This is a genomic window from Streptomyces spinoverrucosus (assembly GCF_015712165.1).
Classification (GTDB): Bacteria; Actinomycetota; Actinomycetes; order Streptomycetales; family Streptomycetaceae; genus Streptomyces; species Streptomyces spinoverrucosus_A.
Genome location: NZ_JADPZX010000001.1, coordinates 6,188,530 through 6,301,596, shown reverse-complemented (window position 1 = coordinate 6,301,596; position 113,067 = coordinate 6,188,530). Strand labels below are relative to the sequence as shown.

Below are 113,067 nucleotides of genomic sequence, written 5' to 3'. Positions count from 1 at the left end.
CGCATGGAGGGCCAGATAGCGGTCCGCGAGCTGACTCGACGTCTGGTCAACCCTCGCTTGTCGCAGGACCCGCCGCCCTACCGCCCGATGGCCGACCTGCGTGGCCCGTCGGCCCTGTGGATCACCGTGGACGGCGTCCGCCCGGCCTGACCCGACCCTCGGCGGCACACGTGAGTGAGGCCTGGTGCTGCGTCTCGTCCGGCGTCATCGGCGGGGAGCGACCGCGGCTGCCTGCCCGCAACAGACGACAGTAAGGAAGTGATCTGACAGTGGACGGAATCTCGTTCGAGGGCAGGGTCGCCATCGTGACCGGCGCCGGCGGCGGTCTGGGTCGCACCCACGCCCTCGACCTCGCCGCGCGCGGCGCCCAGGTCGTCGTCAACGACCTGGGCGGCACGATCGCGGGCACCGGCGGCGGCACCGCCATGGCCGACCAAGTCGTCAAGGAAATCATCGCCGCGGGGGGCCAAGCCGTCGCGAACTACGACTCGGTCGCCACCCCCGAGGGCGGCAAGGCCATCGTGCAGACCGCGCTCGACGCCTACGGCACCGTGGACATCCTGATCAACAACGCGGGCAACATCCGCAACGCCCCCTTCACCGAGCTCACCCCCGATTCGATCGAGGCGTTGCTCGCCGTACACGTCAAGGGTGCCTTCTATGTCACCCAGCCCGCCTTCGCCGTGATGCGCGACAAGGGCTACGGGCGGATCGTGTTCACCTCCTCCGCCTCCGGCGTGTTCGGCAACCCCGAGCAGGCCAACTACGGTGCGGCCAAAGGAGCCGTCCTGGGCCTGGCCAACGTGGTGGCCCTCGAGGGCGCCTCTCACGGCATCCTGGTCAACACCGTTCTGCCGATGGCCCAGAGCCGGATGGGCGCGGACATGAACCCGGACATGATGGCGACACTACCCACCACTCCGGCGCACACGGAGCCCGAGATGGTCACCGCGATGGTCGCCTACTTGGCCGGCGAGGAGAACCCGTACACCCACGAGGTCTTCTCCATCGCCCGCGGCCGCTACGCCCGCGCCTTCATCGGGGTCACCGAGGGCTGGCACGTCGCCGCCGACGAGCCTCTCGCCACCGCGGACGACGTGCGAAGGCACATCGCCCGCATCCGCGACCAGGACGGCTACCACGTCCCCGGTTCTCTGATCGAGGAGGCCGGACTCATCCCCTGATCCAGCCGTGGGGCGACCGGCGCCTCGCATCTGCGCAATGGGGACCACCCCCTTCACCGTTGCCCGGAGAGAGAGCAACAAGCAGATGGCCGATCTTGCGCACTCGCACATGTAAGACGGTGTCACCACCGCCCAGGTATGAACCCCGCCCGGTCCTGGACTCTTCACAGGGCTGTGGTGCGCCTGGGAGGGGATCCACCATGACTCGGCGCAGTTCCTTCCCTTGCCACGTGACCCATCAGCCTCACCCACACCACCCCACCCCATGTCGTCGTCCGGAGGATGCCGTGCCAGATCCCGTTTCCGTCACCCTGACCCACCTCAGCGCCCCGGTCGGCGGTTCCAAGCGGCTGACCGGGCATCTCGTCCGGCCGGACGGACCTGGCCCATGGCCCGGTGTCGTGGTCGCGCACGAGGTCATGGGTGCCAATGACGAGATGCTCCGACAGGCACGGCGGCTCGCAAGCGCCGGATATCTGACCCTCATGCCCGACCTGTACACGGACGGAGGCGCACGCCGCTGCCTGATACCCACCATGCGGGCCGCGCTGTCCGGCCACGGCCGCGCCTACCAGGACATCGCCGCCGCGAGAACCTACCTCGTCGATGACCCCGACTGCACGGGCGCGGTCGGGATCATCGGTTTCTGCATGGGTGGGTCCTTCGCCCTCATGGCGGCAGGCAGCGGCATCTTCGACGCCGCGTCCGCCAACTACGGCCAGCTCCCCAAGGACATGGACCAGGCCCTGGCCGGCGCCTGCCCCATCGTCGCCAGCTACGGGGGCCGCGATCGACCGCTCAAGGGGGCGGCGGCAAAGCTCGACTCCGCCCTCGACAGGCTCGGCGTCGTACACGACGTGAAGGAGTACCCACAGGCAGGCCACGCCTTCCTCAACGACGAACAATTCGGCCCGCGCCTGCTGCACCCGCTGTACCGCGTCGCCGGGTTCGGACCTGTCCCAGAAGCCTCTGTTGACGCATGGCTACGCATTGAGGCCTTCTTCGACACCCACCTCAAGCAGACGTCCAAGGCCTGACCCCACCTCAGGGTGCCCCAAAACTCCGCAGTTCATCAGCGACCTCGGCCACGGCGGACCATGGCTGGTTCGCCGTGGCCGAGGTCGGCAACGACGGCTCTCGGCAACCCCACACCGTGTGACGCCGCGCAGGAACCCGGTCGGCGGCTCGTTCGGTCAACCCGACGAGCGTCAGATTCGGCCGACCCGGCCGCTCTGTGGCGGTTGCTTCACGGCATCCTGCTGGCTGATTCCGTCCTTGTCGGCAACGAGGTTCCGCACGCTTGCCGGACGCGACGTGTCTTGTACCGGTCGGCAGGACGCGGTCGCGAAACCGGCCGTGCCGACGACAGCGGCGGCGCGGGACGAGAACGGATCGGTGTTCGCCGTCATGTCCTGCGGCCGTCGTCTTCGCTTTGCCGTCTTCAGGGCTTGATCGGCTTCACCTTCCTGTCGGCGCCGTTGACCCGCACGGTGATGTTCCCCTGGTTCCGTGCCCGGTCGGCCACGATCTTGTAGGACGTGACCTTGCCGTCCCGCCATGCGCAGCTGACCTCGTAGCCGCCGCGGGCGCGCAGTCCGGTGAAGGAGCCCCTGGCTTTCCAGGCGTCGGGCAGGGCGGGCAGCAGGTGGATGACGTCGTCGTGGCTCTGCAGGAGCATCTCCGCCACTGCGCCCGTGATGCCGAAGTTGCCGTCCATCTGGAAGGGCGGGTGATTGCAGAACAGGTTGGGCAGCGTGTTGTAGGTCAGCAGTCCCCGCAGCATGATCCGGGCACGGTGGCCGTCGCCGAGGCGGGCGAAGAGGGCCGCCCGCCAGGGCCAGGTCCACGAGCGGCGGCTGTCGCCCGACACCGTCGCGGCCGTGAACGGAACTCCTTCCTTCTCGCCGCACCGGGCCTTGAGCGAGACGAGGGCTGCGGCCGCGAAGTCGGGTGTCTTCGGGGTGATCTGGCGGCCCGGGTAGACCGCGAAGAGGTGTGAGGTGTGGCGGTGGATGTCGGTGGGGCTGTCGATGTCCTCCTGCCATTCCTGCAGTTGCCCCCAGCGGCCGATCTTGTTCGGCGCGAGGCGCGCCTGCATGTCCGCGACCTTGGCCCGGTAGTCGGCATCAGCTTCCAGCGCGGCCTCGCAGTCGAGGTAGTTCTGGAACAGGTCCCAGATGATCTGCTGGTCGTACATGACGCCGTCCTCGCGCGGCCCGTGCTCGGGGGACCAGCCGTTGGGCGCGACGAGGAGTCCGTCCTCGCGCTCCTTGAGGTGGTCCTCCCAGAACTCGCAGATCTCCTTGATCATCGGGTATGCGACGGTGCGGAGGTACTTCCTGTCCTGGGTGAACGCCCAGTGTTCGTAGAGGTGTTGCGCGTACCAGGCGCTCGCGACGGTGTTCCACTCCCACGCGTTGCCGCCGAAGATGCTCTGACTGGTACGGGCCGTCCAGCCGCGCGTGTCCTCGCCGAAGGCGTTGCGGGTCGCCACGCGGCTGGGCACCGCCACCTGCCTGATGAACTCGATGAGCGCTTCGTGGCACTCCGGCAGGTTCGCCGTCTCGGCTCCCCAGTAGTTCATCTGGACATTGATGTTGGTGTGGTAGTCGGAGGCCCAGGCCGGTGAGTTGCTGTCGTTCCACAGGCCCTGGAGGTTGGCGGGCAGGCCGTTCGGGCGCGAGGAACTGATCAGCAGGTATCGGCCGTAGTCGAACATCGCCTGTTCGAGGGTCGGGTCCTCTCCGCCCGACGCGTAACGCGCGAGCCGGGCGTTGGTGGGCAGGGCGACGACGGCGTCGTCGGAGGTGCCCCAGTCGACGGAGACCCGGTCCATGAGCGCACGTGTCTCGGCGGTGTGCTCCTCGCGCAGCCCGGCGTAGGAGCGGGCGGCCGCCTTGTCGAGTGTCCTGGTGATGACCGGTTCGGGGTCGGTTCCGCGCCATCCGGCGGCGGCGTCGAGCTTGTAGTCGGTGCGGGCGTCGAGCAGCAGGGTCAGGCTTGTGCAGCCGCTGAACCGGAGGGCCGACCCGTCGGTGCGGACGTCGCCGTCGGTGTGCACGACCTGGACGGTGCACGCGTGCTTGAGGCCGTTGCCCATGACACCGCGGAAGGCGATCCGCCGGGCGGTGGCGTCCACGGTCGTCGGAGCCCCCTGCTGTCCGGACGTCAAAGAGATCGCTCCGGACAATCCCCGCTCGCTGTCCGAGGTGTACCGGAAGACCATGACGTCCGCCGACCGGCCGGCGAATGCCTCCCTGAGGACGCGCCGCCCCGGCGCGCCGAACCGGGTGACGTGGATACCGTCGAAGAAGTCCAGGGTGCGCTGGTAGTCGACGAACGTGCGCAGCGTGCGCGTGTCGAACCCCCTGCCTTCCAGGGCGACTTCGGCGATCTGGAAGCCGGTGGACGACTCGCCGGGGGTGAACGTGAGCCGGTAGGTGCGGTAGGCGGTGCTGTTGGTGATCCGGAACGCGCGCGTCTGACCGCGGTCGGCGAAGGGCGCGCCGGGGTTCTGCGTGTCGAGGGTCACCCACGTTCGCCCGTCCTGCGACGCCTCTAGCGTCCATCGCCGTGGGTCGTCCTGCGGACGGTCCGGGGCCGCCGTCAGCGTGTACGCGGTGACGGCGACCGCGCGGGGCAGGTCGGCCTGCCAGACGACCGCGGGTCCGGCAGCGTCGACCCGCCAGACCGTGGCCGGATCGCGGTCCACCGAACACGAGATGTCCATGGCCTGGGCCCCGGCACCCGATCCCTCGGAGTGCCCGCTCGGCGACGACAGGTACAGCGCGGCACCGGCGAGGTCGACGCCGGACAGACCGATCTCGCCCACCTGGAAGTGGCTGACCCCTGCCTTGGGGACGAAGTCGAACCGATAGAAGCGGTACGACCCACTGCTGGCGCAGGTGAACTCCTTCGTCTGGAAACGGCTCTCGAAGGGCGCCGCCAAAGTGCGGCTGTCCAGCCTGGTCCAGTCGGCTCCGTCGGCGGAACCGGACAGCGTCCACTCCTGCGGGTCGCGCTGCGGCACATCGTTGGCACTCGTCAGACGGTAGGAGGCAACCTCGACGGGCTCGGGGAGCTCGACCTGCCACTGCACCTTCGAACCGGGCCCGTCGATGCACCACTTGGTGCTCGCGTTGCCGTCGTATGTCTTGTCCACGCCCTCCGACGAGGAGGTGCGGTACGGCCCCCCGGGGGCCGTGACCTTCGCACGGTCGGCGAAGGTGACGACGACGTCGCCGAAGTTCCGGTACGAGCCGAAGCCGGTCATGCTGGTGTCGAACGCGCTGTCGGGCTTGCCCGCGAGCGCGTTGTCGTAGTTGTTGACCCCTCCCCACAGACTCTGCTCGTTGAACTGGATGCGCTCCTGATCGGGGTCGGCGAACAGCATGGCGCCGAGACGGCCGTTGCCGATCGGCAGGGCCTGGGACTGCCAGTCCATGGCGGGGACCGAGTACTTCAGCGCCTTGCGCGACAGGGTCGGCCACCGGACTCCCGCCGACGCGGCGGAGGTGGCGGCGAAGGCCGGCCCCGCAGGGGTACCGCCGGCCAGCTGAGTGATCAGGGGCGCGAGGGCGAGGGCGCCGCCCAGCTTCAGGACGCTTCTTCGCTGCGGGTGAGACGCATGGGTCACGGCAAGATCTCCCAGCCATGGGTGTTCGACATGAGGGGAAGTGCAGCCTCTTCGAGTCCTCCGAGGGGCACGTCATCTTTGCCGTGGTATAGATCGGATGTCTAGAGGGCTGCAGCACCAACTCATGTGACTCCAACTGCAACTCGACAGACCACTCTTGCAAGATGCGAAACGAAATGTACGCCGCGTCGACTGCGCCCGGAAGGAGCAGAAGGCAGCAAGGAGCTCCCCAATACATCGGATGTCAGCCGCCTTGACTGACCGTGCCGATGAACGTCAGGCGAGCTCGCGACTCCCCCAGATTCCCGGTCGTTGACGGTCATGGACGGGGCCGGAGTGCCCGCCCCGGCCGGCACAGCCGGGGAGATCTGGGTGCGCGAGCCGTCGGTGGCGGCGGTGTACCGGACCGCCGTCGGGACAGTGCCCGCGACCGGCGGCGTCGGCGATTTGGGGCCCCAACCCTCAAAGAACGACTCGTTGACGAGGTGAGCAGGGCCGACTTACTGAGTTGGGTCGACGACGCGCTTGCCTCGGGCGTGGCCGGTCTCGACCGCGCGGTGGGCGTCCTGGACGGCGCTCAGCGGGTAGACCTGCTCGACCACCGGGCGCAGTTCGCCACGGTCCACATATCCGGCCAGGGCCTCCATGTCGTCGCGCCGCATCTTCTCCGACATGAAACGCATCCGAGGGCCGGGGAGCAGCACGGAGAGCAGGGCGAACGGGAGGCCCTTCATGGTCATGGTGACGGCGCGGCCACCCCTGCGCACCATCCGGTGGTATTGACGCGCGGAGCCTCCGTGGCAGTCCACGAGCGCGTCGAACTCCCCTGTCAGGGCGCCGGGCTTGATCGAATCGTAGGCGAGGAACTGGTCGGCTCCGAGCTCACGGCAGAAGTCGGCATTGCGGGCACTCGCGACGGCCGTGACGCTCGCACCCATGGCCTTGCCGAGCTGGACGGCGGCGCTGCCGACTCCGCCGCTGGCGCCGACCACCAGGAGCCGCTGGCCGCTCTGCAACCGCAGCCCGTCCCGCAGGACCTGCAGAGCGGTGAGGCCGACGGCCGGCAGAGCCGCCGCCGAGACGAAGTCGATGGTGGTGGGCGCGGCCGCCATCTGCTCCGGTCTCGCGACGAGGTACTCGGCTACGGCACCGGTCCTGCGCATGCGGATGCCCAGGAAGCCCCATACCCGCTGCCCGAGTTCCAGACCTTCGGCGCCCGGGCCGAGCGCGGCCACCTCTCCCGCGTAGTCCACGCCGGTCCCGCGGGGGAAGGACCCCAGCCGGAGCCGTCGCAGCTGGGTGTCGATGGGATTGACGCCGGCCGCGTGCACCTTCACGAGTACCTGGCCGCGCGCCGGAGTCGGCACAGGGACATCGCGGATCTGCAGCACTTCCGGCCCACCGGAGCGGTCGAACTGAGCCGCTCTCATCGTACCGTTCGGCATGGTCATGCTCCTGTCTGAATTGTCGAACGCGGGTCGGCCACTGGCCAGGAGCGCGTCGCGGACGCCTCCTGCGGCTGAGGCCTTCTAGGGGGGATGGGTGCCTGCGGTCAACAGGGAGGCGAACCGGGCTTCGCCGCTTCACCACTGGCGAAGTCGGGGAGCGGGACGGCGGAGTTGTCGTCGGGGAAACGGTTGGACAGAACCTGCTCTGTGGCACAGCGGTCCACCCGGCCTGAGGTGGATCGCGGCGGCGTCAGACCGGGTCCTCGGCCTGGATGTTGCGGACCACCTCGAGCGCATCGTTGACGTGCTGGTCCGTGTTGGTCAGCGAGTTGAAGACATGCCGGACCGTCCCCTGACGGTCGATGACGTAGGTGACCCGGCCCGGGATGATGCCCAACACGCTGGGCACGCCGTAGTCCTTGCGTACCTGCCCCTCCTCGTCGCTCAGCAGCGTGAAGGGCAGATTGTGCCGGGCGGCGAAGGCCGCATGCTTGTGCACCGAGTCGGAACTCACGCCGATGACCTCGGCTCCGGCGTCGGTGAAGACCTCGTGGCTGTCCCGGAAAGCACACGCCTCGGCCGTGCAGCCGCGGGTTTCGTCCTTGGGATAGAAGTACAGGACGACCACCCCGTCGCCGAGCCTGTCGTACAGCCGGACCGGTGCACCGGATTGTGACGGCAGGGTGAAGTCGGGCCCTTTGTCGCCCACTTGTATGCCTCTTGCCATGTCCGTCTGCCTCTTTTCTTCCGCCGCGGGCAGGAGAGTGCTGCGGCTGTGGGTGGGCTGAGAGACCGGGTGTACCGGCGGCGTAGGTGATGCCGGCCGCCCGTCCCTGCGCAGGGGACCTGAGTGGTGCCGGCTCTCCCAGGAAAGGCCGGCACCACTCACGCGGCACGAAAATGAAGCCGTAGCCGGGCCTGCGGTCATCCGCCGCGCGAACTGCCGCTGCCGCGGATCAGTCAGCGGGGCTCAGGGCGTGTCTCCGGGAAGGGCGTGGACGATCTCGGGCTTGTCGCGCTTGGTGTGGGCGGTCCAGTAGTGCTCGGCGATGGTGTCGGCCTCGGTGCCGGGGCCGCTGCCGATGAAGACGCTGATGGCCACGTGTGCGGCATGAATGCCGCGCTCGGCGAGCTCGACGTTCAGCGTCATCGCGTAGTTGCGCAGCGAGGCAGCGGCGATGCCGATGGTGGCGAAGCTGCCTCCCCTCGGCTGCACCGAGGAGCCACCGGTGGAGAACAGAAGGGTGCCGCTGCCGCGCTCCAGCATCCCCGGGAGTACCTGGCTCACGGCGGCGACGGCCCCGTAGAGATAGTGGTCGATCTGTGGCTGGAGGTCCTCGGCAGTCGCCTCGGCGGCAGAGACACCGGCGAGGCCCCGGTCGGCGGGCGAGTATTCCAGCACGTCGATGGGACCGAGGCGGTCGGCTGCGGCGGCCAGTGCCGAGCGCACGGTGTCCGGGCGCATCACGTCGGCGGCGAAGGCGGCGGCCTCGACTCCGTCGGCCACGAGCTGCGCGGCAAGGGCTTCGACCTTCTCCTTTGTCCGGGAGATGAGGGCGACTTGGAAGCCTTCGGCTCCGAAGCGGCGGGCGATGGACAGCCCCATGCCGGGGCCTGCTCCGATGATGGCGATGACGGGCATGCGACGAGCTCCTGTTCGCAGTGTGAGGAAGTGGCTGAGCGGAAGAGGACGACCGCCCGGGGCTGCGGCCGTGGACAGGACGTGCGAGACGCCGACGGGCGATTGACGTCCGGCCGGTGCCGGCCGCCTCTAGGAGAATTTGCCGCCCGCGGGGCCCCGGACGGCGCCGTCGGTCAGTTCCTTCACCTGGTGTGCGGGGACCGGGACTCCCTCGACCGCGAGGAACCAGCTCATGACCTCCTCCTGGCCGGCACCCTCCGGCGGCCGGCCCGGGAGGTATGGCTGCACGTAGACCGGGGTGTTGGGTTCGCTGCGCCAGCTGTCGGCGAGGGTTCCGATGTCCACCGTGTCGTAGCCGAGGGTGTCCAGCAGTTGGGCTGCCTCGGTCTTGGCGGTCGGGTCGTCGCCTGCGATGGGCAGGGCGCTGCGATCGGGGGCGCCTGCGGGGCGGGCGAGGGTGAGCAGAGAGCGGAAGAAGATGTTGTTGAACGCCTTGACCACATGGGAGTCGGCCAGGTGGCGCTGCACCAGGGCGCTGGAGGTCAACTCGCCGGAGTCCAGCTCGCTGATCTGGCCGTCGCGCTCGGGATAGTAGTTCATCGTGTCGATCACGGTCTTGCCCGCCAGGGCGGCGGCAGGCAGCTTGTCATAGGCGACCAGTGGAATGGTGACCACGACCAGGTCGCCGGCCAGGGCGGCCTCGGCCGGGGTAGCCGCGCCGGCGCGGGAGCCGAGTTCGCTGACGAGGTCGCTGAGGGTCTCCGGGTCCCGGGAGTTGCTGAGGACGACGTTCAGGCCGGCGTCGACGGCGAGGCGGGCCAACGTGCTGCCGATCATGCCGGCGCCGATGATTCCAAGGGTTTTCGTCACGGGATCGCGTCTCCTGGTTAGTCTGCAGAAAAGGGGTGCTGAGTTGCCTGGGCGGTACTTCGAGAGGTCAGGGTGGGCGCCCGTCCGGGCACGTGGCGCAGACGCGGCCCCCATGACCGGGCCGGGCGCGAAGACGTCCTCGCAGGCAGGGCCCGCAGTACCCGCAGAAGGCACCCCGCCGGAGTAGACATCAACGCCTCAAGGTCACAGGGCGGGACCCGGGCGGGCGGCATTCCTGGCGGCCCTGTCAGCGGGCCTTGAGCTGGTCCTTGTGCTCACTCACCCACTGCTCGAACGTCTCGACCTTCGGGTTGAGGACGCGTACCACATCCAGGTCGCGGGCGCCGACGTACTCTGCGTTGAAGGCCTGCTTGAACTGCATCAGGTTGGCGAAGTTGTCGGCCATGGGCATGTCGAGGGCGCGCAGCGCGTCCAGGGTGTACGGCTCGTAGCGGACCTCCTCGCCCAGGAGACGGGCGAGGGTGTCAGCCATGTCCGCACCGGTGAGGTGCGCGTTGGCGACACCGACGGTGCGGCCGATGAACTCCGGGTGGGTGAAGATGCCGAAGGCGAACCGGCCGATGTTCTTCACCGACACGCCGGGCAGCAGGGCATCACCGATGGCGATGGTCAGCAGCAGCGCACCGTCGTCACCACGCCGCAGGAACAACGGGCCGAACAGGTTCTCCCAGAAGAAGCAGGTGCGCATGAACGTGGTGGGCACGCCCAGCTCGCGAAAGTAGCCGTCCGCCTCGCCCTTGGAGTCGGAGTTCAAGAGGTAACGGCCGCCCTCGAGCTTGACGAAGCGCGGGTCGTCGTCGGCGATCAGATCGCGGGTGTCCTCCAGAGTCGACCAGACCGCGTGCCGCACGCCGGCCTTCTTGACCGCGTCTGCCATGGCCTTGGCCTGCGCGGTCTCGCGGGCGGCATCGCCGTGCTCGTTGAAGTTGGTCACCAGGAACGCGCCGTGAGCGCCCGTGAATGCCAACTCCAGACTGCCCTGGTCGTCGGCGTCGCCGCGAACCACCTCAATGCCACGCGAGGCAAGGGCTTTAGCCTTCTCCGAGTCGGGGTTGCGGGTCAGGGCGCGGACCGTCAGGCCGCTCTCGGGGTGCTCCAGGATGGCCTCGACGAGGCTGCCGCCCTGCGCGCCCGTCGCGCCGACGACCGCAATGACCTTGTTCTCAGGCATAAGAGATTCCTTGGCTTCTGAGGTGATGAGCCCACCCTTGTCGAGGGAGGGACAAGGAGAGTTGGGGTGCCGGCGCTGGTCATGGGAATCCCCGCACGCGCCGGCCGACCTGCACCCCTGCGGCCAGCGCGAGGAGACGTTCTGGCCACGGCGCATGATTGGCTCGTCCAACTCCCGGACGGCGGCCGGCTGTCCCGTTCCGGACCGGTGCTTCTGGACCAGTCACGGACCATTCGCGTCCGGCCGGAGCAGACCACCTCTAGTAGGAGAAACGGCCGCCTACCGGGCCCCGGACTGCGCCGACGGTCAGTTCCTTCACCTTGTGTGCGGGCACCGGGGCTCCGGAAGTCTCGCGGACCCAGCGCATGACCTCTTCCTGACCGGATCCGAACGGCGGCAGACCCGGGAAGTACGGGTACACGTAGACCGGGGTGTTGGGTTCGCTGCGCCAGCTCTCGGTCAGAGTGCCGATGTCCACCGTGTCGAAGCCGAGGGTGTCCAGCAGTTCGGTCACCTCGGCCTTGGCACTCGGCTCGTCCCCGGCGATGGGCAGCGCACTGCGATCGGGCGCCCCAGAGGGACGGGCAAGGGTGAGCAGGCAGCGGAAGGAAATGTTGTTGAACGCCTTGACCACATGGGAGTCGGCCAGGTGGCGCTGCACCAGGGCGCTGGAGGTCAGCTCGCCGGAGTCCAGCTCGCTGATCTGGCCGTCGCGCTCGGGATAGTAGTTCATCGTGTCGATCACGGTCTTGCCCGCCAGGGCGGCGGCAGGCAGCTTGTCATAGGCGACCAGTGGAATGGTGACCACGACCAGGTCGCCGGCCAGGGCGGCCTCGGCCGAGGTGGCCGCGCCGGCGCGGGAGCCGAGTTCGCTGACGAGGTCGCTGAGGGTCTCCGGGTCCCGGGAGTTGCTCAGGACGACGTTCAGGCCGGCGTCGACGGCGAGGCGGGCCAGAATGCTGCCGATCGCGCCGGCGCCGATGATTCCGAGAGTCTTCGTCATGGGTCATGTCTCCTGGTAAGTCAACAGAGCTGGGTAGGAGGTCGCTGGGGCAGAGCGTCGAAGGGTGGGAGTGGGCCAGGCTCGATCACGCAGGGGCAGATTCGAGGAGGCCGCCATCCGCTGGGCCCACAGGAACGCCGGCGGTTCTTCGACCCTTTCCCGGCCACGGCTGGGCCGGTCGCGAGACGTCGTCGCCGGCAGGACATGCGCGGGAGGACGCTGGTCCGGACTGCGTATGCGACTGGCGACATGCACTCCCGACCATACAAGTCGAGGGGTCCCTCATGTTGCCCATCGTACCAGCAAACATGAGGACGGCCTCATGTTGGATATCCTCTTAGGTATGTCGACTCAGCGAGCACGCGGCGAAGCCGCGACGGGCCGTCCTCTGCGGCGTGACGCGCAGCGCAACCGGGACGCCCTGCTCTCGGCGGCTCGCGCATGTCTGGCCGAGCAGGGCATGGAAGCCTCGCTGGAGCAGGTGGCCAAGCGAGCGGGCCTGGCCATCGGCACGCTGTACCGCCATTTCCCCACACGCCTCCACCTCGTGCAGGCGGTGTTCGCCGACAAGATCGAGGCCTGGCGGGAGGCCGCAGAGAAGGCCGCGGCCATGGACGACGCGTGGGAGGGACTGTGCCTCTTCCTCGAGACGATGTGTGAACTCCAGGTCGGGGACAGGGGATTCCAGGACCTGGCTGCCATTCGGCTGCCGGAGACGGCATGTCTGGCGGGGGCGCAGTCACGCATCTATGAACTCGCCGTCCGCATCGTGGAGCGCGCACAGGAGCAGGGAACGCTCCGCTCCGACATCACGTCCGAAGATCTCACCTTCGTGATCTGGGCCAACGGAAGCGTCACCGAAGCCACTGAGGACGTCGCACCGGGGACTTGGCGCCGCTTCCTGCACCTGCTGCTCGACGGGTTCCGCGCCGAGCGGGCGCATCCGCTTCCCCAACCGCCGTTGAGCAAGGACGAGTTGTACCGCGCCATGCTCCGACTCGACGGTGATCGCGACTGCACTGGGTGAACGACCGTTCTCCGCGACGGCACACCGCGTGACGCCGCGCACAGGTGACTGCCCTGTGCCGTGACGCTCGCCAACACCGCCTGCAAGCGCTCGAAGACCTGCGGGACCGACCCGTCGGCATCCCCTCGCAGCACGACACCCGATGGGCGTACCAGCACAGGAGTGGCGCGACGGGCGGCGTGGACCGCCGAGCGCCGCCCGAGGGACGTCTCGGTGTCGTGACACAGACGCGTCACCCCGTGAGGCGATCCACGAGTGCCCCATTCGGCGTGCGGTAGGCGATCGCAGCGACCAGCGCGGGCCGTGTTGCACAGGTCGTCTTCGAGGAGTTCCGGCTGCCGCACACCATGGGAGCAATCCCCATCGTTCCCTTGAACACCAGCGTCCTTCTACGCCCGGCCCGGACATCCGTCACAACATACGGTTTTCTGGGGACGCGAAGGCGATTGAGCCGAGGTGAGCTCACCCGTGGCGCCGAGGCAAGTCAGCACCGCGACACTCGGCGGAGGCCGAACGCCTGCTGTGCCCACACGGAAATCGGGCTCCCTGTCACTACTCGCAGACAGCAGACCCAGGGGTCTGCCGAGATGATGGGGGCAGGGTGGTCGGCGAGACGCGCAACCCTTCGACGACCAAGGCGAGATTGCGTCTGCGGTCCGCGCCATCGGGATCGCTTGGACGCACCGTGGCCAGAACCATGACGATGACCGCCGCCAGATCACGAACCTCCAGTTCCGGTCGCACCGCTCCCGCTTCGACGGCGCGGCGCAGCAACCGTTCAAGGGAGGACAGGTAGTGGCGCACGCCTTCGACATCGAACGCGTCGGACTCCCGGGCGATGGAGAGGATGACCTGCCGACGAGCCAGCACATCGATGCCGGCCTCCAGCACGTTGACGAGATCTCGCCAAGGATCGTCGGTGTGTGCCGCTGTCATGGGCTGGATCTCTGTGGTGAGGACGTAGTCCAGGACAGCCCGGACCAACTGGTCGCGCGCGCGAAAACGCCGGTAGACCGTCATCACACTCACATCCGCGCGCCGAGCGATCTCCTCAAGGGTCACCTCCGGCCCGAGTTCCTCGAACGCCGTGACCGCGACACCGACGATCCGCTGGTAGTTACGAGCAGCGTCCGCCCTCAAGGTCCGTCCGTCCGTCGCCATGACTGCACAGTAGTACGCGCTTCCAGGGTCATGACCACGTGCACTCCAGCAGTCATCCGACATGCGTGGCGAACATCGCCGTAGCGGAGGAACAGCTACGCGGGCACGCAGACCGGCGTCATGAGCCGCACGTTCCACCCTGACCTGATCGACAAATAAATGAAAGGTGACTAACACTTAGCGGAGGAGCGATGCTACGGTCCCGGCATGACAAGCAACCTTTTCCAGATCAAGGACAAGGTCGCCGTGATAACCGGGTCCGGCCGGGGCATCGGCGCCGCGACAGCGGTGGCACTCGCCGAAGCAGGCGCCGACGTGGTCATCACCTCGCGCACGGAAGAGGATCTGACCGAGGTGGCCGCGCGGGTGGCGAAGGCCGGCCGCAGGGCCCACGTCGTGCCCGCCGACCTCAGCGATCCGCAAGCGGCGGCAGACCTGGCACATGCGGCGGTGGAGGTCTTCGGCCGACTCGACATCGTGGTCAACAACGTCGGCGGGACCCACACCGGCACCCACTGCTGGAGACCACCACCGACTTTCTCGAGGAATCCTTCCGTTTCAACGTGTCGGGCGCGCACGCCCTCACCACCGCGGCGGCGCCCTACATGCTCGAAGGCGGAGGCGGGGCGATCGTCAACGTCTCTTCGCTCGTCGGCCGCGTCGCGGGACGCGGCCGGGCCGCTTACGGCACCGCGAAGGCCGCGCTCTCCCACTACACGCGCCTAGCCGCGCTGGATCTGGCACCCCGGATCCGGGTCAACGCGATCGCGCCGGGCTCGATCGCGACGTCGGTGCTGGACGGTGTGAGCACCCCCGAGATCATCGAAAAGCTGGAGAGTGCGATCCCGCTGCGGCGCATGGGCGACCCCGAGCACATCGCCGCGACGGTTCTCTACCTCGTCTCACCTGCGGGCGCCTACGTCACCGGCAAGATCCTCGAAGTCGCCGGCGGGAGTCGGCTCCCCCCGCCGGCGTTTGACCGACGGACCTGTACACCGTACGGGTCGATGGACCAACCGAATGGGCCGCGAGCTCGGCATTCTCGACGCAGCGGCATGCCCGGCGGTCCCCGATGTCCGGCTCCCGGCGCTTGAGAAGGCACGGTCCCACCCGGCGACGCCAGGGTGCCCGACGGCATCGGCCATATCCAGTTCACCGGCGAGCAAGGCGGCAGCCACCCCGGCGAGCGCGGGGAGGTGGAGCGCCTCCTGGCACCTCTCCTCCTCCACGGTGTCGACGGGGCGCGCGGCAACGAACCAGGCCACGGCGTGCTCGGACCACGTCCGGATCGTTCGTGAAAGCCGCAAGGCCTCCCTGTCGCACCACCCCTCTATCGCCTATTACCTCTTGTACTCACGGAGGCTCGACCATGTCCCACGCCTCTCCCCGGACCGGTGACGATGGAAGGACCACAGCACCGAGGGCCAATGCCGTCGTGGCGGCCCTGGCCTTCGGCGGGATCGTGTTCTCGCTGATGCAGTCCCTGGTGATCCCGATCGTCCCGGACCTTCCGAAGCTCCTGGGAGCCTCGCCGTCCGACAGTTCCTGGGCCCTCACCGCCACGCTGCTCGCGGCCGCCGTGGCCACCCCCGTGACGGGCCGACTCGGAGACATGATCGGCAAGCGCCGCATGCTCCTGGTCAGCCTGGTCCTGCTGGTGGCGGGCTCGGTCACCGCCGCCCTCAGCGACACCCTGGCCCCGCTGGTCGTCGGCCGGGCGCTGCAGGGGCTGGCCGCCGGCGTCATCCCGCTCGGCATCAGCATCATGCGCGACGAACTGCCCCCGGAGCGACTCGGCTCCGCCACCGCGTTGATGAGCGCATCTCAAGGCGTGGGCGGTGCCCTCGGCCTGCCCGCCGCCGCGGCCATCGCGGACAACTTCGACTGGCACACGCTGTTCTGGGCCTCGGGCGCCGCAGGCGCCCTCGCCGCCGTCCTGGTGCTGGTGTTCGTACCGGAGTCGAAGGTGCGTTCCGGCGGACGCTTCGACCTCGTCGGAGCCATCGGCATGGCGGCCGGCCTGGTCTGCCTGCTCCTCGCCGTCTCCAAGGGGGCCGGCTGGGGCTGGACCAGCGGCACCACCCTCGGCCTGTTCGCCGCGGCCGTCGTGGTGCTGCTGTTGTGGGGTCTGTTCGAGCTGCGCGTCAAGGAGCCGCTGGTGGACCTGCGCACCAGCGCGCGCCGCCAGGTGCTGTTCACCAACGTCGCCTCGATCGCCGTCGGGTTCAGCCTGTACATGACGATACTGATCGTGCCGCAGTTCCTGCAGCTGCCCGCGGCGACCGGTTACGGTCTGGGCACGTCGCTGCTCACCGCGGGCCTGGTCATGGCGCCGATGGGCCTGGTGATGATGGCCACGGCTCCGGTGTCCGGCCGCGTCACCAGGGCCAGGGGCCCGAAGACGACCCTGATGATCGGCGCTCTGATCGTGGCGGCAGGCTACGGGCTGAACATCGTGCTCATGAACGCGGTCTGGCACTTCGTACTGGTGTCCTGCATCGTCGGCGCCGGCGTCGGCTTCACCTTCGGCGCCATGCCGACTCTGGTCATGGGCGCCGTGCCCGCATCCGAGACGGGTGCCGCGAACAGCCTCAACACCCTCATGCGTGCCATCGGTACGTCGTCCGCCAGTGCCGTCGCCGCCGTGATCCTCTCCCAGATGACCACGAACTTCGGCTCCGTCGCCCTGCCGTCGGAGAACGGCTTCAAGACGGTCATGGCCGTCGGCGGCGGCGCCGGCCTCCTCGCCTTCGCCCTGGCCTCCTTCATCCCGCGCGACCGGCGCGCCACCGCCACGGCGGATACCGCATCCGAGTCCGCGACGCCGTCCGCGGTCCCGGGCGGCACCGCCGCACTGGCACGTCACGCGGTCAACCCCACCGATCCTCCGAACCAACCTCTCCACGCTGTGAAGGAATGAACCCATGCGCGTCACCGTCTTCGGCGGAACCGGCCCCACCGGCCTGCTCCTGATCAACCAGGCCCTGGCCGAGGACCACGAGGTCACCGCCTACGCCCGCACCCCCTCGAAACTGCCCACACACGAGCGGCTCACCGCCGTCCAGGGACAGCTCGACGACGCCGCAGCCATCGCCAAGGCGGTACACGGCAGCGACGCCGTCCTCAGCACGCTCGGCCCCACCACCAAAAAGGCCGACGCCCCGCCGCTGGTCACCGGCTACCGCCACATCGTCGCGGCCATGCACGAACACGGCGTCGAGCGGCTGGTGGCACTGGGCACGCCCAGCATCCCCGACCCGGCCGACAGCAAGGAGTTCAAGGTCGGCCTCACAGCCACCGCCGTCAAGAAGTTCACGCCGGACGCGTACAACACCATCGTCACCATCGGCCACATCGTGCGCGAGTCCGGACTGAAGTGGACCATCGTCCGCATCCCCTTCCTCTCCAACGGCCCGAAGACCGCCTCCATCAACGTCCGCAAAGTCGGCGACAAGGGAGGACTGCGCCTCTCTCGGGCCAACGCCGCCGCGTACTTCCTCCAGCAGCTCACCGACCCCACCCAGATCGGCCGCGCACCGTTCATAACCGACAAGTAGGCCACACCGTCGGCCATACAACAGAACGCGGCTGCCGCCTGGCCACGCCCGGACATTCCGCTCAGCCGGGGGTGGCTCGCCGATGGTTCCCAGGTCGGCCAAGCCTGGAAGCCCCTCAGCGTGACTTCGAGGTTGATCAGGCGGCCTGATGCGTCGGTGTGCGAGGGCGGGGCACGGCGATGGCCGACCCCAGATCGAGGCGCTTGTCCATGTCGAGGCGGAACGTGCTGTGCGCACGGCCCGGCCGAGTTCTTCGAGTGCCTGGTAGGTGGGATGCTTGGGGCACGCCACCCCGGGTGAAGCGCCGCAGCACCTGCTCCGCCTCCGCCGTTCCGAACCGGAGCACAGTCGCGCACTTCACCATCTGGTCGTACTGCTGCTCGATCAGCTCCCAGCGGATCGGCCTCGTCAGCGAGGCGCCGAGCGCCGGCCAGCCGGGCGGGGTGTCGTCCGGGCGGTACAGGCGGATGCTGCCGATGTTCTTCAGCCTCGGCAGCAGGCCGAAGTTCAGCAGTTCGGTGAAGGCGAAAGGAACAGGGCCCGGCCCAACCTCGTCGGGCTTGTCGACCGCGGTCGTCGCCAACTTGAAGAGAATGCCCTCCTTTCCGCGGACCTGCCGTCGGCAGCCGCTGTCGTAGCCCCAAGGGCGCACCTCCAGAACTCCCCCTACGGGTGCGCCCCGCACGCGCACCACGCCCTACGGCCAGCTCTTCGGTTGGGCTTCCTGGCCCGCTGCCATTTCGCGTGACCGGCGCCTGTTGACCGGTGTTGTCCTTGCGGACCCACGTGCGCAGCGCCTCCCCGATGATCCCGAGCTCCGCGGCCACGGCCGCGTACATGCGTTTCCCGGATCAGCCTCAGTTCACGTCGGCACGCGCAATGAGCATCGGGTAACCGAGCAGCGCGAGGCCGGCGGGCGGCGTCCACCCTCCCGGAAGATCAGTCGTACCTGCGCTGCCAGTCATCCCGTGATCTTGACAGATGCGTTGGCTGTCGGCCTGGGCGCCTCGGACCGACGGTGCCGGCCACCGGACCGAGCCGCTGATGCGCATCCGGGCGCACGTGACCATTCAGCCAGATCCTTGCGAGGAACCCAATGCGTTGACGCCTGGGAGGAATCGCATCGTGTGGTGGCGACGCGGAGCGTCGCTGTGTCCGGGGGGCGGGCGCGGAGCGCGCAGGGCTGTCCGGCGGAGCCGGACGAAGGGGAACGCGCGAGCGAGTGATCACCGATTCGTGGCCAGTTGTGCGAGAGTTGCCCGTTTGTGCGGACGGCTGCGTAACGTCGGGTCCTGTGAAGCTCACCGTGCAGGTCAAACTCCTGCCGACGCCCGTGCAGGCGGCGGCACTTGAGGCGACCCTGCACGCCTGCAACGAGGCGGCGACCTGGGCGAGCGCGGTGGCGTTCGCCAAGGATGTGAAACGGAACTTCGCACTGCGCGAGCACACCTACGCCGAGATCAAGCAACGCTGGGGGCTCGGCGCGCAGGCCGCCCAGCACGTCATCAAGAAGACCAGCGACGCCTACGCCACGCTGGCGGCGAACCTGAAGGCCGGAAACCTGGGCAAGCCGTGGTCGAAGCGGTACCGGCGGGCGGTGGACAAGCCGGTCGTCTTCCGGCCCGAGGGCGCCCAGCCGTACGACGACCGGATGCTGTCCTGGCAGATCCAGGACCGCACCATCTCCATCTGGACCCTGTCCGGGCGGGTGAAGCAGGTGGCGTTCACCGCCTCCCCGGAACAGTTGGCCCGCCTGGCCCTCTACCGCAAGGGCGAGTCCGACCTGCTCTACCGGGACGGCATGTGGTTTTTGAACGCCACCTGCGGGATCCCCGAAACCGAACCCCACGTGGATCCGGCCGGCTTCCTCGGCATCGACCTGGGGATCGTGAACATCGCCACCACCTCGGACGGCCAGATCATGGCCGGACGCGCCCTGAACCGGGGACGGCTGCGCGAACGCACCCTGCGGACCAAGCTGCAGAAGAAGAACACCCCCTCCGCCAAGCGCCGGCTGAAGAAACGGCGGCGCAAGGAGGCGCGGCGGGCGCGAGACATCAACCACAAGATCGCGAAACATGTGGTGGCCGAGGCAGAACGCACCGGACGCGGAATCGCCCTGGAGGACCTGGGCGGTATTCGTGAGCGGGTACGGCTTCGCAAGCCTGGGGGCACCTCCCACGCCCTTAAGGCAGTGGGGGAGGGCCACCCACTCCAGCTGGAGCTTCGCCCAACTGGGGGCGTTCATCGCGTACAAGGCCCGCAAGGCCGGGGTACCGGTGGTGTACGTCGATCCGGCGTACACCTCCCGCACCTGCGCCGAGTGCGGCCACATCGACAGAGCGAACCGGGTCTCACAGGCCTGGTTCGCATGCCGGTCCTGCGGACTCGTTGATCACGCGGATCGCAACGGCTCCCGCAACATCCGCGCCCGCGCGGAAGAGTTGTGGCGACGCGGGGCGCAGTCAACCGCCCCAGACCCACCCCCGAAACGGGTCGGTGGGACCGGACGCAAGCCAAGCGCCACACCCAGTGGCGCCCGCTCTGCAAGCCCGTCGTTTTAGCGACGGGTCGTTGACTCCTTCCTCCCGGGTTCCGGCGAGGCAGAGCACGCCTGACCGGCACGGAGCATGGCCTTATAGAGGGCGCGGGGCTCGGGCGAGTCGGGCAGGGGACCGCGGGCGGGAGCCTCGAAGGACTGGAGCATCAGGGCGACGACGCGTTTCCAGGCGTCGGGAGCGGCATCGCCGGTGGCGTTGACGACGCCGGCAGTGGCCATGTGCAGCAGCACCAGATCCTCGGGGCTGAAGTCCTCACGCAGACGCCCTGCGGCCTTGGCGCGGCCGATGAGCTGTACGACGCCCTCGTACGCCTGGTCTCGGCGCTTCTCCAGAGCCTTGGCTGTGGGGAAGGTCATGGTCAGCACGTCGGCGAAGCCGTAATCGGCGGCCTGCATCGCGCAGGCGGTTTCGATGAACCCCGCGAGACCGCGCCAGGGATCGGGGTCGTCGAGGGCGACGCCGACCGCGTCGACGTAGGCGTCCATACGGTCGGCGAAGACCGCGGCGACTAGTTCCTCCTTTGTCGGGAACCGGCGGAACAGAGTGGCGATGCCCACCCCCGCCTCGCGGGCCACGGAAGCCATGGAGGCATGCAGGCCGTCACGCCTGAACACCGTGCGCGCGGCGGCGACGATCCGCGCGCGGTTGCGCTCGGCATCGCTGCGCAGAGGCTGTGCGGCAGGGTCGTCGCTGGAGTGGGCGCCAAGGTTCATGACACTCAGCCTACCGAATCGGAATGCCCCATCCAGTTTCAGTGCTATCGTAGACACCGCAGAATCGGAGTGGCCTTTCCGGATCACGAATCGGATGCCCCTTTCCGAATCGAGCGAACCGATGCCAAGGAGTTGATGATCAGTGCGCGCTGTGACACTGGCGCAGGTCCCCGGCAGCCCCGAGGTGACCGAGGTGGAGGTGCCCCGCCCGGAGGCCGGTGAGGTGCTGGTGAAGGTGGCCGCGTCCTCGGTGAACGGGTTCGACCTGGGCACGGCGGCCGGATACCTGCAGGGCATGATGGAGCACCGCTTCCCGCTGATCCCCGGCAAGGACTTCGCCGGCACCATCGAGGCGGTCGGTGAGGGTGTCGAGGGTTTCGCGGTCGGCGACGACGTGTTCGGCGTGGTCACCAAGGCGTACCTGGGCACCGGTTCGATGGCGCAGTACGTCGCCGTTCCCGCTGCCATCGGCATCGCCCACCGGCCCGACGGGGTCTTGGTGCGTGACGCCGGCGCGCTCGGGCTGGCGGGCACCGCCGCCTTCGACGGTCTCGCCCTGCTCGGCCCGCTGGAGGGCAGGACGGTGCTGATCTCCGGTGCCACCGGCGGCGTGGGTGCCATCGCCGTGCAGCTGGCCGCGGCCCGGGGCGCGAGGGTGATCGCCACGGCCAAGTCGGGTTCCGAGAGCGGCTTCGTCTCGGCGCTGACCGACGCCGAGGTGACCGTCATCGACTACACCCAGGAGGTGACCGCGCAGGTCCGGGCGATCGCCCCGGACGGCGTGGACGCGGTGCTGCACCTCGCCGGCGACCTGGCCGAGCTCACTGCGCTCACCCGCGACGGCGGCGCCGTCGCCTCCGCCCTCACCCTCGCCCCAGTCCCCGAGGCCTCGGAGGACCGCAAGCTGCAGACCGCCATGATCCGGTCCAACCCGACCGCCGACACCCTGTCCACCCTCGCCGGGCAGGTCGCCTCCGGCGTCCTCAAGGTGCCGGTGAACTCCGAATTCGACCTGGAGCGTGCCCCCGAGGCATTCGCCGCGTTCGGCCGCGGCACCCTCGGCAAGATCGCGATCACCGTCGCCTGACCAGTCCGTATCCCAGACGCTTCCCCCACGAAAGGACTATCACCATGCCCAGCATCGCCATCGTCGGAGCCGGCCCCGGAATGGGCCTCGCCATCGCCCGCACCTTCGGCTCGCGCGGCTACGACGTCGCTCTCATCGCCCGCAACCGCGCCAAGCTCGACGACCTCGTCGGCCGGCTGGCCGCCGAGGGCATCACCGCCGCCGCGTTCCCGGCGGACGTGCTCGACCACGATGCGCTGACCCAAGCCCTCAAGGACGCCGCCACCCGCTTCGGCGGTATCGACGTCCTGGAGCACTCCCCCTCTCCGGGCAACGGCTCCATAAACTCCATGACCCTCACCTCCCCGTCCCAGACCAGCCCCTCCGATGTGCAGGGCTGGATCGACTTCCTGCTCCACAGCGCCATCACCGCCACCCAGGCCGTCCTGCCCGCGATGCGTGAGGCCGGCGCGGGCACCCTGCTCTTCACCAACGGCGCCGGCTCGGTCGACCCCATCCCGATGCTCGGCAACGTCAACCCCGCCCAGGCGGCGCTGCGCAACTGGGCGCTCAACCTGCACAAGGAGCTGGCCGGCACCGGAATCCAGGCCGCGCATGTCGCCATCGGCGTGTGGATCGGCGCGGGCGGCCCTCCCGAAATCCCGACCGCCGAGGCCGAGGACATCGCCCCTCTCTACTGGGACCTGCACACCCAGCGCGACGAAGCCGAGCGCGTCTTCACCGGCTGACGCCTCCCGGTTCTCCCCCGTTGAATCCTGATCCGCTCAATCCCCGTCCGCCGCGGCGATCCCCGCCGCGGCGCGACCGAAGAAGAAGGTCTCCGCCCCGATGAACGTGTTCCTGTGGATCCTGCAGGGCGTCCTCGCCGCGTTGTTCGTCGCGGCCGGCGTCACCAAGTCCACCCAGCCCCGCGAAAAGCTCATGTCCCAGCTGCCGTGGGTCAGTGACGTCTCAACACCCGTGGTGCGTCTGATCGGCGTCGCCGAACTCGCCGGAGGCCTCGGGCTCATCCTGCCGGGCGCTTTCGACATCGCCACCGTGCTCACCCCGCTGGCCGCCACCGGCCTGGCTGTGATCATGGTCCTGGCCATGGGCCTCCACGCCCGCCGCAAGGAGCCGCAGGCCATCGGGTTCAACGCGATCCTGCTCATCGTCGCCGCGGTCATCATGTGGGGCCGGTTCGGGCCCCACTCCTTCTGACCACCCGGCCCCCTCCCCCGCACAGCGGCCCGGCCAGCGACCACGCCGGCCGGGCCGCTCCCTCCCACCCCCTGTCCCCCTATCGGAGACGACCGTGGAACTGGGCATCTTCTCCCTGTCCGACCTGCAGACCGACCCCGCCACAGGAAAAACGCACGACCCGGGGCGCCGCACCCGCGAGATCGTCTCCTACGCCGTCGCCGCCGACCAGGCCGGCCTGGACGTCTTCGGTCTCGGCGAGCACCACAGCTGGGACTTCGCCGTCGCCAACCCCGCCGTCCCGCTGGCCGCGATCGCCCAGGCCACCAGCCGTATCCGTCTGGCCAGTGCCGTGTCGGTGCTCTCCACCGCGGATCCGGTCCGGCTGCACCAGGACTTCGCCTCCCTCGACCTGATCAGCGACGGCCGCACCGAGATCATCGCGGGGCGCAGCGCGTTCGTCGAGGCGTTCCGCCTGTTCGGCGTCGACCTCGAGGACTACGACGACGTGTTCGCGGAGAAGCTGCGGCTGCTGCTCACCATCCGTGAGAACCCCGAACACGTCACCTGGCGCGGACGGTTCCGTCCGGCCATGGACGGCCTGTCCGTCCAGCCCCCGCCCCAGCAGCCGCAGCTGCCGCTGTGGCTCGGCGTGGGCGGCACCCCCTCCAGCGTGGAACGCGCCGGACGCCTCGGCCTGCCCATGGCGCTCGGCCTCATCGGCGGGGACATCCGACGTGCCCGCCCCCTCGTCGAGCACTACCGCGCGGTCGGCACAGCGGCCGGTCACCCCGCGCGCCGGCTGCGGCTCGGCAGATCCGGCCACTTCTACGTCGGCCGCACCTCCCAGGGCGCACGCGACGACGTCTTCCCCTTCTACAAGGAATACGTCCGGCCCAAGCCGCCCACCGGACGCGGCTTTCACATCGGACGCGCCGAGTTCGACGCCGCAGCGGTACCGTTCGGCGCGCTGATGGTCGGCAGTCCCCAGGAGATCATCGACAAGATCCTCGCCGAACGCGAAGTACTCGGCATCGACCGCTACCTCGGCCAGATCGACTTCGGCGGTATGCCCGCCCGGATGGTCCACGACTCGATCGAGCTTCTCGCCACCGAGATCGCCCCCGTCATCCGCAGGGAACTCGCCCCGCCGGCCGGACCGGCCGCAGCCTGACGAACAACTGAACCGGCGTCACGGACGGCGGCGGCCACGATCTTGCGACATGCGCACCCTGTTCGAAAACGACGACCGACCTGAAGGCCTCGACGAGGGTAGCGGCGTGGAGATTGACCAACGCGCGGTAGACGTAGACCAACCCGGTCGCTCAACTCCTTCTGCGGGGTCTCGCACACGCAGGACGCTGACGTAGTTTCCGGTGCCAGGCATCGAGCATCCGCGCAGTCGCCGGACCAGCGGTCACCGGCATGCCCGGTGCAGCGGAGTTCGTCGGCGTGACCCGGGTCGTCGTCACCGGCGATCGTGTCACAGTGGAGGAAGACGCGGCCCGCGTCGAGGCAACGAATTGCGTGGTGCTGTTGACCCGGATGGACGGGTCGTCGACTCCTGTGGACGCCAAGGCGCTGAGCGAGGCACTGCTCGCCGAGTAGGACGAGTTGCTCGCCCGCCATGCCCCCGTCCACGGCGAGCTCTAACGCCCCCGAGCGGAACTCGACCTGAGCGTGTCCGACAGCGACAGGGCTGCGACATCGATGCCCCCGCCACGCGCGCCGAGCTGCGGTTCGCACTGCGACATGACGACCGGTCCTGAGCAGGATCGGGGCCGCGGTGCCGGCCGAGATGCCGAAGTCGGCCGCGGGCTGCGCGAGACCGTCGTGCCGACGCATCGTGACCCACTCGAATCAGCGGGGCGCTGAGAGCCGCTACCCGCTGACCCGGGAGGCGGCCGATCCCGCGTACCCGACTCGAGCGCGAGCCGGGATGGTCCGCGAGATCGCCGCCCGCATCTATCTGGACCCGGACGGGCTACGCGGCGTTCCCGCCGGGGCCGCGCTCCCACACCGCATCACACACGCCGCGCCCACATCGGACTCGGCGGTTTCGGTGGTCACGGATGTGTCGGCAGCCTGAGAGCCTGCGCCGTGGCGTCGGGGTTCGCGTTCGTCTGGAGCACGTTCATGATCCTGTGCTCGAACAACCAACCGGCGTCCGTCCGGACAAGTCGATCATCCCAGCGGTGAGTGATGACATAGAGCCCATCCTGCGCCAGTTCACTCGGGACCTGGCGGAACACCAGCATGTACGACATCTGGGTCGCCTTGTCACCCTCGATGGTGATGACGTTGTCGGTGGTGGCATGCACGGTAGAGAAGAGATGTCCCGTCATTCCGAAGCCAATATCGACAGGCTCTCCATGGGCCTGGGCGTCGAAGAAGGCTGCGATGGCCGCTCTGCCCTCGAGGCGCCCGGCCGACTCGAGTACGCCGTTCTCGGTGAAGGCTGCGGCACAATCGGCGCCGCGCAGCTGGTCGACCATGTGATTGAAGCGTGCGGTAAGGCCACGGATGGCCAACTCGTCAGCGACCCTGTCGGGCACGTAAATCCTCCTTGATCGCTCCGTGCAGCACGGAGTTGTGAGCTTGATGGCGTCCGGTCCGGGCGTGGACGGGAGGTGTCGACGCCCGGACGTCGCGAAATCGAGCCGGCGCGATGGATGTCCGCCCCACTAGGGACATCGCCGCCAGTCCCTGGGCTGCGGCGGAGCGCGGTCTGGCGCCCCGCGCTCCGCCGAGCTTCCTGGGTCCGGTTCGCTCAGACTGCTGGGGTCACCGGGCGCAGTACGTAGTCGTGGGTCACGGTGTGGTAGGGCGCGTCCAGGCCGCGCGCCTTGAAGTCGGCCGGGTCGTCGTGGAGCTGTGTGGCGTGCACGCTGGACTCGGGCGTCGTGCGGGGTTCGAGGGTGTTGCCGACCCTCGGGTCGCCTTCGAAGTGGGACTGCGTGGTCAGCGTGTGGAAGCCAGCGGCGGTGACGATCGCGTGGATGTGCAGCGGGCGGGTGTCGACCCGGTCCAGTTTCTTGATGAGCTTGCCCAGGGGGCCGTCCTCGGCGATGCCCATGACCTCGATGCCGGGCATGACCGTCCGGTACTCGAAGCGACCCTCGTCGTCCGTGAGCAGCTTTCCGCGCAGGTTGAACGGGGGCAGGCTCTCGTCAATGTCTATGACCAGAGGCCGGATCATCTCCGCGGTCAAGTTCGAGTAGTCGCCCTTGGCGTTGGTCATCCAGATGTCGAGCTCCGCGCCCGCGATCGGCTCGCCGCTCGTGGAGCGCACCTGTCCCGAGACGAAGAGCGCCTCGCCGGGTTCGTCGGGGCGCATGGGCAGCGCGTACGGGCGTTCCAGGACCGGCGCCCCGGGTGCATAGGCCGGTCCCCTGCCGATCCAGGGGCTCGCACCGTCCTTCTCCGGATTCGCATACGCGGCGCCCAGGTTGACCTCGAGTACCGGATGCATGAAGAACTGGTAGATCGTCATGGGCATTTCGCCGGCTTCGGCGAGTTCCAGGGCCCATGCGATGGCTTGCTGGAACTCCTGCTCGGTCACTCCGTGCTTGATGATCAGATCCGCGATCGTCGACTGGAGGTCGTCGAAGACGACCTGGAGCCTGGTGCTTTCCGACGTGCTCATCAAAGTCCCCTGCTGGTGGTGGGCGTCGGGCCGCGACGGCCCGGAACCCCCAAGCGGATAAGGTACTCCAGTTGAGGTTACATCAACTGGAAAGGCCAATCCAGTAATTCTTGTCCCGTGACTGCCGGTCACTGGATGCGACAATCACGGCGTAGGATCCGTCCGCATGCGCGCGAGGAGGCCGACGCGTTCGGCAGACAGCAGGTTGCCGATGGAGGCGCCCAGATTTGACCCTCTTCCGCGACGTCGACAGACTCCACACCGAGCCCACCGATGCCTACGCGTCCTGGCCGGCAACACCTTCTCCATCCCACTGATCGACCTCGCCAGAACCCATGAGTCCGCAGCCGAGCACGGTGATGCGGAAGATCGTGTTCATAAGGGCGTGTCCAAGAAGGACGCTGGTGGCCGTGGGCGAAGAACTGCCTCTGCACAGCCCTGCCGCGTCAACGCCCGCTCAGCGTGATATCCGCGTTGCATGGAGGAAGAACAGCAGTTTTCTGCTGCGGTTCATCACAAGTACACCTGATCAGGATCCCGGCGGCAGGTCCTGCTCGGTCCAGATGCACTTGCCGTCCCCGAGGAAGCGGGTGCCCCAGCGCCGGGAGAGGGCAGCGACCAGGTGGAGGCCTCGGCCGCCCTCGTCCGTGTACCCAGCACGCCGGATGCGCGGGGTGGTGAGGCTGTGGTCGTACACCTCGCAGATGAGTGACCGGCTGCGCAGGAGGCGCAGGCGGATGGGTCCCTGTGCGTGCCGGACCACGTTTCCCACCAGCTCACTCACCAACAACTCGGTGGCCATGACCAGTTCGTCCAGGTCCCAGACGCCGAGCCGGTCTCGGACGTGGGCTCGGGCCTGTCCGGCCGCTTTGGGGTCATGGGGCAGGTCGTAAGAGACGACGTAGGCGGCGGGGGTGCAGCGGATGCGAGCGATCAGCAGTGCGGCGTCGTCGGTGGTCTGCTCCCGATCGGGTACCAGGGTTGAGACTATGTGGTCGCACAGCCTGTCGAGATCGCCCCCGTCGCCCGGCGAGCCGACGTCGAAGTACGGTGTACGGCCCACTACTTCGGCCAGGGTCCGGCGCAGCTGGACGAGGCCTTCCTCCGTGTCCCGGGTGGCGGACTCGACGAGACCGTCCGTGCAGAACACCAGCAGACTCTCGTCGGGCAGGTACACCTCGTGGACGTCGAAGGGCGGTTCGGCGGCGCCGAGGGGAGGGTTGACGGCCAGTTCTGGACTGTGCACCGTGCCGTCGGGATGCACCACGAGTGGCGGCGGATGACCTGCCAGGCAGAAGGAGCAGGTGCGCGCGACCGGGTCGCAGACGGCGTACGCGCAGGTGGCGTAGTGGTCGTAGCCCAGGTCGCCGACGAGTTCGTTGAGATGGCCGAGCAGTTCGGCCGGCTCCAGCTCCAGGTCGGCGAGCGTGCGGACGGCCGTGGCGACGCACCTCTGATGGCCGGGATCACGGCAACGCAAAACACTCCTGGGAACAGCCGCTGTCCCGGTAGTCGTGGCGCTCGTCCAGGCATAGCGCCGACCGAACGCTAGCGCTGCTTGCTCCGGTGGCGGCGGACCGCATCGGTGTTGGCGCAGCGGGAGGAACAGTAGGCACGGCGGCCGTTGCGGCTGGTGTCGACAAAAGCGGTCCGGCAAGAGCCCAGCGCGCATACGCCCAGTCGTTCCCCTTCGGCTTCCAAGGCGAAAATGGCCAGACCTCCGGCAGTCACGGCTTTCACGCGGCCTTGGAGGTCCTTGGTATCCGGAGCAAAATGCAAATGCGGCCGCAGGTTGTCATGCGTGGTCAGGTACACGCTTCCGGCGCCGTCCGCGAGCAGAGCGTTGATGTTCTCGCAGCGTTCGGCCTGTGAGGATGCGTCGAAGACCGGCCTCATCAGCCGCGACCACGCTCTGATGCGCTCGGATGTGGAGCCAGTGACATGCGGACGACGAATCTGATGCGCCCGCAGCGTCTGTTCCAGCGTCTCGGGCAGCCATGAACCGCTCGAATCGAGGTTCACCAGCGCCAAGGCCAAGTGAACCCCGACCATGTTGTCATGCTCGAACTGCACTTGACCATTACAACATGGTGTCTCCGCAGAGCCAGTCGCGTCGGCACGTGTTGCGTCACGGTCACTGTGCGCCGGCGCCGCCCTGGAAGGCAACGAACGGCGTCTGGTCGAACACGATCAGCCCCATCACGCCGCTCCGGATGGGGACACCTCGGACGATACTTTCGAGCTCGTCCGGTGGCTTCCCGTGCCGCTGCACGCCGACTTCCAACCACCTTCACACCCGCGTGGCTCTGACGCGTAAATAGGTCCAGGTCAGGGGTTGTTTGGGCAGGGCTGAGCGTCCGGTGGCCGCAGGGGCTGCCGGGGCTGCCGGGGCTGCCGGGCGGTCGTGGGGTGGTCAGGCTGTGGTTCCCAGCGGGTTGAGGGTGACGGTGTAGCCGAGCTGGTTGAGGGCGTTGATCGCGCGGCGGGTGGCGCGTTCGGGGTCGCGCTGGGTGAAGTAGGCGCCGCCGAGCTCGCGGTAGGTGACGTGGTCGGTGAGCATGTGCCAGATCGCGGTGATGATCGAGTGCTCGACGGCGACCAGGGCCCTGAGCGGGCCGCGGCGGGCGGTGAGCCGCTTGTAACGGGCTTGCAGGTAGGTGTCTTTGGTTCTCACCGCGCCGAACGCCGCGAGCCCGAGTGCTCCCTTCAGGTAGGGATTGCCGGGGCGGACCTTGGTGTTCTTGGTGCGGCCGGCGGACTTGTGGTGGCCGGGGCAGACCCCGGCCCAGGAGGCGAGGTGCCGGGCGGAGGCGAAGCGGGCCATGTCGCCGCCGGTCTCCGCGATGATCACCTCGGCGACCGCGCGGTTGATCCCGGGGATGGTGTCGAGCAGGTCGAGGGCGCCTCGAAAGGGGGCCATCGCCTCCTCGATCCGCGCATCCAGCTGCCCGACCGCATCCGTGAGCTGGTCGTAGTGGTCCAGGTGCAGCCGGACCAGGAAGGCATGATGGTCGCGGGAGCGGCCGGTCAGGGCCTCGGTGAGTTCGGGAATCTTGTTGCGGAGCTTGCGTTTGGCCAGCTCCGCGAGGGTCTGTGGTTCGCGTTCGCCCGAGACGAGAGCCTCCAGCATGGCCCGGCCGGAGACGCCCATGATGTCGGAGGCAACCGCGGCAAGTTTGATCCCGGTGTCCTCCAGCAGCTTCTCCAGGCGCTGGACGATCTGGCCGCGCTCGCGGGTGAGCTGGGTGCGGGCGCGGGTCAGGTCCCGCAGTTCACGCACGGGCTGGTCGGGCACGAACGACGGCCTGACCAGGCCGTGGGCGCCGAGCTGGGCCAGCCAGGCCGCATCGGAGACGTCGGTCTTGCGGCCGGGCAGGTTCTTGACCTGCCGGGCGTTGACCAGGATCACGGCCAAGTCCTCGGACAGCAGGTAGTAGAACGGTTTCCAGTAGTCGCTGGTTGCCTCGATCACCACCAGGGTGACCTCGGCGGCGAGCAGGTGATCCCGCAGCGCAAGGACCGCGTTCGTCGTCGAACCCCACGTCGTGGTCTCGGTGGTGAACGACCCCCGCCGTTTCGCAGTCGGCGTGCGAACGCACACCTTGGCGTCCTTCTTGCTGATGTCCACACCAGCGCAGCGTTCGTGCAGCACGTCCACAGCTCTGCTCCCTCCCAGCCGGCAACCGGTACACCGTTCCGGGAGGGCCAGGGCGAAACAGGAATTCTGACGCACGTGCTCACAGCAACACTCCACGGTTCCCGTGGACGGCCCTCAGTGCCACGCTGACCTGCGAGCTCACCGGCATCACAGAGACATCGGCTTCGGCCGGAACGAACCCCTCCAGCGTCCCGGACCGGCATCACCCCACGTCAGGGCAGACGGAAGCACCTTCGGCGCACGCCACGGGATTTACCACGCCCCCGGCGCGCACCAAAGGTGCGCTGGTTCGCTGACCTGCGGAAATAAAGAGCGGCAGACGAGTCGGGCTATACGCCGGGTTCTGTGCTCCGGGGCCTCGCGGCGCCCGGAGTGACGGCCATCCATCTGACGCGTAAATAGGTCCAGGTCAGGGGTTGTTTGGGCAGGGCTGAGCGTCCGGTGGCCGCAGGGGCTGCCGGGGCTGCCGGGCGGTCGTGGGGTGGTCAGGCTGTGGTTCCCAGCGGGTTGAGGGTGACGGTGTAGCCGAGCTGGTTGAGGGCGTTGATCGCGCGGCGGGTGGCGCGTTCGGGGTCGCGCTGGGTGAAGTAGGCGCCGCCGAGCTCGCGGTAGGTGACGTGGTCGGTGAGCATGTGCCAGATCGCGGTGATGATCGAGTGCTCGACGGCGACCAGGGCCCTGAGCGGGCCGCGGCGGGCGGTGAGCCGCTTGTAACGGGCTTGCAGGTAGGTGTCTTTGGTTCTCACCGCGCCGAACGCCGCGAGCCCGAGTGCTCCCTTCAGGTAGGGATTGCCGGGGCGGACCTTGGTGTTCTTGGTGCGGCCGGCGGACTCGTGGTGGCCGGGGCAGACCCCGGCCCAGGAGGCGAGGTGCCGGGCGGAGGCGAAGCGGGCCATGTCGCCGCCGGTCTCCGCGACGATCACCTCGGCGACCGCGCGGTTGATCCCGGGGATGGTGTCGAGCAGGTCGAGGGCGCCTCGAAAGGGGGCCATCGCCTCCTCGATCCGCGCATCCAGCTGCCCGACCGCATCCGTGAGCTGGTCGTAGTGGTCCAGGTGCAGCCGGACCAGGAAGGCATGATGGTCGCGGAAGCGGCCGGTCAGGGCCTCGGTGAGTTCGGGAATCTTGTTGCGGAGCTTGCGTTTGGCCAGCTCCGCGAGGGTCTGTGGTTCGCGTTCGCCCGAGACGAGAGCCTCCAGCATGGCCCGGCCGGAGACGCCCATGATGTCGGAGGCAACCGCGGCAAGTTTGATCCCGGTGTCCTCCAGCAGCTTCTCCAGGCGCTGGACGATCTGGCCGCGCTCGCGGGTGAGCTGGGTGCGGGCGCGGGTCAGGTCCCGCAGTTCACGCACGGGCTGGTCGGGCACGAACGACGGCCTGACCAGGCCGTGGGCGCCGAGCTGGGCCAGCCAGGCCGCATCGGAGACGTCGGTCTTGCGGCCGGGCAGGTTCTTGACCTGCCGGGCGTTGACCAGGATCACGGCCAAGTCCTCGGACAGCAGGTAGTAGAACGGCTTCCAGTAGTCGCTGGTTGCCTCGATCACCACCAGGGTGACCTCGGCGGCGAGCAGGTGATCCCGCAGCGCAAGGACCGCGTTCGTCGTCGAACCCCACGTCGTGGTCTCGGTGGTGAACGACCCCCGCCGTTTCGCAGTCGGCGTCCGAACGCACACCTTGGCGTCCTTCTTGCTGATGTCCACACCAGCGCAGCGTTCGTGCAGCACGTCCACAGCTCTGCTCCCTCCCAGCCGGCAACCGGTACACCGTTCCGGGAGGGCCAGGGCGAAACAGGAATTCTGACGCACGTGCTCACAGCAACACTCCACGGTTCCCGTGGACGGCCCTCAGTGCCACGCTGACCTGCGAGCTCACCGGCATCACAGAGACATCGGCTTCGGCCGGAACGAACCCCTCCAGCGTCCCGGACCGGCATCACCCCACGTCAGGGCAGACGGAAGCACCTTCGGCGCACGCCACGGGATTTACCACGCCCCCGGCGCGCACCAAAGGTGCGCTGGTTCGCTGACCTGCGGAAATAAAGAGCGGCAGACGAGTCGGGCTATACGCCGGGTTCTGACGCGTAAATAGGTCCAGGTCAGGGGTTGTTTGGGCAGGGCTGAGCGTCCGGTGGCCGCAGGGGCTGCCGGGGCTGCCGGGCGGTCGTGGGGTGGTCAGGCTGTGGTTCCCAGCGGGTTGAGGGTGACGGTGTAGCCGAGCTGGTTGAGGGCGTTGATCGCGCGGCGGGTGGCGCGTTCGGGGTCGCGCTGGGTGAAGTAGGCGCCGCCGAGCTCGCGGTAGGTGACGTGGTCGGTGAGCATGTGCCAGATCGCGGTGATGATCGAGTGCTCGACGGCGACCAGGGCCCTGAGCGGGCCGCGGCGGGCGGTGAGCCGCTTGTAACGGGCTTGCAGGTAGGTGTCTTTGGTTCTCACCGCGCCGAACGCCGCGAGCCCGAGTGCTCCCTTCAGGTAGGGATTGCCGGGGCGGACCTTGGTGTTCTTGGTGCGGCCGGCGGACTCGTGGTGGCCGGGGCAGACCCCGGCCCAGGAGGCGAGGTGCCGGGCGGAGGCGAAGCGGGCCATGTCGCCGCCGGTCTCCGCGACGATCACCTCGGCGACCGCGCGGTTGATCCCGGGGATGGTGTCGAGCAGGTCGAGGGCGCCTCGAAAGGGGGCCATCGCCTCCTCGATCCGCGCATCCAGCTGCCCGACCGCATCCGTGAGCTGGTCGTAGTGGTCCAGGTGCAGCCGGACCAGGAAGGCATGATGGTCGCGGAAGCGGCCGGTCAGGGCCTCGGTGAGTTCGGGAATCTTGTTGCGGAGCTTGCGTTTGGCCAGCTCCGCGAGGGTCTGTGGTTCGCGTTCGCCCGAGACGAGAGCCTCCAGCATGGCCCGGCCGGAGACGCCCATGATGTCGGAGGCAACCGCGGCAAGTTTGATCCCGGTGTCCTCCAGCAGCTTCTCCAGGCGCTGGACGATCTGGCCGCGCTCGCGGGTGAGCTGGGTGCGGGCGCGGGTCAGGTCCCGCAGTTCACGCACGGGCTGGTCGGGCACGAACGACGGCCTGACCAGGCCGTGGGCGCCGAGCTGGGCCAGCCAGGCCGCATCGGAGACGTCGGTCTTGCGGCCGGGCAGGTTCTTGACCTGCCGGGCGTTGACCAGGATCACGGCCAAGTCCTCGGACAGCAGGTAGTAGAACGGCTTCCAGTAGTCGCTGGTTGCCTCGATCACCACCAGGGTGACCTCGGCGGCGAGCAGGTGATCCCGCAGCGCAAGGACCGCGTTCGTCGTCGAACCCCACGTCGTGGTCTCGGTGGTGAACGACCCCCGCCGTTTCGCAGTCGGCGTCCGAACGCACACCTTGGCGTCCTTCTTGCTGATGTCCACACCAGCGCAGCGTTCGTGCAGCACGTCCACAGCTCTGCTCCCTCCCAGCCGGCAACCGGTACACCGTTCCGGGAGGGCCAGGGCGAAACAGGAATTCTGACGCACGTGCTCACAGCAACACTCCACGGTTCCCGTGGACGGCCCTCAGTGCCACGCTGACCTGCGAGCTCACCGGCATCACAGAGACATCGGCTTCGGCCGGAACGAACCCCTCCAGCGTCCCGGACCGGCATCACCCCACGTCAGGGCAGACGGAAGCACCTTCGGCGCACGCCACGGGATTTACCACGCCCCCGGCGCGCACCAAAGGTGCGCTGGTTCGCTGACCTGCGGAAATAAAGAGCGGCAGACGAGTCGGGCTATACGCCGGGTTCTGTGCTCCGGGGCCTCGCGGCGCCCGGAGTGACGGCCATCCATCTAGGACCGACGTTGCCGTCGGCCTCGTGCGGTCTACCCGCGGACTCGGGCGGGCAGCCCTCGAACGTCCGCGCAGAGCGCGTTTTACGGCGCTCCTTTTGACCTTGCTCCAGGTGGGGTTTACCTAGCTGCCCAGGTCACCCTGGGCACTGGTGGTCTCTTACACCACCGTTTCACCCTTACCGAGGACCGAGATCCCCGGCGGTCTGCTTTCTGTGGCACTGTCCCGCGGGTCACCCCGGGTGGCCGTTAGCCACCACCCTGCCCTGTGGAGCCCGGACGTTCCTCGGGGAGATCCACAAGAACCTCCACGCGGCCGTCCGCCCGGCTCGTCTGCCGTGTCGACCATGGTACCGGGCGAGGGTTCAGAGGAAGTCCGCGGTCTCCAGGTCGAAGGCGAAGGGTTCCGGGAGAGCGATCGGTTTGCCGAAGGGGCGGGTGCAGTGCTGTCGGTAGTCGCCCTTCTCCGGCTCGCTGAAGAGGGTCACCTGGGAGGCGTCCCGGTCGGCCAGCAGGTAGAGGGGGATGCCTCCACGGGCGTAGCAACGGCGTTTGGCCTCGCGGTCGGCCTGAGGCTTGGTCGATGTCACCTCCAACACCATGGCGACGCCGTCGCAGGGCATCCAGGAGTGGGCGCCCCCGAACAAGTCGACCTCGACGGGTGCGAACGTGACATCCGGGATCACGTGGTCCATCGGCCAGGCCCCCGCACTCTTCAGCCTCAGCCCCTTGTTCCCGGAGAAGTCCATGTCCGTCTTGGATGGCTTGATCACTTGCCTCACGATCCGGCTGATGTACTTCTCGTGATCCCCGTCCGGCGGCGGCGTCACGACGATCTCCGCCTCGAACAGCTCGGCCCGGAAACCCTCCGGGGTGTCCAGGGCGAGAAAGCCCTCCAGCAGGACCTGTTCCTGCGTGAGCGGCTCGTGGGCCATGGCAGTCATGTCACGCCCCTCCTTCTGTCGCTCGCCGGACTGGGACATCGGCTGATCACCCGCCCGTGAGATCGGGAACCGTTCCCACGATCGTGGCACACGATCATGCGCGCCGTCAGCGCACGTCTCGCTTGACCCCGCCGCAACGTCAACGTCTCTACTGAAGGCATGCGGATCGGAGAACTCGCCGCCGCCGTCGGCGTCACCACGCGGACCGTGCGGCACTACCACCACCTGGGGCTGCTGCCCGAGCCGGAGCGGCTGTCCAACGGCTACCGGGACTACACCCTGCGGCACGCCGTCGTGCTGGCGCGGATTCGGCGGCTGACGGAGTTGGGGCTGGGCCTGGCCGAGGTGCGCGACGTGCTCGCGGACGACGCGGGGCGGGAGCTGGCCGAGGTGCTGGAGGAGCTGGACGCGGATCTGGCGCGGCAGGAGGCGGCGATCCAGGAACGCCGGGCGCGGTTGCGGGCGCTGCTGGACGCGGCGGAGCTGCCCGCCGAGGGCCCGGTCTCGCCCGAGCTGGCCGAGCTGTTCTCGGGGCTGGCGCCCGCCTCGGACTCCCCCATGGCCGCCAAGGACCGGGAGATCTTCGCGCTGCTGGAGACCGCGGCGGGCCCGGAGGAGCGGGAGCGGCTGCTCGCCGCCGTCGGCGGTGCCCTGCGCGGCCCCGCCGCCGTCGCGCGGGCGCACGAGGCGTACGCCCTGCTGGACGAGCTCGCCGACGCCGGGACGGACGACCCGCGCGTCGAGGAGGCCGCCCGCGCCCTCGCCGCGCTGATGCCCCGCGAGATGCTCCCGGCTGAGCCTGTCGATCAGGGCCACGGCTTCTTGCGCGCGTTGTACGCGGACATGGCCCCGGCCCAGGCGGAGGCGATCCGCCGGGCGCTGCGGCTCGCCGGGGAGGCCGAGTAATGAGGGTGGCGTACCGGCTGGTCCGGCACGAGCTGCGGCTGTTCGCGAGTCTGGGGCTGTGGATGGCCCGACGGACCCACGGGACACGGCACGGCGCCGCTTTCGGGTATGCGCGCGGGCAGAGCGCGATCATGTTCGGCTTCATGTTCGTGTGCGTGGTCGAGACGGTCGTGATGTCCGTGCTGCTGTCCCGGTGGCCGACCGTGCACCATGTGGTGCTGTTCATCGACGTCTACAGCGGCGTCTTCTTCGTCCTCGGGATCCACGCCGCGTCCGTGGTACGGCCGCACGTGCTGGAGCCGGGGGTGCTGCGGATCCGCTACGCCGCCCATGTCGACGTGCGCATACCGTTGGGGCGGATCGCGGCCGTGCGGCGGGAGCTGCGCACCACCCACGACAAGGCCGACGGCGAACTCAATGTCGCGGTCGGCGGGCAGACGACGGTCACGCTGGAGCTCGCCGAACCCGTCACCCACGTCACCTTCCTCGGCCGGCGGCGGGAGGTGAGCGTGGTGCGCCTGTACGCCGACCAGGCGGACGCCCTCGTACGGGAGGTCACGCGGGCGCGAAGCGTACCTTCGCCGCTCCCGGATCTGCCTGGGTGAGGCGGACGCGGAGGCGTTCGCCGAGCGGCAGGGCGCGGTCGCCCTCGATCCGGCCGATGACGGCCGGGGACTCCAGGTGGACGGTGCCCACGGTGGGGCGGCGTTCGACGACATCGACCACGCAGCCCTCGAAGACCTCCCCGACGCGGTCCTTCAGCAGCGCGGCCTCCACGATGTCCACGCACTCCCGCTCCACCGTCCCCGCCCGCCGCGCGCCCTCGGCCATCTCCTCGGGCAGTGCGTCGAGCGCGGCGAGCACCCACTCCGGGGGTTCCTGTCCGGCCGCGGCGGCGAGGCAGAGTTCGGAGGTGTAGCGGTCGGCCAGGCGGCGCAGGGGGGCCGTGCAGTGGGTGTAGGGGGCGGCCACGGCGGAGTGGGTGGTGATCGGCGGGAGGGCGCCGTCGCGGAAGACCGTGTAGCCGGCGCCGCGCAGCAGGGTCGTGCACTCCTGGAGGAACGCCGCGTGCCGGGGGTCGTGCGGGTCGAGGGAGCGGACCAGGTCGGCGTACGACACGTGGTGCGGCCAGTCGATGTGCAGGGCGGTCGCGGTACGGCGGAGGCGGCCGACGGCGCCGTCGGGCGCGGCGGGCAGGGTGCGCAGGACGCCGGTGCCGGCGGCCAGCATCAGATCGGCGGCGGCCATGCCGGTGAGCAGGGAGATCTGGGCGTTCCAGCCGTCGGCGGGGTGCGGGGCGCGGTAGTGGAGTTCGCAGGTGTGGTTCCGCTCGACGATCTCCTGCTCGGGCACGTTCAGCGAGATGCCGCCGCGCGCGACCTCCAGCCGCTCCCGCAGCGAGCCGACCGTCCTGAGCAGCGCGAGCGGCTCCTCGGCGGTTCCGGCGTCGATCTCCTTCTGTACGCCCGCGTAGTCGAGCTTGGCGCGGCTGCGGACGAGGGCGCGGCGGACGTCGACGGCGAGGGTACGGCCGTCCGTGTCGAGGTCAATGGTCCACAGGACGGCCGGACGTGGTTGCCCGGGCAGCAGGCTGGCCGCGCCCTCGCCGATCAGCGCCGGGTGCAGGGGGACCTTGCCGTCCGGGAAGTAGAGGGTCAGCACGCGGCGGTGGGTCTCCGCGTCGAGCGGGCCGCCGGGTACGACGAAGGCGGCGACGTCCGCGATGGCGTACCTGACGCGGTAGCCGGTGCCCTGCCGGGACAGGTGGAGGGCCTGGTCGAGGTCGGTGGCGGTGGGCGGGTCGATGGTGAAGAAGGGGATGTCCGTGGCGTCGTACGACGGCAGGGCGGGGGACCCGGCCGCCCGCTCGGCCTCGGCGAGGGCCTCGGGCGGGAAGCCGTCGGACACACCGAGCTCGGCTCGCAGCGCGGCGAGGGCGGCCCGGAGCGGGGCTTCGGGGGCGCCGGTCACGCGGATGGGGCGGCGGGGCATGTCAATGAGCCTAGGCAGAACGGGGCGCGCGGCAACACGCCGTACCCTGTCGCGGAGGTCTACCGAAGGAGTATCCGTGCTGGTCCTGCTGCCGCCCTCGGAGGGCAAGGCGTCCTCCGGCCGGGGCGCACCGCTGAAGCTTCAGTCGCTCGCGCTGCCGGAGCTGAACGGCGCCCGGGAAGCCGTCCTCGACGAACTGGTCGAGCTGTGCTCCGGCGACGAGGACAAGGCACGCGAGGTGCTGGGGCTGAGCGAGGGACTGCGCGGCGAGGTCGCCAAGAACACCGAACTGCGCACCGCCGGTGCCCGGCCCGCCGGGGAGATCTACACGGGCGTGCTGTACGACGCCCTGGACCTGGCCTCGCTGGACGCGGCCGCGAAGCGGCGTGCCGCGCGGTCGCTGCTGGTGTTCTCGGGGTTGTGGGGTGCGGTCCGGGTGACGGACCGGATCCCGTCGTACCGCTGCTCGATGGGTGTGAAGCTGCCGGGGCTGGGCGCGCTGGGCGCGCACTGGCGTACGGCGATGGCGTCCGCGTTGCCCGAGGCGGCCGGGGGTGGGCTGGTGCTGGACCTGCGGTCGTCGGCGTACGCGGCGGCGTGGAAGCCGAAGGGCGAGGTCGCGGGGCGGACGGCGACGGTACGGGTGCTGCACGCGCCGACCCGGAAGGTGGTCAGCCACTTCAACAAGGCGACGAAGGGGCGGATCGTGCGCGGCCTGCTCGCGGCGGGGGCGGCGCCGAAGGGGCCGGCGGAGCTGGTGGAGGTGCTGCGGGAGCTCGGGTACGTGGTGGAGGCCGAGGCGCCCGCGGGAGCGGGGCGGGCCTGGTCGCTGGACGTGCTGGTGGACGAGATCCACTGAGGTCCACACAGATCCACCGTTGCAGTATGTGCAATGACCTTTGCGCATACTGCACAGCCCGGGCACGATGAGGCGCATGACCGACTCCGTGCTTGATCTCGCCCCTGTCGTCCCCGTGGTCGTCGTCCCGGACGCCGCCGACGCCGTACCGCTCGCGCGGGCGCTGGTCGCCGGGGGGCTGCCCGCGATCGAGGTGACCCTGCGGACGTCGGCCGCGCTCGACGCGATCCGGGCGATCAGCGGGGCGGTGCCCGACGCGGTGGTCGGGGCCGGGACGGTGATCACGCCCGGGCATGTCGAGGACGCCGTGACGGCGGGGGCGCGTTTTCTGGTGAGCCCGGGCTGGACGGACGTCCTGCTGGCGGCGATGCGGGGGTCCGGGGTGCCGTATCTGCCGGGCGTGTCGACGACGTCCGAGGTGGTGGCGTTGCTGGAGCGCGGGGTGCGGGAGATGAAGTTCTTCCCGGCGGCCGCCGCGGGGGGTACGGCGTATCTGAAGTCGCTCGCCGGGCCGTTGCCGCAGGCGCGGTTCTGCCCGACGGGTGGGATCGGGCTCGCGTCGGCGCCGGAGTATCTGGCGTTGCCCAACGTCGGGTGCGTGGGCGGCAGTTGGATGGTTCCGGCGGAGGCGGTGGCGGCGCGCGACTGGGGGCGGATCGAGGGGCTGGCCCGGGAGGCGGCCTCGCTCAGCGCAGGTGAGAGGTGTCGTTGAGGAGGCGGACGCTGGCGTTGCCGTCGGCGTAGTAGGCCACGACCGACAGGGAGGCCGCCGAGAGTTCCATGCGGAACAGGGACTCGGGCGGGGCGCCGAGGGCGAGGCGTACCAGGGTCTTGATCGGGGTGACGTGCGTGACGAGCAGGACCGTGCGGCCGGAGTACGCCGCGACGAGCTTGTCGCGGGTGGCGGCGATCCGGGTGGCGGTCGCCGCGAAGCTCTCGCCGCCGCCGGTGGGTTCGGCGTCCGGCGAGGCCAGCCAGGCGCTGAGGTCGTCGGGGTGGCGTTCGTGGACCTCGGCGAAGGTGAGGCCCTCCCAGGCGCCGAAGTCGGTCTCGCGCAGCCCGTCGTCGATGCCGACCTCCAACCCGAGGCGCGCGGCGACGATACCGGCGGTCTCGCGGGTCCGCGCGAGCGGCGAGGCGACGACGGCCTGGATCGTCCCGCGCCTCGCCAGCGCCACGGCCACCCGCTCGGCCTGCTCCCGGCCGACGTCGGAGAGGGCGGGGTCGCTGCCGCCGCTTCCCGAGAAACGCTTCTCCGGCGTCAGCGGCGTCTCGCCGTGCCGCAGCAACACGAAGGTGGCGGGCGCACCCATGTCCGGGGCGCCCCAGCCGACCCGGGGGGTGGCGACGTTGCGGGCGGCGTTCTCATCAACGCCCGCGGAGGCGGAACCAACGGCCTCAGGAGCAGCAGAACTCGAAGACTGCGGGCTGGAAGACGCCCCCGCCGAGGACCGCCCGGCCCCGCCGGAAGACACACCCGCCGAAGTCGGCCCCGCCCCAGAAGCCACACCCACCGAAGACCGCCCGGCCGCCCCAGAAGCCGCACCCGCCGAAGACCGTCCCACAACCCCGGAAGACACACCCGCCGAAGTCGGCCCCGTCCCGGAAGACACACCCGCCGAAGTCGGCCCCGCCCCGGAAGACACACCCGCCGAAGTCGGCCCCGCCCCGGACGCCGCACCCCCCGAAGCCCGCCCCGCCAGTGCCGCGCGGGCCTTTGCCGCGCCTGCCGTCGCGTCCCCGGGTGGCCCCTGCGGCTCGGGAAGCGCCGGTGTCGCGGACGTCGGGGACGGTGTCCAGGTCTCGCCCCGCGCGCCCGCGTCCATCGCCTCGTTGGCCAGGCGGTCCGCCCGCTTGTTCTCCTCGCGCGGGATCCACTCGTACGTCACCCGGCCCACCGGGAACACCCGCCCCGCCTCCATGGCCAGCGGCTTCATGTCGGGGTGCTTGATCTTCCAGCGGCCGGACATCTGTTCCACGACCAGCTTGGAGTCCATCCGGACGCGCACGGACGCGGCGGGGTCCAGGGCGTGGGCCGCGCGCAGGCCGGCCAGGAGTCCCCGGTACTCGGCGACGTTGTTCGTGGCGACGCCCAGATACTCGGCCGTCCGCGCCAGTGTCTCCCCGGTCGCCGCGTCGATGACCACGGCGCCGTAGCCCGCGGGCCCCGGGTTGCCCCGGGATCCGCCGTCGGCCTCGACGATGAACTCCCGCACCGCAGCGGCCCCTACAGGCCCGACTCGGAGGTACGCACCAGGATGCGCCGGCAGTTCTCGCACCGCACCACCGTCTCCGGCGCCGCCGCGCGGATCTCGCTCAGCTCGGTGATGGCCAGCTCCTGGCGGCAGCCCTGGCAGGTCCGCTGGTAGAGCTTGGCCGCGCCGATGCCGCCCTGCTGCCCGCGCAGCTTGTCGTAGAGCTTGAGCAGGTCGGCGGGGACGGACCCGGCCACGACCTCGCGCTCCTTCGTCACCGACGCCGCCTCACCGTCGATCTCCTCGAACGCGGCGTCCCGGCGCGCGGTCGCGTCGTCGATCTTCGCCTGGACGGAGCCGACCCGCTCGGTCAGCTCGGCGACCCGCTCCTGCGCGGACTCCCGGCGCTCCATGACCTCCAGTACGACGTCCTCCAGGTCGCCCTGCCGCTTGGCGAGGGAGGCGATCTCGCGCTGGAGGTTCTCCAGGTCCTTCGGCGAGGTCACCGCGCCGGAGTCGAGACGCTGCTGGTCACGGACGGCACGCTGGCGCACCTGGTCGACGTCCTGCTCGGCCTTGGTCTGCTCGCGGGCGCAGTCGCTCTCCTCGGTCTGCGCGGCCACCAGCAGGTCGCGCAGCTGGGTGAGGTCCTTGGTCAGCGACTCGATCTCGGCGTGCTCGGCCAGCGACTTCCGCCGGTGCGCGAGCTGCTGGAGGCGGACGTCGAAGTCCTGGACGTCGAGGAGTCGGATCTGGTCGGCGGGCGCGGCGTTCAGTTGGGGGCTCCAGGAGTTGTCGTCGGGTTGGACGCCGCGTGGGCGGTCCAGGGGTCGGTGACCGTCTTCGAGACATGGACGCGCAGGTCCCAGCCGTGGCGGTCGGAGATCTCGTCGAGCTGGGCGGCGGCCAGCTCGCACCAGGGCCACTCGGTGGCCCAGTGCGCCGCGTCGAGCAGCGCGAGGGGACTGTGGGCGCGGGCCTCGCTCGCCGGGTGGTGGCGCAGGTCCGCGGTGAGGAAGGCGTCGACCCCGGCCGCCCGTACGGCGTCGAAGAGGCTGTCGCCGGAGCCGCCGCTCACGGCGACCGTACGGACCAGGGCCTCGGGGTCGCCGGCCACGCGCAGGCCCTGCGCGGTGGCGGGCAGGCGTTCGGCGGCGAGCGCGGCGAACTCACGGACGGTCAGCGGGTGATCCAGCTCGCACACCCGGCCGAGGCCGCGACGCCCGTCCGGGTCGGTCGCGTCGGGCACCAGGGGCCGTACGACCCGCAGGTCCAGCGCCCCGGCCAGCGCGTCGCTGACTCCCGGGTCGGCGGTGTCGGCGTTGGTGTGGGCGACGTGCAGCGCGATGTCGTTCTTGATGAGGGTGTGCACGACGCGGCCCTTGAAGTGGGTCGCCGCCACCGTCGTCGTACCGCGCAGGTAGAGCGGGTGGTGGGTGACCAGCAGGTCGGCGCCCAGTTTCACGGCCTCGTCGACGATCTCCTGCACCGGGTCGACCGCGAACAGGACCCGGGTGACGTCCTGGCCGGGGTCGCCCACGACCGTGCCGACCGCGTCCCAGGACTCGGCCCGCTCGGCGGGCCACAGGTTCTCCAGCGCGGCGATGACTTCAGACAGACGGGGCACGGGACAAAGGCTACCTGGCTGTTCTGCGCCGTTGAACCTGTCTCGCCGCCCCCGCCACGCCCAGCACACCGGCCCCCGTCTCCTCAGCTGAACCGCTGGACCGCCACCCTTACGTGTGAAGCGGCGGTCGGCCGGTTCCCCGCCCGTGCGTACGAAAACTAGTTTCGTCGCTGGAGGTGACCGAGCGATGACTGCCTGTGTTGTCGAGCCCACGGCGGGGAACGAGGACGCGCCCTCCCCGCCGCCGGGCTGCGTGATCACGGTGGACGGCGCGTACGCCGCACGCCTCGCCCGCAGCGGCGACTCCTGGTTCCCGGAGCGCTGGACACTGGACGGCCCCGAGCCCTACGCCGTGCCGCTGCCCGGCAACCAGCCCGAGGAACCCGGCACCGAGGTGCAGCCGATGAGCGACGGCCGGGTGCTCATCCGCCGCCTCGCCGCCGGCCGGCACGCCTTCTCGCTGCTCTACCCGACCGGCCCCGGCACCGGCGAACTGCCGCTCGGCGCGGTCGAGTGCCACGACCCCGGCACCCGGCTGCGGCTACTGCCGCCCGCGCCGGGCGGCGACAGCGCGTACGCCCTGGCCGTCGGCCGGGACTCCAGCACCGTGTGGCTGGTCGCGGGCGGCGCGTTCGGGCCGGAGCACGTCGCCCGGATCCCCGGGCACTGCTCGGGCGGGGTGTGGCTGGACCGGACGGGGCGGATGCTGGCCCTGGACCGGGAGTCGGGCGGCCGGACCAAGACGGTCGTGGTGGACCTCGGGCGCGGCGGCGAGGTGTCGCCGCTGCTGCAGATCGCCGACGACAGCGACGACCGGCTGCTGCTCGCCGACCCCGACAGCGGACTGCTCCTCATCCGCTCCGACGCGCCCTGCCCCGGCGACGAGGGCCGGCTGGGCTGGGGGGTGCTGGGCAGCACGCTGCCGGTGCGGTTCCCGGAGTGTCTGCGGGCGGGCGCGGACTGCGCGGTGCTGCCGTTCGCGATCCAGCCGGGGCAGGTGCTGACACCGGAGAGCTGCGGGGTGGCGCTGCGCATCGACGGTCCGGCCGGCAGCTGGGTGGGCGTGTGGCGGCCGACGGAGCGTCAGGTACGTCATCTTCCCGCGCCGCAGGGGTGGTTGGCGGGCGCCGGGCTCTGGACGAGGGACGGCGCGCTGCGGCTGCCGTACGCCACGGAGGGGGTGCCGTGCGGGGTGGCCGAGTGGGCCGTGCCCCGGGAGGTGCCGCAGGCGAGCACCGGGGGCGCGCAGACGGGGGACACGGGGGCCATGAGCCCGGGGGATCCGGTTCCGGACGGCGCGGCTTCGTCGGCTCGGGCAGCCGCGGAGCCGTCGGAACCGGGTCCTCCGGAACCCGCCGCGCCGCGTCCGGTGCCGTTGCAGCAGGCGCCGTTGGGCGGTCGTATGGCAAGTAGGTAACGAAGTAGTGCCGGTTGGCGTGTGCGCCTGGATTCGGCCCGAGGTGTCCTGGTTAAACTCGCCCGGCTGTGAGCAAAAGATCATGTTGACGGGGTGAATTCTTCCGATGAGCGACGCCAGCACGTCCCAGCCGCTGCCCGACTTCCAGGACACCACCGGCCACGGCCGGCACCGGGGTCCGGTCTCGACGCAGGAAACCGAGACGGCTCCTCGCGGCCGGCACCGCAAACCGGTGCTGGAGCAGCAGACCGAGTCGGCGGCCTGACGGTACGTCAGTCGGTTGGAAGCGAGGCCCCGTTCCCCTACCGGTGAGCGGGGCCTCGCCGTTCCTCCCTTGAGCGGGGCGCCGCTACTCGCGCCGCAGCCCCAGCACCTCCACCGCCGCGAACGTCTCCCCCTGCCCCCGCTCGGCGAAGTGCGCGGTGAGCAGCGCGTCCAACTCGTCGTAGGTGAACGTGTCCTGCTTGCTGTCGAACTTCGCGCCCACCCGCGGCCGTTCGACGACCGCCACCATGCCGCCGTGCACGACGAACAGCTGCCCGTTGATCCGCCCGGCGGCCGGTGCGGTCACATAGCCGACGAGCGGGGCGACATGCTCGGGAGCGAGGGGGTCGAGGCCGGTGGCGGGTACGTCGGTGAAGACGTCCTCGGTCATCCGGGTCCGGGCGCGCGGGCAGATGGCGTTGGCGGTGACGCCGTACTTCGCGAGGGCGTGGGCGGTGGACGTGGTCAGCCCGACGATGCCGCCTTTCGCCGCCGCGTAGTTGGGCTGTCCGGCGGAGCCCGCGAGGAACGCCTCCGAGGAGGTGTTCACGATCCGCCCGTACACCGGCCGCCCCGTCGCCTTGCTCCGCTCCCGCCAGTGCGCGGCCGCGAACCGGGTGGTGTTGAAGTGGCCCTTGAGGTGGACCCGTATCACCGAGTCCCACTCGTCCTCCGCCATGGAGAAGACCATGCGGTCGCGCAGGATGCCCGCGTTGTTGACCAGGATGTCCAGCTTGCCGAACTCCCTGACGGCCAACTCGACCAGTGCTCCGGCCTGTTGGAAGTCGGCCACGTCGCCGGTGTGGGCGACGGCCGTGCCGCCCGCCGCGCGGATCTCGGCGACCGTCTCCTCGGCGGGACCGGCCGAGGCCCGACCCGTGCCGTCCCGGCCGGGCTGCCCGTAGTCATTGACGACGACGGCCGCGCCGAGCCGGGCCAGCTCAAGCGCCTCGGCCCGGCCGAGACCGCGCCCGGCGCCGGTGACGATCGCGGACAGCCCCTCAAGTGGCAGTGACATACGACCCCTTCGGCTCGAAGCGCGCGCTCAGATCTCGATGCAGGTGCGCAGCGCGGTGCCGGTGCGCATCTGGTCGAGGGCCTCGTTGATCTCGGCGAGCGGCACGCGGTGGGTGATCAGGCCGGCGAGGTCGATTCGGCCCGCGCGCCACAGCGCTATCGTGCGCTCGTACGAACGCAGCACGTCGCCACCGCCGTACATGGACGGCAGGATCCGCTTCTCGTCGAAGAACAGCTCGAACATGTTGAGCTGGAGGAAGTCGTCCATGGCGCCCGCGCCGACGACGACCAGGGTGCCGCCGCGCCGGGTGTTCTCGTAGGCCGTGCGGGCGGTGGCGGACCTGCCGACGACCTCGAAGACGTAGTCGAAACCCTCGCCGCCGGTTGTCCGCTGCTTGGCGTCGGCCAGTTCGTCGGGCGACACGGCCCTGGTGGCGCCGAACTTCAGCGCGGCCTCCCGGCGTCCGGCGACCGGGTCGACGGCGACGATCTCGGCGGCGCCCTTCAGCCGCGCGCCCTGGATCGCGGAGATACCGACGCCTCCGCAGCCGATGACGGCGACCGACGCACCGGCCTCCACGTCGGCCGTGTTGAGCGCGGCGCCGAGCCCGGTGGTGACCCCGCAGCCGATGAGGGCGGCGATGTCGAAGGGCACGTCGTCCGGGACGGGCACCGCGCAGCCGGCGTCGACGACGACCTCCTCGGCGAAGGTGCCGGTGCCCGCGAAGCCGAAGAGGTCTCCGGCGGGGCGCCGGTAGTTGGGGGTGCCCGCGTTCATGAAACCGGCCAGGCACAGCTGGGTCTGGCCGCGCTTGCAGGAGGGGCAGGCACCGCAGGCGGGCAGCCAGCAGACGACGACCCGGTCACCCGCGTTCAGGCCGGTGACGCCTTCGCCGACCTCGACGATCTCGCCCGCCCCCTCGTGGCCCGGCACGAACGGTGCCGGCTGCGGCAGTACCCCGCTCATCGCCGACAGATCCGAATGGCACAGCCCCGTGGCGCGCACCCGGATCCTCACCTTGCCGGGGCCAAAACCCGTCGCCTCGACGTCGTCGAGGATCTCCAGCTTCTCCTGGCCGATCTCGTGCAGTACGGCTGCGCGCATGGTGCGGCTCCCTCAAGAGTCGGTCGTTATGTGTGCTGAACGATCGTGTCGGCCAGGACCGGCGCGTCGTCCCGGTCGACCGCGCTCACGGAGACCCGCACGGCCGTCTCCTGCCGCCACATGCGGATGCGCAGGGTCTCGCCCGGATACACCACGCCCGCGAACCGGGTGGCGTACGCGCGCACCCGGGTCACATCCCCGCCGAGCAGCGTGTCCACGACGGCCTTCAGCGTCATGCCGTAGGTGCACAGCCCGTGCAGGATGGGCCGCTCGAACCCGGCGACCTTGGCGAACTCCGGATCGGCGTGCAGCGGGTTCCAGTCCCCGGAGAGGCGGTAGAGCAGGGCCTGGTCCTCGCGGACGGCCCGCTCCACGGTCCGGTCGGGCTGTCCACCTGGTTCTTCCAGACGCGCGGACGGCCCACGCTCGCCACCCCACCCGCCTTCTCCCCGTACGAAGATCTGCGCGTCGTTGGTCCACAACGGGCCGTCGGCGTCGGCGACCTCGGTGCGCAGCACCAGGACGGCGGCCTTGCCCTTGTCGTAGACGGCGGCGATGCGGGAGGTGGCGGTCGCGGTGCCCGCCGCCGGGATCGACCGGTGCAGCCGAAGTGCCTGGCCGCCGTGCAGGACGCGGGCGAGGTCGACTTCCACGCCCGGCATGGACAGCCCGCTGATCACGCCGGGCGAGCCCGCGCCGGCGACGGTGGCGAAGCTGGGCAGGACGTGCAGGCGGGACTCCAGGGTGTAGCGCAGTTCGTCGGGGTCGGTGGCCGGGAGGCCGGCGCCGATGCCGAGGTGGTAGAGCAGGACGTCCTTGGGGGTCCAGGTGATCTCGCCGGTCCGGGGTTCGGCGGCGAGTGCCTTGGCTGCGTCGATCGGCATGGGGCTCCTGAGTGCTCGCGGAACTGAGAACCTCGGTGCGACCGTCCGCACCGTCGGCCGCACCGAGGTCGTCACGAGGCCGTGAACCCGCCCGTTCTAGAACGCGTTCCAGTACGGCGAACCTCTGTATAGCCGAGCTCCTCCGACTTGGGAAGACTACTGACGGCCTGTCAGGTGAGCGTGACTCACCTCCTGGCACGACAACGCACGACGACGCGCGGCGACCCCCTCCGTGGGCCTACGCTGAGGCCGTGAACGAGATGCCCCGTGATCACCGGCCCGCCAAGTCCATCAGGGTGCTGCTCGCCGAGGACGGGGCGATGAGCCGTGGGGGGCTCGCCGTGCTGCTCGGTCTGGTGGACGACATCCAGGTGGTCGCCCAGGTGCCGACCGGGGACGCCCTGGTGGACGCGGCCCTCGTGCACCGCCCCGACGTCGCCCTCCTCGACGTCGAACTCCCCGGCGTCAGCGGCCTGGACGCCGCCGCCGACCTGCGCGACCAGGTCCCGGACTGCCGGGTGCTGATCCTCACCACGTTCGCCCGCCCCGGCCTGCCGCAACGCGCCCTGGCGGCCGGAGCCGCCGGCCTCCTGATCAAGGACGGCCCCGTGGAGGAGCTGGCGACGGCGATCCGCCGCGCCCTCAGGGGCGAGACGGTGATCGACCCGGCGTTGGCGGGTGCGGAGCACCGCCTCACCGACTGAGCCACCAGACGCCCGGGCCACCGTCCTTCCACATGCACGTGACCTGCCGGGCCGACTTGGCGACCTGGTCGATCACGGATCACGGGTCCGCCCCTCAGCCCCAGCGGGTCACCAGGTGCGCCCCCTCACCCCCAACGGACCACCGGGTCCGCCCCCTCACCCCCAACGGGCCACCAGATCCGCCCCCTCACCCCCAACGGGCCACCAGATCCGCCCCCTCACCCCCAACGGACCACCAGATCCGCCCCCTCACCCCCAGCCGACCACCAGGCGGCCCCCCTTGCCCCCAGCCCTGCCCGCCCCCCTTCCTCACCGCACCCCAACCCTCCGCGGCAACCAGACCCCCATCACCACCGCCCCCACCACCAACACCCCCGCACTCGCCCGAAACGCCAGCGCATACCCCTCCACCAGCGCCACCGGCCCCCCGGCGTCCGCCCCCACCGCCGCGCTCCCCTCGGTGCGTGCCGCCGCCAGCGTCGACATCACCGCCAGGCCCAGCGAACCCCCCATGATCCGCGAGGTGTTGATCAGCCCGGACACCAGCCCGGCCTCCCCCGGCTCCGCCCCCGACGTGGCCAGCGCGGCCAGCGGCGTCATCGCCAGCCCGGCCCCGAGCATCATCAGAATCCCGGGCAGCATGATCGCCGTCAGATACGCCCCCTCCACGCTGATCGTCGACTGCCACCCGAAACCGACCGCGGCCACCACCGTCCCCAGCACGGCCACGTTCCGCTCCCCCGCACCCCGCATCAGCCGAGGCGCGAGCTTGGAACCGGCCACCACCGCCAGCGAGCTGGGCACCAGGGCCAGTCCGGCCTCCAGCGGCGTGTAGTCGAGCACGTTCTGCGCGTACAGCGTCATGAAGAACCACATGCAGAACATCGCCGACCCGCTCAGGAACATCGCCACGTTCGCCGACGCCACCGACCGCAGCCGCAGCAGCCCCAGCGGCATCAGCGGAGCCGCCGTGCGCGCCTCGACCAGCAGGAACACCCCGATCAGCACCAGCCCCGCGACCAACGGCCCCAGCGTCGCCCCCGCCGTCCACCCCGCCACCTCGGTCTGCGAGATCCCGTACGCCAGCGCCCCCAGCCCGGCCGTCACCAGCAACGCGCCCGGCAGATCCAGCCGCCGCCCGTCCCCGGCCCGGCTCTCCGGCAGCCGCCGCAGCGCGCCCAGCAGGACGACCGCCCCGACCGGCACATTGATCAGCAGCACCCACCGCCACGACAACCCGTCCACCAGCAGCCCGCCGACCAGCCCACCCGCGGCCCCGCCGCCCGCGCCGACCGCCGTCCACGTCGCGATGGCCCGCGCCCGCGCCGCGCCCTCCGGCACCGCCGCCGTGAGGATCGTCAGCGTCGAGGGCGCCAGCACGGCCGCGCCCAGCCCCTGCACCGCCCGCGCGGCCAGCAGTTCCCACCCCTCCCGGGCCAGCCCACCGCCCAGCGAGGCCAGCGTGAACAGCGCGAGCCCGACCAGGAACATCCGCTTGCGCCCGTACAGATCACCGGCCCGCCCGCCGAGCAGCATGAACCCGGCGAAGGCGATCGCGTACGCGTTCACCACCCACTGCAGCCCGGAGCCGCCCAGCGCCAGATCGGCCCGCATCGAGGGCAGCGCCACGTTCACGACGGACACATCGAGGACGACGAGGAACTGGCCGGAACAGGCGAGCGCCACCACCAGCCACGTCGGGGCGCCGGTACGACGGGATATGCGGGGATCCGCTGCGGCTCGGAGCATACGGGCCATCCTTCCAACCGCCCCGTGACTCCCGCATCGGGCTTTCGCCCTACAACCCGCCCCGGGTCTCCGCCGTTCGCCCTACGGCTCCGGCACGCCCATGCCCCCTATCCGGCAGCGGACCTACGCATCACCAGCACTTGCCTAAAACCTTTAGGCAAGTGCACAATTGCTTTCGGCAAAAGGAAGGGCGCTCATGGCACGCGCAGGACTGACCACGGAACGCGTCACCCGGGCCGGCGCGGAGCTGGCCGACGAGGTCGGCTTCGACCAGGTGACCGTCTCCGCGCTCGCCCGCCGCTTCGACGTCAAGGTCGCGAGCCTCTACTCGCACGTGCGGAACTCGCAGGACCTCAGGACGAGGATCGCCCTGCTCGCCCTGGAGGAGATGGCCGACCGTGCCGCCGACGCCCTGGCCGGACGGGCCGGCAAGGACGCCCTGACCGCCTTCGCCGACGTCTACCGCGACTACGCCCGCGAGCACCCCGGCCGCTATGCCGCCGCCCAGCTCAGACTCGACCCCGAGACGGCCGCCGCCAGTGCGGGCGTCCGGCACGCCACCATGAGCCGGGCCATCCTGCGCGGCTACGACCTCACCGAGCCCGACCAGACCCACGCGGTCCGCATGCTGGGCAGCGTCTTCCACGGTTACGTCAGCCTGGAGCTGGCCGGCGGCTTCAGCCACAGCACCCCCGACTCCGAGGAATCCTGGTCGCGGATCCTCGACGCCCTGGACGCCCTCCTGCGCAACTGGCCCACGACCTGACCACACAAAAGCCCCCGAAGAAGGACCTTAAGGCGGAGGCCATGCACCCCTTGATCACCACCCCTCTCACCCCCTCCCTCCTGCGCGGCGCCCTCGACGTCGAGCGCACCGCACACGGCCTGCTCCCGCACCGACTCCCCGCCGCCGCCCGCGCGCAGAACACGGACGGGCAGCTCGCCATGGCCGAGTCCCAGCCCTCCGGCGTACGACTGGCCTTCCACACCCGCGCCACCGTCGTCGAACTGGACACGCTCCCCACCAAGCGGGCCTACGTCGGCGCCCCACCGCGCCCGGACGGCGTGTACGACCTCCTCGTCGACGGCCGCCTGACCGAGCAGGCCACGGCGAGCGGCGGCAACACCGTCACCGTCGACATGGCCACCGGCACCGCCGAGCACCACCCCGGCCCGCCCGGCACCCTCCGCTTCAGCGGCCTGCCCGACCGCGCCAAGACGGTCGAGATCTGGCTGCCGCACAACGAGATCACCGAACTCGTCGCCCTGCGCACCGACGCCCCCGTCGAGCCCGCCCCGGACAACGGCCGCAAGGTCTGGCTGCACCACGGCAGCTCGATCAGTCACGGTTCGGACGCCGCGAGCCCCACCACCACCTGGCCCGCCCTGGCCGCCGCCCTCGGCGGGGTGGAGCTGATCAACCTGGGCCTGAGCGGGAGCGCCCTGCTCGACCCGTTCACGGCGCGCGCGATGCGTGACACCCCTGCCGACCTGATCAGCGTCAAGATCGGGATCAACCTGGTCAACGCCGATCTGATGCGCCTGCGCGCCTTCGCCCCGGCCGTCCACGGCTTCCTGGACACCATCCGCGAGGGTCACCCCACCACACCGCTGCTGGTCGTCTCCCCCATCCTGTGCCCCATCCACGAGGACACCCCCGGCCCCTGCGCCTTCGACTTCAGCGCCCTCGGCGCCGGTCAACTCCGGTTCCAGGCCGCGGGCGACCCGGCGGAGACGGCCGCCGGAAAACTCACCTTGAGCGTCATCCGCACCGAACTGTCCAGAATTGTCCAGCAACGCGCGGCCGACGACCCTCACCTCCACCACCTCGACGGCCGCGAGCTCTACGGCGAGGCCGACTACGCCGAACTCCCCCTCCCCGACGAACTCCACCCCGACGCCGCCACCCACCGCCGCATCGGCGAACGCTTCGCCGAACTCGCCTTCACCGCCAACGGGCCCTTCACACAGAAGCCTCCGTCGAACTGAGGTTGCGTCAGTTCCTCACGAGAAGGTCAAGAATTCGTTAGCGGGCGTAAGCAACGGAATAGTTGCCCCAGCGCACGGGGTTCATCACCCACGTACCCACGAACGGATCCAACCGCATCCACGACCTTCTTCCGGCCCGGAGGCCCCCCTCAATGACGCTCACGACGACCGACCGGCCCACCGGAAGAGCGAGCGGAGCCGTCGTCCCGGTGCTCGCCTTCGCGGGCATCGTTGTCGCGGTGATGCAGACCCTGCTCGTCCCGGTCATCAAGGACCTGCCGCAGCTGCTGGACACCTCCCCCAGCAACGCCACCTGGGTCCTGACCTCAACCCTGCTCTCGGGCGCCGTGGCCACCCCGATCATGGGCCGGCTCGGCGACCTGTACGGAAAGCGGCGCATGCTGGTCGTGAGCCTGGCGGTGATGGTGGTCGGCGCGCTGGTCAGCGCGTTCACCAGCGCACTGCTCCCGATGATCGTCGGCCGTACGCTCCAGGGCTTCGCGATGGGCGCGATCCCGCTCGGCATCGGCCTGATGCGCGACATGCTGCCCCGCGAGCGGCTCGGCTCGGCGATGGCGCTGATGAGCTCCTCGATCGGCGTCGGCGGCGGCCTCGCGCTGCCCGCGGCGGCCCTGGTGGCCCAGAACACCGACTGGCACGTCCTCTTCTACGGCGCCGCCGGCCTCGGCGTCCTCGCCATCGCCCTCACCCTGCTCGTCGTACCGGAGTCCCCGATGCGCGCGGAGGGCGGCTTCGACCTGCCGGGGGCGCTCGGCCTGTCCGCCGGTCTGGTCCTCTTCCTCCTCCCCATCACCAAGGGCAGCGACTGGGGCTGGACGTCCGGCACCACACTGGGCCTGTTCGGCGCGGCCGCCGTCGTACTCGTCCTCTGGGGCGTCTACGAGCTGCGCACCGCCGCCCCCCTCGTCGACCTGCGCACCACCGCCCGCCCGGCCGTGCTGTTCACCAACCTCGCGTCGATCATGGTCGGTGTCTCCTTCTACGTCGTCTCCCTCGTCTTGCCCCAGCTGCTCCAGCTGCCCACCGCGACCGGCTACGGCCTCGGCCAGTCGATGGTCGTGGCGGGTCTGCTCGTCGCTCCGCTGGGCCTGACGATGATGTTCACGGCCCCCGTCTACGCCCGTCTGTCGGCGCAGTACGGCCCCAAGGTCACCCTCATCATCGGCATGCTGATCATCGGAATCGGCTACGGCGCCGGCCTCGGCCTGATGAGCGCCGCCTGGCAGTCCCTGGTCATCGCGATCGTCCTGGGCGCGGGCATCGGCCTCGCGTACTCGTCCCTGCCCGCGCTGATCGTGGGCGCTGTCCCGGCGTCGGAGACGGGTGCGGCCAACGGCTTGAACACCTTGATGCGTTCCATCGGTACGTCGGTGTCGAGTGCCGTGATCGGCATGGTGCTCGCCAACACCGCGAACAACGTGAACGGCGTCGCCGTCCCGACCATGCACGGCTTCCGGGTCTCCTTCCTGATCGCCACGGGCGCCGTGGCCATCGGCCTGCTGATGGCCCTGTTCCTGCCGAAGCCGAACCGCGCGCCGCAGCTGCGGGCGAGCAGCGAGGAGGACGCGAACCTCCAGCGCGCGATCGAGACGCTGGGCGGCTTCCGCGGCCGGGTCCTGGCCGCCGACGGCACGCCGGTCGCCCGCGCCAAGGTCACGCTGATCGACCGCCGGGGCCGGCACGCGGGCGCGACCGTCTCCGCCGAGGACGGCGGCTACGCGCTCACCGTCCCCGCCGAGGGCTCCTACGTCCTCGCCGCCCAGGCCACCGGCCACGCCCCGAGCGCCCTGTCCGCGACCCACTCCGGCGACGCCCACCCGATCGACCTCGACCTCTCCCTGCCCGGCGAGGCGGTCACGGCCTGAGCCGCCTCGGCACCCGTCTCCGCACCCCTGGTCACCGCATCGACCGGGGGTGCGGCAGCATGGGGCGCCCAGAGACACGTACGACCGGAAGGCCCCTGCCCATGACCCCGGCCCCCAAGCCCGAGATCCTGGCCGCGTTCGAGGCGGCGAAGGGGTTCATGCCCACCGGGGAGGGGCTGGCCCTGTACGCGGCGGCCGTCGAGGCCGGGCGGCTCGGGCTGCCGCTGCTGGAGGTCGGCACGTACTGCGGGCGCTCCACGATCCTGCTCGCCGACGCGGCCCGCGCGGCCGGTGTCACCGCGCTCACCGTCGACCACCACCGGGGCAGCGAGGAGCAGCAGCCGGGCTGGGACTACCACGACCCGGAGACGGTCGACCCCGAGATCGGCCTGATGGACACCCTGCCCGCCTTCCGCCGCACCCTGCACCGGGCGGGCCTCGAGGAGCACGTGGTGGCGTTGGTCGGCCGCTCCCCGCAAGTGGCGAAGATCTGGCAGGCCCCCCTCGGGCTGGTGTTCATCGACGGCGGCCACACCGACGAACACGCCACCGCCGACTACGAGGGCTGGGCGCCCCATGTGGCGGACGGCGGCCTGCTCGTCATCCACGACGTGTTCCCGGACCCGGTGGACGAGTTCACCGGCCAGGCCCCGTACCGCGTCTACCTCCGCGCCCTCTCCTCGGGCGCCTTCACGGAGGTCTCGGCGACGGACTCACTGCGGGTGCTGCGCCGCACCGGCGCCGGGATCTGACACGCCGCCACCCATTGAGACGTACACAAATCCAGGTGTCGCCGTCCCGGCGGCTAGGGTGACAGACGTGTCGTACACAGGTCCGGAGTTCGATTCGCCCGCGCCCCGCCGCCCTCGCCGCGGGGCCATGACTGTCGCCGTCGCGGCCCTGGTGCCCGGCGCACTGCTCGGCTGGCTGGTCTACGAGGCGGTGGGTGACACCGGCGGACCGGGGTCGGGTCGTACGGAGGCCAAGGCGCCCTCGACGATCCAGTCGTCCCCGTCGCCCGCGTCCCCCGCCTCCCCCGCCTCCCCGTCGAGCGCGAGCCCCACGTCCACCGGCAACAAGCCCGCGCCCGCCGCCACCGACGCGGGCTCGCTCAAGGGCAAGGTCGTCGTCATCGACCCCGGTCACAATCCGCGCAACTTCCAGCACAGCACCGAGATCAACCAGAAGGTGGACATCGGGACGAACTGGAAGGAATGCGACACGACCGGCACGGCGACCAACGCGGGCTACACGGAAGCCGAGTTCACCCTCGACGTCGCCCGCCGACTGCGCACGATCCTGCAGGAGCAGGGCGCCACCGTGAAGCTGACGCAGAACGGCGACCGGACGTACGGGCCGTGCATCGACGAGCGGGCGCGGATCGGCAACGAGGCGAAGGCCGACGCGGTCGTGTCCATCCACGCGGACGGCGTCGGGTCCGGGAACCGCGGGTTCCATGTCATCCTCCCCGCGTCGGTACACGCGGGCGCCGCCGACACCCGGCCGATCGTCGCGCCGTCGCGCGAACTCGGCGAGCGCATCGCGGGCAGTTTCGTCCGCGCCACCGGCAGCGGGCCCGCCAACTACGTCGGGGGCGGCACCGGTCTCGTCACGCGTAAGGACCTGGGCGGTCTCAATCTGTCAACGGTTCCGAAGGTGTTCATCGAGTGCGGCAACATGCGCGATAGCAAGGACGCGGCACTGCTGATCAGCGGAGCCTGGCGGCAGAAGGCGGCGCAAGGGATCTCTGATGGAATCGTGAGTTTCCTGCGCGGGTAGTGATCGGTGCGATCATCCCGGCGGACAGGTCGTTCGGACGGACGATAGTGTCATCTCTACGATGAGGGGCCACCCCCGCGCTTCGCACCGGCGTCTTACGGCGATGGTGACAGCGACGCCTCTACCGACGACGAGACGACCTACGAAGGACCTGAAGTGAATATCCGCTCCCTCACTCGAGGCGACGGCGTGGTGATCGGAGCAGCGGTGTTGCTGTTGATCGCGTCGTTCCTCGACTTCTACTCGTCCGACGGCGCGCCGGAGGGCCTGGACATGCCCAGCCTGTGGGGCAGCGGCCCGGTGCTGATGAGCGTCGTGCTGGCGGGAGTCATCGGCGCCGCACTCGTCATCGTCGGCCGCGGGCTGCCGCAGGCCCCGAAGGTCGCGGGCCTCGACCTCGGTCAGTTCGGCGTCGCCTTCACGGTGTTCGCCGCGTGGAGCGCGCTCGGCAACGTCTTCGATCCGGCGAGCGCCGCCAACAACTTCGGCGGTGACTCCTCCGACGGCCCCGACGCCGGCATCGGTCTGATCCTCGCCCTCGTCGCCACCCTCGTCATGGCCGCGGCCGCCGTCGCCACCCCGCTGGTCCCCGCCCTCAAGGGCGCCCTCATCCCGGCCCCCCGTCCCGCCGCCCCCCAGCCCTACGGCGGCCAGCCGCAGGGCGGTTACGGCTACCCCGGCGCCCAGCAGCCCGCCGGATACGGCCAGCCGCAGCCGGGCCAGCCCGGTCAGCCCTACGGCCAGCCGCAGCCGCCGGCCGGGGACTTCTCCCCGTTCTGGTTCGCGGTGCCGGTGCCGCGCCCGCTGTTCGCGGAGGACGGCTCGCCGACCCCGATCGCCGAGCTGGCGCCGGGCACCTGGTACCTGGCCGTCGAGCAGCGCGGTCCGGCGCTGGTCGCGCAGACGCAGGACGGCCGCCGGGGTGTGTTGCAGGACACGAGCGGTATCCAGCGCGGCTGACCCGCCCGCCGTACGTACGGCCCCTCGCCCTTCCCGGCGGGGGGCCGTTGTCGTACAGTCGCAGCTCGTCCTACGACTGACGCACCGTCAGGAAAGGAGTGGGTATGCGACTCGGTCTCGCGCTCGGCTACTGGGGCCGCGGCCCCTCCCCCGACCACGTGGCGCTCGCGCGGGAGGCCGAGCGGCTCGGGTACGACTCCGTGTGGACCGCCGAGTCGTGGGGCTCGGACGCCTTCACGCCGCTGACCTGGATCGCGGCCCACACGTCAACGATCAGGCTCGGCACGGCCGTTGCCCAGATGGCCGCCCGCTCCCCCACGACCACCGCCATGCACGCCCTCACCCTCGACCACCTCTCCGGCGGGCGGATGATGCTGGGGCTGGGGCTGTCGGGGCCGCAGGTGGTGGAGGGCTGGTACGGGCGGCCGTTCCCGTCCTCGCCGCTGACCGCGACCCGGGAGTACGTCGACGTCGTACGGCAGGTCCTCCAACGGCAGGCCCCCGTCCAACTCGACGGGCGGTTCCACTCCCACCCGTACCGGGGCGCGGACGGCACCGGACTCGGCCGCCCCCTGAAGCCGATCACCCACCCGCTGCGCGCCGACCTGCCCGTCCTGCTAGGCGCGGAGGGCCCGAAGAACATCGCGCAGACCGCCCGCATCGCCGACGGCTGGCTGCCGCTGTACTGGTCGCCGCTGCGCACCGACGTGTACGAGCCGTGCCTCGCGGGCGCTCCCGAGGGCTTCCTCGTCGCCCCCATGGCCCAGGCTCGGGTCTGCCGGGACGTCGCCGAGGGGCTGCTGCCGGTCAAGGCGATGCTCGGCTTCTACATTGGCGGCATGGGGCACGCCCGGCGCAACTTCCACGCCGAGCTGATGGCGCGCATGGGGTACGAGGAGGAGGCCCGGCGGATCCAGGAGCTGTTCATCGCCGGGCGGCGGGAGGAGGCCGTGCGGGCGGTGCCGGACGCGTTCGCCGACGAGATCTCCCTCGTCGGCCCGCGCGAACGCATCGCGCGGCGGCTTCAGTTGTGGCGCAAGGGCCCGGTGACCGACCTGCTGGTGCTGGCCCCGGACCCGCACACCCTGCGCGTGCTGGCCGAGCTCAACTCCTAGACGGTCACTGGAAGATGGCGAGTGGGTCGAGGGTGAGTTCGCCTGTCTGCTCGTCCCAGCCCTGTACCCGGCCCAGGCAGCGGGCCGCGATCTTCTTCCCCCGGTAGTAGCGCTCCTTGCGGAAGTCACCACGGCCCTCGGTCTCGTCGCAGATGATCTCCACGTGTGCGGCCGGCTCGCCGGTGCCGTACCGGGCGCGCAGCTGCACGTCGCCGTTGGGCAGTCGTGCCGCGGTGAAGTCACCGCTGACGGAGACGTACGCCTCCAGCCGCCGCAGGGCGCTCAGGGGCACCTGGCCGTCGGGGTATCTGCCGCCCAGCCGCTCGGTGAACTCCTGGTTGACCTCGAGTTCGCCGTCGACGAGGTCGACGTCCACCACCTTGTCCTCCTTGCGCATGGCGTCCATGAGCACACCGATCACGTTCATGGGGGTGCTCTCCTGGAGGTAGGTCGTGACCCGCTCCTTGGTGACGCCCCGGTTCGCCCTGCCCATCCAGAAGAACAGCCTGCCCCGCAGCCCGTAGTCGTTGGTGACCTGGAGCCGGTCGGCGACCTCCTGGGTCAGGGACTTGGTGAAGCCGCCGACCTCGTAGATGTCCATGACCTGCTGCTTGTGCAGGTAGAAGCACATGTCGAGGTGCGTCCCGCCGCCCGGCCCGCGCCGGCTGCGCAGGCGCCGCCACCCGAACCCGAGGACGATGCCGAAGCACGCCGCCGTGGCGGCCCAGACGAGCAGCCACGGCCACCACAGGCCCCACCACTGACCATCAATGACACCCACGGATCTCCTTGAACGCGTCGGAGAGGGAGGAGAGGTTGGCGTCGACCATGCGGCCGCCGGTCGCGGCGGCGGCGCGCCTGAGGGCGGCCGCGTCGGCCTCTCCGAAATGGACGGGGAAGGTGGGCACCGCCTCCGCGTCGCCGCCGAGGGCACCGTGGCGGCGCAGGAACTCCTCATAGCCGATGCCCGCGTTGTTCTCGCCGTCGGTCATCAGCACGATCGCGACGGGCCGTGCGGGTTCCTCGCGTACGGCGGCGGTGGCGATGCGGTAGCCCCGGTCGAGTGCGGTCCACACGGCGGTGGCGTCGTCGTAACCGCCCTCGGCGACCAGCCGGTTGAGGGTCCGCAGGTCCGCGTCGCCCCGTACGGTCACCGTGCGCTCCTGCAGTACCCGGCCGCCGAACCGGACGACGGTGAGCCGCTCGCCCCGGTAGAAGCGGGCGAACTTGCCGGTGGAGGTCTCGTCGGCGCCGCTCAGCCCGGCGAAGGCGGCGCGCAGGTCGGCCATCCGCTCGCCGCGCATGGACGTCGAGAAGTCGAGGACGAAGACGACCTGGTCGGCGGTGCGGCTCCGGGGGTCACCGTAGTCGCTGATCAGCCGCTCGACGATGGAGAGGCTGTCGGGGAAGGACAGCGCGTTGCCGACGTCCGTGCGCAGCGGCTCGGAGGGTTCCACGTCCTGGTTGACCGGGCGCCGGAAGGTCCGCTCCATCAGCTCGCGCTGGGTGTCGGCGCCCAGCAGCCAGTCCACCACCCTGCCGTACGCGGACCGCTGCTCCTGGTCGAGCAGCAGCAGCGGGAAGTCGGACAGCACCATGCCGTCGTCGGGGTGCACGATCCGCAGGGGCTCGCCCCGCCGGTCGCCGGCGTTCAGCGACAGCAGCTCCGCCTCGTGCGCGATCAGCGCGTTGGTCTCGCCCGGCCTGCCCAGATAGGCGTCGATCAGGTCCCGGGAGCTGGCCGCGGTGAGGGTCTGGCCCGAGCGGAAGCCCCGCAGCCGGTCGCAGGAGACGTCCTCCTCGCGCAGCGCGCGCCCGGTGCCGGCGGCGGCGGTGGCGACGCCGACGAGTGCGGCGCGGCCGGTGTCGCTGCGCCGGGGGTCGGCCATACCGAACCGTACGGTGCCGTCGGCGGCGGCGTCCGCCACGTCCGCCCACGAGATCCGGCCCTCGGGGACGGCCGCGCTCAGCTTGTCGGCGACGTCGGGTTCGAGGCCGACGACGACCGGTGAGCGCATGATCGGTGTGGACTCGGGCCGGGTCAGCCGGCCCTCGGAGTCCTGGACGCGGAGCAGGAAGGAGCGGTCGGAGGCGAGCCACGCCAGGTCGTACTCCGGGCCGCCCGGGTACTGCCCTTCGAGGTCCGCGTTGGCCTCGTACTCCATCTCCAGCTCGACCCCCGTGTCCTCCTCCAGCTCGTCCAGCAGCGGCGCCAGGTCGGCGAGTTCGGGGCTGGCGAGGACCCGCAGGGTGACCGGGTCCTGGTCCTGCGTGCAGGAGGTCAGGCCGGCGAGGAGGGCCAGGGTGAGCGAGGCCGTCAGGGCGCGTACGAGCCTGGTCATGCGGTGTCGTCCAGGTTGGGCGGCGGGCAGTCGCCGACGTAGTTGATGATGTCGTCGAGGACGTCCAGGCTGGGTTCCAGCGCCTTGGTCTGGTTCCGGTTGGGGACCGGCACCTGGATGCCGTGGTCGTCCAGGTATGTGTCCAGTTCCTTGCTGGCGCCGTCCTCGCCGGAGACGCGGATACGGAACCCCAGCTCCAGGGCCCGCTGGCGCAGTTCGGCGTCCTCCTCGATCAGCTCGACCAGCCGGTCGCCCTGCGGGCTGAGGGAGATGAGCTGCGGCTCGGTGAGCGCGAACGGCTTGGGGTAGAGCAGGACGCGGCTGGTGTCCTGCTTGCCGTTCTTGCCGTGGTGGGCTATCTGGTGGGCCAGGAACTGGTGCTCGTAGATCAGGGCGACGGGCGCCAGGGACTCGCCGAGGGCGGAGAAGTAGCTGTCGGCCTGTTCGTCGGCCCACATGCCTTGCAGGGTGACGAGGGGTTTGATCTCGGCGGAGATCCGGTCCACTTCCTCCTCGGCCCGCTTCGGGTCGTTGGGGTGGCTGGAGCCGGGCGTCTTCTCACCGTTCGCGACGAAGGCGAGCAGGCTCAGATAGGTGCCGGCGGAGTTGGACTCGCAGACGTTGGACGTGCGCACCAGGACGCTGCCGCTGTTGCTGCGGTCGCCGGCGGCCACGTCGTCGTAGCCGATGCCGTTCCAGGTGTCGGCCTGTGTGCCCTCGCCGTCGCTCGGGTTGTTCCGCTCGTCCACGCCGTCGAGCAGGGTCATGAACTTCGCCATGTCGAGGTCGTAGTAGAGCGTCGGATCGCCGTTCGTCGACCGCTGCGGCGTGGCCACGCCCGCCTTCACCAGCGTCTCCGCGTAGTCGCGGAAGCTGCCGAGGGCCAGCGGGGAGACGAAGGGGCGCACCGTCTGGCCGGTGTCGTCCGGCCGGTCCAGGATCAGCTTCGCCGCGGGCTGACCGGACGGGAAGACGACGTCGAGGCCCTTCAGCGAGCGTGTGGCGATGCCCCGGGAGCCGAGGCGGCGGATGTCCACGCGGATGCCGTGCTTGAGCAACAGCCGTTCCACTTCGGGGTCGCGGAAGTAGTCGGACTTGGACGCCATCCGCGACTCGATCACCGTGATGCGTTCGAACGGCCGGAGCGCGTTGCCGGTGATCAGCAGGGACAGCAGACCGACCAGGGCGAGCGGCAGCGCGCAGCGGACAAGGAGCGGGACACGGCGGTGTGTCGTTCTGCGGATCGTGAGTCTCGGTTCGTCGGACAACGGCCCTCCTGCCGCTCAAGGGGGCAGGATCATCAGTGACCCCGTGGAACATCATCCCCCGGAGTGGTCAACTCCGCCCGAACGCACGGCAAATGAGCCCCGGTCGGGAGGGCGGGGCTTTCGGGTTTCAGCCACGGCCGAGCGGCAACCCGTAGGGCATGTCCCCCAGATATCGCAACGGTGCGAACCAGGCAGGCACGGTCATAGCGATCGTCGCCGACATCATGGCCCTCATCCTGGGCGTCTGGATCCTGATGTACCTACTGGACGCCAACCGCGCGAACGATTTCGTCCAGTTCATCCACGACGCGGCCCGCTGGCTGGCGGGCTGGTCACACGACCTGTTCACCTTCGACGAGGAGTGGGCGAGGGTGGTGGCGGGCTACGGCTTGGCGGCGGTGGTGTACCTGTTCGTGGGTCACGCCATAGCCAACCGAGTCCACCGCCACTGAAACGCCCCTAAGGGGCGCGGGGAACTGCGCGATCAACCACAGACAACCCGCACCCGCCCCACAACAGAACCACCCGAGCTGTCAGGCGCAACAATCCGGGTCCAGCCCAAGAGGCAACCGCTCCCCGCCGAACACCGCGCAGGTGGCCTCATGCCCACCCAGCGCCGCAACGGCCAGCAACAACGACCCGGCCGTCCACGTCGTCAGCTCACGCGGCCAGATCGCGTCGTCCTCGAAGACGTACCCCGTCCAGTACAGCCCGCTCTCCGGATCGCGCAGGTGCTGGATGGACTTGAGGATGTCCAGCGCCCGGTCGGACTCGCCCATCGCCCACAGCGCCAGGGCGAGTTCGGCCGACTCCCCACCCGTCACCCACGGATTGGGGACGACGCACCGCACCCCGAGCCCGGGAACGACGAACCGGTCCCAGCCTTCCTCCATACGCGACTTGGCCTCGGCGCCGGTCAGCGCCCCACCCAGCACGGGGTAGTACCAGTCCATCGAGTAGCGGTCCTTGTCCAGGAACCGCTCCGGGTGCCGGCGGATCGCATGCCGCAGCATGCCGACCGCCAACTCCCAGTCCGGCTGCGCCTCTTCACGCTGCTCGGCGATGGCGAGCGCGCAGCGCAGCGCGTGGTGGACGGACGAGCACCCGGTCAGCAGCGCGTCCGAGACGGGCGTCCCGTCGTCCTGCCTCTTCCAGCCGATCTGCCCGCCGGGCTGCTGGAGCCGCAGCACGCACTCGATCGCCGCGTGGACGACCGGCCACATGCGGTCGAGGAAGGTGTCGTCGCCGGTGGAGAGGTAGTGGTGCCAGACGCCTACGGCTATGTAGGCGACGAAGTTGGTCTCGCATCCCCGGTCGGTGACGTCGTCGTGCGCCCCGTCGGCGTACGCCGCGTACCAGGAGCCGTCCTGGTTCTGGTGGGTCGCCAGCCACAGGTAGGCCCGCTCGGCGGCCTCGTGCTCGCCCGCCGCGTCCAGCGCCATCGCGGCCTCGACATGGTCCCAGGGGTCCAGGTGGTGCCCACGGAACCACGGGATCGCCCCGTCCTCCCGCTGCACGGCGAGGATCCCGCGTACGGTCGCGGCGGCCTGCTCTGCGGTGAGGACCCCGGGCAGGACGAGGTGTTCTGTCCGGGGAGTGGTCACTTGGCGTCCACCCGAGGCAGGTGGGGCTTGGTCGCGTACGCCACGAAGCTCTTGCCGATCAGCGGGTTCAGCGCCTGCTCGGCGACGCGGGTCGCGAGGGGCTTCTTCATGATGTCCCAGACCAGCAGCTTGTGGTACGCCCGCACGGGCAGCGCCTTGTCGTTGTCGACGCCGAACGCGCACTTCAGCCACCAGTACGGGGAGTGCAGGGCGTGGGCGTGGTGGGTGCCGTACGGCTTGAGGCCGGCCTCGCGGATCTTCGCGAGGAGTTCGTCCGCCTTGTAGATGCGGATGTGGCCGCCCTCGACCTCGTGGTAGGCGTCGGAGAGGGTCCAGCAGATCTTCTCGGGGCCGTAACGCGGGACGGTGATCGCGATCCTGCCGCCGGGCTTCAGCACCCGGACCATCTCGGCGAGTACGCCCTTGTCGTCCGGGATGTGCTCCATCACCTCGGAGATGATGACGACGTCGAAGGACTCGTCGGGGAAGGGCAGCGCGAGGGCGTCGCCCTCCATGGCGGTCGCGGTGGCGCCCTCGGGGGCCTCGCCCGCCTCCTTCATCGCCGCGAACCACTTGGCGACCTCGCGGATCTCCTCGCCGTTCTGGTCCAGCGCGACGACCTGTGCGCCGCGCCGGTAGCACTCGAACGCGTGCCGGCCGGCACCACAGCCGAGGTCCAGGACGCGGTCGCCCGGGGCGAGCGGGAACCGGGAGAAGTCGACGGTCAGCACGTGGTCCTGCTTTCGCGGTAGACGCCGGTGGTACTGGTGGGGGTGGCTTCGGGGGTGGGGCTCGTGGATACGGTGCCGACGACTCCGCCTACCGGATTCTCGGATACGGCGCCGACGACTCCGCCTGCCGGGTTCTCGACCGGCGAGCCGCCGACCGGGGAGGCGCCGCGAACGTCGCCCCCTGTCCGGGCGATCGCCTCCCGGTAGCGGGCCGCCGTGCCCTCCGCGGCGCGCGCCCACGTGAAGTGCCGCAGCACCCGCTCGCGCCCGGCCGCGCCGAGCCGTGCGCGCAGTTCCGCGTCGCCCAGGAGCCTGCTCAGCCCGGCGGCCAGCGCCCCCGCGTCGCCCGGCGGCACCGCGAGGCAGGTCTCCCCGTCCCGCCCGGCCACCTCGGGAATCGCCCCGCCGGTCGTGGCGACCAGCGGCGTTCCCGTGGCCATGGCCTCCGCCGCCGGCAGCGAGAAGCCCTCGTACAGCGACGGCACGCACGCCACCTGCGCCGACCGCACCAGGTCGACGAGCTCGGCGTCGGAGATCCCCTTGACGAACTCGACGGCGCCTTCGAGCCCGTACCGCTGCACGGCCTGCGCCACCGGCCCCTCGGTGGGCCGCTTCCCCACGACGACTAGGTGGGCGTCGGGATGCTCGGTGCGCACCTTCGCCAGCGCCTCGACGAGGAAGACGAGCCCCTTCAGCGGCACGTCCGCACTGGACGTCGTAACGATTCTCCCCGGCACCTGCGGCACCGCCGGGTCGGGCGAGAACAGGTCGGTGTCGGCGCCGATGTGCACGACGTGGATGCGGTCCGGGCGGACGCCGAGATGGTCGACGATCTCCTGGCGTGAGGTGCCGGAGACGGTGAGGACGGACGGCAGGCGCCGCGCCACCCGCTTCTGCATGCGCGTGAAGGCGTACCACCGCTTGACGGAGAAGCGCCGCTGCCAGCCCTGCGCCGCGTCCAGCTCCAACTGCCGGTCGACGGTGATGGGATGGTGGATCGTCGTCACCAGGGGAGCGCCCACGTCCCCCAACAGCCCGTATCCGAGCGTCTGGTTGTCGTGCACGACGTCGAAGTCGCCGCGCCGCGCCCGCAGATGGCGGCGAGCCCGCAGGGAGAAGGTGAGCGGCTCGGGGAAGCCGCCGGTCCACATGGTCGCCACTTCGAGGGCGTCGATCCAGTCCCGGTACTCGTCGCGCTTCGGCGTGCGGAACGGGTCGGGTTGGCGGTAGAGGTCGAGGCTGGGCAGCTCGGTGAGGCGGAGGCCGTCGTAGCCCACGTCGAGGACGGGGTAGGGCTGGGCGCCGATGACCTCGACGTGGTGGCCGAGGCGGGCGAGTTCGCGGGAGAGGTGCCGGACGTAGACGCCCTGGCCGCCGCAGAACGGGTTTCCCTTGTAGGTGAGGAGTGCGATACGGAGCGGTCGCTCGCCGTCGGCGGCCGGGTCCTCGGGAGACCCCGCCTGACTGGCCTCAGCGGTCACTCTGGGCCCCCTTCTCCCTGCACTGTCCCGCGAGATTACGCCGGGACGCTAATCTAGAACAAGTTACAGACTTGATCGTTCAAGAGGCTCTGAATCTACCGGCAGGTAGGGCCGCTGGGAGCAGTGGATCAGGTGATTCACGCCACGGCCCACCGGGGCACGCGAGGGCGGCCCGGGCCTGCCATGCTGTCTGATCGCACGCCCTCACGGACTGTCACGAAACGGGACCCCATGCCAGCGGAAGCCAGTAGCGCGCGAACCGCCACCCCCGCCGCGCCGCCCCTCACCGAGCGGCAGGAGGCGCGCCGGCGCCGCATCCTGCGGGCGAGCGCGCAGCTGGCCAGCCGGGGCGGTTTCGACGCGGTGCAGATGCGCGAGGTCGCGGAGTCCTCGCAGGTCGCCCTCGGCACCCTCTACCGCTACTTCCCGTCCAAGGTCCATCTGCTGGTCGCCACCATGCAGGACCAGCTGGAGCACATGCACGGCACGCTGCGCAAGAAGCCCCCGACGGGCGAAACGGCGGCGGAGCGGGTCGCGGAGACCCTGATGCGCGCCTTCCGCGCCCTGCAACGCGAGCCGCACCTGGCCGACGCGATGGTCCGCGCCCTCACCTTCGCGGACCGCAGCGTGAGCCCCGAGGTGGACCAGGTCTCCCGGCAGACCACGGCGATCATCCTGGACGCCATGGGCCTGGACGACCCGACCCCCGCCCAGCTCTCCGCCGTCCGCGTCATCGAGCACACCTGGCACTCGGCGCTGATCACCTGGCTCTCGGGCCGCGCCTCCATCGCCCAGGTCAAGATCGACATCGAGACGGTGTGCCGTCTCATCGACCTGACGACATCAGACGCACGGAAGTGACCTGGACGCAGAGAAGCGACCTACGAGACGGGTTCCCTTCGCCGGTATTGCCCGGATCAGGTGGCTGGGGGTCGCCTTCCAGCCATACGACCTCTCGGTCCTATGACCTTCCGGCCTCTCAGCCCGACCGTCGACGTCGGCACCAGCGGAAGCCGAAGCCTCTCGCCAGAGTCGGCTACTCCGGTCGAACTCCCTCACTCGCCTCGTAGGCCTGATATCAGAGTAGAACGTCCGTCCGCGAAGAACACCCCCTGCGTGGTGATTTTTACCTAAATCTCCCGCCCCTCCCCTACGCCCTCCGGCGCACCCCTCCTCCGCCGCGACGCGAGCGCGAAACGGAAGGAAGATAAGGAGCTGAAGCGCCTTTTGTGACACATGTGGAGGTTGGTTCCGATGCCGATGTACCTCGTCAAGGTCAGGCTGACCCCGAACGGCCTTCAGGGCCTGCTCAAGGAAGGCGCCACCGCGCGGCGGGAGGTCGCCGACGGCATGCTCCGCAGCCTCGGCGGCCGTCTTGAGTCGATCTACTGGGCCCTCGGCGACGACGACGTCTACCTCACGGCCGAACTGCCGAACAACACCGCCGCCGCGGCCCTGGGCATGGTCACGTCGGCGACCGGCAGCGTCCGCACGAGCACGGTCGCCCTGCTGACGGCCGAAGAGGTCGACGAGGCGGCCCGGCAGAAGGTGGACTACCGGCCGGCCGGCGCCTGACACACCCCGGCCACGGGCCCTACTCCTCCGGCGGGAACACCGCCTCCCCGCTCCCCAGCAGCGTGATCGTGATCGCCTCGACGGGGCAGTTCTCGGCGGCCGCCAGGATCCGTTCGCCCGCGTCCGTCTCCGGGTCGGTGGGGTGGGACTGGCGGCCCGTGTCGAGGTGGAAGGCGTCCGGGGCCTGGTGGACGCACTGCGCGGAGCCGATGCACAGGGAACGGTCGACCTCGACCTGCCAGCGATCCCCCATGGCCCGTCAGCCTTCCCAGCCCGACGGCAGGTGGATCATCTTGTGCTCCAGGTACTCGCCGTAGCCCTCCGGGCCGAACTCCCGCCCCAGGCCCGAGTTCTTGTAGCCGCCGAACGGGCCCAGCATGTCCAGGCTGAACGTGTTCACCGAATACGTACCGGTACGCACCTGCCGCGCGACCTCGATGCCCCGCTCGACGTCGGCCGTCCACACGCTGCCGCTCAGCCCGTACTCGGAGTCGTTCGCGATCTTCACGGCCTCGGCCTCGTCGCCGTACGGCAGCAGGCAGATCACCGGGCCGAAGATCTCCTCGCGGGCGATCCGCATCGAGTTGTCGACGTCGCCGAAGAGGGTCGGCTCGACGTACCAGCCGCGCTCCAGGCCCGCAGGGCGTCCGCCGCCCGTGAGGATCTTGGCGCCCTCCTCCTGGCCGATGCGGATGTAGTCGAGGTTGCGCCGCTGCTGCCGCTGTGCGACCAGCGGCCCGACCTGTGTCGCCGCGTCCAGCGGGTCCCCCACCACGAGCGCGCTCGCGGCCGCCGCGAACGCCTCCGCGAACTCCTCGTAGCGGGCGCGGGGCAGCAGGATCCGCGTCTGCGCGACGCACGCCTGCCCGTTGTTCATCCAGGCCGCCGGGACGATCCCCGCCACGGCCGTCGCCACGTCCGCGTCGGGCAGCACGACCGCCGCCGACTTGCCGCCCAACTCCAGGGTCACGCGGGTGAGGTTGCGTGCCGCCACCTCCATCACCCGCTTTCCCGCCGCCACCGACCCCGTGAACGACACCTTGTCGATCCCCGGGTGCCCGACGAGGTACTCGCTCACCTCACGGTCGGCCGGCAGGATCGACAGCACGCCGTCCGGCAGCCCGGCGTCCTTGGCGATCTCGCCGAGCAGATAGGCGTCCAGCGGCGACTCCGGCGACGGCTTCAGGACGACCGTGCAGCCGGTGAGCAGCGCGGGCGCGAGCTTGGCGGCGGCCACGAACTGCGGGACGTTCCAGGGCACGACCGCCGCGACGACCCCGACCGGCTCGCGCCGCACGAGGATCCGCCCGAGCACGCCGTCGCGCGTCTCCTCGTAACGGAAGTCGCGCGCGACCCCGATCGCCGCGTCCCAGACCATCATCGCGCCGAGCGCCTGCGCGAGGACGCTCCAGGAGTACGGCGACCCGTTCTCGGACGAGATCACGCGGGCGATCTCCTCGTGCCGGGCGGCGATCCCGTCCTTGATCCGCCCGACGACCTCGATCCGCTCGTCGAGGGACGTCCGCGGCCAGGGCCCCTCGTCGAACGCCCGCCGGGCGACCGCGACCGCCCGGTCCACATCCGCCGCCGACGCGTGCGGCACCCGCCCGATGACCTCCTCGGTGTGCGGGGAGACCACCTCGATGACGTCCGCGCCCAGGGGGTCGGTCAACTCCCCGCCGATGAACAGCTGTCCGTGTTCCACGAGCTCGGTCATGACGACTGCCCCTCCCGGCCTGACGGTGTTTCAGAACTGATACCAGTTCTAGTTATAGTGGGCAATGGCCGTGGGGCCGTGGGGCCGTGGGGCGGAGGGCGGATGCGGATGAGCAGCAGTCAGGCCGAGGGACCCATGACGCCGGTGTACGACCACGGCGGTGGCGTGCTGTCCCTCCAGGTCCCCATCCCGGACAACCCCCTCGGGCACACCCTCGTCTACGTCGTCGACACCGACGCGGGCCCGGTGCTCGTCGACACCGGCTGGGACGACCCGGCGTCCTGGGACACGCTCGCCGCCGGGCTGACGGCGTGCGGTACTTCGGTCGCCGAGGTCCACGGCGTGGTCATCACCCACCACCATCCCGACCACCACGGCCTGTCGGGCCGGGTGCGGGAGGCGTCTGGGGCGTGGATCGCGATGCACGCGGCGGACACGGCGGTGGTACGGCGGACACGGGAGGCCCGCCCGGAGCACTGGTTCGCGTACATGGCGGACAAACTCACCGCGGCCGGCGCCCCCGAGGCCCATGTGGCCCCGCTGCGCACCGCCCGCGGCCCGCTACCCGGCCTCTCCCCCGCGCTCCCCGACCGGGAGATCGTCCCCGGCGAGCTCCTCGACCTCCCCGGCCGCCACCTGCGCGGGATCTGGACGCCGGGACACACGCCGGGCCACGTCTGCCTGCATCTGGAGGAGCGGCACCCGTCCCAACTCCCGGGCTACGGCCGTCTGTTCTCCGGGGACCACGTCCTGCCCGAGATCACCCCGCACATCGGCCTGTACGAGGACCCGGACGACACGACGGTCACCGACCCCCTCGGCGACTACCTCGCCTCCCTGGAACGCGTCGCCCGCCTCGCCCCCGCCGAGATCCTCCCGGCCCACCAGCACGCCTTCACCGACGCCCCCGCCCGGGTAAGGGAGTTGCTCACCCACCACGAGGCCCGCCTCACCGGCCTGGCACTGCTGCTGACCGAGCCCCTCACCCCCTGGCAGCTCGCCGAACGCATGGACTGGAACCGCCCCTGGGCCCAAATCCCCTACGGCTCCCGCAACATCGCCGTCTCGGAGGCGGAGGCCCATCTGCGCCGCCTGGTGAAGCTGGGGCGGGCGGAGGCGGTGCCCGGGACCGATCCCGTGCGATACGTGGCATGGTGAAGCCCTCGCTCTTCCCTTCTCTTCCCGCGGGGGGTTCATATGCTGTGGGCGCGACCGCGTCGCCGCAGGGCCGTGACGCTGCTCCCCGTGCCGGGGCCGTGCGCGCCCGGGCGGCACACGGTGCACACCGAACGTCTGCTGCTCTACACCCCGGAGACGCAACTGGACCTGCTGGCGGCGATCGCGGCCGGGTCGGACGACGAGGCCCAGCGGTGGCTGGGGATGCGGGGCGAGGAGATCGTGGCCGACGCCCGACTCCGCGAGACCCTGCTGCGGATGCGGCCCGGCGACAGTGACCGGAAGATCCGCCCGGAGCTGCTCGCGGCCTTCGAGCCCAGCCCCGAGGAGGGCGAGATCATGGTCGGCGTGCGCCGGGACGACGGCCGCTACGCCGGGGCTCTCCAGCTCGACCACGCCGTCGGCCAGATAGGTGGCTGGCTCGCACCGCACGCCCGCGGCGAGGGCCTCGGCGCGGAGCTGTTCCACGCGGCCGCCCTGCTCGGCCACAGCCACTTCGGCATGGACACCGTCCACGCCGGGACCGAGGCGACGAACTCGGCCTGCCGGGGCGCCCTCGTCCGCGCGGGCTTCGTCCCGACCGAGGGGCCACCCACGCACACCCTGCGCGACGGCCGCGAGATCGACTCCACCTGGTTCCGCCACGAGCCCTCCGCCCCGGTCGCCCGCTGCCGTGCGGCGTGCGTGACCCACTCCCGCGTCTAGCCGGCCCCGTATGTCCGGGGGGCCGATGCTGTTCCTGCGGCTGCTGATGCTCGCGGTCGCGGTGCTGGGACTCGTGGTGTGCGCGGACCGTGTCGACGTACACCGTCAGGCTGTCGTGCTCTACCAGAACGCTCCCCCGTGTCCCGCCGGAACCGACTGGGAGACGGCCGGCGACTGCGTGGCGCGGACCGTCGCCGAGATCGTCGACACGAGCTGGTACGAGTCGTGCACCACGGACAGCAACGGAGTGCGGAGCTGCACCACGCACTACAGCGCACAGGTCCGCTTCGGCGAGCGCGAGGAGTGGCTGGACGTCGACGAGCACACCCACGACGCGGTGCGCCCGGGAGACCGTGCGGACCTGCGGCTCTGGCACGGCCAAGTGGTCCGGATGGAGACCCGTGGGCACACCGAGATCTACCTGACCTCCTCGGAGTTCGCCACGTTGGGTTGGCTGATTTTCGCGTGGCTGCTGCTGGGAGCCGCCTTGCTGGCCCTGTTCGGGCCGTGGCTGTTCCCACTGGTGGGGGGCTGGCTGGTGCTGATCATTCCGTATCTGAATGTCACGTACAGCCTGCTGGGCCTGGACCCGATGGGGTGGCTGGGCTGGACCATCACGGTCGTCCTCACGGGGGTGGGGATCTGGGGCATGTGGCGAGGACTCGACTACGTGGACTGACCCCGGTGTCCGGCTTCGGCGTGAGACAGGTGTAGCCACGGGGGCGTTCTTCATGTAGAGATATGGTCCAAATGGACGCATTCAGTCGCTTTAGGGGCATAACCTCGCGGCTTCTGGTCGGCAGAAGTCCGCGAAGCGTCGCTGGTCAGGTCTTCCTCCTGCAGGTGGCGCTGGTGGTGCTGCTCGTGGCGTGCGCCGTGGTGGCGCAGGTGATCCAGTCGCGGATGGCCGGCGGCGAAGAGGCCAAGCGGCGCTCCATCGCCGTTGCCCAGACCTTCGCCCACTCCCCCGGCATCCTGTCGGCGCTGCGGGCCCCCGACCCGTCGAAGGTGCTGCAGCCGCTCACCGAGGCGGGTCGGCGGTCGGCCGGCGTCGACTTCATCGTCGTCATGGACACCCATGGCATCCGGTACACGCATCCCCAGCCGGACCGGATCGGAAAGCGCTTCGTGGGCCGCATCGAGCCGTCGCTGGCCGGCCGGGTCTACACCGAGAGCGTGCACGGGCCGCTCGGCCACGAGGTGCAGGCCACCGTCCCCGTCAGGGGAAGCGACGGCAAGGTGGTGGCGCTGGTCTCCGCCGGTCTGAAGGTCGAGACGGTCACCAGCCAGGTGGAACGGCAGATGCCACTCATCCTGGGTGCCGGAGCGGTCGGACTGCTGGTGGTCACGGCCGGAGCGGCGCTGGTCAGCAGGCGACTGCGGCGGCAGACCCACAACCTGGACGCCGGCGCGATGACGCGTATGTACCAGCACCACGACGCGGTCCTGCACTCCATGCGCGAAGGTTTGCTCATCGTCAGCCCGGACGGCCGACTGCTCCTGGCGAACGACGAGGCCGCACGGCTTCTCGACCTGCCCCCGGACGCCGAGGGCAGGCTGGTGACGGAGCTGCCCGGCCTCCCCCCGGGCATCCGGAAACTGCTGACCTCCGGGCGCAGGGCCACCGGCGAAGTGCACCGCGCCGAGGAGCGCCTGCTCGCGATCACCCAGCGGCCCACGGCACGCGGCGGTGGCTGCGCCGGCGGCACGGTGGTCGTCCTGCGCGACTCCACCGAGTTGCGGGCACTCTCCGGCCGGGCCGAGATGGCCCGCGAGCGCCTGAAACTTCTCTACGACGCGGGCGTGGGCATCGGCGACAGCCTCGATGTGACGCGTACGGCCGAGGAACTGGCCCACATCGCCGTTCCCCGGTTCGCCGACTTCGTGACCGTGGACCTGGTCGACGAAGTGCTGCAGGGTGAGGAGCCGACCGGCACCGGGACGGGCATGCGCCGTACCGCCGTCAAGAGCATCCGGGAGGACCATCCCTTCTGCGAGGTCGGCAGCCTGATCGACTTCGCCCCCTCCGCACCGCACGCCCGGGGCATGGGCACGGGTCGTTCGGAACTGGTGCCGGATCTGGCCACCGCGACGGGACTCCGTCTGCAGGCCGCCGAGCAGATGGAGACGATCGAGGCCTGCGGCATCCACTCCATGATCTCCGTCCCGATCCAGGCCCGCGGCATCATGCTCGGAGTGGCCGCCTTCTGGCGCTGCCGCAAACCGGAGCCCTTCGACGAGGAGGAGCTGTACCTGGCCGAGGAACTGGTCGCCCGCGCCGCGCTCAGCATCGACAACGCCCGCCGCTTCACCCGCGAGCACACCCTCGCCGTCGCCCTCCAGCGCAGTCTGCTGCCGCGCGCGCTGCCCGAGCAGAGCGCGCTCGATGTCGCCTTCCGCTACCTGCCGGCACAGTCCGGGGTGAGCGGCGACTGGTTCGACGTCATCCCGCTGCCCGGCGGCCGGGTGGCGCTGGTGGTCGGCGACGTCGTCGGCCACGGTCTGCACGCGGCGGCCACCATGGGCCGGCTGCGCACCGCCGTACACAACTTCTCCACCCTCGACCTGCCGCCCGACGAACTGCTCAGCCGTCTCGACGAGCTCGTCAGCCGTATCGACCAGGACGAGTCCGACGCGGACCGGGACTCCGGCGTCATCGGCGCCACCTGCCTCTACGCCGTGTACAACCCGGTCGAGCGCCGCTGCTCGATGGCACGGGCCGGGCACCTGGCCCCCGCCCTGGTGGGCCCCGACGGCGACGTCACGTTCGCCGACGTGCCGGCGGGTCTGCCGCTGGGCCTCGGGGGCATGCCGTACCAGGCCGTCGATTTCGAGCTGGCGGAAGGCACCCAGCTCGTCTTCTACACGGACGGGCTCATCGAGGACCGCTCGCGGGATCTGGACGTCGGCATGGAAATGCTGCGCGAGGCCCTCGCCCGGCACCGCGACCGCTCGCCCGACGAACACTGCGAGGCCGTGGTGGAGGAACTCCTGCACGGGCGGCCCAAGGACGACGTCGCGGTGCTCATCGCCCGCACCCTGGCCACGCCGGCCGACCGGGTCGCCGACTGGGACGTGCCCTGTGACCCCGCCGCTGTCGCCGGAATGCGCGCCGCCGTGGCGCGGAAGCTCGACGAGTGGGACCTGTCCGAGCTCTCCTTCGGAACGGAACTCGTGCTCAGCGAGCTGGTCACCAACGCCATCCGGCACGGCTCGCCCCCGATCCACGTACGGCTCCTGCGCGACCGCACCCTGATCTGCGAGGTGTCCGACGGCACCAGCACCTCGCCGCACCTGCAGTACGCCACCACGACGGAGGAGGGCGGCCGTGGACTGTTCCTGGTCTCCCAGGTGGCGGACCACTGGGGTACTCGGTACACCCCGCAGGGCAAGGTCATCTGGGCCGAGCAGGCCTTGCCGGCGCATGACACGCCACCAGGGCTCCGAGCCGCGCCGCCCCTGCAGCGGCAACCGGGCCGCAGCGTGCGGGAAGCGAACGTGCGCAGCGCGTGGTGAGCGGCGACCGCGCCGGGCCGGCGCGGCGTCTCAGGCGAGTTCCACGAGGAGGTCGCCGCCCTCGACCTGCTGGATTCGGTTGATGGCCAGCCTGGCCACCGTGCCGGACTTCGCAGCGGTGATCGCGGCTTCCATCTTCATCGCCTCGATGGTGGCCACCGTGGCACCGGCCGCCACCTCGTCGCCCTCGGCGACCGCGAGGGTCACCACGCCGCCGAACGGCGCCGCGACGTGGCCGGGGTTGCCCCGGTCCGCCTTCTCGGTGACCGGGATGTCGGAGGCAGCCGCCCGGTCGCGGATCTGGATCGGCCGCAGCTGACCGTTCAGCGACGACATCACCGTGCGCATACCGCGTTCGTCCGCGTCACCGATGGCCTGCAGCTCGATGAGCAGACGCACTCCGGGTTCGAGGTCGACGCCGTACTCCTTGGCGGGCCGCAGCCCGTAGAAGAAGGCCTTGCTGTCCAGCACGCTGGTGTCGCCGAACGTGTGGCGGTGGGTGTCGAACTCGCGCGTCGGTCCGGGGAACAGCAGTCGGTTGAGCGTCGCCCGCCGGTCCTTCGCGAGCCCCGCACGGTCGTCGGCGGTCAGTTCCTGTACGGGCTTGGGCTCGGCGCGGCCCCGCAGCGCCTTGCTGCGGAACGGCTCGGGCCAGCCGCCGGGCGGGGTGCCCAGCTCGCCGCGCAGGAAGCCGATGACCGAGTCGGGGATGTCGAACCGGTCCGGGTTCGCCTCGAAGGCCTCCGGGGACACCCCCGCGCCCACCAGATGCAGCGCGAGATCGCCGACGACCTTCGAGGAGGGCGTCACCTTCACCAGGCGGCCCAGCATCCGGTCGGCGGCCGCGTACATCGCCTCAATCTGCTCGAAGCGGTCGCCGAGGCCCAGCGCGATCGCCTGGGTGCGCAGGTTGGACAGCTGCCCGCCGGGGATCTCGTGGTGGTAGACGCGGCCGGTCGGCGAGGCCAGACCGGCCTCGAAGGGTGCGTAGACCTTGCGGACGCTCTCCCAGTACGGCTCCAGGTCACCGACGGCCTTCAGGTCCAGGCCGGTGGGCCGGTCGGAGTGGTCGGTCGCCGCCACGATCGCCGACAGGGACGGCTGCGAGGTGGTGCCCGCCATGGACGCCACCGCTCCGTCCACCGCGTCCGCGCCCGCCTGGATCGCGGCCAGGTAGGTGGCGAGCTGGCCGCCGGCGGTGTCATGCGTGTGGACGTGGACCGGCAGGTCGAACTCCCGGCGCAGGGCCGACACGAGTTTCGCCGCGGCCGGTGCCCGCAGCAGGCCCGCCATGTCCTTGACGGCCAGGACGTGGGCGCCCGCGGCCACGATCCGCTCGGCGAGGCGCAGGTAGTAGTCCAGGGTGTACAGGCGCTCCGACGGGTCGGACAGGTCGGAGGTGTAGCACAGGGCCACCTCCGCGACGGCCGTGCCGGTCTCGCGTACGGCCTCGATGGCGGGCCGCATCTGGTCGACGTCGTTCAGGGCGTCGAAGATGCGGAAGATGTCTATGCCGGTGGCCGCGGCCTCCTGCACGAACGCGTCGGTGACCTCGGTCGGATACGGCGTGTAGCCGACGGTGTTGCGCCCGCGCAGCAGCATCTGCAGGCAGATGTTCGGCACGGCTGCCCGCAGGGCGGCCAGGCGTTCCCAGGGGTCCTCCGCGAGGAAGCGCAGGGCGACGTCGTAGGTGGCACCGCCCCAGCACTCCAGCGACAGCAGCTCGGGCAGGGTACGCGCCACCACCGGAGCGACGGCGAGCATGTCCTTGGTGCGGACCCGGGTGGCGAGCAGCGACTGGTGGGCGTCGCGGAAGGTGGTGTCGGTGACGCCGAGGGTCGGTGAGGTGCGCAGGCGGCGGGCGAAGCCCTCGGGGCCCAGTTCGGCGAGCGCCTGCCGGGAGCCGGCCGGTGGCTCACCGTCCGGCAGCGGCGGCAGCTTGGTCAGCGGGTCGATCAGGTCGGGCCGCTCGCCGTGCGGCTTGTTCACGGTGACGTCGGCGAGGTAGGTCAGGAGCTTGGTGCCGCGGTCGGCGGAGTGGCGTGCGGTGAGCAGGTGCGGGCGCTGCTCGATGAACGACGTGGTGACCCGGCCGGCCTGGAAGTCCGGGTCGTCCAGCACCGCTTGCAGGAACGGGATGTTCGTGGCCACGCCGCGGATGCGGAACTCGGCGACGGCACGCCGGGCACGGCCCACGGCGGTGGTGAAGTCCCGGCCGCGGCAGGTGAGCTTGACCAGCATGGAGTCGAAGTGCGCGCTGATCTCCGTACCGGCGTGGGTGGTTCCGCCGTCGAGGCGGATGCCCGAGCCGCCGGGCGAGCGGTAGGCGCTGATGCGGCCGGTGTCCGGGCGGAAGCCGTTGGCGGGGTCCTCGGTGGTGATACGGCACTGGAGGGCCGCGCCGCGCAGGGTGACCGTCTCCTGCGACAGCCCCAGGTCCGCCAGGGTCTCGCCGGCGGCGATGCGCAGCTGCGCCTGTACGAGGTCGACGTCGGTCACCTCTTCGGTGACCGTGTGCTCGACCTGGATGCGCGGGTTCATCTCGATGAAGACGTGGTTTCCGTCGCGGTCGAGGAGGAACTCCACGGTGCCGGCGTTGCGGTAGCCGATCTGCCGGGCGAACCGCACGGCGTCGGCGCAGATCCGCTCGCGCAGCGCCGGGTCGAGGTTCGGCGCGGGCGCGAGTTCGATGACCTTCTGGTGGCGGCGCTGCAGCGAGCAGTCGCGCTCGAACAGGTGGATGACGTTGCCGTCCCCGTCGGCGAGGATCTGTACCTCGATGTGGCGGGGTTCGACGACGGCCTTCTCCAGGAAGACCGTGGGGTCACCGAACGCGGACGCCGCCTCCCGGGACGCCGCCTCGATGGCCTCCCGCAGCTGGGCGGGATCCTCGACGCGGCGCATACCGCGCCCACCACCGCCCGCGACCGCCTTGACGAACACGGGAAACCCGATGTCCTCGCCGGCCCGGACCAGCTCGTCCACGTCGGTCGACGGCGCCGAGGATTCCAGCACCGGCACACCGGCCGAGCGTGCCGCGGCCACCGCGCGCGCCTTGTTCCCGGTCAGCTCCAGGATGTCCGCGCCCGGCCCGACGAACGTGATGCCCGCTTCCTCGCACGCCCGGGCCAGATCGGGGTTCTCCGACAGGAACCCGTAACCCGGGTAGACGGCGTCCGCTCCGGCGCGGCGCGCCGCACGGATGATCTCCTCCACCGAGAGATAGGCCCGCACCGGGTGCCCCGGCTCGCCGATCTCATAGGCCTCGTCGGCCTTCAGGCGGTGCAGCGAGTTGCGGTCCTCGTGGGGGAAGACGGCGACGGTGCGCGCGCCCAGTTCATAACCAGCGCGGAAAGCGCGAATCGCGATCTCACCGCGGTTGGCGACCAGCACCTTGCGGAACATCCTTGCCCCCTTCAGCCCGCCGGCAGTGAGCACCATGGTGTCGGGGACGGGCCTGTCACGCCATGTGAGCCGGGCCACTCACGGTGGTGGCTCTGCGCAGGGCGTTCCGCTACGGGCGGGTAGAGTGGCCGCGTCGTCATCACCCGTACGGGGGGAAGCCGGTGCAAATCCGGCGCTGACCCGCAACCGTGAGCAGCGCACGCTGTGAGCCGGACTGCCCCGCACGGAAACGTGACCGGCTCACGTGCACCGGCAACCGGCCGGTGTGCGGCACCGTCGAGGTATACGGAGCCGAGCCGCCCGGGGGTGCCCCGTGCTGCCCGGCTCCCCGCAGGGAGAGGCACCCGCCGATCATGAACGTCGTCCGCCGCAGCGCCGCGGCCCTGGCCGTCACCACCGTGATCGGCGTCGCCGCGCCCCCGGTCGCGCAGGCCGCGAGCCCCTCGCCGTCGCTGCCCTCGGGCCTGTACGGCACGTCCGACCCGACCTACGACGGCGTCTGGCGGCAGTCGCTCGCCCTGCTCGCGCAGGACACCGTGGGCGTCAAGCCCGCCTGGAAGGCCACGGACTGGCTGGCCCGGCAGCAGTGCGACAACGGCGGCTTCGCCGCGTTCCGGGCCGATCCCGGCAAGGACTGCGACGCCAAGACCATGGTCGACAGCAACAGCACGGCCGCCGCCGTCCAGGCCCTCGCCGCGCTCGGCGACTACGAGGCCGCCACCGGCAAGGCCGTCGACTGGCTGAAGTCCGTGCAGAACAAGGACGGCGGCTGGGGCTACACCCCCGGCGGTCCCAGTGACGCCAACTCCACCGCCGTAGTCATCGGCGCCCTCGCGGCGGCGGGCGAGAAGCCGGACGCCGTCGTCAAGGACGGCAAGTCCCCCTACGACGCCCTGCTGAAGCTGTCCATACGCTGCGACGCGAAGGACGGCGGTGCCTTCGCCTACCAGCCCGACAAGAAGGGCGAGCTGGCGGCCAACGCGGACGCGACCGCGGCGGCCGTCCTGGGCGCGCTGGGCCAGGGCCTGGTGGCCGAGGCGGGCAAGCAGGCCGAGCCGAATTGCGTCGACGCCGACACCCCCGAGCAGGCCGCCGCCAACGGTGCCGCCCATCTCACCAAGACTCTCGCCAAGGACGGCCACCTCACCTCCGCCCTCCCCGGCGCCGAGGACCAGCCCGACTACGGCAACACGGCCGACGCGGTGGTCGCGCTGGCCGCGCAGGGCGGCGCCGAGCAGGCGAAGAAGCCCCTGACCTGGCTGGAGCAGAACGCGACGGCCTGGGCGATGCAGAGCGGCCCCGCCGCCTACGCCCAGCTGATCCTCGCCGCCCACGCCGCCGGCGCCGACCCGCGCGACTTCGGCGGCACGAACCTGGTCGAGAAGCTCAACGCGACGGGCCCGGCGCCGCAGGCCCTGCTCAAGGACCGGGCCGTGACGACGAACGAGACGGAGGACGAGGGCACGAGCTTCGGCGTGTGGTGGTACGTCGGTGTCTTCCTCGTCGTCGGCATCGGCATCGGCTTCCTGCTCAGCGGCCGCAACAAGAGGCAGCAGCCGTGAGGTTCCGCCGTATCGCCGCCCTGCTCCTGGCCGCGCTGTTCCTCCTGCTGAACACCGGCCAGGCGCAGGCCGCCGGCTACCGCTACTGGTCGTTCTGGGAGCGCGGCGGCAACGCGTGGACGTACGCCACCCAGGGCCCCGCCACCGCCCGCCCCGCCGACGGCGACGTCCAGGGTTTCCGCTTCTCGGTCAGCGAGGACTCCCAGGACGCGTCCCAGCCGCGCGGCACGGCCGACTTCACGACGATCTGCGCCGACACCCCGGCGCGGGACGGCAAGAAGCGGGTGGCCCTGGTCCTCGACTTCGGCACACCGTCGGACGCCCCCTCCGGCGAAACCCCGCCTCCCGCCCGCACGGCCTGCGCCCAGATCTCCCCCGACGCGACAACAGCGGAGGCCCTGGCGTCGGTCGCCAAGCCCCTCCGCTACAACACGAACGCCCTGCTGTGCGCGATCGCGGGGTATCCGGAGAAGGGCTGCGGCGAGCAGGTATCGACGGACAGCGAGCAGTCCACGCCGAGCAACGACGACGCGGGACCGACGGCAAGCGTATGGGCGGGCATCGCGGCGATCGCCGTACTGGCCGCTGCGGCGATATGGCAGACCCGCCGCCGTAAACATGGCTGAGCACCAACGCCCTCTAGGGGCGCGGGGAACTGCGCGACGAGCCCCCCACGGCCCGCAGAGGAAAGACGGCGCACACCACAAAGCACAACGCAGGGCACAAACACACCCCGGCGCCTGGTGGCTCTGGTCCCTCTCCCTAGGCACCGCAGCCACCCGCACCACCAACCCCCTCCTCCTCACCCTCCTCATCACGGTCACGGCATACGTGGTAGCAACCCGCCGCCCAGCCACGCCGTGGTCCCGCTCCTACGGCGCCTTCGTCAAACTCGCCCTCGCCGTCCTCCTCATCCGCCTCCTCTTCGCCATCACCCTCGGCTCCCCCCTCCCCGGCACCCACACCCTCCTCACCCTCCCCGAAGTCCCCCTCCCCGACTGGGCCCAGGGCATCCGCCTGGGCGGCAGGGTCACCGCCGAGACGCTCGTCTTCGCCCTCTACGACGGCCTGAAACTGGCCACGCTCCTGATCTGTGTCGGCGCCGCCAACGCCCTGGCCAGCCCCACCCGCCTCCTGAAGTCCCTCCCCGGCGCCCTCTACGAGACCGGCGTGGCCGTGGTCGTGGCCCTCACCTTCGCCCCGCACCTGATCGCCGACGTCCGGCGCCTGCGCGCCGCCCGCCGGCTGCGCGGCCGCCCGGACAGGGGCGTGCGAGGCCTGGTCCAGGTGGGCCTGCCCGTCCTCGAAGGCGCCCTCGAACGCTCCGTCGCCCTCGCCGCCGCCATGGACGCCCGCGGCTACGGCCGTACCGCCCAGGTCCCGCCCGCGATCCGCCGTACGACCGCCGCCCTCACGCTCACCGGCCTGCTCGGCGTCTGCGCGGGAACGTACGGCCTGCTCACCGCCGAAGGCGGCACCTACGGCCTCCCGGTCCTGCTCGCCGGCCTCGCCGCCGCCCTCGCCGGCCTCTGGCTGGGCGGCCGCCGCACCCCGCGCACCCGCTACCGCCCCGACACCTGGAACACCCGTTCCTGTCTGGTCGCCGCGTCCGGCGCCGCCGTCGCCGCGCTCCTCACCCTCGCGGCCTCCACCGACCCCGCCGCCCTGCACCCCGGCGTGATCCCCCTGGTCGCCCCCACGCTCCCCCTCTGGCCCGCGGCAGCCGTACTCCTCGGCCTGCTCCCGGCGTTCCTCACCGCACCACCCAAGGAACGGTCATGATCCGCTTCGACGACGTCTCCGTGACCTACGACGGGGCCGCCGAACCCACCGTCCAGGGCGTCGACTTCGAGGTCCCGGAAGGCGAACTCGTCCTGCTCGTCGGCCCGTCCGGCGTCGGCAAGTCCACCCTGCTCGGCGCGGTCAGCGGCCTCGTCCCGCACTTCACCGGCGGCACCCTGCGCGGCCGGGTCACGGTCGCCGGCCGCGACACCCGCACCCACAAGCCGCGCGAGCTCGCCGACGTCGTGGGCACCGTCGGCCAGGATCCCCTCTCCCACTTCGTCACGGACACCGTCGAGGACGAACTCGCCTACGGCATGGAGTCGTTGGGCCTCGCCCCGGACGTGATGCGCCGCCGAGTCGAGGAGACCCTGGACCTGCTCGGCCTCGCCGACCTCCGCGACCGCCCCATCGCCACCCTCTCCGGCGGCCAGCAGCAGCGCGTCGCGATCGGCTCGGTCCTCACCCCGCACCCGAGCGTCCTCGTCCTCGACGAACCGACCTCGGCTCTGGACCCGGCCGCCGCCGAGGAGGTCCTCGCCGTCCTCCAGCGCCTCGTCCACGACCTCGGTACGACGATCCTGATGGCCGAACACCGCCTGGAACGCGTCATCCAGTACGCCGACCAGGTCGCCCTCCTCCCGACCCCCGGCGCACCCCCGATCCTCGGCACCCCGGAGGAGATGATGGCCATCTCCCCGGTCTACCCCCCGGTCGTAGCCCTGGGCCGCCTGGCAGCCTGGACCCCCCTGCCCCTGACGGTCCGCGACGCAAGGCGACGAGCAGCACCCCTACGGCAACAACTCGAGAAGCAGCACAGCAACGCAGAGCAGGGGCGCGGGGAACTGCGCGACCAGCCAAAGACAACCCGCACCCACCCCCAATCCGCACCCCCCGAGTCCTTCGGCACCACCCCCCACCGCCGCTGGTTCCGCCGCACCCGCACCCGCACCACCACCACCCCAAACACCCCCCACACAGCCGAAATACAAGCCCTCTCGGTAACCCGAACCCGCATCCAAGCCCTACGCCACATCGACCTCACCATCACCCCCGGCGAAACCATCGCCCTCATGGGCCGCAACGGCGCCGGAAAATCCACGCTCCTCAACACGCTGGTAGGCCTGGTCGAACCGTCCTCCGGAAAGGTCCACGTCGGCGGAGCCGTCCCGCACCGCACGCCACCCCCCGACCTCGTCCGCCGCGTCGGCCTCGTACCGCAGGAACCCCGCGACCTCCTCTACGCCGACACGGTCGCCGCCGAGTGCGCGGCCGCCGACGCCGACGCGGGCGCCACCCCCGGCACCTGCCGGGCCCTGGTCTCCGAGCTGCTCCCCGGTATCACCGACGACACGCACCCCCGCGACCTCTCCGAGGGCCAGCGCCTCACCCTCGCCCTGGCGGTCGTCCTCACCGCCCGCCCCCCACTCCTGCTCCTCGACGAACCGACCCGGGGCCTGGACTACGCGGCGAAGTCCCGCCTGGTCACGCTCCTGCGCGAGCTGGCCGCCGAGGGCCACGCGATCGTCCTCGCCACCCATGACGTGGAACTGGCCGCCGAGCTGGCCCACCGCGTGATCCTGCTGGCCGAGGGCGAGGTGATCGCCGACGGCCCGACGGCGGACGTGGTCGTCTCGTCCCCGTCCTTCGCCCCGCAGATCACCAAGATCCTGGCCCCACAGCAGTGGCTCACGGTCACCCAGGTCCGGGAGGCCTTGTCATGACGGACTGGACGCGGCCCACGGCGGACGCCGACCCGACCGAGCCCGCCACGCGGAAGGCAGCCGCAGGCACCGCGCCGACCGAGCCCGCCACGCGGAAGGTGGCCGTCGGCAGCACCGCGCCGACCGCCGCCGGCAGCACCGCGCCCGCCCCGGGCCGCACCCGCCAAGCCCGGCCCGTCCGTCTCGGCCCCCGTTCCCTCGTCGCCCTCGCGTTCACCAGCGCGGTCGGCGCGGCAGCCTTCTTCTGGCCGTTCCTCGCGCCGCCCACCTCCCAGGTCGCGGCCCACGCCCAGGACGCCCCCTGGCTCTTCTCGGGACTGCTCGTCCTCCTCATAGCGGTCGTTGCGGCGACGATCTCCGAGTCGGGGCTCGGCCCGAAGGCCGTGGCCATGCTCGGGGTGCTGGCCGCGACGGGCGCGGCGCTGCGGCCGATCGGTGCCGGTACGGCGGGCATCGAGCCGATGTTCTTCCTGATGGTGTTGAGCGGACGCGTGCTCGGCCCGGGCTTCGGGTTCGTGCTCGGCGCGATCACGATGTTCGCGTCCGCGCTGCTCACGGGCGGGGTGGGTCCGTGGATGCCGTTCCAGATGCTGGCGATGGGCTGGTTCACGATGGCGGCCGGACTGCTCCCGGCGCCGGACCGCCTGCGCGGCCGCGCCGAGCTGCTCCTCCTGTCCGGCTACGGCTTCCTCGCGGCCTTCGCCTACGGCACGATCATGAACCTCGCGGGCTGGCCCTTCATGAGCGCGCTGGCCTCGAACATCGCCTTCGATCCGGAGGCACCGGTCCCCGCCAACCTGGCCCGTTTCGTGGCGTACTGCCTGGCCACCTCCCTCGGCTGGGACCTGGGCCGCGCGCTCGTCACGGTCGTCCTCACCCTCACGCTCGGCCCGGCAGTCCTCAAGGCCCTCCGCCGCGCCACCCGCCGCGCCGCCTTCGAGACCCCGGTCACATTCGACCCGCCCACTCGGTGACGGACAGATAAGCGCTCGCACGCGGACGGTTACCCGGACGGTGAAGCACCCCACATGACCTACGTCACCAACGACCCTCCCTAGTAGATCCGCACGCCTGTCATGCACGCGGCATAATGCCCCCTGACCTGCGCATTGAGAGCCACGTCACACAGAGGACGTTCACCCCGCATGCGACCACAACTAGTAAAAGGGGTCATTGCGGACACTTCGCCCGGCTGCTTCTCTGGATGACGTCGCACGGCGCCGACGAGCCCACAGGGTCGCGGCGCCAACGCATGCCACCGCCGCGCACCGCGTGGTTCCGGCTTGTCGCGACCGCCCCGTCCCCGACGAAAAGGTCCGCCTGTGTCCGTCTCCATCCTCCGCCGCATCGCCACCCCGAAGAAGGCCCTCACCGGCGTCGCCGTCGCCGCCGCCACCGCCGGTATGGCGCTCTCCGCCGCCCCGGCCCACGCCGCGCCGGCCGCCTCGCCCACCCAGGCCAAGGCGATCGCGAAGAAGATGATCCCGGACGCCGCCCAGTTCAACGCCTTCAGCAAGATCGTCGAGCACGAGAGCGGCTGGGACATCGACGCCACCAACCCGTCGTCCGGCGCCTACGGCCTGGTCCAGGCCCTGCCGGGCAACAAGATGGCCACCGCCGGTTCCGACTGGAAGACCAACGCCCAGACCCAGATCGAGTGGGGCCTGGACTACATGAAGTCCCGCTACGGCAGCCCGGTCGGCGCCTGGAACTTCTGGCAGGCCAACGGCTGGTACTAAGAGCCGACCCCCAGCACCACACCGGCTGGCCCTCAAAAACCAGCCCCCCATGACGGCGGCGGCCCCCGATCCCCGGGGCCGCCGCCTTCTGCGTCCTCACCCCGCGCTGACCCGCAGCTCCTTCACCCCGTTGATCCACGCCGATCGCAGCCGTCGTGGGTCTCCCGCCAGACGCAGGTTCGGCATCGCGTCGGCCAGTGCGTTGAAGATGAGGTCTATCTCCAGGACGGCCAGGGACTTGCCGAGGCAGTAGTGGGGGCCGCCGCCGCCGAAGCCGAGGTGGGGGTTCGGGTCGCGGGTGATGTCGAACAGGCCCGGGTTCTCGAACACCTCGGGGTCGTGGTTCGCCGAGGCGTAGAAGATGCCGACCCGGTCGCCCTTGCGTATCCGCTTGCCGCCCAGCTCGGTGTCCTGGGTCGCCGTGCGCTGGAAGGACACCACCGGCGTCGCCCAGCGCACGATCTCCTCGGCCGTCGTCGACGGACGCTCCCGCTTGTAGAGGTCCCACTGGTCGGGATGCGTGAGGAAGGCGTGCATGCCGTGCGTGATGGCGTTGCGGGTCGTCTCGTTGCCCGCCACCGCCAGCATCAGCACGAAGAACCCGAACTCGTCCGACCCGAGATTGCCCTCGTCCTCCGCCGCCACCAGCGTGGAGACGATGTCGTGCGCCGGGCACTGCTTGCGGTCGGCGGCCATGTTCATGGCGTACGCGATCAGCTCGGTGGCCGACTCCTTGCCGACCTCCTCCGTGATGGCGTACTCGGGATCGTCGTACGCGATCATCTTGTTGGACCAGTCGAAGATCTTGGCCCGGTCGTCCTGCGGTACGCCGATCAGCTCGGCGATCGCCTGGAGCGGCAGCTCGCACGCGACCTCCGTCACGAAGTCGAACGGACCGGAGTGCGCGCGGGCGCCCTCGACTATGGCGTGCGCCCGCGTCCGCAGCCGCTCCTCCAGCGCCCGGATCGCCCGGGGCGTGAACCCGCGTTGCACGATCTGCCGCACCCGCGTGTGCTCCGGCGGGTCCATGTTCAGCAGGATCAGCCGCTGCGCGTCGATCGCGTCCCGTTCGATGTGCTCGTTGAAGCGGATGATCGCGGTGTTGAGGGTGGAGGAGAACAACTCGGGGTGGGTGGAGACGTACTTGACGTCGGCGTGCCGCGTGACGGCCCAGTAGCCCTCGTCCTGGAAACCGGCCAGGTTCGCGGGTTGGGCGATCCAGGTGACCGGCTCGACGCGGCGCAGTTCGGCGAACTCCGGCAGGGGCACACGGCGGTGCAGCAGATCGGGGTCGGTGAAGTCGAACCCGTCGGGAAGCGCTGGACAGGGCATGGCGGCTCCAGCCATCTGACGACCCATCAGGAAGTGCCGTGAACGTAACGGCGGACTCCGAAGACTGCAAGACCCTTGCGGTGACGGACGTCACGTCAGCAGACTGCTCACAGAACTAGAACACGTACTAGTTCCCGCTGGTAACCGCTGGCTCCGCCAGCTCCGCTGGTTCCTGCTAGTCCTGGCTCTGGACGAGAGGACTGCCTCATGGCCGCCGAACCCGTCATCGTCGAAGCCGTCCGTACCCCCATCGGCAAGCGCGGCGGCGCGCTCGCCAACCTGCACCCCGCCTATCTGCTGGGCGAGACGTACCGCGAACTCCTCGGCCGCACCGGCATCCCCGCCGACTGCGTCGAACAGATCGTCGGTGGCACGGTCACGCACGCCGGCGAGCAGTCCATGAACCCCGCGCGCACGGCCTGGCTGACCATGGGCCTGCCCTACGAGACGGCGGCGTCGACGGTCGACTGCCAGTGCGGTTCCTCGCAGCAGGCGTCCCACATGACCGCCAACCTCATCGCGGCGGGCGTGATCGACGTCGGTATCTCCTGCGGCGTCGAGTCCATGTCCCGCGTCCCGCTCGGGTCGGGCTCGAAGCACGGGCCCGGGAAGCCGTTCCCCGACGAGTGGAACGTCGATCTCCCGAACCAGTTCGTGGCGGCGGAACGCATCGCCCTCCACCGCGGCCTGACCCGCGAGAACGTCGACGCCCTCGGCCTGCTCTCCCAGCAGCGCGCCGCGAACGCCTGGTCCGAGGAGCGCTTCAAGCGCGAGACCTTCGCCGTGCAGGTCCCGACGACGGAGGAGGAGCAGCACGCCGGGCAGGGTATGTGGCGGCTCGTCGACCGTGACGAGGGCCTGCGCGATACGTCGATGGAGGCACTGTCGGGCCTGAAGCCGATCATGCCGACGGCCGTGCACACGGCGGGCAACTCGTCGCAGATCTCGGACGGTGCGGCGGCGATCATGTGGGCGTCGAAGCGGATGGCGCGCGCCCTGAAGCTGAAGCCGAGGGCGCGGATCGTGGCCCAGGCGCTGGTCGGCGCGAACCCGCACTTCCACCTCGACGGGCCCATCGACGCCACGCGCGCGGTGCTGGGCAAGGCGGGGATGTCGCTGAAGGACATCGACGTCGTCGAGATCAACGAGGCGTTCGCGTCAGTGGTGTTGAGCTGGGCGCAGGTCTTCGAGCAGGACTTGGAGAAGGTCAACGTCAACGGCGGTGCGATCGCGCTCGGGCACCCGGTCGGAGCGACGGGTGCCCGGCTCATCACGACGGCGCTGCATGAACTGGAGCGTGCGGACAAGGAGTTCGCGCTGGTGACGATGTGCGCGGGAGGCGCACTCGCCACCGGCACGATCATTCAGCGCTTGTAGCGCCGGTCCAGGAGACGAAGGTGGTGAAGGTGGCCGGGGCGACGGTGAGTATGGGGCCGGTCGGGGTCTTCGAGTCGCGGATGGCGATGGTGGCGCAAGGGGCTTCGGCGACCTCGACGCACTCGCCGCCCTGGTCACTGCTGTACGTCGACTTGCGCCACGTCAGACCGATGGGCGCGCACTCGACACAGCTGCCGCCCTGGTCACCGCTGTAGCTGGACTTACGCCACTGGGTCACCGTCGGCATCGCGTTGCTCGCCATAGCGTTCCTCCATTACGCGCCGGATCAACTCCGCCGAGTCCTTGAGGGAGAGCGCGGCGGCTTGGAGATGATCGTAACGGAGCGAGCAGTCCCTGACGGTGTCCGGATTAGCGGTTGGATGCCCGCTGCCGTATCCCTCGGTGTAGACGATGGTCGGATCGCTCGGGAAGCGAAAGAGGTCGAACGAGCCTTGCAGTCCGGCGTGGGCACCTGCCGAGAACGGCAGCACCTGGACGTTGATCCGGGGATTGCTCTCGAAGGACAACAGGTGGGCCAGTTGCTGCCGCATGGTCTCGGGGCCGCCGGTCTGCTGGTAGAGCGCAGCCTCACTGACGATCGCCCAGAAGACCGGCGGCTGCTCCTTCTCGAAGATGCGCTGTCGTGCCAGTCGTACGGTGGTGCGGTCGTCGAGGTTGGCCTGGTCCAGCACGCCCAGGACGGCACGCGCGTAGGCCGCTGTCTGGAGAAGGCCGTGCACCAAGTGCGTATGGAAGGTGCACATCTCGACGGCCCGAGCCTCAAGTTCCGCTGTCTGCTGAAACCAGGCCGGAAGTTGGCTACGCAACACCAGCTCGGTCAGTCGCGACAGCAGACCGCCCGTCCCCAGGGCCGCGTCCACCCGTTCGCTGAAAGCGGGCGTCGGCAGCTTGCGCGCGGTCTCGATCTGGCCGACCAGCGAACCGGTGTAGTTGATGATCTCCCCGAGCTGCCGCTGTGTCAGTCCGGCCGCTTCCCGGAATCGCCGCAGCTCGTACCCGTAGTAGTCGAGCGGCGAGGCACCCGGGTCGAGGACGTTGATGTGGGTCACGCACGGTCCCCTCTCACGCAACTCCGCCCACATTGGGACGGGTTGTATCCGTTCCGTTGCCCAGAGTAGTCGCGGCTGGCCAGCCTCGTAGCGTGAACGAATACATTCCTCCGGCCTACTTGGCCGCGCGCCCCGTCCAGTACCGCATGAGCCTGGCCGTGGGCGAGCACTCGGCGCGGCACATCCGCCGCATCGTCCGCTCGCTGCTGACGGAGTGGGAGATGCCGGACCTGGCCGACGCGGTGGAGCTCGGCGTGACGGAGCTGGTCGCCAACGTCGTACGCCATGTCCCGGACCGCCGCTGCACGTTGCTGCTCCTGCGGCAGAAGTCGGGCGCGCGGGTGGAGGTGTCGGACGGTTCGCCGCGGCTCCCCGTCCCGGCCAACGTGCTGTCGTCCGACGCGGAGAACGGCCGCGGGCTGTTGTTGCTCGACTCGGTGGCCGACAAATGGGGAGTGGAACCGAGGGCGGACGGCGGCAAAACGGTCTGGTTCGAATGCGAGGCCGCTGCATTGTGATGCCCGTCACCGCCTGGTGAACTTCTGTTCGACTTGTTTCCGGTGATAGCAATATGCCTGTCGATCAGGGGTTCAGGGCGGCAACCAGGTTCAATGCGGGGGGAGTTGACCGAGGGAAGCGAACTGCCCACCTCGGGATGGTGAATGTGCGGTGTCGGAAGCCTGACATCCAAATGAATCGACTTTATCGAGTCGCAATTTCTGCGTGTTCTCTCTTCTGATTCACGGACACACGAAACGGAACATCCATGAGATTTGTTTCTCGGGTGCTGGCCGCAGGACTGGCCGCGGCCGGTGCCATGGTGCTCGCCTTCACGACCGACGGTTCCGGCGGTGCGGACGGGCCGGCGGTCCGCGCGGTCGCCGACGAAGCCCCCGGCTACACGGTGGAGGACTTCAACTACCCGGGCGCCGACAGGATCCTGGCCGAGCAGGGCATCACCCTCAAGCGGGGCGACGGCCACATCCTGCTCGCCGACTGTGTGAGCGGCACCGGCCAACTCGAGGTCTGGGCCCGCAGCTCGGACAAGGTCTGCTTCGACGTCACGGGCAACTCGGGCTGGCTGACGCTGGAGATCCCCGCCGTCTACGCCGTGCGGGGCAACGACTACCAGACCCAGGTCGAGATGACCGTCGACGCCGAGCAGAAGACCTTCGAGGTCGACCAGAACACCTGGACCCCAGTTGGGGAAAGCGCCGATCCGGACGGGCGCGAGCACATGCTCGTGGAGATCACCGCCACCAAGTGACACACCAGACAGGGAGAAACGTGAGTAGGACAGCGAGATACGGGGCGTTGGTCGCCGGTGTGCTGGTCGCGGCGGGAACGCTCGTTGCCAGCCCGGCCCAGGCGATCGTGGGCGATCCGGCCGGTGACGGGGCGAAGACTTACGTCGCGAAGATCGAGATAGGCAACACGGACCGCGCCTGCTCCGGCGCGCTCGTCGAGGCGCGGTGGGTGGTCACGGCGGCGAGCTGCTTCGCCGACGACCCCGCGCAGTACGCGTCGGTCCCGGCGGGCGCGCCATCGCTCCCCGCGAAGGTCACCGTGGGACGCACCGACCTCACGACGACGTCCGGTCAGGTGCGCGACATCGTGGAACTGGTCCCCCGGCCCGATCGGGACCTGGTGCTGGCGAGGCTGTCCGCGCCGGTCGCGAGTGTCGCTCCCGTGGCCCTCGGCGCCACGGCCCCCACCACCGGCGAGGCACTGACCGCCGGGGGCTACGGCCGTACCAAGACCGAGTGGGTGCCCAACCGGCTGCACACCGGCGCGTTCACCGTCACCGGCACCCGTGGCCTGGAGTTGGACATCGACGGCCAGGCCGGCGCCGCGATCTGCATGGGTGACTCGGGCGGTCCGGTGGTCCGTGCCGGCACCGCCGGCGACGAGCTGGTCGCCGTCAGCACCCGTTCCTGGCAAGGCGGATGCTTCGGCTCCGAGGAGACCCGCACCGGCGCGGTCGCCTCCCGCGCCGACGACCTGGCCGCCTGGGTCAACACCACCGTCACCGCGCCCCACACCCTCGTCAACAAGGCGACCGGAAAGTGCCTGGCCGTTCCCCAGGCCAGCGTGGACAACGGCACCAAGCTGATCCAGTGGACCTGCACCGGCAACAACGAACAGCAGTGGCACCTGGAGAAGGTCGCGGGCGGCAACGGCGACCGCTACCGCGTCCGGAACAAGAACAGCAACAGGTGTCTCGCCATCCCGCAGGCCAGCACGGCCAACGGTACCCAGGCCATTCAGTGGACCTGCTCCGGCAGCAACGACCAGATCTGGATCAACGACAGCATCGGCCGGCTGCGGAACGTGAACAGCGACAAGTGCCTCGCCATCCCGCAGGCCAACCCCGCCAGCGGTACCGAGGCCCTGCAGTGGACGTGCTCGACGAGCAACGACCAGCGGTGGACCTGGTAACACCCTGACCGGCACAACCGGAGCCCACGGCCATCAGATCCTGGCCGTGGGCTCCGGTTCGCGTTCCGCACTGGCCGCCACCGCCGTCACCGTCCGCGCCCGAGGCCCCTGGAACAGGTAGGCCAGCCCGAAGCCCGCGCCCACCACCAGCGCGCCGCCGACCGCGTCCAGGACCCAGTGGTTGCCGGTCACCACGATCGCGGTCGCCGTGAGGGTCGGATGCAGCAGGCCGAGCGCCTTCATCCACCCCTTGGGCGCGACGACCGCGATCACGACGCCGCACCACAGGGACCACCCGAAGTGCAGGGAGGGCATCGCCGCGTACTGGTTGGTGAGGGAGGTCAGGGTGCCGTAGTCCGGCTGGGAGAAGTCCTGGACGCCGTGGACCGTGTCGATGATGCCGAAGTCCGGCATCAGGCGCGGCGGGGCAAGCGGGTAGAGCCAGAAGCCGATCAGGGCCAGCAGGGTGGTCAGGCCCAGCGTCGAGCGGGCCCAGCGGTAGTCGACCGGGCGCCGCCAGTACAGGACGGCGAGGACGGTCAGCGGGACCGTGAAGTGGAACGACGTGTAGTAGAAGTCGAAGAACTGGCGGAGCCAGTCGACCTTCACTATCGCGTGGTTGAGCGTGTGCTCGATGTCGATGTGGAGGATCCGCTCCAGGGACAGGATCTGCTCTCCGTGCGCCTCGGCCCGCTCCCGGCCGCCGGAGATCGTGCCACCGGTGGCCGCCAGCCGGACCTGGGAGTACGCCGCGTACGTGACGCGGATGAGGAGCAGCTCCAGGAGCAGGTTCGGGCGGCCGAGGACCCGGCGCAGGAAGGGCAGGAGCGGTATGCCTTTCCAGCGGGCCGCGACCGGTGCGGCGTACTCGGTGGGGATCGGTGAGCGGTAGTAGGGGGAGGTGCGCGACAGGAACGGTACGGCCGTGGCGGCGGCGATCGCGGCCAGGAGGACGACGTTGTCGCGCAGGGGGTGCAGCGCGGCCATGTTCGGCAGGAGCATCTTCGCCGGGAGGGTCATGACCAGCACCACGGCGACCGGCCACACCAGGCGGTCGGAGGCGCGTCTGCCGACCCGGCCGACCACCGCGAGCAGCACCCACAGGAGCTGGTGCTGCCAGGCCGTCGGCGCGACGACGATCGCGGCGCAGCCGGTGACGGCGACGGCGAGCAGGAGCTGGCCGTCACGGGCGTAGCGGACGGCCCGGCGCAGGCCCATGGCGGCGATCGCCGCGCCCAGGGTCAGGAAGAGGGCAATCTCCAGCGGACCGGACAGGCCCAGGCGGAGCAGCGCGCCGTGCAGCGACTGGTTGGCGAGGTCGTCGGCCCGGCCGCCGAGACCGACGCCGGCCATGTGGTGCACCCAGTAGGTGTACGAGTCGCGCGGCATCGCCAGCCAGGCCAGCGCCGTACATCCGGCGAAGGTCGCGCCCAGGGACGCGGCCGCCTGCTTGCGGCCGGTGAACCACAGCAGCGGGGCGAACAGCAGGACCGTCGGCTGGAAGGCGGCGGCGACACCGATCAGCGCGCCGCTGGCCCGCTCGCCGCGCACGGCGAAGCAGCCGAGGAGGACCAGCAGGACCGGGATGATGCTGGTCTGGCCGAGCCAGAACGCGTTGCGCACCGGCAGCGACAGCATCAGCAGACAGATCGCGACGGGCGCGGCCACCAGGGACGTACGGCGGCTTATGGGCTGCGGGAGGGCGCGGGCGGCGACCAGGCCGAGGACGACGACCAGCAGCAGCGTGCCGAAGGTCCAGCCCCAGCCGAGGGCCTGTTCGGCGGCACGGGTGAGGGGTTTGAGGACCAGGCCGCCGAAGGGGGTGCCGGTGAAGCGGGTGGAGTCGTAGAGGGAGCCCTCGACGTGCAGGACGCCGGCCGGGCCGACCCAGGTCTCCAGGTCGGTCAGCCGCTCACCGCGGGGGGTGCCGAGGACGACGGCGATCTGCCGTATGCCAAGGATCGCGGCGACCAGCCACAGGGCCAGGCGCGCGGCGCGCAGGCGTGCGCCCGGCGCCGCGCCGAGGACTCCCACCGGTCTTCCGCTGTGTTCCGCATTCGCCACGCCGCGTCGGCCTCCCGCCCCTGTGGTCCCACGTGCCGTGCACGTGGGGAAGACGCAGGCAACCCCCGATTCACCTGACGTCCCCCCTCCTTTTGTCCGGAAGACGATAGTCGCCGGGGGGTGGGGTTGCTTCGGCCGGGCGCGAGATAGATCACAGGGGGTTCCGGATGCGGTCTTCGGGCGGCCGTCGACGGGCCTGGACAGGGTGCATTTACGTGCCCATGCATCGAAATGGCGACCCTGCGAAATCGGGACAGAGCCCCCTATCGTCGGATTTCGGCCTGCCGCCGACGCTGCCGCGTGGGCCCGTCCCTGTCTCCGTCGAAAGGTAGGCCCTCGGAACGGCGCGGAATCGGTCACTTACCAACTTGCCCGGGTTGACGCGCCAACCGCTGCGGGCCGGCACCCCCGACACGGCCCCTTCCCGCCGTGGCCGAGTGCGGCGCCCCAGGGGTGCGGGTGGCCAGCCCCTACTCGCAGTCGGGCGGTTGGCGTGGCTGGGTAGTGTTGGGCCATGACCGCCTCGCGTGTGACCGATCAGCCCGGGGATGCCTCGCCCTTTGCTCTTGGGCTGCTGCTGCGTCGGGCGCACTGGCGTGCCGCTGCGGTGATGGAGGAGGCGCTTCGGCCGCTCGGGATCGAGTTGCGGCATTTTGCCGTGCTTATCGTGCTGGTCCAGCGCGGGCCCACTGCGCAGCGGGATCTGGTGACGGCGACCGGGTCGGACAAGGCGGGGATCATGCGGGTCGTGGACGATCTGGAGCGCAAGGGACTGGCCGTGCGCAAGAGCGTTCCGGGGGATCGGCGGGTGCGCGCAGTGGAGATCACGCCTGCGGGCGTCGAGCTTTTCGATGCCGCTCATGTGGCGGCGGAGCCGTTGGCCGAGCGTCTGGTTGCCGAGTTGGGCGATGGCGAGGCCGAGCGGTTGAGGGAGTTGCTGACCCGGTTTGCCTATCCAGCGGGCGGTGAGTGAGCGCGCCCGCGTGTGCGGGCGCGCTTTTTTCATGCGGCGAGGCGTTCCGCGAGTTCCTTGGCCTTGGTGGTCGCGTCCCTGAAGGCGCGTTCGCGGGAGGCCTCGTAGAGGGGGATCAGTTCGGACATGGCCGGGTTGCGGGGGGCCATGGTGAGTTCCGGGACGATGAAGTCGACGTCCAGGCCGAGGGTGCGCTTGAGGATGGCCTCCAGGTAGTTCTGTACGAACTCGAAGCCCTCGCGCGGGGTGCCCGGCGCGTAGGAGCCGCCTCGGCTGGCGACGACGGTGACCGGGGTGCCCTGGGCTGAGGGGTTCTCGCCTCCGGTGCGGCCGAGCAGGATCACGTTGTCCAGCCATGCCTTGAGGGTCGACGGGATCGAGTAGTTGTACATGGGGGCGCCGATCAGGACGGCGTCCGCCTGTTCCAGTTCTTCGATGAGCTTCAGGCGTGCGGTGAACGCGGCGGCCTGCTGCGGGGTGCGCTCGGACGGGGCGGTGAAGCCGGCGGACCAGGCGTCGGCGGTGATGTGCGGGACGGGGTCGGCGGCCAGGTCGCGGTAGGTCACCGTGCCCTCCGGGTGCTGTTCCTCCCAGGCCTTGCGGAAGGCGGCCGCGACCGAACGGGACGAGGACGCCTCGCCGGGGAGTAGGGACGAGTCGATGTGCAGCAGCGTGGCCATGGCATCTCTCCGGTTAGTTCAATGCGAGAAGGTATTGAGTGATACTATCGTAGGTGAAACGGAGGGGGTCGCGCTGGACAGGAGGTAGGCGACCGTGGACGTCTACGAGGCCGTCAGGAGTCGACGGGCGGTGCGGGCATTCACCGACCGGGATGTGCCGAGGGAGGTGCTGGAGCGTGTGCTGTCCGCCGCTGCCTGGGCGCCGTCGGCGTCGAACCTCCAGCCCTGGCACGTCTTCGTGGTCACCGGCGCGCCGCTGGCCGAGCTCAAGAAGCTCAGCGGTGAGCGCCTGGCCATGGGTGACGCCTGGGACGAGCCGGAGTACCAGCAGTACCCGGCCGAGCTGAAGTCCCCGTACCGCGACCGCCGGGCCGCCTTCGGCGAGCAGCGCTACGGCGCACTCGGCATTCCCCGCGAGGACCTGGAGGCGCGCCAGCGGGCCGCTGCCGCGAACTGGGACTGCTTCGGGGCGCCCGCCGCCCTGTTCTGCTACATCGACCGCGACATGGGCCCGGCCCAATGGTCCGACGTCGGCATGTATCTGCAGACCGTCATGCTGCTGCTTCGCGCCGAAGGGCTGCACAGCTGCCCGCAGATGGCATGGGCCAAGTTCCACAGGACCGTGGCGGAGGTTCTGTCACCGCCGGACGAGCTCATGCTGTTCTGCGGTATGTCGATCGGGTTCGAGGATGTTGGGGCTGACCGCTCGCGTACGGGGCGGGCGCCGCTCGATGAGACGGTCACGTTTGTTCCGGGCGGGGACGCCCTGTGAGTACCGTCGCGTTTCTCAATATCGCGATGCACGGGCGCGTCAATCCGACGCTGCCGGTAGTGGCCGAGCTCGTCCGGCGCGGCCACTCCGTCACGTACCACACCTCGCCCGCGTTCCGTGGGGAGGTGGAGGCGGCCGGCGCGAGGGTCCTGCTGTATCCCGGGGGCGACCAGGCGCTGCCGGATCCGCCGACGCCAATCGCGTTGATCGAGGGGCTGGCGGGCGCGGCTGTCCGCCTGCTGCCCTCGGTGCTCGCCGATCTGCGTCGTGTTCGGCCCGATCTGATCGTTCACGACAACGCCTGTCCGTGGGGCGCGGTCGCCGCCCGCGAACTGAAGGTGCCGGCGGCGTCGTCGTTCACCACGTTCGCCTTCAATCGGCAGGTGCCCAGCCCCACCCGTGGCTCGTGGGAGCTGCTGGCGGCGGCGGTGACGAGAGGATGTGGGGGCCTGGGCTATCTGCGGTCGCGGTGGGGGTTGCGGCGTCGGTTCGACGCGGGTGGGCTGCCGTGGGTTGATTTGGGCAACATCCGCCAACCGCTCAATCTGGTCTACACCTCGCGGGCGTTCCAGCCTGGCGTGGAGGAATTCGACCGGGCGTATCGGTTCGTCGGGCCAAGCATCGGCGCCCGGCCGGACGATCCGTCGTTCCCGGCCGATCGGCTCCGGGACCCCGTGCTGTACGCGTCGCTGGGCACGGTGTTCAACGCCGACCCGCGACTGCTGCGCAGCTTCGCCACCGGGCTCGCCTCACTCGGTGGCTCGGTGATCCTCTCCACCGGGCAGACCGATCCCGACGCGCTGGGCCCGTTGCCGGACCATGTGCTCGCCCGCCGTTTCGTCCCGCAGCCGGAGGTGCTGGCCCGGGCGGCGGTATTCGTCACCCATGGCGGGATGAACAGCGTCAACGAGGCCATGTACGCCGGCGTCCCGATGCTGGTGGTTCCGCAGGGCGCCGACCAGCCGATGGTGGCCCGCCGCGTCGTGGAGCTCGGCGCCGGCCTGTCCCTCCGTACCCAGGACGTGACCATGGGCTCCGTGCGTTCCCTCGCCGGGCGCCTGCTCCACGACCCCCGGTTCCGGGCGGCCGCGGGCGCCCTGCGGGTCGCCCAGCACGAGGCGGGTGGCTACCGGCGAGCCGCCGACGAACTCGAGCGGTACCTGCGGCTCGGGACTGCGTGATGTCACTCGCCGTCGTCTTCCTGCTGCTGCTCGCCGGGGTGTCGGAGGCCGCCGGGCGCATCGTGCCGCTGGCCGTGCGCCGACCCGGCATGCCGCGGCCTCTGGTGGCCGGGCTGCTGGTGGCCGGTGGCCTCGTCGAGGCCGCTGTGTTCGCGCTGTGGCCGCTGACCGCCTGGAATGTGGCCGAGCTGGTGCTGTCCTCCGCGCCGCCGGGCGAAGGGGTCGCGTGGACACCGGACCTCGTTGCTCCGCTCGTGCTCGCCGCCGTCCTCGCGTTCCCGTTGCTCGGGCCCCTTCTTCACCTGTTGCTCTTCGTGGGGGTCGGGGCCGGTCTGGCCGGCCCGCTCGCCGCGGCGACCGAGCTGGGCTGGTGGGGCGCCGCCGGTTGCGTGGCCGTCGCCGGCGTCGGGCTCGGGGTCGCCGTGGAGGCCGTTCGGCGTCTGGTCGTGGGGATCAGCGCGACCGAGGGGCGGAAGTCGACAGCGTGAACGATTTCCTGATCTGGGGCGGTGGGCTGGGGCCGGTTCTGATCGCCGAGGCCCTGCTGGCGCGCTACGAGGTGCTGGCCTACGGCGCGGGCTGGCGGGCGCCCCTCACCGAGCTCCCGGGGGGCCTGCCCTACGCCCGGGGCGCGGCTCCCGACCGCCCCCCGGCCGCCTACCTCGTCTACCTGGACGGCATCGGCAAACGCCGCGTCCGCGACAGCCGGGACGGCGGCCAGTTGGTCAAGGCCTTGCTCGCCGGGGCGCCGGAGCTGCGGGTGCTGGGTCAGGTGCAGCCCTACTCGCCGCTGGCCGAACCGCTGGCCGACCGGCCGGTGTGGGCGTGGCTGCGCCGGCGCGTCGGGCTGCTGCTGTTCCTGCACAACGTCATGCAGATCTTCGTCGCCGCCGACCACCGCTACCGCCCCCTGTACAACCGTGCCGTCGGCTCCCAGATCGCCACTCAGCTCCGGCTCGCCGGCTACCGGCCCGGCAGCGGTGTCCCCGTGGTGCTGCTCAGCTACAGCGGCGGCGCCCAGGTGGCCACCGGCGCGGTGGACGAACTGCACACCCGGCTGCACGCCCCACTCCTGCTGATCACGCTGGGTGGGTTCCACAACGGCGCCAACGACATCACCCGTGCCGCGCACCTGCATCGGCTGACCAGCGCGAGCGACCGGATCGAGCGGGTCGGCACCTGGATCTTCCCGCAGCGACGGCGGCTGTTCCACGCAAGCGGATGGAACCGGGCCCGCCGCGCCGGGAAGATCACCGAGCATCGGCTCGACCCGGCCACCCATGTCGGGCCGGGCAGCTACATCAGCGCGACGGCTCGGTTGCCCGACGGCCGCAGCCACCTCGACCGCACCGCCGAGACCGTGATCGGGATCGTCCGCGCCCACCACGGCGAGCCGGCGGCGACCGACGACCTGTTGCCATGAGGACCACGGCGTGCCGCCCTCACGGTGGCACCAGCGTGGGACGATGAGATTCGTCGTGTGATCGGGCAGAGGAGAGGCAGGGCGCATGAGCGAGTCGCAGATCTGGGACGCCGTCGACGAGTACTTCACGACCCACCTCTCCCACGACGACGAGGCCCTCAGGGCGGCCCTGCGCGACAGCGACGCGGCCGAGCTGCCGCGTGCCAACGTCACGGCACCCCAGGGCAAGTTCCTGCAACTCCTCGCCCAGATGCAGGGTGCCCGGCACATCCTGGAGATCGGCACGCTCGGCGGGTACAGCACCATCTGGCTGGGCCGCGCCCTGCCGGCCGACGGCCACCTGGTCTCGCTGGAGTACAGCCCGAAGCACGCCGAGGTCGCCACCCGCAACATCGCCCGGGCGGGCCTCGACAAGCTTGTCGAGGTGCGCGTCGGCGCCGCCCTGGACTCGCTGCCACAGCTCGCCGACGAGAACCCGCCGCCCTTCGACCTGGTCTTCATCGACGCCGACAAGGCCAACAACGCCCACTACGTGGAGTGGGCGCTGAGGCTCACGCGCGCGGGCAGCCTGATCGTCGTCGACAACGTCGTCCGTGGCGGCCGCGTCGCCGAGGCGGACAGCTCGGCGCCGGACGTCCAGGGCACCCGCGCCGCCATCGAGATGATCGGCTCCCACCCGAGGCTGGACGGCACGGCGATCCAGACGGTGGGTACCAAGGGCTACGACGGCTTCGCACTGGCGCGCGTCCTCGGGTGACGCCGTACGTCAGGCCTCGTGGTAGAAGCCGACGTTGACGCTGCGCGGCCCGGTGCGGTCCTGGATGACGATCTCGCCGTTGCCGCCCTTGGGCAGCGGCATCGTGCCGCCGTAGGCGAGCGGCTGCGCGTACTCGCCGGACATCAGCCGAACCTCGGAGGACGGGTCCGGCTGTGAGCCGCGCAGCCAGCTCACCTGCCAGCCGCCGTCCGGCCCGCACAGGAACTCCAGGTGCACCCGCGAGACGAACAGCCAGTCCTCGGGCGTGACGAGCCGGCACACGGTCCGGTCCCGGCCCACCCGCAGCACCGTTCCCGGCTCGCTGGGCGCATCGGCCATGAGCATGCCGGCCGTGGCGCCCGCTTCCGTCCCGGAGACCGAGGCCATGGTCAGTTCGAGCACGTGCGCTCCCTTGCAACGTCCAGATCCGGCAGCCCTGTTGACCTGCCGCCGCCGCATGATAAATCGCCCGGCGTGGCGGCGTCCGGCACAATGGCCTCATGACCGAGCGAAAGCCACCGGGCGTCAGCTTCGAGTCCTGGACCGACAAGCAGATCCGGGACGCGCAGACGCGCGGCGACTTCGCCCAGCTGCCGGGCGCGGGCAAGCCACTGCCGAAGGAGGTCGAGGAGACCTACGACGAACAGTGGTGGATCAAGCGCAAGTTGGCCCGCGAGGGCCTCTCGGTCCTGCCGCCCACCCTCGCCCTGCGCAAGGAGGCCGAGGACGCGCTGCTCGCCGCGCTGCGGGCGCCGTCGGAGCGGCTCGTGCGGAAGATCGTCGAGGACGTCAACGTCAAGATCCGCGACGTCATGTTCAAGCCGCCGCCCGGCCCCCCGCTGGGCCTGAAGCCGTACGACGTCGACGATGTCGTACGCCGGTGGCGCGAGGGCCGGGCGGCGGCCGAATAGCCGCTCAGTGGCGCAGCAGCCGGTCCGCCAGCTCGCGGTAGTCCCGCAGGGCGAGGCGGAGTTGTTCGGTGTCGCTGGTGGCGGGGGTGGCCTCGTCGGTCGCCTCCCAGGACCTGCGCAGCGTACGCCGCCGCTGGGTCACGGCGTCCGTGAACCGGGCCGCGATCTCCTCCAGCACATGGTCCGCCTCCTCGATGGCGGCCCGAGGACCGTCCACGAAGGAGGACACCGCCTGCTGCATCCGCAGCTCGAACTTGTCGGTCTCCTCGTGCGGCAGCAGCCGGGCCATCCGGGAGGTGGGCGCGGAGGGATCGGCCGGACCCCTGTCCGCCCCAGCAGCCGCACGAGCCCCTCCAGCCTCAGCCGCCCCTCCGGGCCCCACACCGGACTCCCGCAGCGGGCCGCCGGTCCCTGGAGCCTCGCGCGCCGTACCTCCGGTCTCCCGGGCCGTCCCCGGCACCGCCTCACCGGTGCGATCGGGCTCGGGCGGCTCACCGCCACCCATGGGCCGTGTCACGTCGGTCATGTGCCTCAACTCCCCTTCGCGTGGCGCCCGAAGGCCCACGGCAGATGCAGACGTCCGGGGCCCGCGTGAGCCGGTGTCCTGGTCCGTTCGGCGGGCGGACGCCCCTGGTGGTCGTCGCGCGTCGGACGCAGCAGGTCGTCGAACAGGGCGCGCGCCTCGACCATGGCCTCGCGCATCTCCTCGGTGGCGGTGTCCGATGCGCCGCTCACCCCGGCGATGCGGTGAACGCGCCGGTATCCGTGCACATGGTCCGCGTGGTGCACGGACAGCGCGGCGAGCTGCTCCTCGTACTGCCCGCCGTCCGGGAAGCCCCGGACCCCGGCCAGCTCGGCCAGCAACTGGTCCGCCTCGGTCACGGCGGCCTGCGGCGACTCGACGAAACGCTCCTGGGCGGCCGTCCAGCGGGCCTCGAACCGCTCGCGCTGCGCCGGTTCGAGCGGCCGCTCACGCAGCTTGCCGTGCCGCTCCACGCGCTCGGCGAGCTCACGCTCGGCAGCCGCCGCATCCCCGTCGTGCCGGGCCACGGTCCGGTCGTACTCGGGCCCGAAGCGCCGCCTCAGGTCCCGTCCGCCGCCCGCGCCACGGCCGCGCAGGGTCAGGGCGGCCACGATGAGGGCGACCGCCGCCACTATCACGATCAGAGCAATGATCCAGCCAGTGGACATGAATGCCTTCCGGGTTCTCGACCCACCGACCCATCCCCGGGCCGGTTCGCTGACCGGGTAGCCCACACACCCCCACCCAAACGACGCCCCCGACAATGCCCCCATGACCTGGACGATCACCCCGGAATCCCCCGACTCCCCCGACGCCGTCGCACTCTGGCGGGCGTACTACACAGAGGTGAGCGACCGCTGGTACCTACTCCACCAGGGCCACCCGACCGACCCCGCCGAACTGGAACGCGAGATCGCCGCCAACACAGGCGACGACATCACCCACCTGCTCCTCGCCCGCTACGAGAACAAACCGGCCGGCACAGCAGCCATACGCCTGACCCCCGACCCGACCACCGCCGAACTCACCCGCGTCTTCCTCCTCCCCCACCTACGCGGCAGGGGCGGAGCCACCCGCCTGGTCACCGCCGCCGAGGAGGCCGCCCGCACCCTGGGCACCACCCGCATGATCCTCGACACCAGAACCGACCTCGTAGAGGCACGAACCCTCTACACCCGCCTCGGCTACGAGGAAACGGAGCCGCACAACACGGCCCTCTACGCCGAACACTGGTTCAGCAAGCGACTCACCTGACCCCACGAGACAGCCGCACTCGCCCACGGCGGGAAGGGGCCGTGTCGGGGGGTGTCCGCCCGCAGCGGTTGGCGCGTCAACCCGGGCAAGTTGGTAAGTGACCGATTCCGCGCCGTTCCGAGGACGGACACCCCCCGGCGCGGCCCCGCACCACGACGAACCGTAAGCGCTACAGCAACCACGGGCCGCCGCAGGCGCGACAGCAACCCCCACCAAACCCGAGCAGGCGCTACAGCAACCCCACCGAACCCGCACAGGCCGCCGCAGGCACTACGCGCACCCCCACCAAACCCGAGCAGTCCGCCGCAAGCGCGACAGCAACCCCCACCAAACCCGAGCAGTCCGCCGCAAGCGCTACAGCAACCCCCACCAAACCCGAGCAGTCCGCCGCAGGCACCCCTCACCCAAACCGCACCCCCACCCGCCCCTCATGCGGCTGCTCCCGATCCGACCCACACAACTCCTCGTTCAACTCCCGCACAAGCTGCACCAGATCAGTAGGCCGCTCCGGCCCCCACCAGTCCCCGAGCAACTCCGCCAGCGACTCCTCCCGCGCCCGCGCCAACCGCTCGGCCACCACCCGCCCCTGCTCGGTCAGCACCAGATCAAGCCCGTCCCGCACAGCCAGCCGACGTTCCTCCACCTGACGGGCCCCGTCGAGGATGACCCCCAGCGGCACGGCACTGCGCTCCGCGAGCACCCCCGGCTCCACCCGCCCATACCTCTTGATCCGCAGCAGCAGCCAACTCGCCGCCGGCACAAGCTCGTACCCCGCACGCGCGGTGATCTTCCGGTACACCTCGTGCCGCCCCTCCCGCGTCCCGAGCACCGACAACGCCCGGCACACCTCGTCGTACGACGACCGCTCCACCGGATTGCTGGCCAGCGTCTGGCTGACATCGGGCGCGGTGACAGACACCCGCAACCGGTCCTCCTTCAGGAACCACGCCAGCACAAAGCCGAGGAACGCGACAGGAGCCGCGTACAGAAACACATCCGTGATCGCCGACGCGTACGCATCCAGCGCCCGCCCCCGCAGCTCCCCCGGCAGCTCGGCAATACTCCGCGGATCGGCCTCCAGCCCCTCGATCGACACACCCCCCGGCAGCGGCACACCACGGAAAGCGGACGCCAGCTGATCATCGAGCCGCCCCGCGAAGACCGCACCGAACACCGCGACCCCGAACGCCGCCCCGATCGACCGGAAGAAGGTCGCCCCGGAGGTGGCGACGCCCAGATCCCCGTACGGCACCGCGTTCTGCACGACGAGCACCAGCACCTGCATGACCAGCCCGAGCCCGAAACCGAACACGAACAACGAGCCGCCGATCACCACGTCGGAGCTGTGCTCGTCGAGCTCGTCGAGCAGCAGCAGCCCGATGGTGGTGACAAAGGTCCCCACGATGGGAAAGACCTTCCACCGCCCGGTCCTGCTGACGATCTGCCCGGACCCGGTCGAGGCCACCAGCATCCCCAGCACCATCGGCAGCATGTGCACACCCGACAAGGTGGGCGAGACACCCTGGACGACCTGAAGAAAGGTCGGCAGATACGTCATCGCACCGAACATCGCGAACCCGACGATCAGACTGATCGCGGCCGCGAGGGCGAACGTGCGGACACGGAACAGTTTCAACGGCAGCACAGGCTCCGCCGCCCGCCGCTCCACAGCGACGAACCCGACCACCAGCACGCCCGCCAACACGGCCAGCCCCACGATCTGCGGGGAACCCCACCCCCACGTGGTGCCGCCGAGCGAAGCGACCAGCACCAGACAGGTGGCGACACCGGCGATGAGAAAGGTGCCGAGATAGTCGATGACATGCCGGGTCGCCACACGCGGCGCACGCAGCACGCTCGCGATCACGGCAAACGCGACGACCCCCACCGGAAGGTTGATGTAGAAGACCCACCGCCAGCTCAGATGCTCGGTGAACACCCCACCCAGCAACGGCCCGAGCACACTCGCCGCCCCGAACACCGCACCGAACAGCCCCTGATACCGACCACGATCACGCGGCGGCACGAGATCCCCGACGATCGCCATCGACAGCACGATCAGCCCGCCCCCACCCAGCCCCTGCACCGCGCGGAACGCGATGAGCTGCGGCATGTTCTGCGCGATCCCGCACAGCGCGGAGCCGACCAGAAAGATCACGACAGCGGCCTGGATCAGCCGTTTCCGCCCGTACTGGTCACCGAGCTTGCCCCACAGCGGCGTCGCGGCGGTCGAGGCCAGCAGATACGCGGTGACCACCCAGGACAGATGCTGCAATCCGCCGAGCTCGCTGACGATCGTCGGCAGCGCGGTCGCCACGATCGTCTGGTCGAGCGCGGCGAGCAACATGCCGAGCAGCAGCGCACCGATCGACACGAGCACGTTCCCGGGCACCTGCTCCTTGTCCACGGCACCCGGCACCTGCGCGGCCCTGCCACGCGCTTCCCCGACCATGCACACCTCCGAGGCTGCCCGGCCCGCGAGCCGTCATCCCCTCCATCGTGGGCGGTATGGCCCGTTATGGCCTGTCGAGCCACAAGGCCCGCCGTCGGAGTCCCGCTACGAGGCGGCCGGAGGCGGCCATTCCGACACCATTCCGACGCGATTCCCGGGGCTCCCGGAACAGGATGCGCACGGGATCTGCATAATCTCTGGGACCACTGGGCCGCGAGGGGAGGGACGGACGGGTGGCGAAGCCGAAGGGACACCAGTGCCCGGAGTGCGGGGCGCCCAGGGGGGCGGACAACACCCCGTCCTGCGCCTGCGGCGAACGCGCCGCCGAAGCCCTGCGCGACGCGCGCACGGCGGAACAGGCGGCGGCGGAGGACTTCGACCCGCTGCGTATACGCCCCTACGTGGCGCTGGACGCCACCACACCGGACACGCCGACCGAGGCAGGACCCCCGGCGGAGCTGACCCTGCCGCTTCCCCCACTGCCCCAGCCACCCGCTCCGCCCACCACGGAGGCCACGGAACCCGAAGCACGCCCCCGCACCTCTCGCCGCCGCACGGCACTGCTGGCGGCGTCCGGCGCGGTGATCACGGTGGCCGCGGCGGCCGGCTTCGCGAGCGGCCTGTTCTCGTACGAGCCCCCGACCCGCGACGGCGCGGCTCCGGAGTCGGTACGGGAAGCAGTCCCGCAGGCCCGCACGACACAGCCGCAGCCGAACCCGAGCCCCACCGCAACAACCTCGTCGGGGACGACCCCGACGCCGCAGCCCCTGTCTCCGACACCCACCCCAACCCCAACCCCGCCCCAGACGCTCACCACACCCCCGGCGTCCCCGACTCCCTCCCTCACCCCGCCCCAGTCGCCCCCACCCACGGCTCGCACCACGGACTCCCTGACACCCTCCGACCGCGACGAGCCCGCCCCGACCCTCCGCGAAGGCGACTCCGGCCCCGAGGTCACAGAGCTCCAACTCCGCCTGCGCCAGCTGTACCTCTACAACGACGACCCTCACGGCCACTACACACGAGAGGTCGAGCACGCCGTGCGCAACTACCAGTGGGCACGCGGCGTACAGACCGACGAACTGGGCGTCTACGGCGAGGAGACCAGGCAGAAACTGGAGTCGGAGACGTCGGAGCCCTGACGCCGACGGATCGGCGAACCCGGCGCTAGTCCAGGGAAAGCACGACGTATCCGAGGGCGACCACGACGACCAACCCGACGACGACCAGGACCATCACAGCCGCGGCAAGGAGACCTGTCACACCGGCAATCGCCGCCCAACCCCACCGTGCCGCCCGCTGCCCTGCTGGACCGCATCCCGGCAGTCCCTGTCGTCACACCACTCGTGATCGCTCACGGCCCCCCGAGGCACGCATCCCTACCCCACCGGCCCCTACCGGAACGAAACCCGAAGCCGCCGCCCCCACCGGCCCCTACCCGAACAAAACCCCAAGCCGCCGCCCCGCCGACCGCTACCCGAAGCCCCCACCGACCCCCATCCGAGGTCGGCCCCTACCCGAACGAAACCCGAACCTCCCCATCCCCCACAGCCTCGACCCGCACCCCACTCAGATCCCCCACCAGCACATCCGGCCGATGAACCGAGGCCCGCGCCCCCACCCCCACAACGCGCATCCCCGCAGCACGCCCCGCCGCGATACCCGCCCCGGAGTCCTCGAAGACCAGACAGTCCGCGGGAGCCACCCCCAGCTCGGCGGCCCCCTTCAGGAACCCCTCGGGATCGGGCTTGCTCGCGCCGACGGACTCGGCGGTCACCCGTACGTCCGGCAGCGCCAGCCCCGCCGCGGCCATCCGCGCCGTCGACAGCGGCACATCCGCCGAGGTGACCAGCGCGTGCGGCAGCCCGCGCAGGGACGCCAGGAAGTCCGCCGCACCGGGGATGGCGACGACGCCGTCCATGTCGGCGGTCTCCTCCGCGAGCATCCGGGCGTTGTCCGCCAGGTTCTGCTCCATCGGGCGGTCGGGCAGCAGTACCGCCATCGACGCGTACCCCTGCCGCCCGTGCACGACCTTCATGACCTCGTCCCCGTCCAGCCCGTGCCGCTCGGCCCACCGTCGCCAGATGCGCTCCACGACGGCGTCGGAGTTGACGAGGGTGCCGTCCATGTCGAGCAGGAGGGCGCGGGCGGTGAGCACGGTGGTGGCCGTCATCGGCAGCTCCAGAACGCGGGTGAGGGGCGGCGAAGGCGCCGGCCCCGGGGAACAAGGCGGCCCCGCCCGCCGGTCAGGGAAAACGGGCGGGAGCCACTTTGTTCCTCTACGGTACAAAACAAGCCGCGCTCCCGCCACCGCCGTAGCCAAGCCTTCACCTACCGTTCAGCTCAGCCGGCCACGGCCTCCCACAGGCTCCACACACCGAGGGCCAGCATCAGCATCGCCGCGATCTTCGTGATCAGCCCCAGCGGCACCCGCTTCATCAGCGCCCTGCCGCCGACGATGCCCAGTCCGGCCACCGTCCACAGCGCCAGCACCGCACCCAGGCCGACGGAGAGCGGATCGTCGTACCGCGCCGCGAGATTCGCGGTCATGATCTGCGTGAGATCGCCGAACTCGGCGACCAGGATGAGCATGAACCCGGCCCCGGAGACCTTCCAGAAGGACTGGTCCTGAGGCCCCCGGATCTCCTCCTCGCCGTCGTCCCTCTTCATCAGCAGCATCGCCGCGCCGCCCAGGAAGAGCACACCGGTCAGCGCGTGCACCAGCTGCTGCGGCAACAGCGTCAGCACACTGCCCGCCGCGACGGCGAGCGCGACATGCAGCGCGAAGGCGGCGGCGACCCCGGCGAAGACGTACGAGGCGCGGTAACGGGTGCCGAGGACGAGCCCGGCGAGTGCGGTCTTGTCGGGCAGTTCGGCCAGGAAGACGACGCCGAAGACGAGCGCCGTGACGGTGAGGCTGATCAAGGTTCCTCAATCGGTCGGGGCCACCGGCCGAGAGTCGTGGAGCGAACATCAGACCTCGGCACGGCAGCACACGTGGCACCCGTGCCGTAGGGCACGGGCGTGTACTGCTTGCCGAAGGTCTCGCTGGCCGACCTCGTCATCGAGGCCCGCCTCCGGGCGCCGGCTCAGACTCCTGGACGGAGCGGGCTGAGCAGTATGTCGACGGTCCGGCGAAGAGCTACTCCCCTTCTGCGCCCCCATGGTACGCGACGGCCCGAAAGCCGAAAGTTCGGTCTTGAACCTTGTCGTGTCATGCACGCGTCACTAACTTCTCATCGAACGCACACCCGTTCGCAACACGGCACCGACAGCATTCCCTCGCTCGCACGCCAACACCCCCACACTCCAAAGGGAGTTCGCATGCCCAGGTTCTACGCGCGTCGACGGCTCAGCATAGTCGCGGCGATCAGCGCCTTCGCCGCCTCCGTCGCCCTGTTCAACGCCCCGACCGCCTCCGCCGCCCTCCCCACCCCGGTCAGCGGCGCCACCGCCCGCTCCTACCTCGCCCAGCTCACCGTGGCGAGCGAGGACCGCACCGGCTACAACCGCGACCTCTTCCCGCACTGGATCACCCAGTCCGGCGCCTGCAACACCCGTGAGACCGTCCTCAAGCGCGACGGCTCCGGCGTCGTCACCGACTCCTCCTGCGCCGCCACCAGCGGCAGCTGGTACTCCCCGTACGACGGCGCCACCTGGTCCGCCGCCTCCGACGTCGACATCGACCACCTCGTCCCGCTCGCCGAGGCCTGGGACTCCGGCGCCGACAGCTGGACCACCTCCCGCCGCCAGTCCTTCGCCAACGACCTGACCCGCCCGCAGCTCATCGCGGTCACCGACAACGTCAACCAGGCCAAGGGCGACCAGGACCCGGCCACCTGGATGCCGTCCCGCACCGCCTACCGCTGCACCTACGTGCGCGCCTGGGTCCAGGTGAAGTACTACTACGACCTCTCGGTCGACCCGGCCGAGAAGAGCGCGCTCACCAACTACCTGGCCTCCTGCTGAGCCACCGCGCGAATTTCCGGCGCGGAAACCTGCCCGCCGGCCTCCGTCGTTCCGTACCGTACGGGGCGACGGAGGAGGCGCGCCGCGTGGCGGGCCGACCAGAGAAAAGGCGGGCGAACACGTGGCGGCACTGCGCCTGGGACCACTGCTGAGATACGTCGACGGATCGACCGCGACCGTCTGGGTCGAGGCGACCCGCCCGTGCACCGCCGAGGTGCGCTGCGCCGACGGCGCCCACGGCACGGCCCGCACCTTCCAGGTCGCGGGCCATCACTACGCGCTCGTGCCGGTGACCGGCCTGACGGCCGGGACGACCACGGAGTACGAGGTACTGCTCGACGGCACGCGCGTGTGGCCGCTGCCCGACTCGCCGTTCCCGCCCTCCGTGATCCGCGCCGGGTGGGCCGAGGACACCGTCCGCGTCGCCTTCGGCTCCTGCCGCTGGGCCGCGCCCCCGGCCGACGGCAAGGACCCGGTCGGCCCCGACGCCCTGGACACCCTGGCCGCCCATGTCGCGGCCGACCCCACGGCCGAACGCCCGGACGTCCTGCTGCTCCTGGGCGACCAGGTCTACGCCGACGAGACCTCCAAGGCCACCCAGCGCCGGCTGGCCTCCCGCCGCGACCTGAAGGAGCCACCGGGCAGCGGGGTGGCCGACTACGAGGAGTACACCCAGCTCTACTACGAGTCCTGGCTCGACTCCGAGGTCCGCTGGCTGCTGTCCACCGTGCCCACCTGCATGATCTTCGACGACCACGACGTCATCGACGACTGGAACACCTCCGCCTCCTGGCTCGCCGACATGCGCGCCACCGACTGGTGGCAGGAGCGGGTGGTCAGCGGCCTGATGTCGTACTGGGTCCACCAGCACCTGGGGAACCTCTCCCCGGCCGAACTGGCCGCCGACCCGCTCTACGCGGCCGTACGGGACACCCCGGACGCCACCGAGCTGCTGCGCGCCTTCGCCACCGAGGCCGACGCCGACCCCACGTCCGTGCGGTGGAGCTACCGGCGGGACTTCGGGCGCGTCCGGCTGCTGATGGTCGACACCCGCGCGGGCCGTGTCCTGGCGGAGGGCAAGCGCGCGATGCTCGACGCCGGGGAGGAGGCGTGGCTGCGCAACGAGGCGCTGGACGAGCCCGGGTCGTACGACCATCTCCTCATCGGCAGCTCCCTGCCCTGGCTGCTGCCGCACCTGATACACGACGCCGAGGGATGGAACGCCGCGCTGTGCCGGGGCGAGAAGGGCGCGCGCTGGGCACGCTGGGGCGAGACGATGCGGCGAGCGGCGGACCTGGAGCACTGGTCGGCCTTCCCGGAGTCCTTCGAGGCGCTGGCGGCGCTGGTCGCCGAGGCGGGCTCGGGCGACGGGGCACCGGCGAGCGTGTGCGTGCTGTCGGGAGACGTACATCACGCGTACGTGGCCGAGCCGGAGTGGCCTTCCGGCGGGCCGGACGCGCGTGTGCTGCAGCTCACCTGCTCGCCGGTGCACAACTCCATCCCGCTGGTGCTGCGGATGGGCTTCCGGTTCGGCTGGAGCGGCGCGGCGCGTTTCCTGGGCCGCCGGATCGCGGGGCACGGCAAGGTGCCGCAGCCGCCGATCGACTGGCGCTGCACGGGCGGGCCCTGGTTCGGCAACCAGCTCATGACGCTGACGCTGAACGGGCGTTCGGCGCGGCTGCGGCTGGAGCACGCCGAGGAGGACGGGCGGGGCGGAGCGCGGCTCACGACCGTGGAGGAGTCGGTTCTCACCACCGCATGAGGGACATCTGAGGTGCATCCGGGACCTGTGGGACGCGCGTTGGCTTCTGGTGTCCCCGACGGCATGATGAGGCGAGCCGTCCGCTTCCCGCGGGCGGTTCGCCGCACTGCGCCCCACCTGCCCGGGAGTCACCGCTTTGTCTGCACCGACCGCGGAATCCATGTCGGAGGCCTCCATATCGGGGGCTTCGCCGGTCTCCATCGCGATGGTCGGTGCCGGGCCACGCGGCACCAGCGTGCTGGAGCGGCTGTGCGCCTCCGCCGCCGAACTCCTCCCGCCGGGCATGGCGCTGACGGTCCACGTGATCGACCCGGCACCGCCCGGCCCCGGACGCGTCTGGCGCACCGCGCAGTCGGCCGAGCTGCTGATGAACACGGTCGCCTCGCAGGTGACGTTGTTCACGGACGAGAGCGTGGACTGCTCGGGTCCGATCCGCCCGGGCCCGAGCCTGTACGAGTGGGCGGGCGGTGCGCTGGGGCCCGACGACTACCCGACCCGGGCGCAGTACGGCCGCTATCTGGAGTGGGTGTTCGCGCGGGTGGTGCACAACGCGCCGCCCGCGGTGCGCGTCGAGACCCACGCGGCCCGCGCGGTCCGGCTCGACGACGGCCCCGACGGCCGTCAGGTCCTCGCGCTGGACGACGGCCGGGTGCTGACCGGGCTCGCGGCCGTCGTCCTCGCGCAGGGCCATCTGCCGACGGCACCGGACGCGGAACAGCGGCAGCAGGCCTCGTACACCGCCCGGAACGGCCTGCGGTACATCCCGCCCGCCAATCCGGCGGACGTCGACCTGACCCCGCTCTCCCCCGGCGAACCGGTGCTGCTGCGCGGCCTGGGCCTGAACTTCTTCGACCACATGGCCCTGCTGACCACCGGCCGCGGCGGCCGTTTCGTCGGCGGTGAGGACGGACTGCGGTATGTCCCCTCCGGCCGCGAGCCGCGCCTGTACGCCGCCTCCCGGCGCGGCGTCCCGTACCAGGCGCGGGGCGACAACGCCAAGGGGCCGTACGGCCGTCACGAACCCCTCGTCCTCACCCCGGAGGTGATCGGGGGCTTCCGCAAGCGCGCGGACTCCGGGGACGCGCCCGACTTCCTGGCGGAGATATGGCCGCTGGTGGCGAAGGAGGTCGAGACGGTCTACTACGCCGCGCTGCTGGGCGGGTACGCCGCTCCACCGGGCGGGCCGCGCGCGTTCGTCGATCGCTACCTCGCCGTTGCGCACGGCGACCCCCAGGAGGCCCGTCTGCTGGACGAGTTCGGGGTTGCGGCCGCCGACCGCTGGTCCTGGGAGCGAATATCGCGGCCGTACGCGGGGCGTACCTTCGACGGGCCCGGGTCCTGGCGGGACTGGCTGCGGTCGTATCTGCGCGAGGACGCCGCCCAGGCCGCGCTGGGCAATGTGCGCGGCCCGCTGAAGGCGGCCCTCGACGTGCTGCGCGACCTGCGCAACGAGATCCGGCTGATCGTCGACCACGCCGGCCTGACGGGCGTGTCCCGCCGGGACCACCTGGACCGCTGGTACACCCCGCTCAACGCCTTCCTCTCCATCGGCCCGCCCCGGCGCCGCATCGAGGAACTGGCAGCGCTGATGGAGGCCGGGGTGGTGGAGGTGCTCGGGCCACGGCTTCAGGTGCGGTGCGCGGACGGGGCGTGGGTGGCGCACTCGCCGGAGGTGCCGGGCTCGGCGGTGCGGGTGACGACTCTCATAGAGGCGCGGCTGCCGGAACCCGACCTGCGGCGCACCGGCGACGAGTTGCTCGCCCGGCTTCTGGAGTCCGGGCAGTGCCGGCCGCACACGGTCGACGGGTACGAGACGGGTGGGCTGGACGTGACCCGGCGCCCGTATCGCCTGATGGACCGTCAAGGTAGGCCGCACGAAAGGCGGTTCGCGTTCGGGGTGCCCACGGAGGGGGTGCACTGGGTGACGGCGGCGGGGGCGCGGCCCGGGGTGGACTCGGTGACGCTGTCGGACGCGGACGCGGTGGCGCGGGCCGTGCTGCGCACGGTGACGGACGTCGTGACGGACGTACGGACGACAGCAAACCGACAGGTTGTTGAAGTTGCAAGTACTGCGTGAGGTTGCCTACGCTCGGCTCCTGTTCGATTACATCCACGACAGGTCAGCCGTGACCTGTCGTGTCCGACCGTAGGAGCCCCCCACATGACCGCACGCCTCAACAGCGCGCAGCCGTACGTCCTCGGCCTGTTCCGGATCGTGATCGGCCTGCTCTTCCTCTGCCACGGTGCCGCCAAGCTCTTCGGGGTCCTCGGTGGCGCCGACGGGCAGGGCGGGACGGTGTCCGTCGGCACCTGGCCCACCGGGTACTCCGGCGTCATCGAGCTCGTCGGCGGCGCCCTGGTCATGCTCGGCCTCGGCACCCGGGCCGCGGCGTTCATCGCGTCCGGCGCCATGGCGTACGCGTACTTCAAGGTCCACCAGCCGGGCGCCCTGTGGCCGATGGAGAACGGCGGCGAGTCCGCGGCCCTGTTCTGCTGGGCCATGTTCCTGCTGGTCTTCACCGGCTCCGGCGCCCTCGGCCTGGACGCCCTGTTCGCCCGGCGCGGTGGGGCCGAGCGAAGCCCGGAGACGTCGAAGGAAGCACAGCAGTCGCCGCTCGCGGCCTGACCGGACGCAACGGGGAGTCGTGTGGTCGGTACGGGAGTGAACATCCCGTACCGACCACACGAGCCCCCCGTGAACCTTCTGTCACACCCCAGGCGTACGCTGTGTGGCTCACGGGGGATGACGGGGAGTAGCGGTGCTGGAGAGTGTGGGGTCACTGACAGGCAGTCCATGGATCTACGCCATGGTGGGCGCGTCAATCCTGCTCGACGTGTTCGTTCCGGTACTGCCGAGCGGGGTGCTGGTCATCATGGCGGCGACGGCGGCCGCCGCGGGCTCGGGCGCGACGACCGGTCAGGTCCCCGCCGACGTCCCCGACATCCTGCTCCTCACGCTCTGCGCCACCACCGCGTCCGTGCTGGGCGACCTGGTGGCCTACCGCCTCGCCTGGCGCGGCGGCGCCCGCCTGGACCGCGCGCTGGCCCGCTCACCCCGCCTGAGCACCGCGCAGGAACGTCTCGGCATGGCCCTGGCCCGAGGCGGCGGCGCCCTGGTCGTCCTGGCCCGCTTCGCACCGGCCGGCCGCTCGGTCGTCTCCCTCTCCGCCGGCGCCGCCCACCGCCGCCCCCGGGACTTCGTCCCCTGGTCGGCCCTGGCCGGCCTCACCTGGGCCACGTACAGCGTCGCCCTCGGCTACTTCGGCGCCCACTGGCTGGGTACGACATGGCTGGCGACGGGCGTCTCGGTCCTGGCGCTCTTCGGCGCGGGCGCCGCGGCGACGTACCTGATGCGCCGGCCGAGGACGTCGGCGTAGCGCCCTACCCCGCCTTACGAGCCGCGCCCTGCCCCCGCACCTCCAACCCGTCCAGCAACTCCGCCGTGGCCTCGGCGATCACATCAACGGCCCGATCGAAAACCTCCTGGTTGTGCGCGGCAGGCACCCGAAACCCGGAAACCTTCCGCACATACTGCAGAGCGGCGGCCCGGATGTCGGCCTCAGTGGCCTCCTCGGGCAACACAGGCGGACGAAGCGTCTTGATGCTGCGGCACATGCCCCCAGTCTCCCGCCTGCCTCCGCCACCACACCACCCTCTGCGCGGTGTGGGGTGTGGTGGGGCTGAGCCGGTGTGGGACGTGGTCCGGCTACGCGGTGTGGGGCGTGGACCGGCTCTACGCGGTGTGGGGCGTGGTCCGGCTGCTTCCCGTCGCGTGATCCGCGCTCAGCAGATCTGCCCGGGCCCGGCGGCCGTGGCCTTCAGCAGGTCGCTTACCAGATCGAAGTCGATCAGCTCGGGCTTGCGGAACCGCAGGCAGCCCTTGCCCATGTCCTGCCCGGCCAGCCGCTCCTCGAAGGCCTCCCGGACGTCACTGCGCATCAAGTAGAAGGAGATGTACTGCTTCTGGCTGGCGAAGGCGATCTCGGCGGTGCCGTCCCGCTCATAGGCGGGCATGCCGTACGCCATCACCTCACGGAACCCG

At 70.6% G+C, this 113,067-nt stretch carries 104 protein-coding genes, 1 other RNA gene, 3 pseudogenes and 1 riboswitch (2 of these 109 cut by a window edge); of the genes and pseudogenes, 58 read left to right on the top strand and 50 right to left on the bottom strand.

Going from position 1 to position 113,067, the window contains the following annotated elements:
- The 3 genes from I2W78_RS28660 to I2W78_RS28650 form a co-directional block, all read left to right on the top strand.
- Positions 1 to 150: the 3' end of a cytochrome P450 gene (locus I2W78_RS28660; protein WP_196463132.1), read on the top strand. It extends 1,077 nt beyond the left edge of the window; the window shows 150 of its 1,227 coding nt (coding positions 1,078–1,227); its start codon lies off the left edge, out of view; it ends in the stop codon at positions 148 to 150.
- 119 nt (positions 151 to 269) lie between these two features.
- Positions 270 to 1,184 (top strand): SDR family NAD(P)-dependent oxidoreductase, encoded by a 915-nt coding sequence (locus tag I2W78_RS28655; RefSeq protein ID WP_196463131.1) that lies wholly within the window; start codon positions 270 to 272, stop codon positions 1,182 to 1,184.
- A 287-nt stretch (positions 1,185 to 1,471) separates the two neighbouring features.
- Positions 1,472 to 2,221 (top strand): dienelactone hydrolase family protein, encoded by a 750-nt coding sequence (locus tag I2W78_RS28650; RefSeq protein WP_196463130.1) that lies wholly within the window; start codon positions 1,472 to 1,474, stop codon positions 2,219 to 2,221.
- A 171-nt stretch (positions 2,222 to 2,392) separates the two neighbouring features.
- Here I2W78_RS28650 and I2W78_RS28645 read toward each other — a convergent pair whose 3' ends face one another.
- The 8 genes from I2W78_RS28645 to I2W78_RS28610 form a co-directional block, all read right to left on the bottom strand.
- The gene (locus tag I2W78_RS28645) at positions 2,393 to 2,593 is read right to left on the bottom strand and encodes a hypothetical protein (protein WP_196463129.1); all 201 of its coding nucleotides are present in this window, start codon (positions 2,591 to 2,593) and stop codon (positions 2,393 to 2,395) included.
- A gap of 32 nt (positions 2,594 to 2,625) precedes the next feature.
- The gene (locus I2W78_RS28640) at positions 2,626 to 5,820 is read right to left on the bottom strand and encodes a glycosyl hydrolase family 95 catalytic domain-containing protein (RefSeq protein ID WP_196463128.1); all 3,195 of its coding nucleotides are present in this window, start codon (positions 5,818 to 5,820) and stop codon (positions 2,626 to 2,628) included.
- Positions 5,821 to 6,320: 500 nt separating this feature from the next.
- Entirely contained in the window at positions 6,321 to 7,265 is a 945-nt protein-coding gene (locus tag I2W78_RS28635) for an NADP-dependent oxidoreductase (RefSeq protein ID WP_230885622.1), read from the bottom strand.
- Positions 7,266 to 7,518: 253 nt separating this feature from the next.
- Positions 7,519 to 7,977, bottom strand: coding sequence for a peroxiredoxin (locus tag I2W78_RS28630; protein WP_196463127.1), 459 nt, complete (start codon positions 7,975 to 7,977; stop codon positions 7,519 to 7,521).
- Positions 7,978 to 8,238: 261 nt separating this feature from the next.
- Positions 8,239 to 8,910, bottom strand: coding sequence for an SDR family NAD(P)-dependent oxidoreductase (locus I2W78_RS28625; protein ID WP_196463126.1), 672 nt, complete (start codon positions 8,908 to 8,910; stop codon positions 8,239 to 8,241).
- Between the two features lie 129 nt (positions 8,911 to 9,039).
- On the bottom strand, positions 9,040 to 9,780 hold the full coding sequence (locus tag I2W78_RS28620; protein WP_307783825.1) for an NADPH-dependent F420 reductase: 741 nt from the start codon (positions 9,778 to 9,780) through the stop codon (positions 9,040 to 9,042).
- Between the two features lie 247 nt (positions 9,781 to 10,027).
- The gene (locus I2W78_RS28615; RefSeq protein WP_196463125.1) at positions 10,028 to 10,972 is read right to left on the bottom strand and encodes an NmrA/HSCARG family protein; all 945 of its coding nucleotides are present in this window, start codon (positions 10,970 to 10,972) and stop codon (positions 10,028 to 10,030) included.
- A gap of 259 nt (positions 10,973 to 11,231) precedes the next feature.
- A complete protein-coding gene (locus tag I2W78_RS28610) occupies positions 11,232 to 11,975 on the bottom strand; it encodes an NADPH-dependent F420 reductase (protein ID WP_196463124.1) in 744 nt (247 codons plus the stop codon).
- A gap of 322 nt (positions 11,976 to 12,297) precedes the next feature.
- Between I2W78_RS28610 and I2W78_RS28605 the strand changes: the two genes are divergently transcribed.
- The gene (locus I2W78_RS28605; RefSeq protein WP_230885620.1) at positions 12,298 to 13,002 is read left to right on the top strand and encodes a TetR/AcrR family transcriptional regulator; all 705 of its coding nucleotides are present in this window, start codon (positions 12,298 to 12,300) and stop codon (positions 13,000 to 13,002) included.
- 552 nt (positions 13,003 to 13,554) lie between these two features.
- Here the strand turns inward: I2W78_RS28605 and I2W78_RS28600 are convergent.
- Positions 13,555 to 14,163, bottom strand: coding sequence for a TetR/AcrR family transcriptional regulator (locus tag I2W78_RS28600; RefSeq protein ID WP_230885619.1), 609 nt, complete (start codon positions 14,161 to 14,163; stop codon positions 13,555 to 13,557).
- 207 nt (positions 14,164 to 14,370) lie between these two features.
- Between I2W78_RS28600 and I2W78_RS28595 the strand changes: the two are divergent.
- The 3 genes and pseudogenes from I2W78_RS28595 to I2W78_RS28585 all read left to right on the top strand — a co-directional run bounded on the left by I2W78_RS28595 (position 14,371) and on the right by I2W78_RS28585 (position 17,720).
- Positions 14,371 to 15,257 (top strand): annotated as a pseudogene (locus I2W78_RS28595) (SDR family oxidoreductase).
- 275 nt (positions 15,258 to 15,532) lie between these two features.
- Positions 15,533 to 17,083 carry an MFS transporter gene (locus I2W78_RS28590; RefSeq protein WP_196463123.1) on the top strand — a complete coding sequence of 517 codons (1,551 nt, stop codon included), beginning with the start codon at positions 15,533 to 15,535 and terminating at the stop codon, positions 17,081 to 17,083.
- A 4-nt stretch (positions 17,084 to 17,087) separates the two neighbouring features.
- On the top strand, positions 17,088 to 17,720 hold the full coding sequence (locus tag I2W78_RS28585; RefSeq protein WP_196463122.1) for an NAD(P)-dependent oxidoreductase: 633 nt from the start codon (positions 17,088 to 17,090) through the stop codon (positions 17,718 to 17,720).
- Between the two features lie 136 nt (positions 17,721 to 17,856).
- Here the strand turns inward: I2W78_RS28585 and I2W78_RS28580 are convergent, their stop codons facing one another.
- Positions 17,857 to 18,303 carry a Tn3 family transposase gene (locus I2W78_RS28580; RefSeq protein WP_196463121.1) on the bottom strand — a complete coding sequence of 149 codons (447 nt, stop codon included), beginning with the start codon at positions 18,301 to 18,303 and terminating at the stop codon, positions 17,857 to 17,859.
- Positions 18,304 to 19,014: 711 nt separating this feature from the next.
- On the opposite strand from I2W78_RS28580, the pseudogene I2W78_RS28575 reads away from it, so the two are divergent.
- A pseudogene (locus I2W78_RS28575) lies at positions 19,015 to 20,284 on the top strand (RNA-guided endonuclease InsQ/TnpB family protein).
- Here the strand turns inward: I2W78_RS28575 and I2W78_RS28570 are convergent.
- Positions 20,281 to 20,994: a TetR/AcrR family transcriptional regulator gene (locus I2W78_RS28570; RefSeq protein ID WP_196463120.1), complete on the bottom strand. Its 714-nt coding sequence runs from the start codon at positions 20,992 to 20,994 to the stop codon at positions 20,281 to 20,283. The pseudogene I2W78_RS28575 and the gene I2W78_RS28570 overlap by 4 nt on opposite strands.
- Before the next feature lie 142 nt (positions 20,995 to 21,136).
- On the opposite strand from I2W78_RS28570, the gene I2W78_RS28565 reads away from it, so the two are divergent.
- From I2W78_RS28565 to I2W78_RS28545, 5 genes are all read left to right on the top strand, one after another.
- Complete coding sequence (locus I2W78_RS28565; RefSeq protein WP_196463119.1) at positions 21,137 to 22,081, top strand: NADP-dependent oxidoreductase; 945 nt, start codon at positions 21,137 to 21,139, stop codon at positions 22,079 to 22,081.
- A 44-nt stretch (positions 22,082 to 22,125) separates the two neighbouring features.
- On the top strand, positions 22,126 to 22,809 hold the full coding sequence (locus tag I2W78_RS28560) for an SDR family NAD(P)-dependent oxidoreductase (RefSeq protein WP_196463118.1): 684 nt from the start codon (positions 22,126 to 22,128) through the stop codon (positions 22,807 to 22,809).
- 100 nt (positions 22,810 to 22,909) lie between these two features.
- Positions 22,910 to 23,281 carry a DoxX family protein gene (locus I2W78_RS28555; protein WP_196463117.1) on the top strand — a complete coding sequence of 124 codons (372 nt, stop codon included), beginning with the start codon at positions 22,910 to 22,912 and terminating at the stop codon, positions 23,279 to 23,281.
- A gap of 94 nt (positions 23,282 to 23,375) precedes the next feature.
- Entirely contained in the window at positions 23,376 to 24,434 is a 1,059-nt protein-coding gene (locus I2W78_RS28550) for an LLM class flavin-dependent oxidoreductase (RefSeq protein ID WP_196463116.1), read from the top strand.
- Between the two features lie 251 nt (positions 24,435 to 24,685).
- On the top strand, positions 24,686 to 24,868 hold the full coding sequence (locus I2W78_RS28545) for a hypothetical protein (protein ID WP_196463115.1): 183 nt from the start codon (positions 24,686 to 24,688) through the stop codon (positions 24,866 to 24,868).
- Positions 24,869 to 25,326: 458 nt separating this feature from the next.
- Here I2W78_RS28545 and I2W78_RS28540 read toward each other — a convergent pair whose 3' ends face one another.
- The 9 genes from I2W78_RS28540 to I2W78_RS28500 all read right to left on the bottom strand — a co-directional run bounded on the left by I2W78_RS28540 (position 25,327) and on the right by I2W78_RS28500 (position 35,311).
- A complete protein-coding gene (locus tag I2W78_RS28540; RefSeq protein WP_196463114.1) occupies positions 25,327 to 25,815 on the bottom strand; it encodes a nuclear transport factor 2 family protein in 489 nt (162 codons plus the stop codon).
- A 215-nt stretch (positions 25,816 to 26,030) separates the two neighbouring features.
- The gene (locus I2W78_RS28535; protein ID WP_196463113.1) at positions 26,031 to 26,906 is read right to left on the bottom strand and encodes a dioxygenase family protein; all 876 of its coding nucleotides are present in this window, start codon (positions 26,904 to 26,906) and stop codon (positions 26,031 to 26,033) included.
- A 529-nt stretch (positions 26,907 to 27,435) separates the two neighbouring features.
- Entirely contained in the window at positions 27,436 to 28,386 is a 951-nt protein-coding gene (locus tag I2W78_RS28530) for an ATP-binding SpoIIE family protein phosphatase (RefSeq protein WP_196464848.1), read from the bottom strand.
- 68 nt (positions 28,387 to 28,454) lie between these two features.
- On the bottom strand, positions 28,455 to 28,979 hold the full coding sequence (locus I2W78_RS28525; RefSeq protein WP_307783824.1) for a CGNR zinc finger domain-containing protein: 525 nt from the start codon (positions 28,977 to 28,979) through the stop codon (positions 28,455 to 28,457).
- 340 nt (positions 28,980 to 29,319) lie between these two features.
- Positions 29,320 to 30,564, bottom strand: coding sequence for an IS110 family transposase (locus I2W78_RS28520; protein ID WP_196463112.1), 1,245 nt, complete (start codon positions 30,562 to 30,564; stop codon positions 29,320 to 29,322).
- 485 nt (positions 30,565 to 31,049) lie between these two features.
- Positions 31,050 to 32,294: an IS110 family transposase gene (locus I2W78_RS28515; protein ID WP_196460104.1), complete on the bottom strand. Its 1,245-nt coding sequence runs from the start codon at positions 32,292 to 32,294 to the stop codon at positions 31,050 to 31,052.
- Positions 32,295 to 32,735: 441 nt separating this feature from the next.
- Complete coding sequence (locus I2W78_RS28510; protein ID WP_196460104.1) at positions 32,736 to 33,980, bottom strand: IS110 family transposase; 1,245 nt, start codon at positions 33,978 to 33,980, stop codon at positions 32,736 to 32,738.
- 316 nt (positions 33,981 to 34,296) lie between these two features.
- Positions 34,297 to 34,699: RNase P RNA component class A (gene rnpB, locus I2W78_RS28505), an RNA gene on the bottom strand.
- Positions 34,700 to 34,732: 33 nt separating this feature from the next.
- Positions 34,733 to 35,311: a Uma2 family endonuclease gene (locus tag I2W78_RS28500; RefSeq protein ID WP_196463111.1), complete on the bottom strand. Its 579-nt coding sequence runs from the start codon at positions 35,309 to 35,311 to the stop codon at positions 34,733 to 34,735.
- 159 nt (positions 35,312 to 35,470) lie between these two features.
- Here I2W78_RS28500 and I2W78_RS28495 point away from each other — a divergent pair, with 159 nt between their 5' ends.
- On the top strand, positions 35,471 to 36,217 hold the full coding sequence (locus I2W78_RS28495; RefSeq protein ID WP_196463110.1) for a MerR family transcriptional regulator: 747 nt from the start codon (positions 35,471 to 35,473) through the stop codon (positions 36,215 to 36,217).
- Positions 36,217 to 36,822 (top strand): hypothetical protein, encoded by a 606-nt coding sequence (locus tag I2W78_RS28490; RefSeq protein ID WP_196463109.1) that lies wholly within the window; start codon positions 36,217 to 36,219, stop codon positions 36,820 to 36,822. Before I2W78_RS28495 ends, I2W78_RS28490 begins: the two co-directional genes overlap by 1 nt.
- On the opposite strand, the gene I2W78_RS28485 is transcribed toward I2W78_RS28490, so the two are convergent.
- Positions 36,773 to 38,209 carry an RNB domain-containing ribonuclease gene (locus I2W78_RS28485; RefSeq protein ID WP_196463108.1) on the bottom strand — a complete coding sequence of 479 codons (1,437 nt, stop codon included), beginning with the start codon at positions 38,207 to 38,209 and terminating at the stop codon, positions 36,773 to 36,775. The genes I2W78_RS28490 and I2W78_RS28485 overlap by 50 nt on opposite strands.
- A 76-nt stretch (positions 38,210 to 38,285) precedes the next feature.
- Here I2W78_RS28485 and yaaA point away from each other — a divergent pair, with 76 nt between their 5' ends.
- Positions 38,286 to 39,068: a peroxide stress protein YaaA gene (gene yaaA / locus I2W78_RS28480; RefSeq protein ID WP_196463107.1), complete on the top strand. Its 783-nt coding sequence runs from the start codon at positions 38,286 to 38,288 to the stop codon at positions 39,066 to 39,068.
- 76 nt (positions 39,069 to 39,144) lie between these two features.
- Entirely contained in the window at positions 39,145 to 39,780 is a 636-nt protein-coding gene (gene eda / locus I2W78_RS28475) for a bifunctional 4-hydroxy-2-oxoglutarate aldolase/2-dehydro-3-deoxy-phosphogluconate aldolase (RefSeq protein ID WP_196463106.1), read from the top strand.
- Here eda and I2W78_RS28470 read toward each other — a convergent pair.
- From I2W78_RS28470 to I2W78_RS28460, 3 genes are read right to left on the bottom strand one after another with little or no spacing between them, the layout of a single operon-like run.
- Positions 39,755 to 41,284 carry a bifunctional RNase H/acid phosphatase gene (locus I2W78_RS28470; RefSeq protein WP_196463105.1) on the bottom strand — a complete coding sequence of 510 codons (1,530 nt, stop codon included), beginning with the start codon at positions 41,282 to 41,284 and terminating at the stop codon, positions 39,755 to 39,757. The two genes, eda and I2W78_RS28470, sit on opposite strands and share 26 nt — an antisense overlap.
- Positions 41,285 to 41,295: 11 nt before the next feature.
- Positions 41,296 to 42,039, bottom strand: coding sequence for a zinc ribbon domain-containing protein (locus I2W78_RS28465; RefSeq protein ID WP_196464758.1), 744 nt, complete (start codon positions 42,037 to 42,039; stop codon positions 41,296 to 41,298).
- Entirely contained in the window at positions 42,036 to 42,890 is an 855-nt protein-coding gene (locus tag I2W78_RS28460; RefSeq protein WP_196463104.1) for a Nif3-like dinuclear metal center hexameric protein, read from the bottom strand. Before I2W78_RS28460 ends, I2W78_RS28465 begins: the two co-directional genes overlap by 4 nt.
- Before the next feature lie 187 nt (positions 42,891 to 43,077).
- On the opposite strand from I2W78_RS28460, the gene I2W78_RS28455 reads away from it, so the two are divergent.
- A complete protein-coding gene (locus tag I2W78_RS28455) occupies positions 43,078 to 44,307 on the top strand; it encodes a hypothetical protein (protein ID WP_196463103.1) in 1,230 nt (409 codons plus the stop codon).
- Positions 44,308 to 44,413: 106 nt separating this feature from the next.
- Complete coding sequence (locus I2W78_RS28450) at positions 44,414 to 44,572, top strand: hypothetical protein (protein ID WP_196463102.1); 159 nt, start codon at positions 44,414 to 44,416, stop codon at positions 44,570 to 44,572.
- Between the two features lie 84 nt (positions 44,573 to 44,656).
- On the opposite strand, the gene I2W78_RS28445 is transcribed toward I2W78_RS28450, so the two are convergent.
- The 3 genes from I2W78_RS28445 to I2W78_RS28435 are packed head-to-tail and all read right to left on the bottom strand — an operon-like array spanning position 44,657 to position 47,577.
- Complete coding sequence (locus I2W78_RS28445; protein ID WP_196463101.1) at positions 44,657 to 45,589, bottom strand: 3-oxoacyl-ACP reductase; 933 nt, start codon at positions 45,587 to 45,589, stop codon at positions 44,657 to 44,659.
- A gap of 27 nt (positions 45,590 to 45,616) precedes the next feature.
- Positions 45,617 to 46,693: a Zn-dependent alcohol dehydrogenase gene (locus I2W78_RS28440; protein ID WP_196463100.1), complete on the bottom strand. Its 1,077-nt coding sequence runs from the start codon at positions 46,691 to 46,693 to the stop codon at positions 45,617 to 45,619.
- A 26-nt stretch (positions 46,694 to 46,719) separates the two neighbouring features.
- Positions 46,720 to 47,577, bottom strand: coding sequence for a MaoC/PaaZ C-terminal domain-containing protein (locus I2W78_RS28435; RefSeq protein ID WP_196463099.1), 858 nt, complete (start codon positions 47,575 to 47,577; stop codon positions 46,720 to 46,722).
- Positions 47,578 to 47,837: 260 nt separating this feature from the next.
- On the opposite strand from I2W78_RS28435, the pseudogene I2W78_RS28430 reads away from it, so the two are divergent.
- Positions 47,838 to 48,260, top strand: a pseudogene (locus I2W78_RS28430) (response regulator); the annotation flags it as partial.
- Between the two features lie 330 nt (positions 48,261 to 48,590).
- Here I2W78_RS28430 and I2W78_RS28425 read toward each other — a convergent pair.
- Positions 48,591 to 50,039 carry a DHA2 family efflux MFS transporter permease subunit gene (locus tag I2W78_RS28425; RefSeq protein ID WP_374222707.1) on the bottom strand — a complete coding sequence of 483 codons (1,449 nt, stop codon included), beginning with the start codon at positions 50,037 to 50,039 and terminating at the stop codon, positions 48,591 to 48,593.
- Positions 50,040 to 50,226: 187 nt separating this feature from the next.
- Between I2W78_RS28425 and I2W78_RS28420 the strand changes: the two genes are divergently transcribed.
- From I2W78_RS28420 to I2W78_RS28390, 7 genes are all read left to right on the top strand, one after another.
- Complete coding sequence (locus tag I2W78_RS28420; RefSeq protein WP_196463097.1) at positions 50,227 to 50,796, top strand: TetR/AcrR family transcriptional regulator; 570 nt, start codon at positions 50,227 to 50,229, stop codon at positions 50,794 to 50,796.
- 41 nt (positions 50,797 to 50,837) lie between these two features.
- Positions 50,838 to 52,019, top strand: a complete 1,182-nt coding sequence (locus I2W78_RS28415) for a GDSL-type esterase/lipase family protein (protein WP_196463096.1) — start codon at positions 50,838 to 50,840, stop codon at positions 52,017 to 52,019.
- A 152-nt stretch (positions 52,020 to 52,171) separates the two neighbouring features.
- The gene (locus I2W78_RS28410; protein WP_196463095.1) at positions 52,172 to 53,905 is read left to right on the top strand and encodes an MFS transporter; all 1,734 of its coding nucleotides are present in this window, start codon (positions 52,172 to 52,174) and stop codon (positions 53,903 to 53,905) included.
- A gap of 101 nt (positions 53,906 to 54,006) precedes the next feature.
- Positions 54,007 to 54,657 (top strand): class I SAM-dependent methyltransferase, encoded by a 651-nt coding sequence (locus I2W78_RS28405; RefSeq protein WP_196463094.1) that lies wholly within the window; start codon positions 54,007 to 54,009, stop codon positions 54,655 to 54,657.
- Between the two features lie 67 nt (positions 54,658 to 54,724).
- The gene (locus tag I2W78_RS28400; RefSeq protein WP_196463093.1) at positions 54,725 to 55,684 is read left to right on the top strand and encodes an N-acetylmuramoyl-L-alanine amidase; all 960 of its coding nucleotides are present in this window, start codon (positions 54,725 to 54,727) and stop codon (positions 55,682 to 55,684) included.
- A 156-nt stretch (positions 55,685 to 55,840) separates the two neighbouring features.
- On the top strand, positions 55,841 to 56,644 hold the full coding sequence (locus I2W78_RS28395) for a DUF5336 domain-containing protein (RefSeq protein WP_196463092.1): 804 nt from the start codon (positions 55,841 to 55,843) through the stop codon (positions 56,642 to 56,644).
- Positions 56,645 to 56,748: 104 nt separating this feature from the next.
- Positions 56,749 to 57,759: an LLM class F420-dependent oxidoreductase gene (locus I2W78_RS28390; protein ID WP_196463091.1), complete on the top strand. Its 1,011-nt coding sequence runs from the start codon at positions 56,749 to 56,751 to the stop codon at positions 57,757 to 57,759.
- Between the two features lie 4 nt (positions 57,760 to 57,763).
- On the opposite strand, the gene I2W78_RS28385 is transcribed toward I2W78_RS28390, so the two are convergent.
- From I2W78_RS28385 to I2W78_RS28375, 3 genes are read right to left on the bottom strand one after another with little or no spacing between them, the layout of a single operon-like run.
- Entirely contained in the window at positions 57,764 to 58,540 is a 777-nt protein-coding gene (locus I2W78_RS28385; protein ID WP_196463090.1) for a hypothetical protein, read from the bottom strand.
- On the bottom strand, positions 58,527 to 60,101 hold the full coding sequence (locus I2W78_RS28380; protein ID WP_196463089.1) for a VWA domain-containing protein: 1,575 nt from the start codon (positions 60,099 to 60,101) through the stop codon (positions 58,527 to 58,529). Before I2W78_RS28380 ends, I2W78_RS28385 begins: the two co-directional genes overlap by 14 nt.
- A complete protein-coding gene (locus I2W78_RS28375) occupies positions 60,098 to 61,369 on the bottom strand; it encodes a hypothetical protein (protein ID WP_196463088.1) in 1,272 nt (423 codons plus the stop codon). The genes I2W78_RS28380 and I2W78_RS28375 overlap by 4 nt, the downstream gene beginning before the upstream one ends.
- A 158-nt stretch (positions 61,370 to 61,527) precedes the next feature.
- Here I2W78_RS28375 and I2W78_RS28370 point away from each other — a divergent pair, with 158 nt between their 5' ends.
- A complete protein-coding gene (locus I2W78_RS28370; protein WP_196463087.1) occupies positions 61,528 to 61,821 on the top strand; it encodes a hypothetical protein in 294 nt (97 codons plus the stop codon).
- Positions 61,822 to 61,902: 81 nt separating this feature from the next.
- Here the strand turns inward: I2W78_RS28370 and I2W78_RS28365 are convergent, their stop codons facing one another.
- Genes I2W78_RS28365 through I2W78_RS28355 form a run of 3 tightly spaced genes read right to left on the bottom strand, consistent with a single transcriptional unit; the run spans position 61,903 to position 65,185 of the window.
- Positions 61,903 to 62,973, bottom strand: coding sequence for a prenyltransferase (locus I2W78_RS28365; protein WP_196463086.1), 1,071 nt, complete (start codon positions 62,971 to 62,973; stop codon positions 61,903 to 61,905).
- Positions 62,970 to 63,704, bottom strand: a complete 735-nt coding sequence (locus tag I2W78_RS28360; RefSeq protein ID WP_196463085.1) for a class I SAM-dependent methyltransferase — start codon at positions 63,702 to 63,704, stop codon at positions 62,970 to 62,972. Before I2W78_RS28360 ends, I2W78_RS28365 begins: the two co-directional genes overlap by 4 nt.
- Positions 63,698 to 65,185, bottom strand: a complete 1,488-nt coding sequence (locus I2W78_RS28355; protein ID WP_196463084.1) for a glycosyltransferase family 4 protein — start codon at positions 65,183 to 65,185, stop codon at positions 63,698 to 63,700. The genes I2W78_RS28360 and I2W78_RS28355 overlap by 7 nt, the downstream gene beginning before the upstream one ends.
- Positions 65,186 to 65,416: 231 nt before the next feature.
- Here I2W78_RS28355 and I2W78_RS28350 point away from each other — a divergent pair, with 231 nt between their 5' ends.
- Both I2W78_RS28350 and I2W78_RS28345 read left to right on the top strand, forming a co-directional pair.
- Entirely contained in the window at positions 65,417 to 66,046 is a 630-nt protein-coding gene (locus tag I2W78_RS28350) for a TetR family transcriptional regulator (RefSeq protein ID WP_196463083.1), read from the top strand.
- Between the two features lie 393 nt (positions 66,047 to 66,439).
- Complete coding sequence (locus I2W78_RS28345) at positions 66,440 to 66,760, top strand: GYD domain-containing protein (protein WP_196463082.1); 321 nt, start codon at positions 66,440 to 66,442, stop codon at positions 66,758 to 66,760.
- A 19-nt stretch (positions 66,761 to 66,779) separates the two neighbouring features.
- Here I2W78_RS28345 and I2W78_RS28340 read toward each other — a convergent pair whose 3' ends face one another.
- Entirely contained in the window at positions 66,780 to 67,013 is a 234-nt protein-coding gene (locus I2W78_RS28340; RefSeq protein ID WP_196463081.1) for a ferredoxin, read from the bottom strand.
- Positions 67,014 to 67,019: 6 nt separating this feature from the next.
- Positions 67,020 to 68,477, bottom strand: coding sequence for an aldehyde dehydrogenase (locus tag I2W78_RS28335; protein ID WP_196463080.1), 1,458 nt, complete (start codon positions 68,475 to 68,477; stop codon positions 67,020 to 67,022).
- Between the two features lie 135 nt (positions 68,478 to 68,612).
- Here I2W78_RS28335 and I2W78_RS28330 point away from each other — a divergent pair, with 135 nt between their 5' ends.
- The 4 genes from I2W78_RS28330 (at position 68,613) to I2W78_RS28315 (ending at position 73,874) form a co-directional block, all read left to right on the top strand.
- The gene (locus tag I2W78_RS28330; RefSeq protein ID WP_196464756.1) at positions 68,613 to 69,635 is read left to right on the top strand and encodes an MBL fold metallo-hydrolase; all 1,023 of its coding nucleotides are present in this window, start codon (positions 68,613 to 68,615) and stop codon (positions 69,633 to 69,635) included.
- A 120-nt stretch (positions 69,636 to 69,755) separates the two neighbouring features.
- On the top strand, positions 69,756 to 70,358 hold the full coding sequence (locus I2W78_RS28325; protein ID WP_307783822.1) for a GNAT family N-acetyltransferase: 603 nt from the start codon (positions 69,756 to 69,758) through the stop codon (positions 70,356 to 70,358).
- 10 nt (positions 70,359 to 70,368) lie between these two features.
- A complete protein-coding gene (locus tag I2W78_RS28320; protein WP_196463078.1) occupies positions 70,369 to 71,037 on the top strand; it encodes a hypothetical protein in 669 nt (222 codons plus the stop codon).
- Between the two features lie 71 nt (positions 71,038 to 71,108).
- Positions 71,109 to 73,874, top strand: a complete 2,766-nt coding sequence (locus I2W78_RS28315; protein WP_196463077.1) for a SpoIIE family protein phosphatase — start codon at positions 71,109 to 71,111, stop codon at positions 73,872 to 73,874.
- 30 nt (positions 73,875 to 73,904) lie between these two features.
- On the opposite strand, the gene I2W78_RS28310 is transcribed toward I2W78_RS28315, so the two are convergent.
- The gene (locus I2W78_RS28310) at positions 73,905 to 77,279 is read right to left on the bottom strand and encodes a pyruvate carboxylase (protein ID WP_196463076.1); all 3,375 of its coding nucleotides are present in this window, start codon (positions 77,277 to 77,279) and stop codon (positions 73,905 to 73,907) included.
- 153 nt (positions 77,280 to 77,432) lie between these two features.
- A riboswitch (cobalamin riboswitch) is annotated at positions 77,433 to 77,510 on the top strand.
- 122 nt (positions 77,511 to 77,632) lie between these two features.
- Between I2W78_RS28310 and I2W78_RS28305 the strand changes: the two genes are divergently transcribed.
- From I2W78_RS28305 to I2W78_RS28280, 6 genes are all read left to right on the top strand, one after another.
- Positions 77,633 to 78,841 carry a prenyltransferase/squalene oxidase repeat-containing protein gene (locus I2W78_RS28305; protein WP_196463075.1) on the top strand — a complete coding sequence of 403 codons (1,209 nt, stop codon included), beginning with the start codon at positions 77,633 to 77,635 and terminating at the stop codon, positions 78,839 to 78,841.
- Entirely contained in the window at positions 78,838 to 79,467 is a 630-nt protein-coding gene (locus I2W78_RS28300; RefSeq protein WP_196463074.1) for an SCO2322 family protein, read from the top strand. Before I2W78_RS28305 ends, I2W78_RS28300 begins: the two co-directional genes overlap by 4 nt.
- A complete protein-coding gene (locus tag I2W78_RS28295) occupies positions 79,460 to 80,623 on the top strand; it encodes a CbiQ family ECF transporter T component (RefSeq protein WP_196463073.1) in 1,164 nt (387 codons plus the stop codon). Before I2W78_RS28300 ends, I2W78_RS28295 begins: the two co-directional genes overlap by 8 nt.
- Positions 80,620 to 82,347, top strand: coding sequence for an ABC transporter ATP-binding protein (locus I2W78_RS28290; RefSeq protein ID WP_196463072.1), 1,728 nt, complete (start codon positions 80,620 to 80,622; stop codon positions 82,345 to 82,347). The genes I2W78_RS28295 and I2W78_RS28290 overlap by 4 nt, the downstream gene beginning before the upstream one ends.
- Positions 82,344 to 83,321 carry an ECF transporter S component gene (locus I2W78_RS28285; protein ID WP_196463071.1) on the top strand — a complete coding sequence of 326 codons (978 nt, stop codon included), beginning with the start codon at positions 82,344 to 82,346 and terminating at the stop codon, positions 83,319 to 83,321. Before I2W78_RS28290 ends, I2W78_RS28285 begins: the two co-directional genes overlap by 4 nt.
- 348 nt (positions 83,322 to 83,669) lie before the next feature.
- Complete coding sequence (locus I2W78_RS28280; protein WP_196463070.1) at positions 83,670 to 84,086, top strand: transglycosylase SLT domain-containing protein; 417 nt, start codon at positions 83,670 to 83,672, stop codon at positions 84,084 to 84,086.
- A gap of 96 nt (positions 84,087 to 84,182) precedes the next feature.
- Here I2W78_RS28280 and I2W78_RS28275 read toward each other — a convergent pair whose 3' ends face one another.
- Positions 84,183 to 85,418, bottom strand: a complete 1,236-nt coding sequence (locus I2W78_RS28275; protein ID WP_196463069.1) for a cytochrome P450 — start codon at positions 85,416 to 85,418, stop codon at positions 84,183 to 84,185.
- 207 nt (positions 85,419 to 85,625) lie between these two features.
- Between I2W78_RS28275 and I2W78_RS28270 the strand changes: the two genes are divergently transcribed.
- Complete coding sequence (locus tag I2W78_RS28270) at positions 85,626 to 86,795, top strand: steroid 3-ketoacyl-CoA thiolase (RefSeq protein WP_196463068.1); 1,170 nt, start codon at positions 85,626 to 85,628, stop codon at positions 86,793 to 86,795.
- On the opposite strand, the gene I2W78_RS28265 is transcribed toward I2W78_RS28270, so the two are convergent.
- Together I2W78_RS28265 and I2W78_RS28260 are read right to left on the bottom strand one after the other, a co-directional pair.
- Entirely contained in the window at positions 86,779 to 87,057 is a 279-nt protein-coding gene (locus I2W78_RS28265) for a DUF397 domain-containing protein (protein ID WP_196463067.1), read from the bottom strand. The genes I2W78_RS28270 and I2W78_RS28265 overlap by 17 nt on opposite strands.
- Positions 87,017 to 87,865, bottom strand: a complete 849-nt coding sequence (locus tag I2W78_RS28260; RefSeq protein ID WP_196463066.1) for a helix-turn-helix domain-containing protein — start codon at positions 87,863 to 87,865, stop codon at positions 87,017 to 87,019. The genes I2W78_RS28265 and I2W78_RS28260 overlap by 41 nt, the downstream gene beginning before the upstream one ends.
- Before the next feature lie 92 nt (positions 87,866 to 87,957).
- Between I2W78_RS28260 and I2W78_RS28255 the strand changes: the two genes are divergently transcribed.
- The 3 genes from I2W78_RS28255 (at position 87,958) to I2W78_RS40775 (ending at position 90,304) form a co-directional block, all read left to right on the top strand.
- Entirely contained in the window at positions 87,958 to 88,383 is a 426-nt protein-coding gene (locus I2W78_RS28255; RefSeq protein WP_374222706.1) for an ATP-binding protein, read from the top strand.
- Positions 88,384 to 88,631: 248 nt separating this feature from the next.
- Entirely contained in the window at positions 88,632 to 89,132 is a 501-nt protein-coding gene (locus I2W78_RS28250) for a hypothetical protein (RefSeq protein ID WP_230885615.1), read from the top strand.
- A gap of 20 nt (positions 89,133 to 89,152) precedes the next feature.
- Positions 89,153 to 90,304, top strand: a complete 1,152-nt coding sequence (locus tag I2W78_RS40775; RefSeq protein WP_307783820.1) for an RICIN domain-containing protein — start codon at positions 89,153 to 89,155, stop codon at positions 90,302 to 90,304.
- Between the two features lie 33 nt (positions 90,305 to 90,337).
- Here the strand turns inward: I2W78_RS40775 and I2W78_RS28240 are convergent, their stop codons facing one another.
- Positions 90,338 to 92,368 carry a bifunctional glycosyltransferase 87/phosphatase PAP2 family protein gene (locus I2W78_RS28240; protein ID WP_196463065.1) on the bottom strand — a complete coding sequence of 677 codons (2,031 nt, stop codon included), beginning with the start codon at positions 92,366 to 92,368 and terminating at the stop codon, positions 90,338 to 90,340.
- Positions 92,369 to 92,882: 514 nt separating this feature from the next.
- Here I2W78_RS28240 and I2W78_RS28235 point away from each other — a divergent pair.
- On the top strand, positions 92,883 to 93,341 hold the full coding sequence (locus I2W78_RS28235) for a MarR family winged helix-turn-helix transcriptional regulator (protein WP_196463064.1): 459 nt from the start codon (positions 92,883 to 92,885) through the stop codon (positions 93,339 to 93,341).
- Between the two features lie 29 nt (positions 93,342 to 93,370).
- Here the strand turns inward: I2W78_RS28235 and I2W78_RS28230 are convergent, their stop codons facing one another.
- Complete coding sequence (locus tag I2W78_RS28230) at positions 93,371 to 94,021, bottom strand: FMN-dependent NADH-azoreductase (RefSeq protein WP_196463063.1); 651 nt, start codon at positions 94,019 to 94,021, stop codon at positions 93,371 to 93,373.
- Positions 94,022 to 94,115: 94 nt separating this feature from the next.
- Between I2W78_RS28230 and I2W78_RS28225 the strand changes: the two genes are divergently transcribed.
- The 5 genes from I2W78_RS28225 to I2W78_RS28205 all read left to right on the top strand — a co-directional run bounded on the left by I2W78_RS28225 (position 94,116) and on the right by I2W78_RS28205 (position 98,154).
- Entirely contained in the window at positions 94,116 to 94,793 is a 678-nt protein-coding gene (locus tag I2W78_RS28225) for a nitroreductase (protein WP_196463062.1), read from the top strand.
- Positions 94,794 to 94,819: 26 nt separating this feature from the next.
- Positions 94,820 to 95,974 (top strand): macrolide family glycosyltransferase, encoded by a 1,155-nt coding sequence (locus tag I2W78_RS28220; protein ID WP_230886692.1) that lies wholly within the window; start codon positions 94,820 to 94,822, stop codon positions 95,972 to 95,974.
- Positions 95,974 to 96,462, top strand: coding sequence for a hypothetical protein (locus I2W78_RS28215; RefSeq protein WP_196463060.1), 489 nt, complete (start codon positions 95,974 to 95,976; stop codon positions 96,460 to 96,462). The genes I2W78_RS28220 and I2W78_RS28215 overlap by 1 nt, the downstream gene beginning before the upstream one ends.
- A complete protein-coding gene (locus I2W78_RS28210) occupies positions 96,459 to 97,397 on the top strand; it encodes a hypothetical protein (protein WP_196463059.1) in 939 nt (312 codons plus the stop codon). Before I2W78_RS28215 ends, I2W78_RS28210 begins: the two co-directional genes overlap by 4 nt.
- Before the next feature lie 85 nt (positions 97,398 to 97,482).
- Positions 97,483 to 98,154 (top strand): O-methyltransferase, encoded by a 672-nt coding sequence (locus tag I2W78_RS28205; protein WP_196463058.1) that lies wholly within the window; start codon positions 97,483 to 97,485, stop codon positions 98,152 to 98,154.
- A 9-nt stretch (positions 98,155 to 98,163) separates the two neighbouring features.
- On the opposite strand, the gene I2W78_RS28200 is transcribed toward I2W78_RS28205, so the two are convergent.
- Positions 98,164 to 98,556, bottom strand: a complete 393-nt coding sequence (locus I2W78_RS28200; RefSeq protein WP_196463057.1) for an FHA domain-containing protein — start codon at positions 98,554 to 98,556, stop codon at positions 98,164 to 98,166.
- A 98-nt stretch (positions 98,557 to 98,654) separates the two neighbouring features.
- On the opposite strand from I2W78_RS28200, the gene I2W78_RS28195 reads away from it, so the two are divergent.
- The gene (locus tag I2W78_RS28195) at positions 98,655 to 99,065 is read left to right on the top strand and encodes a DnaJ family domain-containing protein (RefSeq protein WP_196463056.1); all 411 of its coding nucleotides are present in this window, start codon (positions 98,655 to 98,657) and stop codon (positions 99,063 to 99,065) included.
- Between the two features lie 4 nt (positions 99,066 to 99,069).
- Here the strand turns inward: I2W78_RS28195 and I2W78_RS28190 are convergent, their stop codons facing one another.
- Both I2W78_RS28190 and I2W78_RS28185 read right to left on the bottom strand, forming a co-directional pair.
- Positions 99,070 to 99,591: a hypothetical protein gene (locus I2W78_RS28190; RefSeq protein ID WP_196463055.1), complete on the bottom strand. Its 522-nt coding sequence runs from the start codon at positions 99,589 to 99,591 to the stop codon at positions 99,070 to 99,072.
- A gap of 5 nt (positions 99,592 to 99,596) precedes the next feature.
- Entirely contained in the window at positions 99,597 to 100,256 is a 660-nt protein-coding gene (locus I2W78_RS28185) for a hypothetical protein (protein ID WP_196463054.1), read from the bottom strand.
- 103 nt (positions 100,257 to 100,359) lie between these two features.
- Here I2W78_RS28185 and I2W78_RS28180 point away from each other — a divergent pair, with 103 nt between their 5' ends.
- Positions 100,360 to 100,842 (top strand): GNAT family N-acetyltransferase, encoded by a 483-nt coding sequence (locus I2W78_RS28180; RefSeq protein WP_196463053.1) that lies wholly within the window; start codon positions 100,360 to 100,362, stop codon positions 100,840 to 100,842.
- Between the two features lie 400 nt (positions 100,843 to 101,242).
- On the opposite strand, the gene I2W78_RS28175 is transcribed toward I2W78_RS28180, so the two are convergent.
- Positions 101,243 to 103,294 (bottom strand): MDR family MFS transporter, encoded by a 2,052-nt coding sequence (locus I2W78_RS28175; RefSeq protein ID WP_196463052.1) that lies wholly within the window; start codon positions 103,292 to 103,294, stop codon positions 101,243 to 101,245.
- Positions 103,295 to 103,527: 233 nt separating this feature from the next.
- Between I2W78_RS28175 and I2W78_RS28170 the strand changes: the two genes are divergently transcribed.
- On the top strand, positions 103,528 to 104,436 hold the full coding sequence (locus tag I2W78_RS28170) for a peptidoglycan-binding domain-containing protein (protein WP_196463051.1): 909 nt from the start codon (positions 103,528 to 103,530) through the stop codon (positions 104,434 to 104,436).
- Between the two features lie 371 nt (positions 104,437 to 104,807).
- On the opposite strand, the gene I2W78_RS28165 is transcribed toward I2W78_RS28170, so the two are convergent.
- Both I2W78_RS28165 and I2W78_RS28160 read right to left on the bottom strand, forming a co-directional pair.
- Complete coding sequence (locus I2W78_RS28165) at positions 104,808 to 105,467, bottom strand: HAD-IA family hydrolase (RefSeq protein ID WP_196463050.1); 660 nt, start codon at positions 105,465 to 105,467, stop codon at positions 104,808 to 104,810.
- A 170-nt stretch (positions 105,468 to 105,637) separates the two neighbouring features.
- Complete coding sequence (locus I2W78_RS28160) at positions 105,638 to 106,219, bottom strand: TMEM165/GDT1 family protein (protein WP_196463049.1); 582 nt, start codon at positions 106,217 to 106,219, stop codon at positions 105,638 to 105,640.
- A gap of 399 nt (positions 106,220 to 106,618) precedes the next feature.
- Between I2W78_RS28160 and I2W78_RS28155 the strand changes: the two genes are divergently transcribed.
- The 5 genes from I2W78_RS28155 to I2W78_RS28135 all read left to right on the top strand — a co-directional run bounded on the left by I2W78_RS28155 (position 106,619) and on the right by I2W78_RS28135 (position 112,402).
- On the top strand, positions 106,619 to 107,263 hold the full coding sequence (locus I2W78_RS28155) for an HNH endonuclease family protein (protein ID WP_196463048.1): 645 nt from the start codon (positions 106,619 to 106,621) through the stop codon (positions 107,261 to 107,263).
- A gap of 121 nt (positions 107,264 to 107,384) precedes the next feature.
- Complete coding sequence (locus I2W78_RS28150; RefSeq protein WP_196463047.1) at positions 107,385 to 109,025, top strand: alkaline phosphatase D family protein; 1,641 nt, start codon at positions 107,385 to 107,387, stop codon at positions 109,023 to 109,025.
- A 160-nt stretch (positions 109,026 to 109,185) separates the two neighbouring features.
- Positions 109,186 to 111,102 carry an FAD/NAD(P)-binding protein gene (locus I2W78_RS28145; protein WP_196463046.1) on the top strand — a complete coding sequence of 639 codons (1,917 nt, stop codon included), beginning with the start codon at positions 109,186 to 109,188 and terminating at the stop codon, positions 111,100 to 111,102.
- An 84-nt stretch (positions 111,103 to 111,186) separates the two neighbouring features.
- Positions 111,187 to 111,651, top strand: a complete 465-nt coding sequence (locus I2W78_RS28140) for a DoxX family protein (protein WP_196463045.1) — start codon at positions 111,187 to 111,189, stop codon at positions 111,649 to 111,651.
- 133 nt (positions 111,652 to 111,784) lie between these two features.
- Entirely contained in the window at positions 111,785 to 112,402 is a 618-nt protein-coding gene (locus I2W78_RS28135; protein ID WP_196463044.1) for a DedA family protein, read from the top strand.
- 4 nt (positions 112,403 to 112,406) lie between these two features.
- Here I2W78_RS28135 and I2W78_RS28130 read toward each other — a convergent pair whose 3' ends face one another.
- Positions 112,407 to 112,640 carry a DUF2277 domain-containing protein gene (locus tag I2W78_RS28130; RefSeq protein ID WP_196463043.1) on the bottom strand — a complete coding sequence of 78 codons (234 nt, stop codon included), beginning with the start codon at positions 112,638 to 112,640 and terminating at the stop codon, positions 112,407 to 112,409.
- Positions 112,641 to 112,808: 168 nt separating this feature from the next.
- Positions 112,809 to 113,067, bottom strand: the 3' portion of a protein-coding gene (locus I2W78_RS28125; RefSeq protein WP_196463042.1) for an iron chaperone. The gene runs 107 nt beyond the window's last position; 259 of the gene's 366 nt are visible here — the last part of the coding sequence; its start codon lies beyond the right edge, outside the window — the gene reads right to left on this strand; it ends in the stop codon at positions 112,809 to 112,811.

Bases quoted from the DNA above. Each gene is read 5' to 3' on its own strand.
- I2W78_RS28645 (WP_196463129.1), bottom strand. From the start codon at position 2,593: ATGACGGCGAACACCGATCCGTTCTCGTCCCGCGCCGCCGCTGTCGTC.
- I2W78_RS28635 (WP_230885622.1), bottom strand. From the start codon at position 7,265: ATGCCGAACGGTACGATGAGAGCGGCTCAGTTCGACCGCTCCGGTGGG.
- I2W78_RS28625 (WP_196463126.1), bottom strand. From the start codon at position 8,910: ATGCCCGTCATCGCCATCATCGGAGCAGGCCCCGGCATGGGGCTGTCC.
- I2W78_RS28615 (WP_196463125.1), bottom strand. From the start codon at position 10,972: ATGCCTGAGAACAAGGTCATTGCGGTCGTCGGCGCGACGGGCGCGCAG.
- I2W78_RS28610 (WP_196463124.1), bottom strand. From the start codon at position 11,975: ATGACGAAGACTCTCGGAATCATCGGCGCCGGCGCGATCGGCAGCATT.
- I2W78_RS28605 (WP_230885620.1), top strand. From the start codon at position 12,298: ATGTTGGATATCCTCTTAGGTATGTCGACTCAGCGAGCACGCGGCGAA.
- I2W78_RS28600 (WP_230885619.1), bottom strand. From the start codon at position 14,163: ATGGCGACGGACGGACGGACCTTGAGGGCGGACGCTGCTCGTAACTAC.
- I2W78_RS28590 (WP_196463123.1), top strand. From the start codon at position 15,533: ATGTCCCACGCCTCTCCCCGGACCGGTGACGATGGAAGGACCACAGCA.
- I2W78_RS28585 (WP_196463122.1), top strand. From the start codon at position 17,088: ATGCGCGTCACCGTCTTCGGCGGAACCGGCCCCACCGGCCTGCTCCTG.
- I2W78_RS28570 (WP_196463120.1), bottom strand. From the start codon at position 20,994: ATGAACCTTGGCGCCCACTCCAGCGACGACCCTGCCGCACAGCCTCTG.
- I2W78_RS28560 (WP_196463118.1), top strand. From the start codon at position 22,126: ATGCCCAGCATCGCCATCGTCGGAGCCGGCCCCGGAATGGGCCTCGCC.
- I2W78_RS28555 (WP_196463117.1), top strand. From the start codon at position 22,910: ATGAACGTGTTCCTGTGGATCCTGCAGGGCGTCCTCGCCGCGTTGTTC.
- I2W78_RS28545 (WP_196463115.1), top strand. From the start codon at position 24,686: ATGCCCGGTGCAGCGGAGTTCGTCGGCGTGACCCGGGTCGTCGTCACC.
- I2W78_RS28535 (WP_196463113.1), bottom strand. From the start codon at position 26,906: ATGAGCACGTCGGAAAGCACCAGGCTCCAGGTCGTCTTCGACGACCTC.
- I2W78_RS28500 (WP_196463111.1), bottom strand. From the start codon at position 35,311: ATGACTGCCATGGCCCACGAGCCGCTCACGCAGGAACAGGTCCTGCTG.
- I2W78_RS28495 (WP_196463110.1), top strand. From the start codon at position 35,471: ATGCGGATCGGAGAACTCGCCGCCGCCGTCGGCGTCACCACGCGGACC.
- I2W78_RS28490 (WP_196463109.1), top strand. From the start codon at position 36,217: ATGAGGGTGGCGTACCGGCTGGTCCGGCACGAGCTGCGGCTGTTCGCG.
- I2W78_RS28485 (WP_196463108.1), bottom strand. From the start codon at position 38,209: ATGCCCCGCCGCCCCATCCGCGTGACCGGCGCCCCCGAAGCCCCGCTC.
- eda (WP_196463106.1), top strand. From the start codon at position 39,145: ATGACCGACTCCGTGCTTGATCTCGCCCCTGTCGTCCCCGTGGTCGTC.
- I2W78_RS28455 (WP_196463103.1), top strand. From the start codon at position 43,078: ATGACTGCCTGTGTTGTCGAGCCCACGGCGGGGAACGAGGACGCGCCC.
- I2W78_RS28450 (WP_196463102.1), top strand. From the start codon at position 44,414: ATGAGCGACGCCAGCACGTCCCAGCCGCTGCCCGACTTCCAGGACACC.
- I2W78_RS28445 (WP_196463101.1), bottom strand. From the start codon at position 45,589: ATGTCACTGCCACTTGAGGGGCTGTCCGCGATCGTCACCGGCGCCGGG.
- I2W78_RS28440 (WP_196463100.1), bottom strand. From the start codon at position 46,693: ATGCGCGCAGCCGTACTGCACGAGATCGGCCAGGAGAAGCTGGAGATC.
- I2W78_RS28435 (WP_196463099.1), bottom strand. From the start codon at position 47,577: ATGCCGATCGACGCAGCCAAGGCACTCGCCGCCGAACCCCGGACCGGC.
- I2W78_RS28425 (WP_374222707.1), bottom strand. From the start codon at position 50,039: ATGGCCCGTATGCTCCGAGCCGCAGCGGATCCCCGCATATCCCGTCGT.
- I2W78_RS28420 (WP_196463097.1), top strand. From the start codon at position 50,227: ATGGCACGCGCAGGACTGACCACGGAACGCGTCACCCGGGCCGGCGCG.
- I2W78_RS28415 (WP_196463096.1), top strand. From the start codon at position 50,838: ATGCACCCCTTGATCACCACCCCTCTCACCCCCTCCCTCCTGCGCGGC.
- I2W78_RS28410 (WP_196463095.1), top strand. From the start codon at position 52,172: ATGACGCTCACGACGACCGACCGGCCCACCGGAAGAGCGAGCGGAGCC.
- I2W78_RS28405 (WP_196463094.1), top strand. From the start codon at position 54,007: ATGACCCCGGCCCCCAAGCCCGAGATCCTGGCCGCGTTCGAGGCGGCG.
- I2W78_RS28390 (WP_196463091.1), top strand. From the start codon at position 56,749: ATGCGACTCGGTCTCGCGCTCGGCTACTGGGGCCGCGGCCCCTCCCCC.
- I2W78_RS28380 (WP_196463089.1), bottom strand. From the start codon at position 60,101: ATGACCAGGCTCGTACGCGCCCTGACGGCCTCGCTCACCCTGGCCCTC.
- I2W78_RS28370 (WP_196463087.1), top strand. From the start codon at position 61,528: ATGTCCCCCAGATATCGCAACGGTGCGAACCAGGCAGGCACGGTCATA.
- I2W78_RS28350 (WP_196463083.1), top strand. From the start codon at position 65,417: ATGCCAGCGGAAGCCAGTAGCGCGCGAACCGCCACCCCCGCCGCGCCG.
- I2W78_RS28345 (WP_196463082.1), top strand. From the start codon at position 66,440: ATGCCGATGTACCTCGTCAAGGTCAGGCTGACCCCGAACGGCCTTCAG.
- I2W78_RS28340 (WP_196463081.1), bottom strand. From the start codon at position 67,013: ATGGGGGATCGCTGGCAGGTCGAGGTCGACCGTTCCCTGTGCATCGGC.
- I2W78_RS28335 (WP_196463080.1), bottom strand. From the start codon at position 68,477: ATGACCGAGCTCGTGGAACACGGACAGCTGTTCATCGGCGGGGAGTTG.
- I2W78_RS28330 (WP_196464756.1), top strand. From the start codon at position 68,613: ATGACGCCGGTGTACGACCACGGCGGTGGCGTGCTGTCCCTCCAGGTC.
- I2W78_RS28320 (WP_196463078.1), top strand. From the start codon at position 70,369: ATGTCCGGGGGGCCGATGCTGTTCCTGCGGCTGCTGATGCTCGCGGTC.
- I2W78_RS28315 (WP_196463077.1), top strand. From the start codon at position 71,109: ATGGACGCATTCAGTCGCTTTAGGGGCATAACCTCGCGGCTTCTGGTC.
- I2W78_RS28310 (WP_196463076.1), bottom strand. From the start codon at position 77,279: ATGTTCCGCAAGGTGCTGGTCGCCAACCGCGGTGAGATCGCGATTCGC.
- I2W78_RS28305 (WP_196463075.1), top strand. From the start codon at position 77,633: ATGAACGTCGTCCGCCGCAGCGCCGCGGCCCTGGCCGTCACCACCGTG.
- I2W78_RS28295 (WP_196463073.1), top strand. From the start codon at position 79,460: ATGGCTGAGCACCAACGCCCTCTAGGGGCGCGGGGAACTGCGCGACGA.
- I2W78_RS28290 (WP_196463072.1), top strand. From the start codon at position 80,620: ATGATCCGCTTCGACGACGTCTCCGTGACCTACGACGGGGCCGCCGAA.
- I2W78_RS28285 (WP_196463071.1), top strand. From the start codon at position 82,344: ATGACGGACTGGACGCGGCCCACGGCGGACGCCGACCCGACCGAGCCC.
- I2W78_RS28275 (WP_196463069.1), bottom strand. From the start codon at position 85,418: ATGCCCTGTCCAGCGCTTCCCGACGGGTTCGACTTCACCGACCCCGAT.
- I2W78_RS28270 (WP_196463068.1), top strand. From the start codon at position 85,626: ATGGCCGCCGAACCCGTCATCGTCGAAGCCGTCCGTACCCCCATCGGC.
- I2W78_RS28265 (WP_196463067.1), bottom strand. From the start codon at position 87,057: ATGGCGAGCAACGCGATGCCGACGGTGACCCAGTGGCGTAAGTCCAGC.
- I2W78_RS28250 (WP_230885615.1), top strand. From the start codon at position 88,632: ATGAGATTTGTTTCTCGGGTGCTGGCCGCAGGACTGGCCGCGGCCGGT.
- I2W78_RS28235 (WP_196463064.1), top strand. From the start codon at position 92,883: ATGACCGCCTCGCGTGTGACCGATCAGCCCGGGGATGCCTCGCCCTTT.
- I2W78_RS28230 (WP_196463063.1), bottom strand. From the start codon at position 94,021: ATGGCCACGCTGCTGCACATCGACTCGTCCCTACTCCCCGGCGAGGCG.
- I2W78_RS28220 (WP_230886692.1), top strand. From the start codon at position 94,820: ATGCACGGGCGCGTCAATCCGACGCTGCCGGTAGTGGCCGAGCTCGTC.
- I2W78_RS28215 (WP_196463060.1), top strand. From the start codon at position 95,974: ATGTCACTCGCCGTCGTCTTCCTGCTGCTGCTCGCCGGGGTGTCGGAG.
- I2W78_RS28205 (WP_196463058.1), top strand. From the start codon at position 97,483: ATGAGCGAGTCGCAGATCTGGGACGCCGTCGACGAGTACTTCACGACC.
- I2W78_RS28195 (WP_196463056.1), top strand. From the start codon at position 98,655: ATGACCGAGCGAAAGCCACCGGGCGTCAGCTTCGAGTCCTGGACCGAC.
- I2W78_RS28190 (WP_196463055.1), bottom strand. From the start codon at position 99,591: ATGACCGACGTGACACGGCCCATGGGTGGCGGTGAGCCGCCCGAGCCC.
- I2W78_RS28185 (WP_196463054.1), bottom strand. From the start codon at position 100,256: ATGTCCACTGGCTGGATCATTGCTCTGATCGTGATAGTGGCGGCGGTC.
- I2W78_RS28180 (WP_196463053.1), top strand. From the start codon at position 100,360: ATGACCTGGACGATCACCCCGGAATCCCCCGACTCCCCCGACGCCGTC.
- I2W78_RS28175 (WP_196463052.1), bottom strand. From the start codon at position 103,294: ATGGTCGGGGAAGCGCGTGGCAGGGCCGCGCAGGTGCCGGGTGCCGTG.
- I2W78_RS28165 (WP_196463050.1), bottom strand. From the start codon at position 105,467: ATGACGGCCACCACCGTGCTCACCGCCCGCGCCCTCCTGCTCGACATG.
- I2W78_RS28155 (WP_196463048.1), top strand. From the start codon at position 106,619: ATGCCCAGGTTCTACGCGCGTCGACGGCTCAGCATAGTCGCGGCGATC.
- I2W78_RS28145 (WP_196463046.1), top strand. From the start codon at position 109,186: ATGTCGGAGGCCTCCATATCGGGGGCTTCGCCGGTCTCCATCGCGATG.
- I2W78_RS28140 (WP_196463045.1), top strand. From the start codon at position 111,187: ATGACCGCACGCCTCAACAGCGCGCAGCCGTACGTCCTCGGCCTGTTC.
- I2W78_RS28130 (WP_196463043.1), bottom strand. From the start codon at position 112,640: ATGTGCCGCAGCATCAAGACGCTTCGTCCGCCTGTGTTGCCCGAGGAG.